This is a genomic window from Anaerovibrio lipolyticus LB2005 (assembly GCF_000621545.1).
Taxonomy (GTDB): domain Bacteria; phylum Bacillota; class Negativicutes; order Selenomonadales; family Selenomonadaceae; genus Anaerovibrio; species Anaerovibrio lipolyticus_A.
On record NZ_JHYA01000004.1, the window covers coordinates 173,014 to 258,609 of the forward strand.

At 39.6% G+C, this 85,596-nt stretch carries 77 protein-coding genes and 2 pseudogenes (1 of these 79 only partly in view); 74 read left to right on the forward strand and 5 right to left on the reverse strand.

All coding sequences use genetic code 11. The annotated features are described in order from the left end of the window. The 18 genes in view from T355_RS0105170 to T355_RS0105255 are tightly spaced (at most 53 nt apart) and all read left to right on the forward strand, a layout consistent with a single transcriptional unit that may run on beyond the window. On the forward strand, window positions 1-1,165 hold the 3' portion of the coding sequence (locus T355_RS0105170) for a hypothetical protein (protein WP_027396822.1). It extends 371 nt beyond the left edge of the window; only the last 1,165 of its 1,536 coding nucleotides appear in the window; its start codon lies off the left edge, out of view; the stop codon is at window positions 1,163-1,165. After that, window positions 1,159-2,178, forward strand: a complete 1,020-nt coding sequence (locus T355_RS0105175) for a bifunctional heptose 7-phosphate kinase/heptose 1-phosphate adenyltransferase (protein WP_231482985.1) — start codon at window positions 1,159-1,161, stop codon at window positions 2,176-2,178. Before T355_RS0105170 ends, T355_RS0105175 begins: the two co-directional genes overlap by 7 nt. Before the next feature lie 30 nt (window positions 2,179-2,208). Then, window positions 2,209-2,685, forward strand: coding sequence for a D-glycero-beta-D-manno-heptose 1-phosphate adenylyltransferase (gene rfaE2, locus T355_RS0105180; RefSeq protein ID WP_051555387.1), 477 nt, complete (start codon window positions 2,209-2,211; stop codon window positions 2,683-2,685). A gap of 1 nt (window position 2,686) precedes the next feature. Continuing rightward, window positions 2,687-3,715: a glycosyltransferase family 9 protein gene (locus tag T355_RS0105185; protein ID WP_027396825.1), complete on the forward strand. Its 1,029-nt coding sequence runs from the start codon at window positions 2,687-2,689 to the stop codon at window positions 3,713-3,715. A gap of 17 nt (window positions 3,716-3,732) precedes the next feature. Beyond that, entirely contained in the window at window positions 3,733-4,914 is a 1,182-nt protein-coding gene (locus T355_RS0105190; protein ID WP_027396826.1) for a glycosyltransferase family 9 protein, read from the forward strand. Between the two features lie 15 nt (window positions 4,915-4,929). Then, a complete protein-coding gene (rfaE1, locus tag T355_RS0105195) occupies window positions 4,930-5,937 on the forward strand; it encodes a D-glycero-beta-D-manno-heptose-7-phosphate kinase (protein ID WP_027396827.1) in 1,008 nt (335 codons plus the stop codon). A 3-nt stretch (window positions 5,938-5,940) separates the two neighbouring features. Beyond that, window positions 5,941-6,942: an ADP-glyceromanno-heptose 6-epimerase gene (gene rfaD / locus T355_RS0105200; protein ID WP_027396828.1), complete on the forward strand. Its 1,002-nt coding sequence runs from the start codon at window positions 5,941-5,943 to the stop codon at window positions 6,940-6,942. 8 nt (window positions 6,943-6,950) lie between these two features. Next, window positions 6,951-7,451 carry a D-glycero-alpha-D-manno-heptose-1,7-bisphosphate 7-phosphatase gene (locus T355_RS0105205; RefSeq protein WP_037329866.1) on the forward strand — a complete coding sequence of 167 codons (501 nt, stop codon included), beginning with the start codon at window positions 6,951-6,953 and terminating at the stop codon, window positions 7,449-7,451. Between the two features lie 27 nt (window positions 7,452-7,478). Then, window positions 7,479-8,555 (forward strand): glycosyltransferase family 4 protein, encoded by a 1,077-nt coding sequence (locus tag T355_RS0105210; RefSeq protein WP_027396830.1) that lies wholly within the window; start codon window positions 7,479-7,481, stop codon window positions 8,553-8,555. 19 nt (window positions 8,556-8,574) lie between these two features. After that, window positions 8,575-9,339, forward strand: coding sequence for a glycosyltransferase family 2 protein (locus tag T355_RS0105215; protein WP_027396831.1), 765 nt, complete (start codon window positions 8,575-8,577; stop codon window positions 9,337-9,339). A gap of 5 nt (window positions 9,340-9,344) precedes the next feature. After that, window positions 9,345-10,262, forward strand: a complete 918-nt coding sequence (locus T355_RS0105220) for a VirK/YbjX family protein (protein WP_037329869.1) — start codon at window positions 9,345-9,347, stop codon at window positions 10,260-10,262. 53 nt (window positions 10,263-10,315) lie between these two features. Beyond that, a complete protein-coding gene (locus T355_RS0105225) occupies window positions 10,316-11,524 on the forward strand; it encodes a polysaccharide biosynthesis protein (protein ID WP_027396833.1) in 1,209 nt (402 codons plus the stop codon). 18 nt (window positions 11,525-11,542) lie between these two features. Beyond that, window positions 11,543-12,721, forward strand: a complete 1,179-nt coding sequence (locus T355_RS0105230; protein WP_027396834.1) for a LegC family aminotransferase — start codon at window positions 11,543-11,545, stop codon at window positions 12,719-12,721. Then, window positions 12,714-13,793 carry a nucleotidyltransferase family protein gene (locus T355_RS0105235; RefSeq protein ID WP_027396835.1) on the forward strand — a complete coding sequence of 360 codons (1,080 nt, stop codon included), beginning with the start codon at window positions 12,714-12,716 and terminating at the stop codon, window positions 13,791-13,793. The genes T355_RS0105230 and T355_RS0105235 overlap by 8 nt, the downstream gene beginning before the upstream one ends. Before the next feature lie 2 nt (window positions 13,794-13,795). Further along, window positions 13,796-14,365, forward strand: a complete 570-nt coding sequence (locus tag T355_RS0105240) for an acetyltransferase (protein WP_027396836.1) — start codon at window positions 13,796-13,798, stop codon at window positions 14,363-14,365. Window positions 14,366-14,376: 11 nt separating this feature from the next. Further along, the gene (neuB, locus tag T355_RS0105245; RefSeq protein WP_027396837.1) at window positions 14,377-15,375 is read left to right on the forward strand and encodes an N-acetylneuraminate synthase; all 999 of its coding nucleotides are present in this window, start codon (window positions 14,377-14,379) and stop codon (window positions 15,373-15,375) included. Then, a complete protein-coding gene (gene neuC, locus T355_RS0105250; protein WP_027396838.1) occupies window positions 15,372-16,535 on the forward strand; it encodes a UDP-N-acetylglucosamine 2-epimerase in 1,164 nt (387 codons plus the stop codon). Before neuB ends, neuC begins: the two co-directional genes overlap by 4 nt. Beyond that, window positions 16,532-17,212, forward strand: a complete 681-nt coding sequence (locus tag T355_RS0105255; protein ID WP_027396839.1) for a cytidylyltransferase domain-containing protein — start codon at window positions 16,532-16,534, stop codon at window positions 17,210-17,212. The genes neuC and T355_RS0105255 overlap by 4 nt, the downstream gene beginning before the upstream one ends. A gap of 15 nt (window positions 17,213-17,227) precedes the next feature. Here the strand turns inward: T355_RS0105255 and T355_RS0105260 are convergent, their stop codons facing one another. Continuing rightward, window positions 17,228-18,430, reverse strand: a complete 1,203-nt coding sequence (locus T355_RS0105260; protein WP_027396840.1) for a hypothetical protein — start codon at window positions 18,428-18,430, stop codon at window positions 17,228-17,230. A 130-nt stretch (window positions 18,431-18,560) separates the two neighbouring features. On the opposite strand from T355_RS0105260, the gene T355_RS0105265 reads away from it, so the two are divergent. Further along, a complete protein-coding gene (locus T355_RS0105265) occupies window positions 18,561-19,742 on the forward strand; it encodes a glycosyltransferase (RefSeq protein WP_027396841.1) in 1,182 nt (393 codons plus the stop codon). A gap of 66 nt (window positions 19,743-19,808) precedes the next feature. On the opposite strand, the gene T355_RS0105270 is transcribed toward T355_RS0105265, so the two are convergent. After that, window positions 19,809-22,073, reverse strand: coding sequence for an anaerobic ribonucleoside triphosphate reductase (locus tag T355_RS0105270; RefSeq protein ID WP_027396842.1), 2,265 nt, complete (start codon window positions 22,071-22,073; stop codon window positions 19,809-19,811). Between the two features lie 252 nt (window positions 22,074-22,325). On the opposite strand from T355_RS0105270, the gene pyk reads away from it, so the two are divergent. The 51 genes and pseudogenes from pyk to T355_RS13670 all read left to right on the forward strand — a co-directional run bounded on the left by pyk (window position 22,326) and on the right by T355_RS13670 (window position 77,263). Beyond that, window positions 22,326-23,744, forward strand: coding sequence for a pyruvate kinase (gene pyk, locus T355_RS0105275; RefSeq protein ID WP_027396843.1), 1,419 nt, complete (start codon window positions 22,326-22,328; stop codon window positions 23,742-23,744). Window positions 23,745-23,924: 180 nt separating this feature from the next. After that, on the forward strand, window positions 23,925-24,134 hold the full coding sequence (gene secG, locus T355_RS0105280; RefSeq protein WP_037329902.1) for a preprotein translocase subunit SecG: 210 nt from the start codon (window positions 23,925-23,927) through the stop codon (window positions 24,132-24,134). A gap of 81 nt (window positions 24,135-24,215) precedes the next feature. Then, on the forward strand, window positions 24,216-24,959 hold the full coding sequence (locus T355_RS0105285) for an alpha/beta hydrolase (RefSeq protein WP_027396845.1): 744 nt from the start codon (window positions 24,216-24,218) through the stop codon (window positions 24,957-24,959). A gap of 28 nt (window positions 24,960-24,987) precedes the next feature. Next, window positions 24,988-27,291, forward strand: coding sequence for a ribonuclease R (gene rnr, locus T355_RS13635; protein ID WP_071997168.1), 2,304 nt, complete (start codon window positions 24,988-24,990; stop codon window positions 27,289-27,291). A gap of 24 nt (window positions 27,292-27,315) precedes the next feature. Continuing rightward, entirely contained in the window at window positions 27,316-28,707 is a 1,392-nt protein-coding gene (locus tag T355_RS0105295) for an MBOAT family O-acyltransferase (protein ID WP_027396846.1), read from the forward strand. Window positions 28,708-28,721: 14 nt separating this feature from the next. Next, window positions 28,722-29,828 (forward strand): hypothetical protein, encoded by a 1,107-nt coding sequence (locus T355_RS0105300; RefSeq protein ID WP_027396847.1) that lies wholly within the window; start codon window positions 28,722-28,724, stop codon window positions 29,826-29,828. Window positions 29,829-29,851: 23 nt separating this feature from the next. After that, window positions 29,852-30,316 (forward strand): SsrA-binding protein SmpB, encoded by a 465-nt coding sequence (smpB, locus tag T355_RS0105305; RefSeq protein ID WP_027396848.1) that lies wholly within the window; start codon window positions 29,852-29,854, stop codon window positions 30,314-30,316. Window positions 30,317-30,541: 225 nt separating this feature from the next. After that, complete coding sequence (pfkA, locus tag T355_RS0105310) at window positions 30,542-31,519, forward strand: 6-phosphofructokinase (RefSeq protein ID WP_027396849.1); 978 nt, start codon at window positions 30,542-30,544, stop codon at window positions 31,517-31,519. A 68-nt stretch (window positions 31,520-31,587) separates the two neighbouring features. After that, window positions 31,588-33,291, forward strand: a complete 1,704-nt coding sequence (locus T355_RS13640) for a HAMP domain-containing methyl-accepting chemotaxis protein (protein WP_051555390.1) — start codon at window positions 31,588-31,590, stop codon at window positions 33,289-33,291. A 106-nt stretch (window positions 33,292-33,397) separates the two neighbouring features. After that, the gene (locus T355_RS0105320) at window positions 33,398-34,861 is read left to right on the forward strand and encodes an MBOAT family O-acyltransferase (protein WP_197019555.1); all 1,464 of its coding nucleotides are present in this window, start codon (window positions 33,398-33,400) and stop codon (window positions 34,859-34,861) included. 177 nt (window positions 34,862-35,038) lie between these two features. Continuing rightward, window positions 35,039-35,950: a hypothetical protein gene (locus T355_RS0105325; RefSeq protein WP_155851674.1), complete on the forward strand. Its 912-nt coding sequence runs from the start codon at window positions 35,039-35,041 to the stop codon at window positions 35,948-35,950. Window positions 35,951-36,034: 84 nt separating this feature from the next. Continuing rightward, window positions 36,035-36,847, forward strand: a complete 813-nt coding sequence (locus T355_RS13645) for a methyl-accepting chemotaxis protein (RefSeq protein ID WP_155851675.1) — start codon at window positions 36,035-36,037, stop codon at window positions 36,845-36,847. A gap of 8 nt (window positions 36,848-36,855) precedes the next feature. Further along, window positions 36,856-36,981, forward strand: coding sequence for a hypothetical protein (locus T355_RS15530; RefSeq protein ID WP_269318762.1), 126 nt, complete (start codon window positions 36,856-36,858; stop codon window positions 36,979-36,981). Window positions 36,982-37,257: 276 nt separating this feature from the next. Continuing rightward, window positions 37,258-38,223, forward strand: a complete 966-nt coding sequence (locus T355_RS13650; RefSeq protein WP_051555392.1) for a Gfo/Idh/MocA family protein — start codon at window positions 37,258-37,260, stop codon at window positions 38,221-38,223. Window positions 38,224-38,258: 35 nt separating this feature from the next. Continuing rightward, window positions 38,259-39,461 carry a DegT/DnrJ/EryC1/StrS family aminotransferase gene (locus tag T355_RS0105340; RefSeq protein WP_027396852.1) on the forward strand — a complete coding sequence of 401 codons (1,203 nt, stop codon included), beginning with the start codon at window positions 38,259-38,261 and terminating at the stop codon, window positions 39,459-39,461. After that, complete coding sequence (locus T355_RS0105345; protein ID WP_027396853.1) at window positions 39,458-39,997, forward strand: acyltransferase; 540 nt, start codon at window positions 39,458-39,460, stop codon at window positions 39,995-39,997. The genes T355_RS0105340 and T355_RS0105345 overlap by 4 nt, the downstream gene beginning before the upstream one ends. Before the next feature lie 4 nt (window positions 39,998-40,001). Beyond that, the gene (locus T355_RS0105350; RefSeq protein ID WP_037329871.1) at window positions 40,002-41,225 is read left to right on the forward strand and encodes a DegT/DnrJ/EryC1/StrS family aminotransferase; all 1,224 of its coding nucleotides are present in this window, start codon (window positions 40,002-40,004) and stop codon (window positions 41,223-41,225) included. A 21-nt stretch (window positions 41,226-41,246) separates the two neighbouring features. Then, window positions 41,247-42,215, forward strand: coding sequence for a dTDP-glucose 4,6-dehydratase (locus tag T355_RS0105355; RefSeq protein ID WP_037329872.1), 969 nt, complete (start codon window positions 41,247-41,249; stop codon window positions 42,213-42,215). Between the two features lie 22 nt (window positions 42,216-42,237). Then, window positions 42,238-43,134: an NAD-dependent epimerase/dehydratase family protein gene (locus tag T355_RS0105360; protein ID WP_027396856.1), complete on the forward strand. Its 897-nt coding sequence runs from the start codon at window positions 42,238-42,240 to the stop codon at window positions 43,132-43,134. Then, the gene (locus T355_RS0105365; RefSeq protein ID WP_027396857.1) at window positions 43,127-44,284 is read left to right on the forward strand and encodes a class I SAM-dependent methyltransferase; all 1,158 of its coding nucleotides are present in this window, start codon (window positions 43,127-43,129) and stop codon (window positions 44,282-44,284) included. Before T355_RS0105360 ends, T355_RS0105365 begins: the two co-directional genes overlap by 8 nt. Window positions 44,285-44,296: 12 nt before the next feature. Next, window positions 44,297-44,980, forward strand: coding sequence for a metallophosphoesterase family protein (locus T355_RS0105370; RefSeq protein ID WP_027396858.1), 684 nt, complete (start codon window positions 44,297-44,299; stop codon window positions 44,978-44,980). Next, the gene (locus tag T355_RS0105375) at window positions 44,968-46,053 is read left to right on the forward strand and encodes an ATP-grasp domain-containing protein (protein WP_027396859.1); all 1,086 of its coding nucleotides are present in this window, start codon (window positions 44,968-44,970) and stop codon (window positions 46,051-46,053) included. Before T355_RS0105370 ends, T355_RS0105375 begins: the two co-directional genes overlap by 13 nt. A 94-nt stretch (window positions 46,054-46,147) precedes the next feature. After that, complete coding sequence (locus T355_RS0105380; protein ID WP_027396860.1) at window positions 46,148-47,092, forward strand: glycosyltransferase; 945 nt, start codon at window positions 46,148-46,150, stop codon at window positions 47,090-47,092. A 443-nt stretch (window positions 47,093-47,535) separates the two neighbouring features. Next, window positions 47,536-47,883, forward strand: coding sequence for a hypothetical protein (locus tag T355_RS0105385; protein ID WP_037329873.1), 348 nt, complete (start codon window positions 47,536-47,538; stop codon window positions 47,881-47,883). Then, on the forward strand, window positions 47,876-48,214 hold the full coding sequence (locus T355_RS0105390; RefSeq protein ID WP_027396862.1) for an EamA family transporter: 339 nt from the start codon (window positions 47,876-47,878) through the stop codon (window positions 48,212-48,214). The genes T355_RS0105385 and T355_RS0105390 overlap by 8 nt, the downstream gene beginning before the upstream one ends. Window positions 48,215-48,497: 283 nt before the next feature. Beyond that, window positions 48,498-50,264, forward strand: a complete 1,767-nt coding sequence (locus tag T355_RS0105395; protein WP_027396863.1) for a hypothetical protein — start codon at window positions 48,498-48,500, stop codon at window positions 50,262-50,264. After that, a complete protein-coding gene (locus tag T355_RS0105400) occupies window positions 50,254-50,613 on the forward strand; it encodes a hypothetical protein (protein ID WP_027396864.1) in 360 nt (119 codons plus the stop codon). The genes T355_RS0105395 and T355_RS0105400 overlap by 11 nt, the downstream gene beginning before the upstream one ends. 271 nt (window positions 50,614-50,884) lie before the next feature. Then, a pseudogene (rffA, locus tag T355_RS13655) lies at window positions 50,885-52,100 on the forward strand (dTDP-4-amino-4,6-dideoxygalactose transaminase). 314 nt (window positions 52,101-52,414) lie between these two features. Further along, window positions 52,415-54,319 (forward strand): polysaccharide biosynthesis protein, encoded by a 1,905-nt coding sequence (locus T355_RS15130; RefSeq protein WP_197019556.1) that lies wholly within the window; start codon window positions 52,415-52,417, stop codon window positions 54,317-54,319. 21 nt (window positions 54,320-54,340) lie between these two features. Beyond that, the gene (locus T355_RS0105415) at window positions 54,341-55,171 is read left to right on the forward strand and encodes an aldolase/citrate lyase family protein (protein ID WP_027396866.1); all 831 of its coding nucleotides are present in this window, start codon (window positions 54,341-54,343) and stop codon (window positions 55,169-55,171) included. Continuing rightward, window positions 55,168-56,379, forward strand: a complete 1,212-nt coding sequence (locus T355_RS0105420) for a pyridoxal-dependent decarboxylase (protein WP_037329874.1) — start codon at window positions 55,168-55,170, stop codon at window positions 56,377-56,379. The genes T355_RS0105415 and T355_RS0105420 overlap by 4 nt, the downstream gene beginning before the upstream one ends. A 9-nt stretch (window positions 56,380-56,388) precedes the next feature. Further along, on the forward strand, window positions 56,389-57,072 hold the full coding sequence (locus T355_RS0105425; RefSeq protein WP_027396868.1) for a sugar transferase: 684 nt from the start codon (window positions 56,389-56,391) through the stop codon (window positions 57,070-57,072). Window positions 57,073-57,087: 15 nt separating this feature from the next. Further along, window positions 57,088-58,014, forward strand: a complete 927-nt coding sequence (locus T355_RS0105430; RefSeq protein WP_027396869.1) for a branched-chain amino acid transaminase — start codon at window positions 57,088-57,090, stop codon at window positions 58,012-58,014. Window positions 58,015-58,025: 11 nt separating this feature from the next. After that, entirely contained in the window at window positions 58,026-58,793 is a 768-nt protein-coding gene (locus T355_RS0105435) for a glycosyltransferase family 2 protein (protein WP_027396870.1), read from the forward strand. Window positions 58,794-58,815: 22 nt separating this feature from the next. Further along, the gene (locus T355_RS0105440; protein ID WP_027396871.1) at window positions 58,816-60,144 is read left to right on the forward strand and encodes a nucleotide sugar dehydrogenase; all 1,329 of its coding nucleotides are present in this window, start codon (window positions 58,816-58,818) and stop codon (window positions 60,142-60,144) included. A 19-nt stretch (window positions 60,145-60,163) separates the two neighbouring features. Further along, on the forward strand, window positions 60,164-61,243 hold the full coding sequence (locus tag T355_RS0105445; RefSeq protein ID WP_027396872.1) for a Gfo/Idh/MocA family protein: 1,080 nt from the start codon (window positions 60,164-60,166) through the stop codon (window positions 61,241-61,243). Beyond that, window positions 61,243-61,800 (forward strand): acyltransferase, encoded by a 558-nt coding sequence (locus tag T355_RS13660; RefSeq protein WP_037329876.1) that lies wholly within the window; start codon window positions 61,243-61,245, stop codon window positions 61,798-61,800. Before T355_RS0105445 ends, T355_RS13660 begins: the two co-directional genes overlap by 1 nt. Before the next feature lie 19 nt (window positions 61,801-61,819). Next, a complete protein-coding gene (locus tag T355_RS0105455; protein ID WP_037329877.1) occupies window positions 61,820-62,902 on the forward strand; it encodes a DegT/DnrJ/EryC1/StrS family aminotransferase in 1,083 nt (360 codons plus the stop codon). Between the two features lie 38 nt (window positions 62,903-62,940). Beyond that, window positions 62,941-64,290 (forward strand): MBOAT family O-acyltransferase, encoded by a 1,350-nt coding sequence (locus T355_RS0105460; protein WP_231482987.1) that lies wholly within the window; start codon window positions 62,941-62,943, stop codon window positions 64,288-64,290. 42 nt (window positions 64,291-64,332) lie between these two features. Continuing rightward, complete coding sequence (locus T355_RS0105465; protein ID WP_027396875.1) at window positions 64,333-65,451, forward strand: hypothetical protein; 1,119 nt, start codon at window positions 64,333-64,335, stop codon at window positions 65,449-65,451. 184 nt (window positions 65,452-65,635) lie between these two features. After that, a complete protein-coding gene (gene hisH, locus T355_RS0105470) occupies window positions 65,636-66,250 on the forward strand; it encodes an imidazole glycerol phosphate synthase subunit HisH (RefSeq protein ID WP_027396876.1) in 615 nt (204 codons plus the stop codon). A gap of 1 nt (window position 66,251) precedes the next feature. Beyond that, a complete protein-coding gene (locus tag T355_RS0105475) occupies window positions 66,252-67,016 on the forward strand; it encodes an AglZ/HisF2 family acetamidino modification protein (RefSeq protein ID WP_027396877.1) in 765 nt (254 codons plus the stop codon). Between the two features lie 55 nt (window positions 67,017-67,071). Then, window positions 67,072-67,902 carry a hypothetical protein gene (locus T355_RS0105480; protein ID WP_027396878.1) on the forward strand — a complete coding sequence of 277 codons (831 nt, stop codon included), beginning with the start codon at window positions 67,072-67,074 and terminating at the stop codon, window positions 67,900-67,902. Window positions 67,903-67,905: 3 nt separating this feature from the next. Next, on the forward strand, window positions 67,906-69,156 hold the full coding sequence (locus T355_RS0105485) for a lipopolysaccharide biosynthesis protein (RefSeq protein WP_027396879.1): 1,251 nt from the start codon (window positions 67,906-67,908) through the stop codon (window positions 69,154-69,156). Continuing rightward, window positions 69,143-70,435, forward strand: a complete 1,293-nt coding sequence (locus T355_RS0105490) for a hypothetical protein (RefSeq protein ID WP_027396880.1) — start codon at window positions 69,143-69,145, stop codon at window positions 70,433-70,435. Before T355_RS0105485 ends, T355_RS0105490 begins: the two co-directional genes overlap by 14 nt. A gap of 7 nt (window positions 70,436-70,442) precedes the next feature. Further along, window positions 70,443-71,555 carry an N-acetyl sugar amidotransferase gene (locus T355_RS13665; protein ID WP_197019557.1) on the forward strand — a complete coding sequence of 371 codons (1,113 nt, stop codon included), beginning with the start codon at window positions 70,443-70,445 and terminating at the stop codon, window positions 71,553-71,555. A gap of 66 nt (window positions 71,556-71,621) precedes the next feature. Next, window positions 71,622-72,728 (forward strand): glycosyltransferase family 4 protein, encoded by a 1,107-nt coding sequence (locus tag T355_RS0105500; protein WP_051555394.1) that lies wholly within the window; start codon window positions 71,622-71,624, stop codon window positions 72,726-72,728. A gap of 250 nt (window positions 72,729-72,978) precedes the next feature. Further along, window positions 72,979-73,710, forward strand: a complete 732-nt coding sequence (locus T355_RS0105510) for a class I SAM-dependent methyltransferase (protein ID WP_269318765.1) — start codon at window positions 72,979-72,981, stop codon at window positions 73,708-73,710. A 70-nt stretch (window positions 73,711-73,780) separates the two neighbouring features. Beyond that, a complete protein-coding gene (locus tag T355_RS0105515) occupies window positions 73,781-75,016 on the forward strand; it encodes a nucleotide sugar dehydrogenase (RefSeq protein WP_027396884.1) in 1,236 nt (411 codons plus the stop codon). Between the two features lie 32 nt (window positions 75,017-75,048). Beyond that, the gene (gene wecB / locus T355_RS0105520; RefSeq protein WP_027396885.1) at window positions 75,049-76,140 is read left to right on the forward strand and encodes a non-hydrolyzing UDP-N-acetylglucosamine 2-epimerase; all 1,092 of its coding nucleotides are present in this window, start codon (window positions 75,049-75,051) and stop codon (window positions 76,138-76,140) included. A 10-nt stretch (window positions 76,141-76,150) separates the two neighbouring features. Next, entirely contained in the window at window positions 76,151-77,263 is a 1,113-nt protein-coding gene (locus T355_RS13670) for a UDP-N-acetyl glucosamine 2-epimerase (RefSeq protein ID WP_051555395.1), read from the forward strand. A gap of 165 nt (window positions 77,264-77,428) precedes the next feature. Here T355_RS13670 and T355_RS13675 read toward each other — a convergent pair whose 3' ends face one another. From T355_RS13675 to T355_RS15250, 3 genes are all read right to left on the reverse strand, one after another. After that, window positions 77,429-77,926 carry an ATP-binding protein gene (locus T355_RS13675; RefSeq protein ID WP_081777620.1) on the reverse strand — a complete coding sequence of 166 codons (498 nt, stop codon included), beginning with the start codon at window positions 77,924-77,926 and terminating at the stop codon, window positions 77,429-77,431. 50 nt (window positions 77,927-77,976) lie between these two features. Next, window positions 77,977-79,596, reverse strand: a complete 1,620-nt coding sequence (locus tag T355_RS0105535) for an IS1634 family transposase (protein WP_027396886.1) — start codon at window positions 79,594-79,596, stop codon at window positions 77,977-77,979. A 129-nt stretch (window positions 79,597-79,725) separates the two neighbouring features. Beyond that, on the reverse strand, window positions 79,726-80,190 hold the full coding sequence (locus T355_RS15250) for a hypothetical protein (RefSeq protein ID WP_155851677.1): 465 nt from the start codon (window positions 80,188-80,190) through the stop codon (window positions 79,726-79,728). A 265-nt stretch (window positions 80,191-80,455) separates the two neighbouring features. Between T355_RS15250 and T355_RS0105540 the strand changes: the two genes are divergently transcribed. From T355_RS0105540 to T355_RS0105560, 4 genes and pseudogenes are all read left to right on the forward strand, one after another. Continuing rightward, window positions 80,456-81,379 (forward strand): class I SAM-dependent methyltransferase, encoded by a 924-nt coding sequence (locus tag T355_RS0105540; RefSeq protein WP_027396887.1) that lies wholly within the window; start codon window positions 80,456-80,458, stop codon window positions 81,377-81,379. A 128-nt stretch (window positions 81,380-81,507) separates the two neighbouring features. Continuing rightward, window positions 81,508-82,678 (forward strand): annotated as a pseudogene (locus tag T355_RS13680) (nucleotide sugar dehydrogenase). Between the two features lie 100 nt (window positions 82,679-82,778). Further along, the gene (locus T355_RS13685; RefSeq protein WP_197019558.1) at window positions 82,779-84,110 is read left to right on the forward strand and encodes an RNA-binding domain-containing protein; all 1,332 of its coding nucleotides are present in this window, start codon (window positions 82,779-82,781) and stop codon (window positions 84,108-84,110) included. Window positions 84,111-84,994: 884 nt separating this feature from the next. Next, window positions 84,995-85,596: ATP-binding protein (locus tag T355_RS0105560; RefSeq protein ID WP_231482990.1), on the forward strand; the 602-nt coding region annotated here is incomplete at its 3' end.

Below are 85,596 nucleotides of genomic sequence, written 5' to 3' on the forward strand. Positions count from 1 at the left end.
TAATATACAAAATACTGAGGTTAATGTGCCTGGTAAGGGACACATGGTTCAGATGACTCCGGGACAGGCCAAAATTGTTATGGATGGCTATAAAATCCAGTATAACTATGGTAAAAAGATCGGCAGTATGGAAGATGCCAGTGGCAAGATTGACCATGAGTACATTAAGGGCAAGCGCATCGAGATGTATCCTGATAAAATCATTGTTTATGATGGCACCATGACCAAGTGTTCCGCCATAAATCCTGATTATCATACATCTGCCTCTAAGATTGAGGTTTATCCCGGGGACAAGATGATATGTTATGATTTGAAATTCTGGCTGGGACATGTGCCAGTTTATTCCACCAAGAAGCGGACCTTTAGATTGGATCAAGAGGATGACCAGACTGACTTGCCTAAGGTGGGTTATACAAATGATGATGGCTGGTGGATTAGCAAGGACTTCCGTTATAATTTAGCTAAACGGCTATATATTGATTCGGAGGTTAAGTACACAGGTAAGCATGGCTTCCGCAGTCATGCAGATTTGGTTTATGCCACCAGACTGGGAACCTTTAAAGTTTTGTATGGTTATTTTGAAAGCTCTAACAATAAGTGGGTAAAGAAGGAACCTTCATTTACCTATGAAAAATCAATACCATTAGGTGATTTACCATTAAGCTTAGGCCTCAATTATGAACGTGGTCGTTGGAATCAAAACAATATTCACAGTATGCATACTTACTATGGAATCTCCTTAAGTCACAATACTATTAATTTGGGTGGTAACCATCGACTTGATTTGAGTACCAGTTACTCCATAACCAATGAGTCTACTAATAGATCCAGTGTCAGAGGTTTCGGCTATACGGCTCTTTTGAGACGTGATGTGGATGACCGTTGGTCATACTACGCAAGGTGGAGTTATTCCCAGGCAAACACCAAGAATTCCCTTTTCGATTATGATTTGGACAGCTATTCTCGTAAGTTCGCTACTGGCTTTAGCTATAAGTTTAGCGACCATGACAGGGTTTTAGTAGGAAGCGCATTTGATGTGAATGATAGATCCCTGGCAGACATGGACCTTTACTGGTTCCATGAATTCCACTGTCTGCAACTTATTTCCCGCTATCGTGTAAAGAGACATCAGGTAAACTTTACTCTGCAGTTTAATCCATGGTAATTAAGGAGCCAATGATGGAAAAGGCTAAATTAATAAATGTAATAGAAAAAATCCAGGGCTCCGAGGTTCTGATAATCGGTGATATGATTGCTGATATTTACCTCGATGGTACTATTTCCCGCATTTCCAGAGAGGCTCCAGTATTGGTATTGGAGCAGGCTTCAGAAAAGGTGGTGGCCGGAGGTGCCGCTAATGTGGTAAATAACGCTGCAACCCTTGGGGGCAAGGTCCACGCTGCAGGATTATTAGGAGATGACAACGGAGCCAAGGGCCTTACGGAAATACTTGAAGGACGTGGGGTGGATGTGGCTGGTTTTATAAAAGATGTCACAAGAGACACTATCTCTAAAACAAGGGTCATTGCCGGGGGGAGGACTACTGTTAGCCAGCAAATTGTGCGCATTGACAAGGAGTCCAAGGAACCCATGTCCTCAGAACATGAGGCTGAGCTGTCTCAGTATTTGGCTGAGGTTCTGCCGAAGGTTAAGGGGGTAGTTCTCAGCGATTATGGTAGTGGCACTATTACGGAAAAGCTAAAAAATCAGATTTTCGATTATTGTCACCAGAATGATATTCCCACAATTGTGGATTCCCGCTATGATATTCTCCGCTTTAAAACTGTGGACTATATTAAGCAGAATGATGCGGAGTTAGCTGCAGCTGTTGGCAGGACCCTAAATAATGAGGAAGAGCTTATGGAAGCTGGCAAAGAGCTTCTGCAAAAAATGGAAGCTAGGGGAGTTCTTATTACTCGCGGTGAACAGGGCATGACTCTGTTCATGGTTGATGGTAGTGTAGAAAATATCCCAGTTTCCGATAAGAGCGAGGTTTTTGATGTTTCTGGTGCTGGTGATACCTGTGTAGCTACAGTTATATTGGCCTTGGCAGCAGGCGTGGAGCCATTGACGGCAGCAACCTTGTCAAATATAGCTTCCGGGATTGCCGTAAGAAAAATGGGTACTTCCACCGTAAGTGCCAAAGAGCTTAGAGATTATATTACTAAACATATGTAAGGGGTATTCCCCTGCTTTAAGGTATTTATTATGCTTATAGATGGTTCAAAAATAGCAGAATTTTGTAAGGTCCTGCGGGAGGGCGGACAGAAAGTGGTATTTACCAATGGCTGCTTCGATATTCTTCATGCAGGACATGTAAGATATTTAAAAAAAGCCCGCTCCTTTGGGGACTGTTTGGTGCTGGGCCTTAATAGTGATGCCTCCGTAAGGCGCATTAAGGGGCCTACCCGGCCTATTAACTGTCAGGAGGACAGGGCAGAGGTGGCAGATGCCTTGGGGTGCGTGGATTATGTAGTATTTTTCGACGAGCCTACAGCTGAGTCACTTATTACCAAGGTCCATCCAGATGTTTATGTAAAGGGTGGAGATTATACCTTGGAGACATTGCCGGAGGGGCAAATAGTAAAGGGCTACGGCGGTGAGGTGGAGCTGGTAACTCTCGTTGAGGGTCGTTCCACCACCAATATCATCAATAAAATTCAGGCAGGTGACAGCAATGGCTAATATAAAAAGTGTTCTTGTAGTAAAGCTTAGTGCCATTGGTGATGTGATTCACGCCCTGCCGGTGTCCTACGCCATTAAGGAGACATATCCGGATGCAAAAATTACCTGGGTAGTGGAGCCACCGGCTTACGATTTATTAAAGGATAACCCATATATAGACAAGATTATTGTTTTTGAAAAGAAGAAATTTAAGTCCTTTAAGGGCTTTTTAAAAAATTACGGACCTTTTTCAAAGATAATCAGGGCAGATCGTTATGATGCTTCCTTGGATTTACAGGGCCTCTTTAAGTCTGCTGCTATAGTTTGGAATGCCAAGGCCCGTCTTCGTCTTGGCACCTGCAACATGCGGGAAATGTCCCATAAAATAAGTCGCCCGGTAGTTGGTCCTAATTCCAATGGTCACATTGTGGAGCGTTATCTGGACGTGGTCAGGGCTCTGGGGTGTAAAGTGGAAAATGTGGTATTTCCCATGGAGATTACAGAGCGTGACCGTATAGGGGCTGAAGGAGCTATGCAGCAGGCGGGAGCACGTATGGAGAATCCCTATGTGGTGCTGGCTGTGGGAGCCAACTGGCCCAATAAGCGTTGGCCAACCAGATACTATGCCCAGCTGTCTGACTGGCTTTATGGGATGAAAATTATTCCAGTTATTATCGGTGGTGGTGTTTTGGACAGCACATTGGCGGCAGATATTGAAGCTGCGGCAGAAATTCCACCGATTAATTTAGTGGGTAAAACCTCCTTAAAGCAGCTTGCCTATATTATTCAACAGTCTCAAGCTGTAGTTGGTGGCGATACTGGACCGGTTCACCTCTCTGCAGGCCTTGGAAAGCCAACGGTCATGGTGATGGGGCCTACAGATGCTAACCGTAATGGTCCTTATGGACAGCTGGAAAATGCTATTGAGGCCAACCGTCCATGCAAGTATTGCTGGAAAAGGGCTTGTCCTAAGGGACTGGAGTGCCTGTCAGTGATTCACCCAGATGAGGTTGAAAAGAAGCTGTTGGCACTGCTAAAAAATGACAAGTAAAGGTATAAAAAGTATCTATGAGGAACTACAACAATATTCTGGTCATTAATCTTATGCATATTGGTGACTTAATGCTGGCTACGCCGGTCTTGAGAACATTGAGAGCAAATTATCCTAATTCCAGAATAACTCTGCTGGCGGATAAGAAGCTGGCAGATCTGGTGGTGCATAATAAATGGATTAATGAGTGCTTATTGATAGATAAAAAGGGTGCAGATAATGCATTGCCAGCCTTTGTAAAATTCATTAAAAAGGTTCGTCAGAAAAAATATGACCTGGTAATAAATCTTCATCGCAACGAGAGAGCATCAGCCTTGGCGGCCTTTAGTGGGGCCAAAACCATTGTGGGCTACAGCAAGCCCATATTTTCTCTGTGGTTTACAAAGGTAATGAACAACCCTTCAGTGGCTCATCATATCGGCTGGGGACCATTTCATTTGTTTCCGCCATATAAGTATGTACCAGGCTGGGAGCATCAGGTCCATGCCCATATTAATGTTTTAAAAGAATCATTGGATATTGAGAAAATTGATGACGGCGGACTGGAAATGTGGGTGGATGAAAAGGATACCGCCTCTGCTGATAAAATTTGGCAGGACAGCTTTCCAAATGATACCAAGGTGGTGGCCTTTAATATAGGTGCCAGCTGGATAACCAAACGATGGATTGATAGTTATTTTGCCCAGTGTGCTGACCAGCTTTTAGATAAGGGCTACGGGGTGGCGTTCTTTGGTGGTCCTATGGATACAGAAATTGTTAATAAGTGCATTTCCCAGATGAAAAATAAGGACAGTGAGCTTATAAAAGTATTTACTGGAAAGCTGTCTTTGGCAGAGCTGGCGGCCATGTTGAGAAAATGTGCCCTTATGCTCACTACAGATTCTGGACCAATGCATGTGGGAGTTTCCCAGAGTGTACCAGTGGTTACCATGTTTGGTGCCTCTCCGGTGCCGGGTTTTTATCCCTATGATGCCAAGGATGTGCTCATAAAGAGCCCTGAACCATGCCATCCATGTGGAATTCATCAGTGCCCACATGATAGGGATAGGAATTTGGCATGTATGAAGAATATTACAGTAGAAACCGTTATGAAATACGTATGGGAGCTGCTGGAAAAATACGAAGATCAGGCGGGAAATATGCCAAGAGAATATGGTGCATATCAGTGCCGTGTCGTAGAAGCAACAAAAGCGGAGTAAGGAGGAAGTAGTATCATGACCACAAATAAGGATAGATTAAAGGAATTTGTCACCTCAGGCATGTCCAAGGTGCATATTCTTGTGGTAGGTGATGTAATGCTGGATAAGTATTACTATGGAGAAGTAACCAGAATATCACCGGAGGCCCCTGTGCCAATTACCCGTGTGGTTGACACCAAGGACACCATGGGTGGTGCTGCCAACGTAGCCCATAACTTGGCCCTTCTTGGTTGTAAAACATCTATTGCTGGTTTTGTGGGTGATGATTACCATTGCCAGACCTTGGTGGATAAGTTTATTTCCCGTGGCATAGACTATAAGGGAATAATTTATCGTGAGGAGCCTACTACCACCAAGCTACGTGTTATAGGCGGCCACCAGCAGATGCTTCGTCTGGATTTTGAGGATACAGAGCCGGTGAAGCCTCTGTATGCAAACCGCCTCTTGAATTATGTGGAGCAGTCACTGGATGATGTGGATGCGATTATTCTCTCCGATTATGGCAAGGGAGCCTGCACTGATGAGGTTTGTGAAAGTGTCATTGAAATGTGCAACAACGCTCAGGTGCCTGTATTGGTGGATCCAAAGGGACGTGACTGGAGCAAGTATACCAATGCGGATTTCATTACTCCAAATGTAAAAGAAATCAATGAAATTTTAGAAAAGCCTATTAAGAATCGTGATGAGGCCATTAAGCAGGCGGCTACATACATCATGAGCAAATTCAAGATTAAGAATGTATTGGCTACCCGTTCTGAGTGCGGTATGTCCATGGTAACGCCAACGGAGACAGTTCATATTCCTACAAAATCTCAGGAGGTTTTTGATGTATCTGGTGCCGGTGATACTGTTATAGCTGTATTTGCATTGGGTATCGCAGGAGGTCTGATTCCTCGTGAAGCCGCATACCTTGCAAATTTGGCCGCCAGTGTTGTTGTAGGTAAGCTGGGTACTTATGCCGTAAGCAAGGATGAGCTTGAAGGTGTGCTTTTACAGACCATAGCGTCTGAGGAGGATAAATAGTAAATGATTATCGTAACCGGTGGTGCCGGCTTTATCGGCAGCAATATTGTAAAAGAGCTTAACCGTCAGGGACGCAGTGATATACTCATCGTTGACGATTTAAATAACCGCAAGGAGCAGAGTCAGTCCTACCGCAATCTTCGTGGTTTGCAGTTTATAGATTACATGCACAAGGATGACTTCCTCACTGCCATTCAAAATAAGGAATTTGATGGCGTTGATGTGGATGTAGTGTTCCACGAGGGGGCCTGCTCCGATACCATGGAGTATGATGTAAACTATATGATGAAGGCCAATTATGAGTATTCCAAGGCTGTACTTCATTTTTGCATGGAGCATCGGATTCCATTTCTTTATGCCTCCTCTGCCTCCACCTATGGTGCAGGAGAAAATGGCTTCCGTGAGGGGGACGAATGTGAGGATGCCTTGAATCCGTATGCCTATTCCAAGCTGTTGTTTGACCGTTATGTGCGTCAGGTGATGTCCGATACCCAGAGCCAGATTGTTGGCTTGAAGTACTTTAATGTATATGGTCCTCAGGAGCATCACAAGGGAAATATGGCCTCCATTTTCTATCAGCTGTATCATCAGGTGAAAAATGATGGAGTATGCCGTCTTTTTGAAGGCTGGGGCAAGTTCAGTGATGGTACCGATGTACCAAATGGCGGTCAGAAGCGTGACTTCATCTACGTCAAGGACGTGGTAAAGGTAAATCTTTGGTTCTGGCAGCATAAGGGACCAAGCGGAATTTATAACTGCGGTACAGGCAAGGCCCATACCTACAATGAGGTGGCTGACAGCGTAATCAAGGCACTGGGCACTGGTAAAATTGAGTACCGTGATTTCCCGGAGGTATTAAAGGGCAAGTATCAAAACTATACTGAGTCTGATACCACCAAGCTGTTGGAGGCTGGCTACGATCAGGGCTTCTATGATATGTATGAGGCTGTAAAGGAATATTGTGACTTCCTTGATGCCGGCGGCTACTTTAAATACGGCAAATAGGTATTTTTATGAAAAAGGCAGTTTTTTTTGACCGTGATGGTACCCTAAACGAAGAGGTCCATTACCTTCACAAAATCGAAGACTTTAAGTGGATAGAGGGCGCTATAGACGCCATAAAGTATTGTAATGACAATGGTTATTTGGCCATTGTCATTACTAATCAGAGCGGAGTTGCCAGAGGGTTTTATCCGGAAAGCGATATTATGAAGCTCTATGATTGGATGAATGCTGATTTGGCAAAGCATGGAGCCCATCTTGACGGTATTTATTATTGTCCTCACCATCCTGCTGGCAAGGTGAAGGAATATGCTATAGACTGCGATTGTCGTAAGCCAAAGCCAGGTATGCTCTTTAAGGCTCAGAAAGACCATAACATTGAGCTAAAATCATCTTATCTTATAGGGGATGGTGCCAGAGATGTGGAATGTGCTGAGACTGCTGGAGTGAAGGGAATCCGCTATATAGGTGGCAATCTTTATCAGGCCCTTGTGGACGGTATAAAACAGTAATTATTGATTTAGAATTGAGGATACATAATGAAAATTATTCAGATAGCCCATGCACTTACAAAGGATGATGCCGCCAGCCGGCAACTTATCAATATGGATTCCATGTTTCGCGAGCTGGGCTACGATACGGCTATGTATGCTCACAAGGTTGACAGCCAGCTGGGTGATGCTGTGCAGACAATGGAGGTTTTTCAGGCGGAGAAGGAAGATATTGTCATATATCATATGACCACTGGAACTTCCTTTAATGACTGGGTAGCAAAATATCCTCAGAAAATTGTTATGTACTATCACAATATTACTCCGGCAAAATTTTTCTTTGGAAATGCTTGGGGGTCTTGGTGGAAGTGTATTAAAGGCCGTCGTCAGCTGAAAAAGATAGTAAAGAATACATTCTTTTCCTGGGCCGCATCAGAGTACTCCCGCAAAGAGCTGGAAGAGCTTGGCTTAAAGCACACCAAAGAACTTTCCATTGCTGTAGAGCCGGAAAAGTATACTCATTATGAGCCTATTCAGGAAATGCTGGATAAGTACAATGATGATGTTACAACTTTGCTAATGGTGGGCCGGGGAGTTCCACATAAAAAGCTGGATGAAGCTATTGCAGCCATTGCCTGGTATAAAGAGAATATTTCTGAGAAAATACGACTGGTATTAGCTGGTAATATAAAACCAAGCTATGGTAAAAAACTTCACAAAATGGTGCAGCAGCTTAAGGTGGATGAAAATGTAATTTTTACCGGGAAGATTTCCAATGAGGAGCTATGTACCTGGTTCCGTATTACTGCTGGAGTGTTGTCCCTTAGCGAGCATGAAGGCTTCTGCGTGCCATTGGTGGAAGGCATGATTTTTGAAAAGCCAGTTTTTGCTTATGCTTGCTCTGCAGTGCCGGAAACCTTGGGGAATGCTGGTGTGCTGATTCAAGATAAGTCACCAAAGAATATAGCTACCATCATCCATGATGTGCTTGAGGATGAAAATAAACTGGCAGAGCTGTTCAAGGGCAGGAAACAGCGTTTGGAAGAATTGTCTTGTAAGAAACTTTTAGAGCAGTTAAAACAAGACATGGAAGAAATAATAGAGCTGAAGAAACAACAGCTATAATAAGGATGTGTTCCTAAATATGCCTAAACTCACCGTATTGATTTTGGCCAAAAATGAAGAAAAGAATATTGAGGATTGCGTAAAAAGTGCCCTTTTTGCCGATGAGGTGCTGGTAATTGATGACTTCAGCACGGATAATACTGTGAAGCTTGCCGAGGCATTAGGGGCAAAAGTAATCCAGCATCCTTTGGATGATAACTGGGGCCAGCAAAAGACCTTTGGAATAAATGAAGCCCAAGGGGATTGGATTTTCTTTTTGGATGCAGATGAGCGCATCACAGAAGCATTGCAGACAGAAATAAGCAAGGCTGTAGGCAGTAATGAAAAATATGCCTATTATACAGCACGGCTGAATCATTTTTGCGGCAATGTGGTAAGGCATTGTGGTTGGTTTCCGGATTATGGTATTCGCCTTATACCTAAAGAAGGTTCCTCTGTTACGGGATATGTTCATGAACAGGTACATTACAATTGCCCGGAAAAGCATTTTCCCAAATCTGCCTATATGCTTCACTATACCTATGTATCTTGGGAACAGTATCTAAGAAAGCTCAATAACTACACCACTTTGGGGGCTAAAAAGCAGTATGATGCTGGAAAAAGGGCAGGACTCTTAGATATTATTTTTCACACATTATTTGGTGTAATAAAAATATTCTTTATTCAGCGGGCCTTTATGGATGGCATGACGGGGGTGTTTCTTACCGTTGGTCATGGTGTAAGCGTATTTATGAAGTATACCAAGCTCTACTATTTAGGCAAGGGTATTGGGGAGAAGAGTTGATATTCATGAGTGAAAACAAGCTTCAAAGCTATATTGCTTTGGGGAAACAGATATATGATATAAGCAAGACAAGGGAAGCACGCCGTTATTATGTGTTTTTGCTTCGCTCGTTGCGCTATAGGAGTAGGTTAAATAGTCTGCAGCGGCATTTTAACAGCGATCCGTTATTGAAAGAAATACAGAAATTATATCCATTCGTTTACGAGCAGCCTACCCGTGCATTTTTCTTTAATAAATCTACTTTTGATGAGCGGGCCAATATAGTTAAAAATCATTTGGATTATTTGGCGGATAAGTTACAGCCAGAGGTGTTGAAGGATTTATATCAGGAAAAGAACCTCACCATATGGGATGGGGGCGAAATAGATGGTCAGCACTTTCGGGCGGTTCTGTATTATGAAGCCGGTCAACGTAAGGAAGGCATGATGTCTGTAGTTTTACGCCTGGACAACAAGCCTCTTTATCAGATTATTTTTTGGATAGCTCCTGATAAAAAAGAAAATTGGTCCATGTGGATAGGGGCCATGCAGGGGCCCAATATGGACGATGCCAAGGAGATTGTTAAGAAAATAACCAACAGCTGTCATCGTTATCGAACAAAGAATTTGATTTTGTATATTGCTCAGGCTGTAGCCAGAATTTTAGGTCTGCAGAAGATATATGCTGTAACTAATTATGGATATTATGCCAATAATCATATCCGCACTGATCGTAAGTTAAAGACCTCATTTAGTGATTTCTGGGCGGAGGCCGGTGGGCATTCAACTGCGGATGAACGGTTCGATGAACTTCCGCTGGTGGAGCCACGTAAGACCATGGATGAGGTTCCAACTAGAAAGCGTGCCGTTTACAGACGTCGTTTTGAATTATTAGATACGATAGATGCTGCAATAGCAGAGTCAATAAAGAAAATGCTTCGATAGAAAATTAGCGTAAGAAAATGTTATAAATGAGTACACTGGGATGGTGGAAGATAGTGTTTAATTTGGATAAGTTTATTAATAAATATGTTACCAAACGGGAACAGAGTATGTTTCTCACCGATATTGAGGACAATAAAGAGCAGTTAAGTAGGAAAATATCTGATAAAACTGTTCTTGTTATTGGTGGGGCGGGCTCAATTGGTTCATCATTTATCAAAGCCATTTTGCCATTTAAGCCAGCAACTCTTGTCGTAGTGGATACAAATGAAAATGGTTTGGCAGAGCTGACCCGTGATTTGCGTTCAACGAAAGGAATGTACGTACCATATGATTATGTACCATACCCTATGAATTTTGCATATACGGTGTTTGAAAAGATGTTCAGAAGTCGTGGTGGTTTTGATATTGTGGCCAATTTTTCCGCTCACAAGCATGTCCGTTCGGAAAAAGATATTTATTCTGTGGAAGCTCTCTTACAGAATAATGTTTTACAGGCCAAGAAGTTATTGGATTTGTTGGCAGAAATTCCTCCGGAGGAATATTTCTGCGTTTCTACGGATAAGGCTGCAAATCCTGTAAATATAATGGGTGCCAGCAAGCGCATTATGGAAGATGTTATTTTTGCTTACTCCGATAAATTCCCAGTAAAAACTGCGCGTTTTGCTAATGTTGCTTTTTCTAATGGCTCACTTCCAGCGGGATTCATTGCCAGACTGCAAAAGCTTCAGCCTATCAGTGCACCCTCTGACATAAAGCGTTATTTTGTGTCCCCAGAGGAAAGCGGGCAAATTTGTATGTTGTCCTGTATGTTGGGAAATAACCGGGAAATCTTCTTCCCTCGTCTTGAAGAGGCCCAGATGATGACCTTTGATAAAATAGCCACAGCTTTTTTGAAAGAACATGGTTATGATGTATTGGAATGTGACAGCGATGAGGAAGCTATTGATAACGCTATTGAATTAAAGAATGGAAGTAATAAATATCCAGTACATTATTCTGGCTCCAACACCTCTGGCGAAAAGGCCTATGAGGAGTTTTATACAGATGCTGAAATGGTTGATATGAACCGCCTTAAATCTTTGGGTGTGGTAACTGGTAAAGAGATACCTGACAAGGCAAAAGTCGCGGCATTGTTTGATAAATTAACAGCTGTATTTGATAAAGAGAATACCACCAAGGAAGAAGTGGTGGCTATAATGGCGGATTATTTGCCAAATTTTGAACATATTGAAACTGGAAAGTCACTGGATAGCAAAATGTAATTTGTGGGAGATGTAAATGTGAACAGATTTGTACCTTTATCTATACCAAATTTCGAAGGAAATGAACGAAAATATGTAGACGATGCCATTGAACAAGGCTGGGTTTCCACTGGTGGCTCCTATATTACCAATCTTGAGAAAAAGCTGGCAGATTTTTTACATACAGATAATGTGGCTGCCTGTCAGAGTGGTACAGCTGCGTTACATCTTTCTATGGTGGAGGCTGGCGTACGCCCTGGAGATGTGGTATTGGTTCCACCACTCACCTTTATTGCTGCGGTAAATCCAGTAAAATATCAGTTCGCCACTCCAATATTTATCGACTGTGATGACAGCTTTTGTATGGATCCAATAAAATTACAGGCATTTTGCGAAAATGACTGCAGCTTTGATGGAAACCAGCTTCATTATCATAATCAAGCAGTAAAGGCTGTAGTGGTGGTTCACGTCTTTGGCAATATGGCAGATATGGTTGCAATTATGGATATTGCCAAGAAATATAACCTCAAAGTAATTGAGGATGCTACTGAGGCTTTGGGCAGTAAATATACAGTGGGTCCTTTTGCTGAAAAATACGCTGGCACGATTGGTGATTTTGGCTGTTATTCCTTTAATGGAAATAAGATTATAACCACTGGTGGTGGTGGTGCTGTTACCGCCAACGATACAAAGGTTGTGGATCATATCAGATATTTGTCTACCCAGGCGAAGGATGATGTTCATTATTACATTCATAATGAAGTGGGCTATAACTACCGAATGACTAATCTCCAAGCTGCCTTGGGAGTAGCTCAGATGGAAGAATTGCCAGATTTTATCCACCGTAAGCAGTCCAATTTTGAGCTATATTGTGAACTGTTTGAGGGCTTTGAATATGGAAAGATGATAGGATTCCGCGAGGATATTTACTCCAATATGTGGTTTTATTCTTTGGAAATCAATCGTGATAAAGTTAAAGCAAGTATGCGTGATATTATCACGGCACTGGAAAAGTGTGGGGTTCAGACCCGTGCTATTTGGGGGCTCATTAATGAGCAGATACCATATAAGAAAGAGGTAACCTATAAGCTGGAAAAGGCACCATATTATGCAGAAAGGATTTTAAATCTGCCGTCCAGTACTCAAATAACCAAGGAAGAAATTGAGTTTGTTGTTGAGCAGGTAAAGAAAGTGTTGGGGGAATTTGCTCATGAATAAGGAGCGAATAAAGGTGTTTATAAGCACATTACCACTAACAGTGGTAGAAGCTATGGCAAAAATAGATAGCCACGCCAGTGATGCGGGCATTTTATTTATTGTAGATAGTTCACAGGCCTTAATCGGTTGTATAACTGATGGTGATATTAGACGGTGGATATTAAAGGGTGGTGAACTAACAGCTTCAGCTGAAGCTGTTATGTTTAAAAATCCGGTTAGTTTACCTGTTCACGAAAAAAATAGAGCTAAATCCATAATGGTGGAAAAATCCATTACAGCGGTACCGATTTTAGATAGTCGTTATAGAATTATAGATATTGTTATACTGAAGGAGATTAGTAATGCATCCTTATCGCATAAAAGTCTCAAAGGCGTACCAGTAGTTATAATGGCTGGTGGCAAAGGTACCCGCCTTTACCCGTTTACCAAAATCCTCCCTAAGCCTCTTATTCCTATTGGGGACACTCCTATCGTTGAGCGTATAATTGACTGTTATGTAGAATACGATATTAATGAATATTACATGACAGTTAATTATAAAAAAGGGATGTTGCGTTCCTATTTTAATGATTTGTCACCTCAATACAAGGTAAAATTTGTCGAGGAAGATAAGCCTTTGGGAACTGGTGGTAGTATCAAACTAATAGAGGATAAGTTTGATAGGCCTCTTTTTGTAACGAATTGTGATGCATTGATAAGGGCAGATTATGCTGATATATATGAGCATCATATTAATTCGGGTAACGATATTACCATGGTCTCAGCATTAAAAAATATTACGGTTCCTTATGGTGTTGTTAATTCAGGAGTGAATGGTGAGTTGCTTTCCATGGAGGAAAAACCAACACTTTCCTATTTTATTAATACTGGTATGTATATCATTAATCCTGAAACTATTGATTTGATACCAGCTGATACCTTGTTCCACATGACTCATTTGGTGGAAAAAGTAATTAAGAGTGGCGGCAAGGTTGGTACGTATCCTATAAGTGAGGATTCATTCCTGGATATGGGTGAGTTTGAAGAAATGAAGCGAATGGAGCAGAAGTTGAATATAATTTCTGAGAAATGATTATGGAAGATATTGTGATAGTTGGCTTTGGTGGTCACGCGAAAAGTGTGGCTGACTGTATTGAACGGGAAGGAAAATACCATATAGTTGGTTACACTGATTTACAAAAAGCAGACTCGCAGTATTCCTATATGGGAACTGATGATGAGCTTCAAGCTATTTTTGATAGTGGTATAAAAAATGCTGCTATTGGTGTCGGCTATATGGGGAAAGGTGAAATCAGGCGGCAGCTTTATAGTAAGTTGAAAGACATTGGTTTCAAATTACCAATTATTGTAGATCCATCAGCTAGTGTCTCTGATACAGCTGCAATCGGGGAAGGGTCTTTTGTGGGTAAAGGTGCAATAATAAATACTGAGGCTGGTGTTGGCAAGATGGTTATTATCAACACAAAGGCTCTTGTTGAACATGAATGTGTTGTGGGGGATTATGCCCATGTGGCTGTTGGGGCAGTATTGTGTGGGCAAGTTAAAGTTGGAGAAGCTGCCTTTATTGGAGCGAATGCCACAGTGATACAGTGTCGTGAGGTAAAGGGTAATGCCATCATTCCGGCGGGAGCTACTATTAGATAAGGACGATTTTTATGCAAAAGGTATGTATTATCGCTGAAGCAGGCGTAAATCATAATGGTGACATAACAACTGCTAGAAAAATGGTTGATGCTGCTAAAAAAGCTGGTGTTGACTATATTAAATTTCAGACATTTGTGCCAGAGAAGCTAGTTTCCCGTTATGCTGAAAAGGCGGAGTATCAAAAAGAGACAACTGACTCCGCCGAATCCCAGTTGGATATGCTAAAAAAGTTGTCATTATCCAATAATGAATTTGTGTCTTTAAAAGCGTACTGTGATGAGATTGGAATAGGCTTCATCTCTACTCCTTTTGATTTGGAAAGTATTGATTTCCTGGAAAAGTTGGAAATGGATTTTTGGAAAGTTCCATCCGGCGAGATTACCAATTTGCCATATCTTGAAAAAATAGCCGGAACGGGGCGCAAAGTTATTCTTTCCACAGGTATGAGTGATATTCAGGAGATTAAGGAGGCTGTCAAGGCCTTGGAGAAAGGCGGTACACCGGAAATAATTCTTCTTCATTGTAATACGCAGTATCCTACCCCATTTGAAGATGTAAATTTATCAGCTATGAATACTATTGCTCAGGAGACGGGCAAGCCTGTTGGTTATTCTGACCATACCAAGGGGATTGAAGTACCTATTGCTGCGGTGGCTATGGGGGCAACAGTTATTGAGAAACATTTCACTTTGGATAAAACGCTGGAAGGCCCTGACCATAAGGCTAGTCTTGAGCCAAATGAGCTTACACAGATGGTAAGTGCTATTCGGCACATAGAAAAAGCTGTAGGTACCAGTATAAAAGGAACTACAGCTTCTGAAGTTGGCAACAAAAGCATTGCTAGAAAAAGTATTGTTGCGGCATGTAAAATTGTCAAGGGTGAAATTTTATCAGAAAAAAATATAACCACCAAACGACCTGGGAATGGTATTTCTCCAATGAAATGGTATGAGATTATTGGTAAAGTTGCTCCAAGGGATTTCAGTGAAGACGAGTTGATAGAACTATGAAAAAGATAGCTGTAGTTACAGCAACAAGAGCTGAATATGGACTGCTGTCGCCTGTTATAAAGAAATTGCGGTCGCTTGAGAGTGCAATGTTTAAGGTCGAGTTAATCGTGACGGGAACCCATCTTAGTGAACATTATGGTATGACTATCGATGATATTGATGACCGTATTGACCATAAAATACCTATATCAGTGCAATCAGCTTCTTGTGCAGACATTTCCTCTAATCAGGCAGAAGCTTTGGTTAAGTTCACGGATTTGTTTGCGGCAGAAAAATATGATGGTATTGTTATACTTGGAGACCGTTATGAAATGCTTGCTGTAGCTATTGCGGCCGGTAACACCCATACCCCAGTTTTTCACCTGTGCGGTGGTGACACAACAGAAGGTGCCTTGGATGAATGGATTAGACACTCCATAACCAAGATGAGCTATCTCCATTTTGTTACCAATGAGGACAGCAGGAAACGGGTTGTTCAGCTTGGAGAAAATCCTAATCGCGTTTTCAATTACGGTTCTACCAGTATTGACAACATACTCAATGTTGCTGATATGACAAAAGCTGAAGTGTTACAGAGTATTGGCGTGGATGATTGTAAATATGCTCTTTGCACCTATCATCCGGTAACAATGGAAGATAGCTGTGTTGATGGACATATAGAGTCTTTCCTTGCGGCGATTAAGTCTTTCCCACAATTGCAGTTCATTGTAACCAAATCCAATGCGGATCAGGGCGGTGCAAGGATAAATGAGCTGTTGGATGAAGCGGAAAAGAGAATAGATAATCTTCATGTGTATACTTCTCTTGGGGTGAGGAGATATCTTTCACTGATGAAATTCGCTGAATTTGTTCTGGGCAACTCATCAAGCGGGATAATTGAAACCCCAGCCTTCCATGTGCCAACAGTGAATATTGGTGATAGGCAGCGCGGTCGTTTACAGTCTGAAAGTATAATAAACTGTGGTGAAGATACTTGTAGTATTGCCATAGCTATAAATAAAGCAATGTCTGCTGCTTTTAGAGCAGTGTGTGATTCAGTTGTCAGTCCATATGGTGCTGGGAATACTTCTGAAAAAATAGCTAAGAAGATTCATGAAGTTGTCAACATAGATAATATAGATCTTAAAAAGAAGTTTTTTGACATTGAGGCAAATATATGAAAAACATTGCGATTATTCCAGCCAGGAGCGGTTCTAAAGGCTTGAAGAATAAAAATATAAAACTGCTAAATGGGAAACCGTTAATGTGGTATTCTATTCAAGCAGCTATAAAATCTGACTGTTTTGATGAAGTAATGGTATCTACAGATAGCGCAGGGTATGCTGAAATAGCAAAAGAATGTGGTGCAAATGTGCCATTCCTAAGAAGCGCTAAAGAATCCACAGATACGGCATCATCTTGGGATGTTGTTAGAGAAGTACTTGCTAATTATCAAGACGAGGGAAAAGTTTTTGATAATGTGATGTTATTACAGCCCACATCACCTTTACGCACAGATAAAGATATTGTGGGGGCGTTTAATCTTATGCAAGAAAAAAAAGCCAGCACCATCATTGGGGTATGTGAAACAGACCATTCTCCGTTGTGGTGTAACATTTTGCCTGAAGATGGTAGCTTAAATGGATTTATTCGACCTGAAGCAAAAAGTGCCTCTGGGCGGCAGGGATTACCAACTTATTACCGTATTAATGGAGCTATATATTTGACCAAAGCAGTATCTGATATTGGCAAAGATTTGTACAATAACCATTGTTTTGCATATATAATGCCTCGGAATCGTTCAATAGATATTGATACCGAACTTGATTTTAAAATAGCAGAGGCCCTTCTGAAATAATGGGATTACTGTTGGTTATAGAGATGTTAAGTAACAATCTAGTTCTTTTTCTGTCTTTGGAACAAAGAATTTACCTCTATAATTTTTGGTAAGCTTGTCATAGAGGGTAGTCAGAGCCGGATTGATATTTTGTGGCATCATCAAGTGGTGTAATAATATGTATTTATTTCCATCATTTTCATTGCCCAAAACTGCGTGATGCATAATAACAGAGCTGGAAAAAGGTGTTATGAAAAGCGTATTTTTTATACGATAATTTGCACTTATCAGTTCAAATGGGAGGTTTTTTTCAGCTAACACTTTTACATTAACATCGTGGTATTCACCCAGCATGGTTGTAGCATGTCTGGGATGAAATTTTATGTATGCTTCCCGCTTAGGCATGCCCCCGATTACTTTTTTAAATAGCCTAATTTCTTCATCGTACAATACACTATTTTTTATATGCTTTTTATAAGAATTAGCGAAAATAGTTTTTCTCAGTTTACCGGCATTGCTTAAATAAGGTGGCATTTTTTGAAAACCCTGATCACACATAATTATTGCATTGTTAATTTCAGTATGTGGTAAATCAGAGGCTTTAAATACTGCGTTAATAGTGTCAATGAATGCAGTTTCATCATGGTTGATTTTAGGAATTTTAACAGTACTTTTTATTGCTTCTCTATATATGGCATTATTTGGCTCATATAGATAGGCAGTATCAGCTTCAATTTCATCAATATCCATCCTAAGATATGAGCCAGCCCCTTCGTCAAGTAAATTGAATTTACAACCTTCGGGCTGGTTTTTTAAGTGACTAATTAACGACCTATATACTGTGCCATTAGTGAAGGCAAACACCTCGTCATAGGCAATGGTTTTGATTTGATCGAACCCTTTTATCCTTTGGGACAAGATTTCTTCGCTTCCCCAAAATTTTTGTCGCATGTTATCGTAACATAGCTTTGAGCTGTTCTGCAAAGCTTCAAATATTCCCATTCGCTGTTCGTTATTTTGTAAATCCCTTATATATTGATGGACTCCTTGCAGTTCATCTATAAATGAGTAAATGTTTCTAAATTGATTTGTCCCCTTAATTCTATCTATAAGATCTTTATCCTCAGGATGACGGTTATGGACTAAAATGTCAGCTGTATCATCCTTTAATAAATGATATTTAATATTTATGGCATTTAATAACTGAAATTCAGTATCACAAACAAATAAACAAATCACACTAATTTCCTCCTAAGCATTGGTTTTGACAGCGTTCTGAGATAAAACCACAGAAATAGTGTATAATAATTAGTATGTTAATACAACAATTGGTCGTGAATTTTATTTATAGAAAAATGGAGAGGATGTTATGCGCCTACTATTGGCTAATTTTACGAAAATGGTTGGAGATACTGGAGGCACAGCCAAAGTACATTGTAACTTTGCCAATGTTATGCAGCAAAGAGGCTATGATGTAGCCATGGTTTATCAGGACCACAAACAAGGGGCTTGCTTTTTCCCGGTAAATAAGGAAGTGCGTCAATACAATATATGCCATTATGATGGTCATGATTATACTTTGCCACTAAGCTATCGTATTCGACGTGAGATGGTTCGTGGATTCAGCAAAAAAATGGCTGCCACTATAGGTGATGAATTTATAGAGAATTATTTGTTGGATAATGTTCGGGCAATTTTGGAAAAGGAACAACCTGATATTATCATTGCTTTTCAACCTGCAGCTGCCAAGGTATTTCTGCAAGATTTAAAGACAGATATTCCTATTATTCTCATGTGTCATGGGGAGGCGGAGGACTGGTTTCATAATTATCCCGATAAGCAGGTACAGGCTATAAAGGATTGTGATGTGGTACAGGTATTGATGCCGTCCTTTAAGAAAGCAATTACCAGTAGATATCCGGATACTAAGACAGTGGTCGTTGGCAATGTTGTACCACAGTTCGAAAAAGAAGATATTGGTTCCCATACTGGACGCCATAAAATTACCTTTATTGGTCGTTTGGCACGCAAACATAAACGACCTCATTTATTAGTGGAGGCATTTATTCCATTAGCTTCAACTTATACGGATTGGGATGTTGAAATCTGGGGAAATGAGGATAGCCGAGGATATATTAAGGAAATGCAGGTCAAGATAGATAGTGCAGGTTTGCAGGATCGCATAAAAATTATGGGGACAACCCATGATGTGGAGTCAGTCCTTAGGCAGGGCGATATTTTTGTTTTCCCTAGTGCCTATGAGGGGTTTGGACTTACTATTGCTGAAGGCATGAGTGTGGGACTCCCTGCTGTGGCCTATGCCAGCTGCCCAGCTGTAAATGAACTAGTTCATGACGGTGTAGATGGTTTCTTGGTTGAAGATGGTGTGGAGCCATTGCGGGAAAAGATAGAGCTGTTAATGTCAGATATGGACCTTCGTGTAAAAATGGGTGCCGCAGCCCATGAGGCAATGAAGGAATACAGTGATGATAAAATCTGGGCTACTTGGGAAAGTCTTATTCAAGAAACAGTGAATAAAGCGGATAAATAAGAGCAAAAAACAAGCTGCTATCACATAAAAGTGATTGCAGCTTGTTTTTATATTGCTAATATTCAATTACTCAAACACAGGTCTCTTCACAATCTTATGTCCAGTGATGATTTCCTTCCGTTTGCAGTGTGGGCATTCGTTTTCAATAATGCCAGTGTAGCCACACACAGGGTCACGGTCAACAGGGTGGTTAATGGAGAAGTAGCCCATGTTGGCATCGTGCATGGCACGAACCAGAGCCTCAAAGGCCTTCACATTCTTGGAAGGGTCGCCGTTCATTTCTACATAAGCGATATGCCCCGCATTTTCCAGCTCGTGGTAAGGTGCCTCGATGCGAATTTTATCCAAAGCCTTAATGTCATAATATACAGGCACATGGGAGCTGTTGGTCATATAATCTCTGTCGGTAACTCCCGCAATTTTGCCGAATTTCTTGCGGTTTGCCCGTTGGAACTGACCGGCAGTGGACTCGGCTGGAGTACCAAAGCAGGTCCAGTTCATACTTTCTGCCTTGGTATATTCATCAGTCTTCTGACGGATATGCCCCACGATTTCCAGCCCCAGCTTCTGGGCCTCCTCAGACTCGCCGTGATGCTTGCCGATGAGAGCCACCAGGCACTCAGCCAGACCACAGAAACCAATGGAATAGGAAGCGTGCTTCAATACTTCCTCAATGGAGTCGGTATTCTTCAGCTTATCGCTGTCCATCCAGATACCCTGTCCCATAAGGAACGGATAGTTATAGACGTGCTTATGCTTAATGGTCTGCAGTCTGAAGAGAAGATAGTCGTGGCTAATCTGAATGTATTTATCCAAGAGGCACCAGAACTTATCCATATTTCTGTCAGCCTCCAGGGCCAGCATAGGCAGATTAATGGTGGTAAAGGAGAAGTTACCCCTGCTGCCCACCTCGCTAGGGCCATTTACATTACCAATAGTGCGGGTACGACAGCCCATGGTGGCAATTACGCTGTTGTAGTTGCCAGGCTTGTAGTACTGGAGATTATATGGAGCATCCACATTTACGAAGTTAGGGAACAATCTTTTGGCAGAGGTCTTGCAGGCCTGCTGGAAAAGATCATAGTTAGGATCCCCAGGATTGTAGTTAACCCCGGACTTAAGCTGGAATACGGAAATAGGGAAAATAGCGGTTTCACCATTACCCAGACCGCTCATAATAGCGTTCATAACCTCCCGCATGGCAAGGCGTCCCTCAGGAGAGGTATCCATACCATAGTTAATGGAGCTGAATGGCACCTGGGCACCAGCGCGGGAATGGAGGGTGTTGAAATTGTGAATCAGTGCCTCCATAGCCTGATGGGTTTCCTCAGTGGTATCATCACAGGCCAAGCGATAAATATTGGCAGCATCCAGCCTTAACTCCGGACTGGTCTCCATAATATCTGCAGGCAGCACCTTGCCCAGGGCTTCAGTAATAGCCTTAATGTTATCTTCCGTTGCTATTGGTTCACCATCGGTAAAGGTGCAGCGGTCGTAGTCCATAGCTGCCATAAAGGCCTTACGGAATTCCTTGGCAGCGATTAACTTTTCTCCGCCAAAACGATAAAGGCAGGCCTTGTAGGCTTCATCCGCAATAGCCTTTTTAAAGGTCTTGCGCACACCCTCAGCCATGGCGTAATCAAAGGCGTTGATGGACTGGCCACCAAACATATCATTCTGGTTGGACTGAATTGCAATACAGGCCAAAGATGCGTACGCGCGGATGGAATTTGGCTCACGCAGGAAGCCGTGGCCCGTGGAAAAGCCACCATGGAACAGCTTCAGCAAATCAATCTGACAGCAATTCAGGGTAATAAGGGAGAAGTCCTTGTCGTGGATATGGATATAATTTTCTCTGTCGGCCTTGGCAAATTCCTCAGGCAACATATAGTTATCCACGAAATGCTTGGCACCCTCGGCACCTAATTTAAGCATAATACCCATTGAGGCGTCGGTGTTTATATTGGCGTTGTCACGCTTCATGTCTGAGTCCACAGCATCAGCGAAGAAAATATCCCTGTAGCTGTTCATCAGATGCTTCTGGGCCTCACGGCGATTAGCATGACGCTGGCGATACATGATGTAGCGCTTGGCTATCTCATAGTAATCCTGCTCCATGAGGGTCTTCTCAACAATATCCTGAATATCCTCTACGTTAATATTTTCCCAGTTCTCAATGGCGGACTCCACCTGGTCCACCACTTTCTGAATATCCCTTGTAGATAAGGAATCATTTACAGCCTTGCTGGCTCCTGCAATGGCGTTAAAAATTTTGGAGGAATCGTAGTCCACCACAACGCCGGAGCGCTTTATAACATGCTTTAGCTTCATATATCAACACATTCCTTTCATGTATAGCCTTCCTCCTTGGGGAAGGTCCCTCCACAGGAGGGGGATGAGGTTCAAAAAACTATCCTATATAGAATATACCAAACAACAATGAATAACAATTCTTGATTTTTTACCGTGTTTGTGCTAGACATTCGTGGTACAATAGAATAGAATGTATAGGCTAACTATAATAGCTTTTTATTACTATTTTAATATACATAAACAGAAATAATGTAAGGAGTGTGCTGAGCAATGTTTAAGAAAACCAAAATCGTTTGTACCATGGGTCCTACCACCGATAAGCCTGGAGTTATTGAAGAACTGATGAAAAACGGCATGAACTGCGCCCGTTTTAATTTTTCCCATGGCGACCATGCAGAGCAGCTGGGGAGAATCGAGAAAGTTCGAGAGGCGGCCCGACACACCGATACCATTATTCCGCTTCTGTTAGATACCAAGGGTCCTGAGATGCGTCTTGGTTCCTTTAAGGATGGTAAGGTTCAGCTGGTCAAGGGCAACACCTTCCGTCTCACCCAGTCCGATGAGCCAGGTGATGAAACTGGGGCTCCTATCAGCTACAAGAATCTTTATCAGGAGGTTAAGCCAGGTGACACCATTCTTCTTTCTGATGGTCTTGTGGGGCTTAAGGTAAAAGAGATTGATGGTCAGGATATTGTTACTGAGATCCTCAACAATGGTCCAATGAGCACCCGTAAGCGCGTGGCTGTGCCAGGAGTAGCCATCGGTTTGCCGCCAATTTCCGAGCAGGATGAAAAGGATATCCTCTTTGGTATTGAGCACGACATGGACTTCGTGGCAGCTTCCTTTATTCAGCGTGCCAGCGATGTGGAGGCCATTAGAAAGCTCATTAAGGACAATAACGGCCACATGGAAATTATTGCCAAGATAGAAAATCTTGAAGGCGTAAAGAATATTGATGCCATTATCGCTGCTGCCGATGGTATTATGGTAGCCCGTGGCGATTTGGGTGTGGAAATTCCTGCTGAGGATGTTCCTGTTATTCAGAAGGATGTTATCGCCAAGTGTAACAAGGCCGGCAAGCTGGTAATCGTGGCCACTCAGATGCTGGAGTCCATGACCAGCAATCCTCGTCCAACCAGAGCTGAGGTTTCCGATGTTGGTAATGCAGTATTCGATGGCACTGATGCCATTATGCTCAGCGGTGAAACTGCCAGTGGTGATTACCCAGTAGAGGCTGTGCAGACCATGAGCACCATTGCCAAGCGCATTGAGGAGTCCATCCATTACGAGAACCGCTTTATTACCAAGGGTATGGAGCATAAAAAGAGTATCACTGATGCAGTGGCCCATTCCACTGTACAGCTGGCCTACGAGCTGGATGCTACTGCTATCATTACTCCAACTGAGACTGGCTTTACCACTCAGATGGTTTCCAAATATCGTCCACAGGCAACTATTATAGCCTATGCTTCCACCTCCAAGGTGGCCCGTCAGCTGAACCTTCGCTGGGGTGTACAGCTGGTTAACGGCCGTATCTGGGATGATGAGCCAGACCGTACTGGTGCCTCCATTGCGGCAGCCCTTCGCTCCGGTTTAGTCAACAAGGGTGATATTGCCGTGGTAACCTCTGGTATTAACATGAGCAAGGGTAACAACACCAACAAGATTCAGATCAGAACCATCGACTAATACATCTCTTGTATTTAATCATATATTGTGTTATGATATATCGAAGTTGATAAACTATATATACTTCGATGAAACGCTATGAGGTAATTTTTCCTCATAAAAATGAGGAAAAATTTGAACAATTGCGTTATACTATACTTTGAGATGGAATAGGAGGTCCGTAGAGTGCTTACGGTTTTGATGGTAATAGATGCATTGGTAGCTATCGTTCTGATTGGTTCAGTGTTAGCTCAGTCTCCAAAGTCTGCAGGTATGGGCCTGGGCGGCGGTAGTGACACAGTATTTAGCAGCAGTGCCCGCGGTATGGATGCACTTCTGGCAAGAGTAACTGTGGTCTTTGCGATTCTTTTTGCAGTAATCACTTTGGTGATTGCCAAGATGACCATGTGATTTGACACAAGGCGCTTACTATCCATCATAGTTTCTATGGTAGGTAGTAGGCGCTTTTTCTTTTTTGAAAGGATAACCAGCATGATTATTAACGGCGGCGAGCCTTTCTTCTTAAAGGGAGGCCCACACGGCATACTTTTAATTCACGGTTTCACCGGAGTTCCGGCAGAAATGCTTTTGTTGGGCAGATATCTTAATGACAAGGGATACACCGTACTGGCAGTGCGTCTGGCCGGGCATGGCACCACCACCGAGGATATGGCTCACATGACCTCGGAGGATTGGTATGATTCCGTGTGCGACGGTTATTCCATATTAGCTTCGATATGTGAAAAAATCTCTGTGGTGGGACAGTCTATGGGGGGCCTGCTCAGCATTCTTCTTGCCGCCAATGCCAGCGTAAAATGCTGTTGTACCTTGGCGGCTCCCATATTTATTCACGAGGATAAGCAGCTTTATCGTTTGCCGGCCAAGGAATATTGCAAAAATAAATACTGGCCTAAAAAGAAGCGGATGCATTTCGATGTGCCTCAGGTGTGTAATGCTTCCTACGGTGAGTACCCAATGGTGTCCGTACATGAGCTTCTGGATCTTATTGACAGAACCAAGCGAGAACTGCCAAGGGTAAAGTGCCCAATGCTGGTGATGCACAGCCACGGTGACCATACTGCCCGTGACCGTAGTGCAAATAAGATTTATGATTTGTCCGGAAGCTATGAGAAGGAACTGATATGGCTGGAGGAGTCCGGGCATCTGATAACCATAGGATGTGAGCGGGACAAGGCTTTTGAGTTGGTGGATGAGTTTATCCGTGAGCATTCATAAATATATAATGATTTAAGAAAGATAAATTATGAAGAGAAAATTACAACATAAGAAAATAGATAAGAAAATAAAACAAGTAAAGAACCAAATAACACATAGGGAGCCGATGGCAGAGGAGCTGGTTACAGGCGTTCTGTCCTTGTCCTCCCGTGGCTTTGGTTTTGTTACCCCTGAGGGAAAGCAGAAAAATGAGGATGATATCTTCATTTTGAAAAGTGGCCTTCATACCGCCATGAATGGCGACACCGTGCAGGTGCGCCTCTTTCCACAGTATGCCGTTACTCCCGGACGTTCCAAGGAGGGAGAGGTATATAAAATTATTAAGCGGGCCAACAGCAAAATCGTTGGTATTTTTTCCGCCAGCCGTAACTTCGGCTTCGTTTCTCCGGATGATACCCGTATAAGGGAGGATATTTATATTCCTTTAGGTCAGTTTTTGGGGGCCAAGACCGGTGACAAGGTGGTAGTGGAGGTTTCCCAATGGCCTGAGGGCGGCAAAAAGGCTGAAGGCCATATTGTGGAGGTGCTGGGAAAATCTGGTGCTCCCGGTGTGGATATCCTTTCTATTATGCGTCAGTATGATTTGGCAGAGGAATTTCCAGATGTTGTTCAGCAGGCTGCCAATGCTGTGGAGCAGTCCATAAATGCAGAGGAGCATATTGGCAAAAATGGCCGTGAGGATCGCAGACATCTTAAAATTGTTACCATTGATGGCGAGGATGCCAAGGATCTTGATGATGGCGTCTACGTGGAAAAACACGATGATGGCAGCTTCTTCCTTGGTGTTTATATAGCGGATGTAAGCTGGTATGTGCGGGAAAATCAGCCACTGGACATTGAGGCTCAGGCCAGAGGCACCTCTGTGTACCTTGTGGACCGTGTGGTGCCAATGCTTCCAAGGGAGCTTTCAAACGGTATTTGCAGTCTTAATGCAGGGGTGGACCGCCTGTCCATGGCCTGTGAAATGGAGATCAGCCCTGAGGGCAAGGTAACAAAATACAAGATTTTGCCGGTGGTGGTTCATGTATATCGCCGTTTGACTTATACCTTGGTAAACAAGATTTTGGTGGATAGGGATAAGGATTTCTGTCAGGATAATGAGGATATTTTGCCACTTCTTTATAATCTGGAAGAGGTGCGCAATGCCATGTACAAGTATCGCCATAATCGTGGTGCCATTAACTTTGAGGTACCGGAGATAAAGGTGAAGCTGGATGAAAATGGCAGGGCTGTGGGCCTTAAAAAGCGTGTCAGCAATCTGGGTGAATCCATTGTGGAGCAGTGTATGCTGGCGGCTAATGAGACTGTGGCAGAGCACATGTGCCGCCGTAAGCAGCCATTTATGTACCGTATCCATGAAACACCTGAGCCAACGAAAATCGAGGCATTAAATCGCCTTATGGGTACTTTTGGACTGCATTTAAAGACCTCTGCAGAGGGGAATATCCGTCCAAAGGAGCTTCAGCTTGCCCTTGAAAAAATTGCGGGGAAGCCTGAGGAAAAGATTTTGGGCACTGTATCTCTCCGGTCCATGCAACAGGCAAGATATGCTGCAGAAAATGAAGGACATTTCGGTCTTGCTGCCGAATACTATACACACTTCACTTCTCCTATTCGTCGTTATCCCGATTTGATAGTACATAGATTACTGCGGGAGAGCTTCCCAACAGGGAGTATTCCAAAGGGGCGCCGGGAGCAGCTGGTTAAGAAGCTGCCGGAAATGGCGGAGCATGCCTCTAAAAGGGAGCGGGTGGCAGTATCTGCGGAGCGGGATACCACCGACCTTAAGAAGGTAGAATACATGGAGCGGTTCGTGGGGGACACCTTCGAAGGGGTTATCAGCAGCGTTACCGGCTTTGGCTTCTTTGTGGAGCTGGATAACGGCGTAGAGGGACTGGTTCACATGACCACCCTGAAGGATGACTATTACGACTATGTGGAAAATCGCTACGCTTTGGTGGGGAATCATCATCATCGCAGCTACCAGTTAGGTGATACGGTTGAGGTTATTCTCGTACGGGCCAGTGTTGAGGAAAAAGCACTGGATTTTGTGGTAAAGGATAATTGCGACCCACGGGCCATAAATATGGAAAATTCCTCTGGCAGAAAAGCCAAGGAAAAAATCGCTAAAGGAAGCAAGGCTGGTAAAAAAACTGCAAAAACTGAGAAGAAATCCAGTAAGAAATTTGACAGAAAAAAGCCAGCTAAGGAGAAGAAAAAGGTTGAAAAGACTACTTCTGATAAACCTAAAAAGAAGACTAAGATTAATAAGAGAAACAAACATGATCATAAAGCTGCTAAACGACGCAAGAAGCGGGATATTATAGCGTAAATCTAACTTTTGAGGAGAGCATGGATGCTTTTTAATACATATGAGTTCATTATTGTTTTTTTGCCTATTGTTTTTGCCGGATATTATCTAATCGGGCGAAAATCATGGCAGTGGGGGATGTACTGGATTGTTGTTGCGTCATTAGCATTTTATGGCTATTGGGATATTAGATATGTGCCATTGCTCATGGCGTCAATACTTTTCAACTATTTCATGGGGCGTAAGATAGAAGCAGGATTTAATCGCAAGAAATGGATTGTTGCTGGCATTTGTGGTGATGTTGCATTACTTGGATATTTCAAGTATACAGCCTTTTTTCTGACTACTATAAATGATGTCCTGGGAACAGAATATTTTTGGGTTCCTGAGATTATTTTACCTTTGGGTATTTCCTTCTTTACCTTTACTCAGATTGCCTATCTGGTTGATGTTTATCGTGATGATGTTCATAGTGCCAATTTTGCCTCGTATTGTGAATTCGTTACTATTTTTCCACATTTAATTGCGGGTCCAATTATTAATAATCGGGAAATGATACCGCAATTTATTTCAGAGGAAACCTATAAAATTAATTATGATAATGTTGCCAAAGGCATGACCTTGTTTTTTTTAGGACTTTTTAAAAAGGTGGCAATTGCTGATAGCATAGCCCCATGGGTAAATGAATATTTTTCCCGTCCAGACAGCCTTCTGCCATTAGAAGCGTGGTTTGCTGCCATTGGTTATACTTTTCAGCTATATTTTGATTTTTCCGCGTACTCTGAGATGGCCATAGGTCTTGGACTTATGTTTAACCTGCGCCTTCCACGGAATTTTGATTCACCCTATCAAGCCACCAGCATTATTGATTTTTGGCGACGGTGGCATATGACATTGGGACTTTGGGTTAAAAATTACCTTTATATTCCCATGGGGGGCAATAGACATGGCTTCATTAGCAAAATGCGTAATTTGATATTGAGCATGCTTATTATTGGTTTATGGCATGGCGCTGGTTGGACATATATTTTGTGGGGTGGAATACATGGTGTGTATTTAGCTGTTAATCATTCATGGCGCACACTGAATTTTTCGTTGCCACGGATTATTGCTTGGCCTATAACCTTTATTGCCGTTGTTATGGCTTGGGTTTTTTTCCGTGCAGACAGTGTGGGCAGCGCATTGGAAATTATTTCCTCCATGGTTGGAATCTTTGATGGTTCGGTAGTTGGCTTGGTTTTCCATGGACCGACTGGGGTTCGCGTTCGTATGCTTGTGGCATTTGCAGTTTTACTGCTGTTTTGCCCCAGTGCACAGCGTTTGGTGGAAAAATATTACAGCCCCAATAAAGTCTGGCTGGCAGTGACTCTGTTGGCTGGATTTGTGTCCTTTTATTTCTTTTCCCATATATCTGATTTTTTGTATTTCCAATTTTAATGTGAGGATATATAATGACTTCCAAAAAGTATTGTTTGGCACTTTTTTTAGTAATAAGTGTGTTTTTTATAGCCAATATGGTTCTTTGGCAGACTGTATCCAGTAATTCTTTTTATGATGAAGATGGCCATGGTGATCTCAGTCGTATGGGCATGATAAACATGACCAGTTCATTGACCCATCCTATTGAATATCCCCAAAAGCATATAGAGTATAGTGAGGTGGCGGATAAATTAGAGCAAACTCATGTAGATATTTTAACTATCGGAGATTCCTTTTCTAACGGTAGTGGGGGAAATTATTATCAGGACTATATATGCTCTGAATATGGTGTATCGGTTATGAATGTTCCATGCCGGCCGTATAATGATGCTTTAAAAACATTTTATATTTTAAAAAATACCGGGCTGTTGGAGCAGATAAAGCCCAGGGTAATTATTTTAGAGTCCTTAACGGCTAATATGAAAGAGCGTTTTGGCATGAAGGAACCAGAGCAGTATGATTATACTGTTGAGGGCTTTAATCAGGCCCAGATGGCTGGACGGATAAAGGCTGATGTACAAGCGCAAATTGCTGAGGAAAAGCTCGCTCCCGGGATTATGGTAAAAGCCAATGCTGAATTCATAAAGTCGTGGCTCAGACGAATGACCAACGATGATGATTACCGGTTTAATGATGCTGTAGGTATTTGGAAGCTTAATATAAGAGCCTTTTCCAATCCAGGCTGGGAGGATAAATTACTGTTTCCTTTATCCAATGCTAATGTGCGATTTGAAGAGCAGGTTGTTTATAACATTAACAATAACTTAAATGATGTGGCAGGTTATTGCGAAAAACAGGGTATAAAGCTGATTTTGTTGCCGGTATCGGATAAATATGATGTCTATTCACCTTATTTTGCATCGCCACCTTCAGACTGGAGGGAAAATACCGTAATTAATGATTTGAAAAAACTGTCCCATCGTTATGCTATTATAGATACAACAAATTCCTTGCGTAAGGTAATAGAGTCATCCGACAGAAGTGAGTATACCGATTTATTTTGGGCAGATGATATGCATTATTCTTGGAAAGCTAATCAGATTATAGTTAAAGAAATAATGCAAAATATAAGTAATTGAGATTTATATTATTAGAGGTACCAATGGGAAGAAAAAATGCAGGAATGAAAATAGTCTGCGAAAACCGCAAGGCTCGTCACGATTATTTTATCCATGACACCTTCGAGGCAGGGCTGGTCCTTCAGGGAACCGAAGTAAAATCTCTCCGCGAAGGCAAGGCTAACCTTAAGGACAGCTACGCTGAAATCAAAAATGGCGAAATATTTATTGTGAATATGCACATCAGTCCGTACGATCACGGAAATATTTTTAATCACGACGAACGCAGGCCCCGTAAGCTTTTGATGCATAAACAGGAAATAATAAAATTATTTAGTAAGACCCGTGAGAAGGGTTTTACCATAGTTCCGTTGAAAATATACTTTGTTAAGGGCAGAGCGAAAATTGAAATTGCTCTGGCAAGTGGAAAACATAATTATGACAAACGGCAGGATCTTAAGGATAAGGCTGTAAAACGAGACATCGAGCGCGATTTACGCAATAGATGATATTTTTTGATAGGGGTAATTTCTTGAAGCGTTGGGCGAAGTGCGTTAAGAGACTATTTTTTGCATACTTACACAGCGAGAAAACATCCATTGTTTGAGCGAAGCGAGTTTGGATTTTTCTTGCTGACTAATTGAAAGCAAAATAATAGTTTTAGCACTGAGTCCCTTGCTGAAAGAAATACCCCTAATAAAAGAAACCATATACAGTAAGAGGGGGCATTATAAATGTTGCAGAATATAGCCGTACTCACCAGCGGCAATGACTGCCCAGGCATGAATGCCTGTATTCGGGCAGTAGTCCGCACAGCAGTCCATCAGGGTGTCCATATTTGGGGTGTCCACAACGGTTATAGGGGACTTGTTAATGATGAGATCGAGGAGCTCACCACCCGCAGTGTGGGAGATATGATTCAGCGTGGGGGTACTTTCTTGGGGATTGCCCGCAGCGGAGAATTCTTTGAGGAGGATGGTCGTCGTCAGGGCTATGAAAATTTAAAAAAGCATGGTATTGAAGGCCTTATCGTTATCGGTGGCAGTGGCAGCATCAAGGGTGCCGCCACCATGAGCAAGGAATTCGGCATGCCGGTTCTCGGGATTCCGGCCACCATTGAAAATGACGTGTGGGGCACGGATTACACCATTGGCTCTGATACAGCGGCCAATACAGTGGTGGATGCAATAAATAAGCTCCGCGATACCGCCTGTGCTCATCGTCGCATAGTCCTTATTGAGGTAATGGGCAAGACCTCCGGCTGGCTGGCCATGACAGCTGGTATCGCCGGTGGTGCTGAGTATGTATTGGTGCCTGAAACCAAGTCCAATATTGACCAGATTTGTGAGGAAATCCGTGCAGATTATGCCAAGGGGAAAAAGTATAGTCTGTTGGTGGTTGCTGATGGTGCCCTGAAGGGAATGGGCGTCACCACCACAGAGTTGGGCAAGCAGATTCAGGAGAAAACTGAGATTGACACTAGAGTTACTGTTCTGGGACATATCCAGCGGGGCGGCTCCCCTACTGTGGAGGACCGCATAAATGCCAGCATGCTGGGGGAAAAGGCTGTACTGGCAATGATTGAAGGCAAGAAAGATGTGGTAGTAGGATTCGATACGGGGGTTGTGGTAGAGATTCCTATAGATGAGGCCACTAATAACAGAAAGACTCTGGATACAGAGTTTATCAGACTTTCCAAGGTGTTAGCTTAAAAATTTAAATAAAAAAGAATGGAATAGGATGAAAGAGAGGTTTACTATTTCACAAGGGGGAAACTTAAGTGAACAATTTAAAGGTAACAGTCAAGATTTTGATTTTGGTAGCAATCAGTATTGTAGGCATGTTGTTTGTGGGGTACAGGGGGTATTCTTCCATAGACAAGGCCGCGGTGGAGCTGGATTTTCTTTATGCCAGAGAGCTCCAGAGCGTAAATATGCTGGGTAGCTGTACTGAGAAGATGAGAACCATTCAGGTTCGCTCCATGCAGGCCATTGCTGATCCATCCCGCTGCGATGAGGTTAAGAAGTCACAGGCCAAGGATATTGCTTCCTTTGATGAGGAGATCAATGAATATGCCGCATTGGTAAAGGACAACCCAGCAACTGATGCCAAGGTCAAGGAAATGATGGGGACATGGAATAAGTTCAAGACATCTCTGCCAGCAGTAATTGATGCTGTTAAGGCTGGCGGCTCCGAGGCTGGTACTGCTGAGTACAATCGTGCTGGTAAGGATGATACCACCAAGCTGCGTGACCAGTTGAAGGCTTTGACCAAGGATGCAGTGGAAGAAGCTGCTGCCGTTAATGCCGCCAACCAGGAGGCCAGTGCAAGCTCTACCCGTACCATGATTCTCAGCATTGTAGCGTGCTTCGTATTATTGCTCTTCGTAAGCCTGTATATTATCAAGGAAATTAAGGCTCCACTTACGGAAATGATAGAGACCTGTAATCGCCTTAAGTCCGGTAATTTCGTAATTCAGGGCCAAGCTTCTTCCCGTGGTGATGAGTTCGGTGATGTAGAGCGCGCTCTCTTCGAAATGTCCAAATCCGTAAATTCCTTCCTCAGTGAAGTGGCCAAGAGTGCCGAGCAGATAGCCTCTGCTTCTGAGGAGCTTACTGCCAGCTCCATGCAGTCTGCTGATGCAGCTGTATCTGTAGCCCAGTCCGTTACTGGTGCTGCCGAAATCGTTGAAAAGCAGCAGGGCGCTGTGGACAAGGGCAGCTCTGAGGTTACAAAGATCAGTGATTCCGTAGAAAACATTAGCAAAGAGGCTGAGACTGTGGCAGATAAGTCCAGACAGGCGGCCGAGAAGGCTTCTGCTGGTACTGTGGAGGTTGGTAGCTCCGTTAAGCAGATTCATAGCGTGCGTCAGAGCTCCGAATATGCTTCTCAGCTGGTAGACAAACTGGGTGAGCGTTCTCAGGAAATCGGTGCCATCGTAGATACTATTTCCGATTTGGCTGGCCAGACCAATTTGCTGGCATTGAATGCCGCCATTGAGGCAGCACGCGCTGGTGAACAGGGCCGTGGCTTCGCCGTAGTAGCAGAGGAAGTCAGAAAGCTGGCAGAGCAGTCCGGAGAGGCAGCTCAGCAGATTGCCCAGCTTATCAGTGGAATTCAGAATGATACCAGCAAGGCTGTGGATGCCATGGCCAAGGGTAACGATGCCGTTATCGAGGGCACTAAGTCTGTTGAAGGCCTCAGCCAGGTATTTGATGAAATCGCCGGCATTGTAAATCAGGTCAGCGACAATGTAAATCAGATGGCCGAGACAGTTCAGACCGTTGCCCGTCAGGCCGAGGGCATCACCGGTGAAATGCACGAAATCGATGCCGGTGCCCGCCGCGTAGCTGACGAAATGCAGTCCGTATCCGCCGCCACCGAGGAACAGTCCGCATCCGCCGAGGAAATCGCCTCCGCATCTGATGCATTGGCCAAGTTGGCACAGGATGTACAGACTGTACTGAGGAAGTTTAAGTTTTAAAAATATAAAGAGTTGAATTAATAAGGCTGTGGGATCACATATGTTTTTCTCACAGTCTTATTTTATTTGGTAAATTATTGCTGAATGAATATGTATGTGGTAGTATGTGAAGGATGTCGGAGGTGAAAAGCGTTTTAGCGTTATTATGAATTTTAATTCTCAACAATATGCAATATTTTTGCCAGTAGTGTTTTTATTATATTGGGGGATGCCACATCGGTTTCGTTGGGGCTTGCTTTTGGTTGCCAGCTACTATTTTTACATGAGTTGGAACCCGCAGTATGTGGTATTGATATTGGGAACGACCATAGTATCTTATATTTCAGCTATTATATTGGAACGAACAGAATCGACAAAACAAAAGAGGCTTATTATAGCGGTAGCTAGCCTGATTTGTTTAGGGGTTCTGTTTGTGTTTAAGTATTTCAATTTTGTATTAGAATCGGTAGCCTACGTCTGTGCTCAGTTGGCACTGCCATTACATCCTGTTACTTTACAGGTATTGTTGCCGGTGGGAATATCCTTTTATACCTTCCAGACCTTGAGTTATGTTATCGATGTTTATAAAGGTAAGGTAAAAGCTGAACGTCATTTTGGACAATATGCAACCTTTATCTCCTTCTTTCCACAGCTCGTTGCAGGTCCTATCGAAAGAACTCAAAACTTATTGCCACAGATAAAGTCAGTTAAGACATTTAGTTATGATGAAGCTGTATATGGCCTCAGATTAATGGCATGGGGATTTTTTAAGAAGCTGGTAGTGGCGGATAATGCAGCCATTATTGTAGACAATGTATATGGCTCTTTGGACAAATGCACAGGTTTTGATTTACTGTTGGCAGTATTCTTGTTTACATTACAGATCTATTGTGACTTTTCCGGTTACTCTGACATTGCTATTGGTTCTGCTAGAATACTCGGTATTAAGTTAATGACCAATTTTAAAAGTCCATATTGGTCCAGTAGTTTAAAAGAATTCTGGGGGCGGTGGCATATTTCTCTGTCTACCTGGTTTAGAGACTATCTATATATTCCCATAGGTGGCAGCAGATGCTCAGCTTTACAACATAATATAAATATTATGATAACCTTCTTGGTGAGTGGCCTGTGGCATGGCGCAAGCTGGACGTTTGTATTCTGGGGTGGAATCCATGGGCTTATCCAGGTTATTGAGAATTTGTTGGGCTTTAATAAAATTGAAAGACGCGGTCTTAGAAAAGTCCTTTCAATAATGTTTATCTTTGCGGTTTGTAATATAGCGTGGGTGTTCTTCAGAGCCAGAACGATTTCGGATGCCTTTTATATTTTAGGTAATATCATTATTCCAATTGGTGGTATAGATTGGTTCATGTATAGTGGCGTGGGAATTACAATATTTGATGTGCCATCATTGCTTGTACCAATATTTGTGATATTTGCATTTGATTATGTGTCGCTTAAACAGGATGTTTTGGAGTGGGTATCACATCGTAGATTAATAGCGCGCTGGGGTATCTATATTGTCATTATCTATTGGACTATTTTAAAGATGCCATTGGCTACATCCTCTTTTATATATTTTCAGTTTTAACGAGGCGTAATTGTGAAAAAGTTTATTATAAAAATAGTATTGATAACTCTTATAACCTTTGTGCCAATTGTATGCTGTAATTATATTGTGGACCCGGCAAATATTTTTCATGATGATGTGGTCAACCAGATTGCAGAATATCTTAATGTTGGGCACATAGTGGAAGCACCTGCGAATATGGATGAAGGCTTATTGCAGGAGAGAAGAATAGCTTCTATGGAATGTGCACCGGAAACTGTAATAATTGGCTCCAGCCACGTTATGTATATACCATTTGATTATGAAAATATATACAATGCGGGGATGTCCGGGGCATATTTAGGTGATTACTATTCAATAGTAGGGCTTCTGAAATACTATGACAAAATGCCTAAACGGGTAGTTATTGGTGTGGATCCATGGGCTTTTTTGCGTGATGCTACCGCTGGTCGTCAGGCAACCATAAATAAATATGCCGTGTATTTGAAGAATGGCATTGAAAATGAGTCGGCTTTTGATGATAAACATTTGAGAAGCAAAATGGCGTACTCTAAATTAAAAGAATTGTATTCTCTTTCATATTTTCAATCGGCAAAAAAATCGTTGGAACAGAATGGTTTTAGTGCAATAGAAAAAACGGTATCATTGGCTGATGATGCAGAAATGGGAGCAAAGCAGAAGATATTACCAGAAGGTCGTTATGTTCCTCCTACTGCAGGTTTTCATAATACAGATGATATTGATAAAGAGATAAATGAACAAATAAAGTCAGGCTCAATTTATCAGCTGGGGCAAGGTTTTACTGATGTTCATTCCCAACGCTGGAAGGATTTTGAGCGGTTAATAAAATACTTGTTAGATAATGGTATAGAGATACAGCTATATCTACCAGCTTGGCATCCAAAAGTTTACGAGTTATTTGCTACTGATGATAAATTTCTTGGTGTAATAAAACTGGAAAACGATGTCCGCAAGCTGGGAGAAAAATATAATATCCCTGTACATGGCAGTTATAATCCAAAATTCAATAAATATAATACAGAAGATTTTATGGATTGGCTTCATTTGAAACCTAATAAAATGTATTTGGACTATCAGAGTATACATTAATAATGTTTGTTGATTGTAATAATTAAGGTGTAAGCCTCTTCTCGTGGTGATGAATTCGGTGATGTGGAGCGTGCCCTCTTTGAAATGTCCAAATCCGTAAGTTACTTCCTTAGTGAAGTATCCAAGAGTGCTGAACAGATTGCCTCTGCTTCTGAGGAGCTTACCGCAATCTCCATGCAGTTCGCCGATGCAGCTGTATCTGTAGCCCAGTCCGTAACTGGTGCTGCTGAAATTGTTGAGAAGCAGCAGGTGGCTGTAGACAAGGGCAGCTCCGAGGTTATCAAGATCAGTGACTCCGTAGAAAACATCAGCAAAGAGGCTGAAAATGTTGCAGATAAGTCCAGACAGGCAGCCGAAAGGGCCTCTGCCGGTACTGTGGAGGTTGGCAGCTCTGTTAAGCAGATTCATAGCGTGCGCCAGAGTTCCGAATATGCTTCTCAGCTGGTAGATAAGCTGGGCGAGCGTTCCCAGGAAATCGGTGCCATTGTAGATACTATTTCTGATTTGGCAGGTCAGACCAACTTGCTGGCATTGAATGCGGCTATTGAGGCAGCCCGTGCCGGTGAGCAGGGCCGCGGCTTCGCTGTAGTAGCAGAGGAAGTAAGAAAACTGGCAGAGCAGTCCGGAGAGGCGGCTCAGCAGATTGCCCAGCTTATCAGCGGTATCCAGAACGATACCAGCAAGGCTGTTGATGCTATGGCCAAGAGTAATGATGCCGTTATCGAAGGCACCAAGTCCGTTGAAGGTCTCAGCCAGGTATTTGATGAAATTGCCGGCATTGTAAATCAGGTTAGTGACAATGTTAACCAAATGGCTGATACAGTTCAGACCGTTGCCCGTCAGGCAGAGGGCATCACTGGTGAGATGCATGAATTGATGCCGGTGCCCGCCGTGTAGCTGACGAAATGCAGTCCGTATCCGCCGCCACTGAGGAGCAGTCCGCATCCGCCGAGGAAATCGCCTCCGCCTCCGATGCTTTGGCCAAACTGGCCCAGGATGTACAGACTGTATTGAGGAAGTTTAAGTTTTAAGAATAAAATAATACAACAAAATAAATGATATTTAAAAAAGGAACTCAAATTGTTTGGGTTCCTTTTTTTGTTACCCCTCAGCAAGACAAACGGATGTTAAAACCAATATAGAAAGTTAAAACTATTTAGTTATTTAGTATAAGGCCGATTTCCCGGCCGATGAAGATGCCGACCTGAAGGACAGATGTCTTGCGGAGGGGGGGCATTTGTGATAATATGAAGCAAGATGTATACATGTGGATATTAGAAAAATAGTTTTAGGGGGCACTGAACAACATGTTACCAATAGGCGTTATCGGTGTTGGCCATATGGGGAGAAACCATGTTCGCAATCTGAATGAAGAGAAATGTTTTGATTTGGTTGGTATATATGATAGCAATTATGATGCAGCTATGAAAGTGGGACAAAAATATGATGTACATGTTTGTAGATCAATAGAAGAACTATTAGAGTCTGTAGAAGCTGTTGTTATAGCTGTCCCATCATCCTTACACAAAGAAATTGGCCTAATGGCAGCTCATCATGGTGTACACGCTTTAATTGAGAAGCCCTTGGCAACTAATGCTGAGGATGCAAAATTTCTTTCTGAAGTATTTAAAGAGAAAGGCCTTGTATTGTCTGTTGGCCATATAGAGCGTTGCAATCCAGTTTTTGTTGAGTTGCAGAAGTTGGTGAAGCCTTCTGATATATTCTACGTTGAGGCATGTCGTTACAGTCCTTTTGTAAACAGTGGCCGGATTAGTGATACAAGTGTAGTCGAAGATTTGATGATTCACGATATTGATTTGGTATGTGAATTAATGAATGGTGTCCCGGTAAAATCCGTACAAGGTTATGGGGAAATCATTCAGTCTAAACAGCCAGATTTCGCCACATGTGTTCTTCAATTTAATGCTAATGCTCACGCAGTTATCCACGCAAGCCGTGTATCTCAGGATAAAGTTCGCACGCTGGAAGTTCATACAAAGGATTTTTGTATATATGCTGATTTGATTGCAAAAACCTTGTCTGTAAGTAAAAATACTCATTTGGTTGTCGATCAAAACAGAGATAATTCATATATGCAAGACAGTATAATTCAAAAAATCTATGTTCCGATACAAGAACCGCTTCGTGCAGAACTTATCATGTTTTATAACGCTGTGCGTAATGGTAGCCCAGTTTTGGTTGATGGTTTTGCTGGGACACGGGCTATTGACTGCTGTGAGAAGGTTATAAGGCAAATTAATGATAATATTTAAGGTAACGCTAAATACACTATTTGGAGGAATTAAAGATGAAGGTGCCATTTTTAGATTTAAAGAAACAATATAATAGTCTTAAAACTGAGCTAGAGCCAGTAGTTTTAGAGGTGATGAGCAGTTGTGCATACATTGGAGGCCGTTATGTTAATGATTTTGAATCTAAAGTTGCAGAGTATTTAGAAGTAAAGCATGCAATTGGATGTTCAAGCGGAACTGCAGCTCTTATATTGGCATTAAGGGCATGCAATATCAAGCCAGGAGATGAGGTTATTACAACTCCATTTACGTTTTTTGCAACGGCAGAGGCAATTGCGTGTGTAGGCGCCAAACCGGTTTTTGTTGATGTTCGCCCTGATGATTACACAATTGATCCAGAAAAAATCGAGGAAGAAATCACAGGAAAAACGAAAGCAATCCTTCCTGTCCACATTTTTGGTGCTATGTGCGATATGGATAAGATTATGGCAATAGCGAGGAAACATGGATTAAAGGTTATAGAGGATGATGCACAGGCTATTGGCAGTGAATATCATGGTCGTAAGGCCGGGACAATAGGTGATATTGGTTGTTTTTCATTCTATCCAACAAAAAATCTTGGTGGCTGTGGTGATGGTGGCCTGGTTACGACTAATGATGATTGTTTGGCAATAAACTTAAGATCGTTGCGTGAGCATGGAGCTGGTAAGAATGGTGCAAAAGCACGAGAGAATATGACCGGTGTTTCATCAATGATTTCTACAGGAGAGCAAGTGACGGAGCTTTACGATCCTTATAAGTATTATAATTATTTGATAGCTTACAATTCTCGTCTTGATGCATTGCAGGCGGCGGTTCTTTCCGTTAAGCTTGGACATTTAGAAGAATTTAATAAGCAACGTGATAGTATTGCTCAACGTTACATAAAAGGACTAACGGCTAATGTGCGTTGCCCAAAATATAAGAAGGATAACAAGACATGCTGGCATCAATTTGTAGTTTGTACAAATAAAAAACAGGAATTGTGTCAAGCTTTATCTGAGAAGGAGATTGGTGTAGGGACTTTCTATCCTGTTCCGCTCCATAAACAGGCGGCATTTGATGGAGAGAATTCAAGAGTAGCCAAGCAAGGGTGTCCAGTTGCTGAAAACCTTGCAAAAGAAACGGTTTGCCTTCCAATTTTTCCGGAGATGACCGATGAACAGGTTCAATATGTTATTGAGACAGTAAATGATTTTTTCGAGGGGGAAAAAGCGTGAGTGATATATATATCCATCCAACAGCAGAGGTTAGCAGTAAGGCATCAATTGGTGATGGGACCAAAATATGGAATCAGGCTCAAGTTCGTGAAGGTGCAATCGTTGGTGAGGGGTGCATTATTAGCAAAAATGTTTATATCGACGAAAACGTTAGCATTGGATCACATGTAAAAATTCAGAATAATGTTAATGTATATCATGGCGTGACTGTGGAAGATGATGTTTTTCTGGGGCCATCTATGACCTTCACAAATGATATGTTTCCGCGCGCCTTTAACAATGAGTGGCGTGTATCTGAAACCGTTGTAAAAAAAGGAGCATCCATTGGAGCAAATGCCACAATTCGTTGTGGTGTAACCATTGGTAGGTATGCTACTGTTGGTTGTGGAAGTGTAGTAACTAAAGATGTGCCCGAATATGCTCTGGTTGTAGGGAATCCTGCCCATCAAATCGGATGGGTGTGTGAATGTGGTTTCAAGTTGAATGATGGAGTATGTCCGGAATGTGGCAAAAAGTACAGTATGAAGGGTGAATAATAACATGAAAAAATATCCTGTTACAAAACCTTATTTTACAGATGAGGAAATTCAGCTTATATCTGATAGCCTTAATTCGGGTTGGGTGGCGCAGGGCCCTAAAGTGGCAGAATTTGAAAAGCAAACTGCTAAGCACGAAGGCATATCTGAAGGTGTAGCAACTACCTCTTGTACGACAGCTTTACATCTTGCCATGGTTGCATATGGACTTAAGGCTGGAATGGATGCTATAGCACCAGCATTTACTTTTGTCGCAACAACGAATGCTATTGTAATGACAGGTGCAGTGCCTGTTTTATGTGATATTCGTCAAGATACATTCAATATTGATACCGAAAATCTTCGTCAAATTATTGAAAATCAATATGAGTCTAAAAATGGTAGACTTATCAATAAAAAGACCGGCAATGTTCTTTGGGGTATTGTTCCTGTGCACGAATTTGGTTTGTGTTGCGATATTTATGAGGTTAATAAGCTGGCTACGGAATATAATCTTACGGTTATTGAGGATGCGGCATGTGCTTTGGGAGCTAAGATCAATGGTATCCATCAGGGAGCATTCGGAAATGCATCTTGTATTAGTTTCCATCCCCGTAAATCCATTACAACTGGTGAAGGTGGCATGGTGCTGACGGATGACAGTAATCTGGCCAAAAGAATGCGAGAGCTTCGTACGCATGGAAGTACGGTTTCGGCGGATGCGCGAGATAAAGGAAAAGGCTTTTTGCTTCCTGAGTTCAATGAAGCTGGTTACAATTATCGTATGACGGATGTACAGGGAGCAATGGGACTTGCCCAAATTAAAAAACTGGATACAATTATTGAGGAAAAACGTAAAGGTGCCGTTATTTATAATGAGTTGATATCGGATATTTTACCTGAGTTTATCACCCCCGTAGAACCGGAAGGATATTTTCATACATATCAATCCTATGTTTGTATGCTAAATCTTGAGGTGTTGGGTATTGGCTCTGTTGAAGAAGGCGGTAAGTACCGTAACACTCTTTTGGAAAAGTTGGAGGCTATTGGTATTGCTACTAGGCAGGGAACTCATGCAGTACATATGCTTGGATATTATAAAAACAGGTTTGGCTATGTATCAGAGGATTATGTAAACGCCTATGCTTGTGATCATTTATCAATTACTTTACCGTTATATGTGGGGATATCCAGGGATGACCAGGAAGATATTGTCCGCAATATCCGTAAAACGGTCGATGCAATGTAACGCAGAAGGAGAAAAAATATTATGGCACAAATAGAAGGAAAAAATGTATTAGTAACAGGTGGTGCAGGCTTTATAGGCAGTCATCTATGTGATGCACTGCTGGCAAATGGAGTCGGTAAGGTTGTTTGCGTGGATAATTTTTTCCTGGGTAAGATGGAAAATATTGCAGAGGCCATGACAAATGATAATTTTGTTCTTTATCGTGATGATTGCCGGCAGTTCGGTGTAATGCAGTCTATTATTGAAAGGGAAGAAATAGAAGTTGTATTTAATATGGCAACAATTGCACTGAACTACTCCTTCTTTAATCCTTTCGATGCATATTTGGTAAACGTACAGATTGCTAATACATTGCTAGAACTTCTTAAAGTAGGTGCTTACAAGACACTTATCCACACATCTTCTTCGGAAGCTTATGGAACAGCTCAATATTCGCCGATGGATGAGAATCATCCTACAGATCCTACCACTCCGTATGCAGCAGGGAAGGCGGCTGCAGATTTGATGGTACATTCATTTTCGAAGGTTTTGGATTTGGATATATCAATAATACGTCCATTTAATAATTATGGGCCAAGACAGAATGCAGAAGGTCCGCTGGCGGCCATAATTCCGGTAACGGCTAAGAGAATAAAGCATGGTGGCAGACCGGTAATCCATGGTGATGGTGAGCAGACCCGTGATTTTATTTATGTAAAAGATACTGTGAGAGGTTTGCTTCTTGCTTATGAAAAAAAAGAAGCTAGGGGCAAAATTATAAATCTTGGTTCCGGAAAAGGCATGACGATGAATCATTTGCTGCAGGGCATTTGTGATTATATGGGTTACAAGGGAAAATGGGATCATTTACCTGAAAGAACAAGTGATGTACGGAACCTTTGTGCGGATATTCGGCTTGCAGAGAAAATTCTTGGATTTGAACCGAAAATGTGTTTTGATAGAGGAATTAAAGAGACACTGGATTGGTATAAAAATAATAGCGTTATTTAACAGTTGTCGGGGGCAGCTAGTTATGAATATTCTTATAACAGGAACAAACGGTTTCGTAGGAAGCGCAATAGCGGAAAGATTTTATAATAAGTATCATATTGTGGGGTGTGGAACAAAAAAAAACTCTGAGACGCAAATTGATACGTATTATAGGTGGGATATGGGGCACGAAGAAATGCCACCGGAAATGGCTGATGAACATATGGATGCCATTATACACGTTGCTGCAAATAAGAGTACGAATGATATTAATCTTGAATTATCATATTCCAACATTGTAGGCACGCATAGACTAATAAATTATTGCATAAAACAAAAGGTAAAAATGTGTACACTCATTTCTGGTATACCAATATTAGAGGGGACTATTAATGGTAAGTACGTATATAATTCGAAATATGCACCACCAACGATGTATCATGTGACAAAAGCATCTCAAGAGATGATGTTTGAGCAAATGGAGAAGTATGGAATACGTGTGGTAATCTTAAGGATACCATCCCCAATTGGTCGTGATATGAAACAAAAAACTATTTTTACAATTTTTGGAGATCGTGCAATTTTAGGCGAAGACTTGATTTTGAATGGAAAGGGGTCTCGCAGACAAAATTATATTGATGTAAGAGATGTTGCTCAGGCATGTGAAAAAGTATTGGAAAATGCAGAAATAAATGGAATATATAATTTGGGATCTGCTCTTACAGTTTCAAACTTAGATCTTGCGCGCAAATGGATTGAGACTACTTCAAGCACATCGAAAATTATTTTTTCTGGCAACGCAGATCCTACAGATGGACAAAATTGGGAGATTGATATTGAAAGATTTGAAGCAATATCGGGGTATAGACAGGAATTTCAAATAGAGGATACTATGCGGGATTATGCAACGATGAAAAGGAGATTTTTAAAAAATGAGTAGTAGAACTAACTATAGGATTGGTGACATACCGTTTGTTTTTGCACCACTGAATGAGGCACATAATCCTGAGGGGATTCCTGATAGCATATCAATGAATTTAGAGTGCAGAGATGGAGTGGTTTCACAGGTTAAATCTGAAACGACAGAACGTGTGCTCGACAAAGCGTATTCATTAGGATCTGCCATTAGCGGACAAATGGATGATTTTGGTAATGGTAAAGATTATGCTAATGATTTTTTACATTGGATGGATAATGCTGGTGTAGATTTGAATGGCAAACGTGTTCTTGAAATAGGGTGTGGCACAGGATATCTTATGAATGAGATGGAAAGAAGAGGTGCTTCGTGCGTTGGGGTAGAGCCAGGAGATAGTGCCGAATATGGTAGAAAAAAATATGGTGTAAATATTAGACGAGAGTTCTTTAAGCCTGGTAATTTTAGTGAAAAATTTGATTATATTGTATTTTTTGGTGTTTTAGAACACCTATATGATAGAAATGCTTTTTTGACAGGTGTTAAGAGCCTTCTGAAACCTAATGGAGGGGTACTGATTTCCGTTCCAAACTGTGAAAAAAACATAGAGATTGGTGATATTTCAATGCTCTTATCCGAACACTGGAGTTATTTTACCCAAAAGACTCTTGAGTATACTTTATTAGGTAATGATTTGATTGGAGATGTGATGGTTTCTGATCTTGGCAATGTATTAAATGCATATGTAAAAAAATCTGATGATTCAGCAAGTAAAAGATTGTTGGAACAGATTCCGAGTGAAAGCGAAGCGTTATTAAAGGCATTTTATGAAAAATACACACTTAAGAAGGTGAAAATGGTTGACTGGTTCAGTAAAGAACTAGTATCTGGTAATAGTATTGGAATTTATGTACCTGGGCGATTTATTAATTGGCTAAATATTATATCCGAGTCTGTAGATAGTATAAATTTGAGATTTATTGATGATAATAAAATTTTATCAAATACATATTATCCAGGATTTGATAATCCTATTGAATCGCTAGAAGACTTTATGAAAAGGCCAACTGAAACGGTACTCGTTTGTTCATACACGTTTGAGGATAATATACGTAAAAAACTTATAGATGCAGGTTATAAGGGGAAAGTTACTTCATTACGAATTGTTCTTGAATAGAGGAAAACAAAAATGCGATATGCAATTTGCTCCGATGCGCATGGAAATAGAATCTTTTATGATTTGTGTATGAATAAGATTGAATCTTATTGCGTGGATAGAATCATATATCTTGGGGATATCTTTGGATATATGGATGAGGGACTATATATAAAAAGAGATTTGATTAATAGAGGCGCGCTTGTTCTAAAAGGTAATCACGAGGCAATGCTTTTGGGTGAACTCCCTATTGATTCAGAAAAAGATAAAATATATGGTCTCAAGAGCCAGATGATAGATATGAATAAAGAGGATTTTGAATGGATAAAAAAGTTGCCAGAAGAATATGAGTTGGAGACTTCGGAAGGAAAAATTTTTTTTATTCATGGTTCTGCAGAAAATCATATCAATGGGTATCTGTATGAGGATGACGAATCTTACGGATGGAATGAACCCGAATATAGAATGGTTTTTATGGGGCATACACATAGATCTTTTTTTAAAAAAGTGAATAATAGTACCATATTTGTTAATGTCGGCTCCATTGGTCTTCCTAGGGATATTGGAAACCGACCATCTTTTTGTATATTGGATACAAGTAATATGAGTGTTGAAATGGTGAATTTTTTGGTTGATGATGTTTTTTTTCATGATGTTTTTTTTCAAAATGTAAATAACAAGGTCATGGAGGTTTTAAATAGAAGATGGAAAAAGTGAACGTACTTATTACCGGTGCAGGTGGCGGTGGAGTAGGAGAACAGATAATTAAATGCTTAAAGTTATCAGAACTGTCTGTATATATGATATGTACTGACATTGGTAGGGCAAGCAAAGGGTTTGCTGAGGTTGATAAAGGTTATTTGGTTCCGAAAGCTGATGATCCTCGATATTTAGAAAAAATCCTAAAAATATGTAAGTCAGAGGGCGTAAAGATAATTTTTCCTGGGTCAGAGAAGGAACTTTCGATAATTAGTAACTATAGAGCTTTATTTGAATCAAATGATATATGCCTGGGAATAAACTCTAAAGAAGTTATCGATGTGTGCATGGACAAGAATAAAACCTTGGATTTCTTGGAAAAAAATTGCATTGAAATTCAGAAGCATTGGAATGTTGCAAGTCATGAGGATATGGACAAGATTGATGTTTTCCCTGTGGTTCTAAAACCGTCTGTAGGTGGTGGGGGGTCTGCTAATACTTTTGTCGCACAGGATAAGAAAGAACTGGAATTATTCGGTGAGTACTTGCTTAGCATATATGATGTGTTTACTGTTCAGGAGTACATAGGTGATCCTGAACATGAATATACAGTAGGTGTTATGTCTGGGCAAAATGGTGAGTATATTAATTCTATAGCAGTTAAAAAGAATATATTAAGTGGTTTATCTAATAGGATGAAAATCCCGAATAGAACGGGGCGTGCCGAATTAGGAGATATAATTGCAATTAGTAGCGGTGTGTCTCAAGGAAGAATCGGAAAATTTAAGGAAGTTACTGAGCCGTGTAAAAAAATTGCAAATGCATTGAAATCAAAGGGGCCAATAAATATTCAAGGCCGTATTCATAATGGAAAGTTTTATGTATTTGAAATAAATCCTAGGATATCTGGCACATCACCTTTAAGGGCAATGGTTGGATATAATGAACCGGAGATGCTTATTAGAGAGCGTATACTTGGTGAAACAATACAGAGTGACTTTGAATATAGAGAGGCTGATATAGTAAGAGGCTTATCAGAAATTCTCATAGATGATGAGAAAATAAAAAATATTACGGATTTCACTACTTGATATGGACATCATCCTGTATGGCAAATAAGTAATAATATACCCTGTTGCATACATTATTGTGGATGAAAAATTAATGCTTTAGAGAGGCGATTTTATGGATAACGCAAAAGGGCTATCTATTGTGGTGCCGTTTTTGAATGAGCATGAGACTTTAGGCTTTTTTTGTGAAACAATTGATAATTATGCAAAAGAAAGCCTTTTTCCAATTGAAATTATCTTTGTAGATGATGGCTCAACAGATAAATCTGTGCAAATAATTAAAGAATATAATTTTAAATGTATTAGTTCTGTTAAATTGCTTGAACTATCAAGAAATTTTGGGTTTCATGCCGCTGTTAGAGCTGGAATAAAGGCGTGCAGTTATGATATCTGCACATGGTTTGGAGCGGATTTGCAGGAACCGTTGGAAATAATAAAAATTGCACATGAAAAAATATCATCGGGTAGTACAGAAATTGTTTATTTTTCAAAGAAGACTATTGAAATTTCGCGCATTTCAAGATTGTTCTCAAGAATTTATTCGAGTTTGATGAAAAAGTATGCGATTAGTACATATTCTTCTGAGGGCACAGCAACAGTTGCTTTTGGTAGGAAGGTTATTGATCTCCTTAATGAAAATGTGGAAGCCAACTCACAGGTAATTTTGCAGATTATGAATATGGGATTTCGGTATGAAAATGTTTCTCTTGATTATAATGCAAGATCAGCTGGGGGGTCCAAATGGACATTGTCAAAAAAAATTAAAGCCTTCATAGACTCATTCGTTGCGTTCTCGTATATGCCTATTCGATTGGTGAGCTTTATGGGGATTATTATTTTTATTGTGGGAATGGTTATAGGCAGTATTACTATAATTAACAGATTTACCAATCCTAATGTACAGCTTGGATATTCGACTCTTGCGAGTATATTGGCTCTAGGCTTTGGCTTGACAAATATTTCTCTAGGAATTATTGCAGAATATATTTGGAGAACTTTGGATGCCTCTAGGAGTAGACCGGTTTATATCATTGCGAAAACATATAAGGTCAAAGGATGATGTCAGTAAATGAATTTTTTAACAGTTGATATGGATTGGGCCTTAGATGAGGTATTGGGCGATTTCAGAGTTAATGATTGAATTGAGTTAGACATACACCCTAATTACAATAACTTTTTTATTGACTTCAAAAAGAACAAATATTAGCCAAACTGCTTTAAAATATAAAGAGTATCGTTTTCTAGTTCTATAATTAAACATGAAATTATCCTAAAAAGGCGGACTTCACTTGTATTTGTTTAAAATGCTTTTTACTGTCAAGGTACATCGATGCTTTATTACTCAATTTGTATTTTTAAACCAGCAATGTTGGATGGCGTTTAGTAGATCGCTACCATCTTAAGTAGTAACCACATTAGGTGTAATTACTGTTTGCCTGATGAGGTTTATTCTTCTTAGGAATGAAATAAAAGAATTAAAAAAGCAAATAAAAGAATTAAATCATGACAGACAAACAAAAAGAAATAAAAAAATATGTCCTCTTATATATTGATTTAATTATATATTCTCTTGTAGCGGTAATGGCTAAATTTGCCGCTATGCGAGAGAATATTTTGATGATATCGTTGTTTATGGGAATAGAAGTAATTCTGCTTGTAGTACATGCCATCATATGGCAAAAGGTACTGAAGCATTTTGATCTCGTAATAGCCATGTCTAATAAAGGTGTTACGGTTATTTTGGGGCTGATATGGTCTGCACTTATATTTGGGGAAATAATAACAATATGGAATGTTGTGGGGGCCGTTATTATCGTATTTGGTATTTGGATAGTGACAAGCGATGAGTAGTTATGTAGGGATTGCAGTTTTTTCTGGAATATTATCTGCGTTTTCACAGGTATTATTAAAAAAGAGCAGCAATGTTGAGCGAGATTCACGAATAAAGGAATATCTGAATCTGTTGGTTATTATAGGATACGGGTTATCTTTTATATGCATGATACTGATGATAATTGCATTTAAGGGAATGCCATTGAAATATGGAGCAGTAATAGAGTCTTTGGTATATCTATATATTATGATATTAGGGAGAATTTTTTTGGAAGAAAAGATAACTCTAAAACGACTAGTTGGTAACATTATTATTATTGCAGGGGTAATCATTTTTTCGATGGCATAAGATAGCCACATTTTTGTGTGGGTGCTTGCTTTTTCTGGAATATTGATAAATGAATCCACATGTAATTATAGGGGCGGTATCACATTTTGCTGTATGATTATTGCGTATAGAGGCTTTCTGTATTGAATTGGTGCCGTCTTAGTTTCATGGGGATATATTACGATTTTGAGCAGGACATTTTAAAAGATAAGTGATCCATTCGAAGGATAATAGGTAACCTTATCATTGGGTGCGGAATTATTATTTTTTTTAGTGTAAACAAAAATGTATATGTGGTGTGAACATGATGGAAAAAAATGGATTAATAAATCAAAAGAAAGTTGATTTAGGATTTATCTTTACAACAATGGTGAGCATTGTATTTGTTTTTTTATTTGTGAACAGGCTTTTTTATGGTATTGAGACATCTGATGAAGCCTTCTATAATGTAACGGGATATAGACTACTTCAGGGCAATGTGCCTTATGGAGATATGTGGGAACTAAATGCGCCAGATGCGTATGTCATGCTTCCTTTTTTACTTCTCCATAAGATGATATATGGAAGCATGGATGGCGTATTTCTATTTTTGCGACTTTCCTATATATTTTTACAGATTATAGGTCTATGTTGTGTATATTTATACGCAAAAAAAGAAATCAACGGAAAGTATGCCTTTTTACTTGGCATTGCTTTTTGGTTGCATGCACCATTTAATCTTTATAATTTCTCATATAATAATATGTTGGAGCTTTTTTTTACTGCATCGATATGTATGATGTTGTTGAGGTTTGACTATGAACAAAAAAAATATGAATATTTGACCGGTGTATTTATGGGATTGGCAGTTCTAGTATATCCAAGCTTTATTTTTGGTTGTTTTGCTATTGCAGCTATCATTCCAATGGTAATTAGAAGTAAAAAGTCTTTAAAGTTTCTCATTATGTATGTTGTTGGTGGACTGACAGTGGCAATACCTGTTTTATGTCATATTGCTGTTACATATGGCTTGCAGAATGTAATTCATAATTTGTCTATAATTATGTCATCAGGTTCAACAGCATATATAGGGGAAAATCACTTGATAAAAAATATCTATGATGGAATTACATATCTGGGGGCTCCATTCATTGTAGGTGGGAAAGCTTTTGTATTATATTTTATTACAATACTAATATTAGGATTTATTAATAAAATAAGACATATTGGTAAATATTTTTTGGCATTATATCCGATTATTTGTTGTTATTGTTGTGTATTAAGTGGCAGGTATTATTTATTCCCTTTAGCGGTATGTGTGGTTGCCCCTCTGGTAATAGAGTACTCTGATAACCGAATGGAAATGTTAAAGAAGGTTGCTATTGAATGGGGATCTTCTATGCTAATCTATTTTGTTATAGCTTTTTCATCTAGTGGTGGAGCTTCAAATGCGTGTAGGAGCACAATGTTTGCCGCAATTGTTACTATAAAATTAATAATTGAAGTCATTCAGAATGATTTTTTGTTAAAATTTAAAAAACTTATTCCATATATCCCGCTTACATTATTTCTGTTTGGATTATTAATTATATTTTATAGCGGAATGTATAGAGATAATCCATATAAGGAATTAACAACAAAAGTTGAATCAGGGGTTTATAAAGGAATATACACAACCCCTCAAAGAAAACAACACATAACAGACTTGGAAAATATTATGTCACGTATTGAAAAAAAGGGAGAGACTGTGATGATATTGTATCATAGTTGTTACGCGTATCTTATGGTAGATATGGTGCCAAAGACTCCATCATCTTGGGGATGTTTTGATTATGAAGCATATGGCTATGATAATCAAGATTTATTTATGCATTATCTGTCAGATAGGGGGAATATCCCTGAAAATATTATTATTATAGATATTCCAGAACAGTTCGATTATGCTGGGCAACAAGTTGAAAAATATATGCCATATTATCCTATGTTAAATCAGTTTATAAAAGATCATTATATATATCAAGGGGAATATGAAGAAGGATTATCTGGCCAGGTCGTAACATATGAATTGGATAAGGGGACACTTGAGAATTAAGGAAATGATGGGGGCTTTGAACAAGTTCAAGACCTCCTTGCCAGCAGAATTTGACGCTGTTAAGGCTAATGGTCCTGTGACTGGTACTGACGAGTACAACAGAGTTGCCAAGGATGATACCACTAAGCTTCGTGACCAGTTAAAGGCTTTAACCAATGAGGCTTCCCGTGGTGATGAATTCGCTGGCATTGTAAATCAGGTTAGCGACAATGTTAACCTGATGGTTGACACAGTTCAGACCGTTGCCCGTCAGGCAGAGGGCATCACCTGCGAAATGCAATCCGCATCTGATGCACTTGCCAAACTGGCCCAGGATGTACAGACTGTACTGAGGAAGTTTAAGTTTTAAAAATAATACAACAACATAAATGATATTTTAAAAAAGGAACTCAAGTTGTTTGGGTTCCTTTTTTTTGTTCCCCTCTCAGCAAGACAAACGGATGGTCTTATGTCAATAAAGTGGACACCGAAAGTGCGACTTTACGCCGCACCCTCTTTGGCTCACATTTAGATTAGCATTTATACTGATTTTTAAAGATCATGTTGAAAAGGGGACGAAAATGATTCCGTTTAACCAACCACTATTTATAGGTAAAGAAATAAATTATATAAAACAGGCAATGGAAAACCATAAAATTTGTGGTGATGGCCCATTTACAAAGAAATGTAGCAAGTGGTTTGAGGAACAGACTAGTTCAGCAAAAGTTTTGATGACGACATCGTGTACCCATGCAACGGAAATGGCTGCGTTATTGATCGGTATAAAGCCTGGCGATGAAGTTATAATGCCATCTTATACTTTCGTATCTACTGCAGATGCTTTTGTATTAAGAGGTGGTGTACCAGTGTTTGTTGATATTCGTCCTGATACTATGAATATTGATGAAAAGCTCATTGAAAAGGCTATAACAAAAAACAAAAGCAATCGTTCCAGTGCATTATGCAGGTGTGAGTTGTGAAATGGACACTATAATGGATATCGCTCAAAAATATAATTTATATGTCATAGAAGATGCTGCACAGGGAGTTATGAGTACCTATAAGGGGCAGGCGCTTGGTTCTATCGGTGATTATGGTTGCTACAGTTTTCATGAGACAAAAAACTATTCAATGGGTGAAGGCGGAGCACTACTGATAAAAAATGAAGACATGATTGAACCAGCCGAGATTATAAGAGAAAAAGGCACTAATCGCAGTAAGTTTTTCCGGGGACAAATAGATAAATATACATGGGTGAACTATGGTTCATCATATCTCCCAAGTGAGCTGAATGCTGCTTATTTGTATGCTGAGTTGGAATGTGCTGAAGAAATTAATAAAGACAGATTAGCTAGTTGGGAAAAATATTATTATGGTCTTAGTGACTTGCAGGAAAGAGGATATATTGAGTTACCGGTTATTCCAGACGGCTGTCAACACAATGCCCATATGTTTTACATAAAGGCTGGTTGTTTAGCTGAGCGTACAAAACTTATAAAATATTTGAAAGATCACGAAATTAGTACTGTTTTCCATTATATACCATTGCATTCTTCACCGGCAGGCATAAAATTCGGTAGGTTTTCAGGAAAGGATATTTTTACAACAAAGGAAAGTGAGCGCTTAGTACGGTTACCAATGTATTTTTTAATGTCAAATGGTATTGTTTGTGATATAATGACTTGGAATTCTATGCAATATAGCTATGTAATAACAGGTGAAGCTGAAGATAATCCTTCTATTATGTTTCGTTACTATAAAAACATTGATAATATTCCTGATAAATACATTTATATTGATTTTGGACGTGACAAGATTTTAAGTTGTGATAATCCAACATTTCAGTTTAACAAGTGACTTAACTCATATTATGAAAAGGTAGATGATAAAAGGATAAACGAGCGTTTTTCTGCACACAAATATCAATACAAAGGTAATTTTGATGGGGATTACGATTGTTGGATTAATGGCTCTTAATGCCTGATAACAGTAAAACATAATTTTTTCTTTGGTCGACAGATATTTTTCTGTCGACCTCTTTTATGTGGCAAAATACATGGCTAAATGCCAATTGCGTTTACGAAAGTACAAGAGTATAATAATAATGAGTTTTTGTGAGCAAAATGACTCATATAATTCGTTTTATATAAAAATGAATGGATTTAATTGTTATGAATAGGTTCTTAAATATTAGTTTTTCTTTGATCACATACGATGCAATTATTTATTTGGTAGTTGCTTCGTTGATGTTGGCATTTTATCAGGGGGCTGGACGCCTAGATAATTACGGTATTATTCTGCACAGCGTTGTTGCAGCTATAATAATTTTTGGAAGCCGTCTGATGTGGAACATATATCGCCAAATTTGGCGTTATGGTGGAATACAATGCTATATAAGATTACTTTTGGCCGATGGTATTGCCATGTTTCTATACTTAGCTGTTGATAAGTTGCTTATAGTGCCAAGTATTTCAGCAGCTAAGCTCATTGCCTTGTGTTGCACGAACACATTGTGTGTTCTGACTATAAGAATGGTGTACAGGTATGCCTACAAGTGCGGTGGGAGAAATGATAAGCGTGGTGAAGTGTCCAGGTTACTGCTTCAAATATTTACTCGCGGTAAGGTAGTTGCTGAGCCGACTCCTGAATCTGGCAAGATAAAAATTGCCATTGTGGGGGCTGGCTCTGTAGGTGTGTCTTTGGCGGAGGAATTACGGGAAAATCCTTCATCAAAATACGCTCCAATGTACTTTATAGATAACAAAAAAAATAAGGTTGGCCGCACAATACATGGTTTGGAAGTTAAGGCTGAAGACAGTAATGATACTTTGGCGGAGATGCGGGAGGCTGGCATTAATCTTGTAGTTATGGCCATACCAAATATGGCGGCTGAACGGCGTAAAGAACTTTATAATTTTTACCAAAATAATGGTTTTAAACTGAAGATTTATGATTATCCTACAGTTCAGAATGCAGGCAACAAAAGAGTTCTTCGTTCCTTTGAGATAGAGGAACTGCTTTTCAGAAAAGCAATGAATGTATTGGATGATAATACCTATAACTACTACCCAAATAAGGTAGTTATGATTACAGGTGGTGGCGGTTCCATTGGTTCTGAGCTTTGCCGCCAGATTGCGGCCATGTCACCGAAAAAGCTAATAATTCTTGATGTCTACGAAAATGGTGCTTATGACATCCAGCAGGAGCTTTGTATCAAGTATAAGCAGATTCTTAATATGGTTGTGGAGATTGTGTCCATTACCAACAAGGAGGGCCTGGAAAAAGTTTTCGTAGAGCATAAGCCACAGATTATTATTCATGCTGCAGCCCACAAGCATGTTCCGCTCATGGAACGAAACTGTATTGAGGCAGTAGAAAATAACGTTTTTGGAACATTGAATGTGGTAGAGCTGTGCGAGCAATATAACGCGGAGCGTTTTATGATGGTGTCCACTGACAAGGCTGTAAACCCTACCAATGTTATGGGTGCCACAAAGCGTATGTGCGAGATGATAGTCCAAAGCTACAGCACATTTGGCAAGGTGAAATACAGTGCCACCAGATTTGGTAATGTACTTGGATCGGCGGGTTCAGTCATTCCACTATTTAAAAAGCAGATTGCCAGTGGTGGCCCTATCACTATTACAGATAAGCGGATTATTCGTTATTTTATGACTATACCGGAAGCCAGCCAGTTGGTGCTTCAGTCTGGGGCAATGGCTCAAAATGGCGAACTATTTGTACTTGATATGGGCGAGCCAGTAAGGATTCTTGATTTGGCCGAAAATATGATAAAGCTTAGCGGTGTGGATGGTATCGAAATAGTTGAAACTGGGCTGAGACCTGGAGAAAAGCTTTATGAGGAGCTGTTGATGGATTCTGCTGATTTAAGCAAAACCAGTAATGAGAAGATTTTTATTGAGCAGGATGAAGCAATTCCTTTTGAAGAGCTTAATACTAAACTGGATGTACTGCGAAGGGCCTGCACCGCAGATGACAACGCTGTGCGGGAGGCACTTCATAAGGTTGTCAGTACCTATAAAACACCGGACGAAGTAAACGGGCAAATAGATTAACTATAAAGGAGCCTAAAGAAAATGCCTTTGAAATTGATGTATATTACAAATGATCTTGCTGTGGCCCAAATTGCTGAAAAGGCCGGTGTTGACCGGATATGGATAGATTTGGAAATCCTTGGCAAAGAGGAGCGACAAAAAGGATTAAATACTGTAAAATCGCATCATTCAGTAGAGGATATTAAGAAAATAGCCCCCAAACTAACATCTTCGGAGATGATGGTTAGGGTAAATCCTTGGAATGATAATTCAGAGGCTGAACTTAATCAGGTAATAACAGCCGGTGCACAGATTGTGATGCTTCCAATGTGGAAAAATGTTACTGAGGTTGAGTCCTTTTTGCAGGCAGTATCGGGACGCTGCAAGACCAGCTTGCTGTTAGAAACGAAAGAAGCTGTTATGTGCATTGATAAAGTGTTAGCATTAAATGGAATTGATGAAATACATATAGGACTTAATGACTTACATCTGTCTTACGGTATGGATTTTATGTTTGAATTATTGGCAGATGGTACCGTCGAAAAGCTATGCAAGAAAATTGCTGCAACCGGTATACCATACGGCTTCGGTGGTATTGCGAAAATTGGTGAAGGTATTCTCCCAGCTGACTATATTGTTACAGAACATTATAGATTGGGCTCCACAAGAGTTATATTGTCCAGAAGCTTTTGTAATGTGGAAGAAATTAGTGATAATGCAGAAATTGAAAAGCTGTTTTCTTTGAATGTCAGGAAGCTTCGGGAGTTTGAAGCAAATCTTGATAAACTGACTCCCATTGAGTTTCAGGATAATCTAAAAAAAATTTGTGAATGTGTAAAACTAGTTGTGGATAAAAAGAGGAATAATCAATGAATATTAATGCGGAAATAGTTTCAAGTCTTAGAGAAAAATATGGTGAAGCATTCTATTTACTGGATTCGGAGCAGTTTAAACAGAATTATGTAGAATTAAGAAAAGCATTTACGGATATTTATCCTAAATTTAATATTGCATATTCATTTAAGACCAACTATATCCCGGATTTGTGCCATATTGTAAAAGATATGGGGGGATATGCAGAGGTTGTCTCTGAGATGGAGCTTGAATTGGCATATAGAGTCGGTTTTCCTGTTGAAAATATAGTATGGAATGGGCCAATTAAAACTGAAGAAGCAGAAGAAAAGTTCCTGCTTAATGGAGGCGTGCCACATATTGATGGAATTGAAGAGGCTGCATTTGTGGTTTCTGTTGCCAAGAAGCATTCTGATAAAACATTTAATGTAGGCTTACGTTGCAACTTTGATGTCAACGATGGTGTATTATCCAGGTTTGGTTTTGATATAGATGGAAATGATGTAAAAAAGGTATTATCCATGTTTAATGAACAGCCTAATATTCATCTGAAAACTATACATTGCCATTTTGCCAAAAGAAATATTGAATATTGGCCTGCAAGAGCAAAAGGGATTTGTGATTTTGTCAAAAGAACAGGTATTATTACGGACAGAATAGATATTGGTGGCGGACTGTTTGGAAAAATGGCACCATCTCTAAAAGAGCAGTTTCATTATGACATTCCATCATATGACGAGTATGCCAAGGCTGCCGCAACGGAGTTTAAGAAATCCTTTTCTGAACTTGACAATCATCCGGAGCTTGTCATAGAACCGGGTTCTGCTTTGGTAGGAGATTGTATGAAATTTGTCGGCACAGTTAAAACGATTAAATGTGTTCGGGGCAAGTATATTGCAACTGTTTTAGGCAGTCAGAAGAATATCAGTATGACAGGGGTTAATCCGCCGGCAGAGGTAATTGCCATGGGGGGGAAGCAAGCAGAATACCATGATTTGGATTTTGTTGGATTTACCTGTATAGAAGGTGATAACCTGTATAGAGGCTATAATGGCCCATTGTCTGTTGGAGACGCTTTAGTTATTAGCAATTGCGGCTCGTACTCTATAGTTATGAAGCCACCATTTATACTGCCTAATTTCCCGATACTTGATATTTGCGGGGAAAAGGTTAAAGTAATCAAATGTCAAGAAACGTTTGATGATGTATTCCATACATACAATTTGTAGGTGTTTTTGATGCAAGGTTTTAATAATGTTTTAAAGAGAATATTTGATGTAATATCATCGGGGATAGCCATTGTCTGTTTGTTGCCTTTATGGATAATTGTTGCACTGGCGATAAAGATGGATTCCAAGGGCCCGGTGATTTTCAAGCAGGGGCGACGTACCAAGAATGGCAGAGTTTTTAATATGTATAAGTTTCGTTCTATGGTCGTGGATGCTGAGAAAAAAGGTGCTGGGCTGTTTAATTATGAGAATGATCCCCGAGTGACGAAAGTTGGCCGCATTCTGCGTAATACAAGTATAGATGAATTGCCACAACTCTTTAATATTTTCTTCGGAGATATGAGCGTTGTGGGCCCTAGGCCTTGTGTAACCTATGAACTGGGAGACTTTGATACACTTAACAAGCGTTATAAAAAACGGTTTCAGGTGAAGGCCGGACTTACTGGATTGGCACAAGTAAAAGGGCGTAATGATATATCCTGGGATGATAAAGTAACCTTTGATAATCAATACGTTGATGAGTTTAATGATAAAGGTTTTATTGTTGATATAAAGATTATCATTGAAACTGTCATAAAAGTGTTTAAAAAAGAGGATATTTACGAAACAAAGTCGGATGAGAGCCTGGATGATGTTGAAGCTGCCAAAAAGGCCGAAGAAGAAATTATCAGAATTGCGCATTTACCGGATTGATATGGAGGATTTGCTGTGAAATATGATGTTGAACATAGAAGAATATGGTTTAAAGGTGACATTGTGGATGTCAATGATGCAAAAATAAATGTTTTGGCTCCAACCTCCCAGTTTGGCCTGAATGTATTTGAGGGCATTCCTTGTTATTGGAACGAAGAAGATAAGCAATTATATGCATTTAGGTTGGAAGATCATTATGATAGGTTGCTTCGTTCTGTGAAATTGTTGCAGCTGGATTGCAGGTATTCCAAGGACGATTTTAAAAAAGGTTTTATTGATGTTATAAAAGCCAACGAATATGATGAAAATTTATCAGTAAGGCAAACTCTTTTTGTTGACGGATTTGGTTCCTGGGGCAGTGAAGGTCCTGTAGAAATGTTTATTGCTCCGATTCCTCGGGGACGCACAAGTGCTGAATATAATAAAAAAGGTTTAAAATGTTGTGTTACCTCATGGCGCAGAATTAGTGATGACAATCTTTCTCCCAGGATAAAATGCGGAGCCAACTACATCAACAGTAGAGTTGGCCAGCGTGAAGCATTGAGAAATGGCTATGATACTTGTATTTTTTTAAATAAAAATGGCAATGTGGCTGAAGGTCCAGGTTCTTGCTTTTTTATGGTGAAAAATGGAGAGTTAATAACTCCTAAGCTGTCCAATAGCGTTCTTGAAAGCATAACCAGAGATACCATAATTAAAATTGCAAGAAATATTGGTATTACAGTTATTGAGAGAACCATAGAGAGAACTGAGCTGTATACCTGTGACGAAGCTTTCCTTTGTGGCTCTGCCATGGAACTGACACCTGTTTTAAGTATAGATGGGTATACTATTGGTAATGGTTCAGAAGGAGATATGGTAAAAGAATTACATAGAGAGTATTTATCCGTGGTCAGAGGTATGAATAAAGATTTTACTGATTGGATAACTCCAATTTATTGAGGTGTTATTAGTTGAGCAGTAGATATGTAGATGGAAGAGTTTCTGTAATAATGCCGGTTTATAATGCTGGCAGATTTATAGGCAGAGCTTTAGAGTCTGTATTTAAGCAAACATATAGGGATATAGAGATTGTTTTGGTGGATGATTGTTCAACCGATAACTCCGCAGAAATAATCAAATCATATCAGACTGAACATCCAGAGATTATTTATCATTTACAGGAAAAAAACATGGGGGCTGGAGTAGCCAGAAATATGGCTCTTGAAATGGCTACTGGGCGCTATGTGGCATTTCTTGATAGTGATGACGTTTGGCTGCCAGATAAAATATCTCGTCAAATAAGTTTGATGAAGCAAAAAGAAGCACAGTTTTCTTATGCGGCTATCGAAATGATTGATGAGAATGATATGGTTGTAAAAACTAAAAGGAGTATTAGAGAGGAATGCGATTATTATTATTTGCTTAAGAATACTATTATAGCTACTTCATCTGTGGTTGTTGATCGTGTGTTGGCAGGTGATTTTCGTATGTCACTGCGCAGGGGGGGACAGGATTATGCAACTTGGCTTAAACTGTTGCGTGGAGGTACTATAGCTCATGGGATAAACGAGGTATTGGTTAAATATAGATTAACTCCTGGCTCGTTATCATCAAATAAATTTAAGAGTATACGTCAGGTGTGGGAAATTCAAGTTAATGACGAACAAATAAACGTTTTTAAAGCAAGTGTTAATATTATATTTTTCTTAATAAATGCGTTAAAAAAATATTTATTTTAATATGTTTTAAGGGGATATAGTGATGGATTATAAAGAGATATATAAATATCTTATCTCTGGTAAGTATAAATTGGCATTGGTAGGTCTTGGTTATGTTGGAATGCCTATAGCTGTAGAATTTGCCAAGCATATAAAGGTAATCGGTTTTGACATCAATGAAAAGCGTATAGAAGAATATAAAAATGGTATTGATGCTACCAATGAAATTGGTGCGGCTATCAAGGATAGTACTGTGGAATTTACCGCTGACCCAAAGAAGTTGTCCGAAGCAAAATTTATTATTGTGGCAGTTCCGACACCTGTAAAAGAGGATAACTCTCCAGATTTAAGACCTGTGGAGGGGGCTTCAAGAACTGTGGGCCAGAATATTAAACCAGGAACAGTGGTAGTTTTTGAGTCTACAGTTTATCCAGGTGTAACTGAGGATATCTGTGTACCGATTATTGAAAAAGAGTCTGGTTTAAAGTGTGGTATTGACTGGAAAATAGGTTATTCCCCTGAGCGTATAAATCCAGGTGACAGAGTGCATACTCTCACCAACATCCAGAAGATTGTTTCAGGCATGGATGAGGAATCGGCCCATGTCATTAAGAAAGTATATGATATTGTCATTAAGGCTGGTACCTTCCCAGTTTCTACTATAAAGACTGCCGAGGCGGTAAAGGTGGTAGAGAATAGCCAGCGTGATATTAATATTGCCTTTGTAAATGAAGTGGCCATGATTTGTGATAAGATGGGAATTGATACTGCTGAGGTCATTGCCGGGATGAATACCAAGTGGAATGCTCTTGGTTTTAAGCCAGGATTGGTGGGCGGTCACTGCATAGGTGTTGATCCATATTATCTTACTAATGCTGCTGAAAAATATGGTTACCACAGTCAGATTATTATTAATGGCCGTAAGGTGAATGACAGCATGGGGGCCTATGTGGCCGATGCTGCCATTAAGCAGATGATAGAGGCTGGTATGGCACCGAAAAAAGCCACTGTGGTTATTTTGGGCATTACTTTTAAGGAGAATTGTCCTGATACCAGAAACAGCAAGGTGGCAGATATTATTAACCGCCTGAAGGAATATGATATTCAGCCAGTCGTAGTGGACAACTGGGCAGACAAGGCTATTGCCAAGCAGGAATATGGTGTGGATTTGGTGCCGATGAATGAAGTACCAAAGGCAGATTGTATTATTGTGGCTGTGGGGCATAAAGAGTACAGAAATCTTTCTATGATGCAACTTAAGGACATGTTTAAGTCTGAGCTTCCGGACGAGGAAAAGGTACTTATTGATGTAAAGAGCCTTTATCGTAAGGATGAATTGGATATTTCTGGTATGAGATACTGGAGACTTTGATTTTGGAGGTTTACAAGGAATGAAATACGCATTGATTGGCTGTGGACGTATAGCTATAAATCATGTTATTGCTACCATAAATAATAAATTGGAATTCGTGGCAGTGTGTGATGTGCTTCCGGAGGCAATGGAAAATTTGCTTGCCAAAAAGGAGCTTAATAATGACGCATCTATAAAAAGATATACTGACTACAGGGAAATGCTTGATAAGGAACAGCCTGAACTTGTATCTATTGCTACAGAGAGTGGTCTTCATGCGGAGATTGCTTTGTACTGTATAGAAAAGGGAGTCAATGTAATCATTGAAAAACCAATGGCTATGAATATTGATGATGCCCAGCGCATTATTGATTTGGCTAAGGAAAAAGGTGTCAAGGTGTCCGCTTGCCATCAGAATCGCTTTAATATTGCTGTGCAGAAGCTTCGCAAGGCTGTTGAAGCAAAGCGCTTTGGCAAGCTGTCCCATGGTTCTATTCACGTGCGTTGGAACCGCAATGAGAACTATTACAAGCAGGCCCCATGGAGAGGCACATGGGCCCAGGACGGCGGTGCTCTTATGAATCAGTGCATTCACGGTATAGATTTGCTCCGCTGGATGATGGGCGAGGATATTGTGGAGGTTTACGGTCAGACCCGTCAGCAGTTCCATGATTATTTGGAGGCTGAGGATCTCGGAATGGCAGTATTGACCTTCGCCAATGGTGCAGTTGCTACCATCGAAGGCACAACCAATGTATATCCACAGAATTTGGAAGAAAACCTTTATATTTTTGGTGAAACAGGTACTGTAAAGCTGGGGGGCAAGTCCACTAATACTATTGACGTTTGGGATTTTGCTGACAACCAGCCAGAGGATGAAGAAAATCGTGGTTTTCAGGAGCCAACCAGCAATGTTTACGGCAATGGCCACACAAAACTCTTTGCAGATATGATGGATGCAATAGAAAACAATCGTCAGCCATACGTGGATGCGATTGCAGGCAAGAATGCTCTGGAAACAGTATTGGCTATTTATAAATCCGCTGCTGAAGGTAAACCGGTAAAATTACCTTTAAATAATTGCAGTTCCCTTGATTTTGTGGGGAGGTTTAGTAAGTAATGGAAAAGGATTATTTTGTCCATGAATCTTCCTATGTGGATGATAATGTAAAAATCGGAAAGGGAACCCGTATCTGGCATTTCAGTCATGTCTCCTCTGGGGCAGAAATTGGCGAAGGTTGTAACTTTGGCCAAAATGTATTCATTGGCAATGGAGTTAAGATTGGTAATAAGGTAAAAATACAGAACAATGTCAGCGTATATGAGGGAGTAACTCTGGAAGATTATGTATTCTGTGGTCCAAGTATGGTATTTACCAATGTGCGTACTCCTCGGTGCGAATATCCAAGAAATACCTCGGCGGATTATACCGATACCTTGATAAAGCGTGGTGCCAGCATCGGTGCTAATGCTACCATAGTATGTGGTACCACACTTGGTAAAAATGCTTTTGTAGGGGCTGGCTCTACTGTAACTAAGGATGTGCCGGATTATGCCATGGTTTATGGTAATCCAGCGACCATTCACGGCTATATGTGTGCATGTGGTGATACTATCTTAAAAGCAGATGCCAAGCATTTGAAATGTGACCGTTGTGGCGTAGATGTAGATTTATAATTTGAAAAGAGGATAAATCGTGCAATTTTGTAATCTGGCTGCTCAGCAGCAAAAAATAAAAAAATCCTTGGACGAAAGAATATCCAAGGTGTTGGCTCATGGCGCATATATTCTTGGTCCGGAGGTAACTGAACTTGAACAAAAGCTGGCAGAATATGTAGGAGTAAAGCATTGTATTGCCTGTGCCAGTGGCACGGATGCCTTGCTTATTGCCCTGATGGCATTGGGAATAAAGCCGGGGGATGAGGTAATTACCACAGCTTTTACATATGTGGCAACTGGTGAAGTAATTGCTCGTATTGGTGCAAAGCCAGTTTTCGTGGATATTGATGCCAAGACTTATAATTTTGATCCTACAAAGCTTGAAGCAGCTATTACCGACAAGACTAAGGCTATTATGCCAGTAAGTCTTTACGGCCAGTGTGCAGATATGGATGCTATAAATGTCATTGCTAAGAAGTATAATCTTCCAGTAGTGGAGGATGCTGCCCAGAGCTTTGGTGCAACATATAAAGGCCGTAAATCCTGTAGCTTATCAACCATTGGTTGTACTAGCTTCTTTCCAACCAAGCCATTAGGCTGCTATGGAGATGGTGGTGCAGTTTTTACCAATGATGATGAGCTGGCAGCCAAGCTGGTAATTCTCCATAAGCATGGTCAGGACAGAAAGTATCATCATATTTGCATGGGACTGAACAGCCGTCTTGATACTTTGCAGGCTGCTATACTGTTGGCCAAGTTTGAAGTGTTTGAGGAAGAAGTAAGGCTTCGGGCTGAGATTGGCAAAAAGTATGCAGAAGCATTGAAAAATATTGACGGTGTAGTTACACCGTTCGTTGAGGAGCATAATACCAGTGTATTTGCCCAGTACACTATTCAGGTGGAAAATCGGGATGAAGTACAGGCAAAATTAAAGGAAGCGGGTATTCCAACTGCGGTACATTACCCAATCCCACTTAGTCAGCAGCCAATGTTTGATTACCTTGGTATCAGAGGTAGCGTACCTATTGCCGAAAAGGTAGCAAAGCATGTAATGAGTCTGCCTATGAGTGCTTATGTCAGTGATGAAGAGATAAAACTGATTGCAGAAGTTTTGAGGTAACAACAAATATTATGTTATTCAATTCCTATGAGTTTATATTGGCTTTTTTACCAATAACTTGTATAGTGTTTTTTATTTTAGGCCATCAAGGCAAGCCGCAAATGGCTACAATTTGGCTGGTGGTGGCCTCATTTTTCTTCTATGGGTGGTGGGATATTCGTTATGTTCCATTGTTGTTTGCATCCATAACCTTTAACTATATGGTTGGGCGTAAGCTTGAGAAAAGTCCAGGTCAGAAATCATGGTTGATATGTGGCATAGCTGTAAATCTACTTCTGTTAGGATATTTCAAGTATACTGATTTCTTTATAACTACGGTCAATGACATAGCAGGGGTGAATTATTTTGATTTACCACATATCGTTTTACCTCTTGGTATTTCTTTTTTTACATTTACACAAACTGCATATTTGGTTGATGCGTTTCGTGGTGAAGCAAAAAACGAATCTTTTATCACTTATTGTGAATTTGTGACAATTTTTCCTCATTTAATTGCTGGACCGATTATAAATCACAAGGAAATGATTCCGCAATTTATTTCGCCTATTACCTTTAAGCTGGATTACGAAAATATGGCCAAGGGTTTGACGATTTTTTCTTTGGGACTGTTTAAAAAAGTGGTTATAGCTGACAATCTCGCCATTTGGTCTAATAAAGCGTTTAGTGCTATTGATGCATTAACCCTGCTTGAAGCTTGGTGGGGGGCTCTGAGCTATTCATTACAGCTATATTTTGATTTTTCAGGCTATAGTGAGATGGCCATTGGCTTAGGTTTGATGATTAATCTTAACTTTCCAATTAATTTTAACTCCCCATATAAAGCGTGTAGCATAATTGATTTTTGGCGTCGGTGGCATATGACTTTGGGATTGTGGGTAAAAAACTATCTATATATTCCTATGGGAGGTAATCGTCACGGCGAATTAATGAAGATGCGTAATCTCTTGTCATCTATGTTATTGATTGGTTTATGGCATGGTGCTGGATGGACATTTGTCATCTGGGGGGGGATTCATGGCGCTGCATTGGTTATTAATCATCAATGGAGACGACTGAAATATTCGTTGCCTCAGGTCATTAATTGGCTTCTAACTTTTATTTGTGTAGTTTTCCTTTGGGTGTTTTTTAGAGCGGAAAATGTTCAAGATGGTTGGAAATTTGTAACGGCAATGGTGAATGTATCGAATATAGATGCTTCTTGGGTAACATTACGAAAGTTTCTGATATTGTGTATAGCAATAGGTTTAATGAGATATTTGCCAAATACCTTAGATTTGATGGATAAATTTCACCCAAGCAAGAAGTGGGCAGTCATTATTGCTGCGTTACTTATATATTCTGTAATGCAATTAGATAGTTATTCGGAGTTTTTGTATTTTCAATTTTGATGTTGTGCGCTGCAAATGACTTCTGGGAAGGATTATATATAGATGGAATATAAGCGTTATACATATTTTATTATTGGAGCTTTGTTATGTTCTTTGCTGTGTCTTATTAGCGTGTTTTATATTGTAGATCCGATAGGTATATGGGGAAGCTATGAGATTCAAGGATTTAATCAAGCAAAAGTAAAGCAAGGAAACTATCTTGATGTTTACAAGCCCTATGAATACGCTCGTGTACAGCCAGATGTAATATGGATTGGAACCAGTCGGGTGTATGTTGGATTTGCTCCATATGAAAGCGCAAATGAATATAATTTGGGCATGAGTTCAATTTCTCTTGCGGATGTCAAAAAATATTTGCAGTTTGTATATAGTGTAAAGAAGCCATCAAAAGTGTATGTCGGTCTTGATTTGTTTCAGTTTGGTCCAGAATATAAAAGAATGGCTTCAGATGAATTGGTGGATAAACGCCTAAATGCAATTAAAACTGGACATATATACCATTGGGCAATGGCTGTGAAAGATAGTTTTGGAGTCAAAAAAACTATTTTACCAACCATGGAAGATAGCCGAGATAACAATACGGTTTATTATCAACGAGGTTGGGATGTAAAACGAGGTAATGCAGATAGCATTAATGTTGATGAATACTACGCATCACTAAATATTTATGGGAAAACCTATAATGATTTTAGCTATGATCCAGAGGCAATGGATTGTTTTAGGGATATAGTAAAAGATGCAGCTGATAACAGTGTAGAACTGGTTGTATTTTTCAATCCCATAACTGTAGATTTGCAAGCCATGCAAGATATATATGATATTTCAGATGATTTTTACAGTATTAAGAAAGAAGTTGCCTCTATTCACCCAGTCTATGATTTTTGTTGGGTAAATGAATACACTATAGATAGACAAAAGTGGTTTTACGATGCATCACACTTTCGGGATAATTATGGTAAAATGTGCCGTGATGCTATGAATGGTGATGATAACAGAACGGCAATTTATTTAAAGAGCGAAAACGTGAATGAGATGATAGCGAGGGAACGACTTCTGTTTGATGAATGGAAAATTGTTAATATAACTTATTGTGATGAGTTATCTCGGCGAGTAATGGAAAATATAAGTATTGGAAGCTTAAAAAAATATATTGGGTTTTAAAATAGTTTTAATACAGTCATATTTGTTAGGTAAGTGTTTGATTGACCATATAGAAAAGAGTGTAATAATTGAACTTGAATGGTTATGACAACTTGAAGATTTGTAAATTGTGAAAACTATTTTGGTAGAAGATTTATATGATGTATTATAAATAATTGTAAGGTACTTGGTGAAAGGTGTTAATATGATTGGTATTGTGGACTATGGAATAGGCAATATAGGTTCTATTGCTAATATGTTAAAGAAAATTGGCTGTCTTGATGTAAAATTACTACATAAATCAGATGAGTTTCATAGTGTCGATAAGTATATTTTGCCAGGAGTGGGATCATTTGATGCGGGAATGAAATTACTAAATCAATCTGGCATGCGCAGGGAACTTGATCTACAGGTACTACAAAATAAAAAGCCTATTCTAGGCATATGTTTAGGTATGCAGATGTTAGGCAGAGGTAGCGAAGAAGGGTGCATTCCTGGGCTAGGTTATATTCCTTTTGAGTGTGTAAAGTTTAACTTTGATGATAATAGCTTAAAAGTTCCTCATATGGGCTGGGATTATGCTGAAATAGCAAAGCGCAGTCCAATTGCAGTAAATCCAAAAGATATGTTACGTTTTTATTTTGTACATGCATATTATGCTGTTTGCGATAATCATGAAGATATTTTAATGAAGTGTCAGTACGGTATTAATTTTGCAGCAGCAGTTAATAAGGATAACATATATGGTGTGCAGTTTCATCCTGAGAAAAGCCATGGTTTTGGAAAGTGGTTGTTGAAAAATTTTGTGGAGGAAGTGTAGTATGTACCTGCGCCCGCGTATAATACCGTGCTTGCTATTAGAGGATGGCAATTTGGTTAAATCAAAACAATTTAAAGATAATACATATCTAGGAGATCCTATTAATGCAGTAAAGATATTCAATGAAGAAGAGGCAGATGAATTGTGTCTTTTAGATATTTCATCACATAGAAATAACAAGGTAGATTTTGAATTGCTTGAGGATATCGTATCAGAGGCATTTATGCCATTAGCTTATGGTGGCCATATATCTTCATTGGATGAGGCTAAACGACTTTTTAGAATGGGATTTGAAAAAGTGATTTTTAATACGGCAATTATTGATAACCCTGATTTAGTAAGGGCGGTCGTTGATTTTGCTGGAGGACAGAGTGTCGTAGCTTCTGTCGATGTGAAAAAGAATTTTCTGGGACGCTATAAAATATATGTTGATTGTGGTAAAAGAAGCATAAGTCAGTCTTGCGAGGAGTACGTTTCTTTTGTGGAAAAACTTGGTGTTGGAGAAATATTTTTAAATTCTATTGATAATGATGGTATGATGAAAGGTTATGATATTAATCTCATAAAGAAAGTGTCATCTGGAACCAATTTACCGGTAATTGCCTGTGGTGGCGCTGGAAATTTGGGAGATTTGCGAAAGGCTATCAATCAAGGTGGAGCACATGCAGTTGCTGCCGGGAGTTTATTTGTTTATTGGGGACCAAGAAAAGCAGTTTTAATAAATTATCCTAAGGAAGAAGAATTGAAAGAAGTAGGATTATTCTAAAATACCAAATATAAGTTATAAAATATGACGATTCTGAATTATGGAGGAATATTTTATGTCTAATGACGGGTTTGCTAGAGATGTGGTGATGGTTATTCGTCGATATTATATTATTAGCTTTGTGATAGTTGCGGTATGTGTCGGCGGGGCGTGTTTTTTTGCAATATCTCGTCCTGATGTGTATCAAAGTGAATGTACGTTTTCTGTAAAAATGAATCAGCCGATATCCAAAGTGGGAGATACTAGACTTTCGGAAATATCCAAAATAGCTGAATCTGATTATGTAAAAAAACCTATAAAAGTTGAAAATAATAATGGGAACCATAGTACCGAATTACTGGATGAAGATTATCGTGGCAGTAACATTAGAGTACAGAATCTTCAAACGTTAAATTTATTCCGTTTGTTTGCTCATGGTAATACACCAGAAGAAGCCCAAAGAAAGTGCAGAGGTATGTATGAGCATATAGCTGCATTTTCAGAAAAGAATAATTGCTTTGAAATAGACAATTTAACTTCATCAAGCACGCTAGTGGAATATACCCGTAAAAATTATGAAAAATCCAAAAGTGCGTATAAAGAGTATATTGATACCTATGAAGATCTAAATGGAGCAACCATAACTACTTTTGATGAAAAAAAAGAAAGATTATATGATAATTATATTTGTTGGTTTAAACTTTATCAGGACGTAATGCTTGATGAATTAAAAACAAGATGGTATAACAGTTGGCAGGTTAATATTGTTGATGAGGCATCATTGCCTGAAAAGCCAATACCAAAACGTACTGGGTTTATTATTTGTATTGGTTTTATTATGGGGGCATTTTTATGTTTGCTATTTGGAATGATAATAGTCTTTAAGAATGAACATAAGGGTGGTTAACTGTTGAAGAATTGGAATGGTTTTTATAAGAATATTGCCGTAATGTTCTCGGGCAATATTGTAGCACATCTTTTGGTCGTCATATCTACGCCGGTATTGGCACGTCTTTTTTTACCTGATGAGTTTGGGTTATACCAGCTATTCTTATCTTTTACAAGTATATCTTCCATGGTGGCTACAGGAAAATATGAGTTGGCAATAATTGCTCCTAAATATGATTTCGTTGCAGTTTCGATAGCTATCGCAACCACTGTTATAAGTCTAGCCTTATCTTTAATTTTAGGCGTTGCCTGTAATTTATGTGTTGATAGTGTTGATTTTTTTAAGTCCATGTATTTTTCAGGTATCTCTTTTTGGATTGGAAGTTTTACTTTTGTGCTTTGTATATATCAGATTTGCTATATGTTATTTATAAGGCACGCTTGTTACAAGATTACTGTTACGGCGAATTTGATATATTCTATTGGATGTGTGGCTTTGCCAATATTGGCCTATTATTGTTCAGCTGATAATGGTTTGATTAAGGGAATGGTAATTGCAAAGTTTATAGCATGTTTATATTTTCTTTATAATATAAAAAAAATAGGTTTAAAAATCTATCGCCATGTAAATGTTAATTATTATATAAGAATTCTTGTACGCTATAGTGATTTTTTCAAGTTTGCATTACCAGGTAATGTATTGAATACATTATCAGCTAATGCACCTGCATTTTTATTAAATTATTTTTATGGCATGAATGTAACTGGGTATTATAGTATGGCAAATAGGTGTGTTGGTTTGCCTATAGCTTTAGCATCTAAATCAGTAGGTGATGTTTTTAAACAGGAGGCAGGTAAGGCATATCAGCTATATGGTGAATGTTACAGTATATTTAGTCGTGTTATGATAATGTTAATTAAAGGTAGTGCTGTTTATTCGCTAGTAATTTTATTATTGGCACCATACATATTTACAATTGTTTTGGGAGAACAGTGGAAAATTGCTGGTGTATATGCTCAATTATTGGTTTTGGCTGGTGCTACAGGACTAATATATTCTCCTTTAAGTAGTATTTTTGACTTGGCGGTTAGAGAATATGAGTATATGATTTTACAGTTGTTTTCTTTGATTCTTGTAGTGATGGCTCTATTATGTAGTGGAAAGTTTTTTAGAGTAGAATACACTTTGTTTATTTATGCGCTTGCAATTTCAATTATCAATATTGCAGGAATTATTTACTGCAGGGAGATCTCTAAAGGTGAAAAGAAATAATCTATTTTTTGTTATTTGTATATATAGGATATTGGTGGATATCTTATATAATTTTGGGTTAAAGTTTTCAACTTCACGGGTTGATTTTGTGTTTAGTTTCTCAATAGAATCTTACCTTATTTCATGGTTAGCTTTTTTGTTAATATGTGGAATATATATTTTTTTATTCTTGGATGAGAACAGATTATCATACAACTTTTCACAACAGTTTTTTGTATTATTATTTCTTTTATCTGTAATTCCGGTAACGGTTATGTTTGGTGGTGGAGGTATATCGGTTGAGTGCTTTAGGGGATACTTTTTATTAATAATATGGTTGTTGATTTTGCAATCAATTGTTTATGGACTTTTGCAACACGAAATATTAGATGAAGAAATAAAAAGGAATAAATGGAAAAAAAGTGTGTTCGCTTTTATTGGGATAGTTTTTCTTTTGGTTATTGTTGTGACTTTTTTTTACTTTAATGGTGGAAATTTTTATTCAGGAGGCCTTAATGTTTATAAGCAACGTTTTCTTTGGAAACAAATGGTGAGTGCTATGCCAATTGTTCTAACATATATGTTGATGATGGCAAATGTTATTGAAATGATGTTGTTATTGTTTTGTTTACGTCAAAAAAAGTATATAGTTGCCTTTGTGGTGCTTGTAATATGGTATATGCATTTTTCGTTAGGTGGAGATAAGATAGTTTTACTTAGTTTAATGATTACTGTTATTACATATTATTTTGCCAAAAGTTTATCTATTGAAAGAATTTTCTATGGTGGGTGTTGTGTAGTTTGTCTATGTATATTTGAACTTTGTTTATATCAATTTAAATTTTTGAATACTGATTTGGGGACCACATTGCTTAGAAGAATATTATTTGTTCCGGCTGGGCTACAGGACTGTTGGTTTGATTTTTTCACTAAACACGATTCAAATCTATGGGGAATTAATACTGATTACACAATAGGATATGGCCTGGAAAATATTATTTCAGATGTTTATTTGAATGAACCGCTGGGGCATGCTGATACTGGGCTGTTAGGGGATTGTTTTGGTAACTTAGGCTTATATGGTATAATTTTATATCCAGTTGTGTTGGTCGTAATACTTATGTTATTCGATTATGTTGTACGGCGAAAGGATTGTAGAATCTTTTTAGGTGTTTCCTTGTTATTTGTTATGAATATAATGGATAGTATGTTAACAACTGCGATGGTGTCTCACGGCGGATTTTTAATGATAATTATGTTGTGGCTTTTTCCTGCCCAAAATGATACTGAGGGAGCGTGAAAATTCTATGGAATACAAAATTTGTACTAGATGTATTATGGACAACAGCTCTGATCCTTTAATTACTTTTGATGAGCAAGGAGTATGTTGTCATTGTAAAGCATATGATAATGCTATAGCTGATTTACCTAAAACTGCAGAAGAAAAAAAAATTCAGTTTGATAAACTCGTAAATGAAATGAAAAATGCTGGTAGGGGGAAGGAGTTTGATTGTGTTCTTGGTATTTCAGGTGGAGTGGACAGTGCATATTTAGCGTATGTTGCCCATAATGCTGGACTGAGGATTTTAGCGGTTCATGTTGATGCTGGCTGGAATACAGATATCGCTGTGGATAACATAAAAAAAATGTGCTCTAAATTAAAAATAGAGTTACATACAATTGTAGTCGATTGGCCTACTATGAAGGAATTGCAAAGAGCATATATGTTTTCAGGATTACCTAATATAGATGTTCCGCAAGATCATGCGTTTTTGGCTGCCACAATAGCTTATGCTAGGAAATATAACATTAAATACATGTTAAATGGAAGTAACTTCGCGACTGAGGGCATTTTGCCATCAAATTATGGGTATAGTGCTTTAGATTTTCGCTGTATTGCTGATGTATACAAAAAATGTGGAAGAGGTAAATTGTCACTAAGAAAATATCCCAAAATGAATTTATTTGAATATGCTATGGTATACATGGCAAAGACTAGACGAATAAATCTTTTAAATTATGTTGAATACTCTAAAACAAAAGCAATAGAAGTATTACATCACGAGTTTGATTGGAATTATTATGGAGGTAAGCATTTTGAATCTAGGTTTACAAAATTTTTCCAATCGTATTATTTGCCTAAAAAATTTGGCTATGATAAAAAAAGGGCACACATTTCTAGCCTTATTGTTGGTGGAGAATTAACTCGTGAGCAGGGATTGGTAGATATGCAGGATTATTCAGAGTATAACGAAGTACAAATGTTAGAGGATAGAGATTATATTTTAAAAAAATTAGATATTTCCTTAGAGGAGTGGGAATATATTATGAGTACGCCAAACAAGACTGAGGATGACTACAGAAATAATAAAAGATTGGTAAAACTGTTGGTATTAGCCAAAGAAGCTCTTCATAGATAAAGTGTTATACAGTTCGTATTTTGAAAAATCTTCATAATCAGTAGTTTGAGAAGGGATGAACTAATTGTGATAAAGAAAATTTGTCATATGACCTCGGTACATTCATGGAATGATACCAGAATATATCTCAAGGAATGCCGTTCGTTAGCACTTGCTGGGTATGAAGTATGGCTGGTGGCTGAAGGAAAGGACCAAAATGTAAATGGAATAAATATAGTTGGATGTGGAGATAAGCCCACAAGTCGTAGAGAAAGAATGAGGTATTTTGCAAAAAAAGTTTGTGATAAAGCATTTGCTTTAGATTGTGATATATATCACTTTCACGATCCAGAATTAATACCATATGCATTAAAGTTAAAAAAATGTGGCAAAAAGGTAATATTTGATATTCATGAAGATGTTTCGGGGCAAATTTTATCTAAAGACTATATTCCATTGCCGCTTAGATATATTATTTCGAAATTATATAGTTATTATGAATTGTATGCCATAAAAAAAATGGATGCTGTTATAACGGCTACGCCGCATATTGCCTCATTATTTTATACAACCAATTCAGTAGTTGAAGTAATTAATAACTATCCTCTGTTTGATGACATCATTTTTCAAGATAAAGAATTTTCTGAGCGTGAAAGAAATATTTGTTATACCGGCTCCATTAACGATATCCGTGGTGAGAAAATTATGATAGATGCGATGAAAGGCATAAAAGATATTAGTTTGATATTAGCTGGTCCAAGAGATGAAAGTTCTGTAGGTTATGATTGTGATAATGTTAATTATACAGGGAAATATACTCGTGCAGAAGTTAATGAGATATATAAGAAATGCCGTGCAGGATTAATAATATTTCAGCCAGAGCCTAATCATATTAATGCAAAACCGAATAAAATGTTTGAATATATGGCTTCTGGTCTGCCAATTGTTTGTTCAGATTTTCAGTTGTGGCGTGAGATTGTTGAGGGGAATGGATGTGGGATATGTGTTGATCCCACGAACCCACAGGAGGTTCGGGAGGCATGTACATACTTGGTTAATAATCCGGATGTTGCGCAGGCAATGGGGAGACGTGGCTATGACGTTGTAAAAAATAAGTTTAATTGGAATAATGAGGAAAAAAAATTATTAGATCTATATAACAGAATTTTAAGTAATGGCAGTGTGTCATTATAAAATGTGTAAAAGTATGATGACATACATGATGTAAAGGTGAGTAGTGTTCTTATGTTAATAAACTGGAAATTTAAAAATATTGTTTATTGTATTATTTCGAATATGCCATTTGGCAAAATGATTTATTATATTCTGCAGAAGTATATTACCAAAACAGTGTGGGTAAGTGATAATCAATTTGAATCTTATTATGAAATGAAGGTGGTAAAACACTTAAAATTTATAAAAAAATATGGTCAATGTCCGATAGATAAAGCAATTTTTTTTTGAATTTGGGACTGGTTGGGATATGTTTGCTCCTATTGGTTTTTCACTAAATGGTGCAAAAAAATATATAACTGTTGACATAAATAGATATGTACATCCTGAACTAGTAAAAAATACGATAGAGGTATATAAGCGAAATGTTAGATGTGATAATGGAATCCAATCCAATGCTAAATTAGAGAGGTGCTTGGGGCGATTTGTAAAGTTGACAGATAAAGTAGAAGACCTATTACGGGAAGAGTTTGCAGTGGAGTATGTTGCACCACTAGATGCAGGCAATACCAATTTCGAATCCAACTCTTTTGATTATGTTATCTCTAATGTAACGTTGGAACATATCCCCTACAAGGACATCGAAAGAATTTTTGGGGAGTGTAACCGAATTTTGAAACCAGGCGGTCTGATATCTGCGACGGTTGATTATTCAGATCATTTTGCGCATTCTGACCCTAATATAAGTGTTTTTAATTATATAAAGTATTCAGATTTAGAGTGGGAAAAATATAATAGTTCAATTCATTTTCAGAATAGATTAAAAAGAAGTGATTACATAAAATTGCTAACAAATAGTGGTTTTGAAATTGTAAATTTATTCTCTATTGTTTCTAAAGAAAATGAATTAAAAGATATAAAGTTAGATAAAAAGTTTGCTAAGTATCCATTGGAGGAATTATTGGTAACACACGACCACTTTTTAGCACGAAAAAAGGTGTAGCTACTTTAAAAAAAGATAGCTATACGTGTAGTGATTATTTTCTGTGGGGGATAGTTGTTTGGTGGAGAAAATGAAAAATAATATTGCAGTGGCTGGTACTGGCTATGTAGGATTATCTATGGCAGTGCTGTTGGCACAGCATAATCATGTAATGGCAGTTGATGTTGTACCAGAGAAGGTACAACTAATTAATGCTAAGAAATCGCCTATTCGAGATGAATATATTGAAAAATATTTGAGGGAAAAGGAATTAGATTTGGTAGCTACTCTTGATGGGGAGAGTGCCTATAGTCAGGCAGATTTTGTCATAATTGCCACTCCAACCAATTATGATAGCACGAAAAATTATTTTGACTGTAGTGCAGTAGAAAAGGTTATTGAATTGGTACAAAAGGTTAATCCTAATGCTATGATGATTATAAAATCTACTATTCCGGTTGGCTTTACGAAACGAGTTCGGGAGAAATACAATACCAATAATATTATTTTCAGTCCGGAATTTTTGCGGGAATCCAAGGCTCTTTATGATAATCTTTATCCATCTCGTATAATTGTTTCTTGTGATGAATCAAGTCGTGAAAAGGCGGAAATATTTGCGGGCCTTCTTCAGCAAGGGGCAATAAAAGAGGATATAGATACCTTATTTATGGGCTTTACAGAAGCTGAGGCAGTAAAGCTATTTGCCAATACGTATCTGGCTCTTCGTGTGTCCTATTTTAATGAACTTGATACATATGCAGAAAGCAAGGGGCTAGATACTCAGCAGATTATACAGGGAGTATGCCTTGATCCGCGTATTGGAACACACTATAATAATCCTTCCTTTGGTTATGGTGGTTATTGTCTGCCGAAGGATACAAAGCAGCTGTTGGCCAACTATGCCGATGTGCCTCAGGATATGATCGGAGCTATTGTGGAAGCCAACCGTACCCGCAAAGATTTTATTGCAGACCAGGTGCTGAAAAAGGCTGGTTATTATGATTATTATAGTCGTGGTGACTATAGTAAGGATGAGGAAAAGGAATGTATTATTGGTGTTTATCGACTGACCATGAAGAGTAATTCGGATAATTTCCGACAGTCGGCTATACAAGGTATCATGAAGCGTATCAAAGCAAAAGGTGCAACCGTGGTTGTATATGAGCCAACTTTGGAGGCTGGAAGCACTTTCTTTGGCAGTAAGGTAATGGGGGATTTGGAGAAATTCAAGAATCTTAGTAAAGTTATCCTGGCTAATCGTTATGATGTAGCTTTGGATGATGTTAAGGATAAGGTTTATACCAGGGATATCTTCTGTAGAGATTAATAGCCATGGTCGGTGATGTGAGAGGTGAAAGTATGAAATTAATCACAGTAATAGGTGCTCGGCCACAGTTTATCAAGGCAGCTGTGGTGTCCAGAGCCATTGAAAAGTACAATAAATCAGCTGGTAAAACGGAAATAGAGGAAGTCATTGTTCACACCGGCCAGCATTATGATGCCAATATGTCTGAGGTGTTTTTTGAAGAAATGAGTATTCCTCAGCCTAAGTACAACCTTCATTTAGGTGGTGGTACCCATGGCGCTATGACTGGTCGGATGCTGGAAAAGCTGGAAGAGGTTATGATTTCTGAAAAACCGGATGTTGTGCTGGTATATGGGGATACTGACTCAACTTTGGCTGGTTCCGTGGCGGCGGCTAAACTGCATATTCCAGTGGCTCACGTGGAGGCAGGTCTTCGCTCTTTCAACACGGATATGCCAGAGGAAATCAACCGTGCGTTGACGGATAGAGTTTCTAAGTGGCTGTTTTGCCCAACGGAAACTGCTATGGATAATCTTAGAGCCGAAGGCTATGAAAAACTCGGTGCCAATATGCTGTGCATCGGTGATGTAATGTATGACGCGGCATTGTTTTATCGGGCCCAGGGCAAGGCAAGTGATGAGATAAAAGCGTTGGCAAAGGAAGACTATTACTTGGCCACCGTTCATCGTGCAGAGAATACTGATGATCCTGCAAGGATTAAAGGTATTTTTGAGGCATTAGAGAACATTGCACAGAAAACAAAGGTTATTTTTCCACTTCACCCTCGTACCAGAAAGGTATTGGAAAAGTTAGGGATGAAACTCCAACACATAACTTGTATTGATCCTGTGGGTTATTTTGATATGCTCCATTTGCAGGGGAATTGTCTGGCTGTGTTTACTGATAGTGGCGGAGTCCAGAAGGAAGCCTTCTTTGCTGAAAAGCCATGTATTACTTTGCGGGATGAAACCGAATGGGTGGAGCTGGTTAAAAATGGTTATAACACCTTGGTTGGGGCAGACAAGGAAAAGATTTTGGCTGCTGAAAATGATCTGGCCAACAAAAAACTGGATTTCTCCATGAATCTCTACGGCGACGGTCATGCCGGAGATAAAGTGGTTAAGATGATACTGGAAACGAAGTAATGGGAATAAGATGAAAATATTGACCATTGTAGGTGCTAGGCCGCAGTTTGTCAAAGCGGCCATGGTGTCTGATGCTATTGCAAAATGGAATACTGATAATCCTGAATGTCATATTGAGGAAATAATGGTTCATACCGGGCAGCATTATGATGATAATATGTCCGGTGTGTTTTTTAGGCAACTGGGGATTCCGGCTCCTAAATATAATCTGGGCGTTTCTGGTGGCAGTCAGATAGATAATCTGTCCCGTATGATGACTGGGTTAGAGTCTACGATAATAGACGAACAGCCAGATGCCGTACTTATATATGGTGATACTAATTCTTCATTAGCTGGGGCTCTTACGGCTGCTAAGCTGGGTTTTACGATTGTTCATGTGGAGGCTGGGGATCGTGCTGACAATAAAAATAATCCGGAGGAGCTGAACCGGACTATTATTGATCATATTTCTAATTTATTGTTGTGCACTACTGAGACAGCTAAGAAGAATTTAGCTAGTGAAGGGATAAGAGAGAATGTTTTTGCGGTGGGGAATCTTATGGGGGAGGCGTTGTTGAAATATGCTTCAAAACCTTGGGATTATAAATTATTGGTTGATTATTCCGGGGATAAGGTTTTGGCGCCCGATGAATACTATTATCTCACCTGCCATCGTCAGGAAAATACTGCCAATGATGATGCGTTGCGGGAAATATTGATGGCAATGGAATCTTTGGACTTGCCTACTGTATTTCCAGTACACCCTCGAAATAAAGAGCGTGCTACTCGCCTAATCAAGGAATTGGGCTGTACAAAGATATTGGCAGTGGAGCCAGTTGGATATTTTGAATCAGTTCATCTCATCAAGGGTGCAAAGCAGGTGGTGACAGATTCCGGCGGCGTACTGACGGAGACTTTTTTTACCGGGGTACCTTATGTGTATGTCATGGATATGCCCAAAATTCCAAAACGGACTCCATTCGACGTAGGCAGATTGGCAAGGCCATTAAAAGACGATATACTGGCTAAATTGCAGCAGCCTTTTGATGCCACTGTGGGCTTGGCATTATGTAAAAAAAATGCTGGTACAGGACTGAGAATTTTGGAGAAAATTGAAGAGTGGCACAATGTAAAGGAGCCATGATAGACGTTTTTGCGTTTTATCACTGAATATTACGATGGCCGGGAGCATAGCAATATGCTCCCCAAAGCCACCTTTTAGAACATATATGAATTTATAATATGCTCGAGAGAGCCATCCGTGTACAGAGGACACAGATGGCTGTCCCCAGCAGATTATAAATTATGGTTAATTATTCTCAGAGAGCCTTTGCCTCATGGAGACATCTCCATGGATGCTAATGGTGTAAGAATTTGGTGTGATGCGATCAAGAATTGAGTCTGCAATAGCACTGCCACCAAGCTGGTCGTGCCAACCTTCTGGGCTGAACTGTGAACAGAATATGGTGGAAGACCTGCCATCGCGGCGTTCCAGAAGCTCCAGAAGTATGCGTTGCTGGTTATCATCTGCGGGGATGAGTAGAAATTCATCAAGAACCAACAGCGATGCTTTTTGGTACTTTTTAAGAATCTCAAATTCCTTATGAAGGACTGCTGCGTTGGCGTATTCGATGAAGAAATCTGGAAGCCGAATGTAAAGAGAATGCCAGCCATCCCTGCAAGCATTAGCTGCTATGGCATTTGCCAAGAAAGTTTTGCCAGCACCTGTGGCTCCGAGAACCAATACATTTCGCTTTTGACTTATGAAATCGCAAGTTCCAAGCCTGTTTATGAGCTCACGGTTCAGCTGACGCTAATGTCACATATGCTGGCTTTAGTATATCCTGCATTCTCGCATTAACATGACGAGGTCGGTGGTGCGACACCGAGGGCCTCATAAATTGCCACCTGCTTGTTAAGAAGCTCTCCAAGCCTTAGCGCATGGCTTTTATCCTCGAAGCATTCAATAACATCCAAAGTGTCCAACAATTGCTGCATCGTATACATTTTGTATAAATTTGCTTCCTTCATCTTGTGATCAAGGTGAGAAATCAAAATCAGGGCAATGAACTCGTTAAAAATCTTGCCATCAAGATTCTTCTCAGATTTTGCCAGCAGACGATGCATATTCAGCCTGTCCTTAAGATTGCCGAATGCTTTTTCAACCACATCCTTCATTCTGTATAGATGAAGAGCTGTAAATGCGTCCATTTTCTCGTTGGTAATCAAGGCAAAATACCCAATATTCCTCCTGGCGGCTTTTATGACTTCATCCTTAAATGTGACCTGTCTACCACGCCTTGGTGTTTCCTTCACAACAAAGTATTTAGAGTATGCAGTGGCATGTGCTTCAACAGTATTGCCACTAAGCAGTTCCCTGTGCAGTGTGGCAATTTTCTTGTCGAAAGCCTGCTCTTCGTCAGCACCTCTTTCGATGCTGTAGTAATAATGAATGTAGATCCGCCTTTTATCCTTGATGGTATCGCCTTTATACGGTCTGTCCTGGGTATAATCCCAGTCGGTTGTCACAGTATAACCATAGGTGCTTAAGCCCTCATCGTAATTGTTAAACATGCGGATGTCATCATATACCCTGTCAAGATTTTTCTTAATGAAGCTCAGAGAAAGTTTAGCTCCCACAAGGAATTTAACATGTTCCTTGTATAAAACGTTGATGTTAGCCTCGGAATAAAAGCCTCTGTCCATGACGAATTTGGTCTTTCCAAAGCCTAATATATCCATATCCTCAAGCAAATGCTTAACTGTTTTGGAATCAGGAATGTTGCCGGCAAGCTTACGGTAATAAAATGGGCGACCAGATTTTTCACCAAATACAAGCAAGAGATTAATCTGGGGAAGTTTATCATTTTCCTTGTTATTTTCCCACTGAGCTTGCAATAAGGACTCGGAATAACTGGAAATACTGGTACTGTCATATGCCCAGTATTCCTCTTCCACGCGGCGTTTTGCTTGAAGGCGCAGGAAATTTACAATCTGGTCATAAGTAATTGCTGCAAATAGTTCACTGCTTCTCGGGGAGGCAATATCCTTCCCATAAGGATGACGATGTGTGAGATTCCATTTTTCAAATCTGTACAGTGGGTTATTATCCTCTAAAATGAGATAGAATGCTACTGACAACAGTTTGGTATATATATCAGGAAAACAGGCCTTTAAATCAGTGGTGAGACCAATCTGGTCAGCAAATGTTTCCAGCAGATAGGTTGCGCCGTAATATAGATGCCTGGTTGCCACAAAAGGTTTTGGACCCCTTTTGCTAGGAAGCTGGTCTGGAATCTTGGATTCACCTTTCCTGGCACGCCCTCTGGTGGGAACAATCACCCCAGTTTGCGGATCAACCTTGCCGACACATATACGTTTTGCCCGAGACTGTTTCTTTTCCTTGTCCCAACGATATGTTGTCTCGTAAGCATATGTAATACCTGAACGTTTGTCAGTTTGAGTAACAATACCCACGTTATCACCTCGTCATGTTTTATAAGTATATTATATAACATGACGATGAAAATTTCAAGTTAAAAAAGGCTCAATCACTAGTATTTATGCGGTTTTTTCGCAACGATAACCAAACAGCATCGTCACGTTTTACGAGAATCCAGGCACAAAGATGTATGCCTTGGAAACTGTTCCGGTTTCAGGATTGTGCAGCTGTAAGCATTTACCTGCCCAGTCCACCATCATCTTGTCGCCAGGCTTGTGACGAATATGCATGGTCAGATGATGGCGGTCTGCATAGTCACGGTAGAGCTTGCAGAATTGGGAATACTGAATGCAAAGTTGTCCGGTACTTCGACAACTTGATGTGTATTCTTCCCATAGTAGGCGCAAGGTGACTCCTGGCTTTAAAAGTTCTTTGTGAACATAGCAGTAATCTGGCATTTTTGCTGAGATGCTTGGCACCTCATTTGGGTAGAGTTTGCGGTGAAGTTCATCATCGTCGATGGCGTTGAACATCTCACTGGGAATGTCGGCTGATTTGTAGGCAGCAACAACTTTAGAAACAGTATTACGTGATACATGCAACCCTAGCGCAATGTTCCGCTGACTCATGCCAGTCTAGAACATTTGCAGGATTTCCCGTTCTTTTGACATTGTTGATCACTCCTTTGAACATATTTGGGGTATCCCCAATGTCCATTGTACAGTGACACCAAGTGGCTCTCAACATGAGATTCTGCTAACAGAAACGGTGGCTCCCGCCATCGGAACGACTGGCTCTCTACGTCAGATTTAGTGGCTCTATTTCGTCGTAATACTCACTATTACTAGCAATCAAAGATTATGTAATCCGAACAAAAAATAAGGGGGATATAAAATGAATTGGAAACTAAAAAATAATCTTTTTTTTATTCTTCAGAATATACCCTTTGGTATGGAGATTTACTATGTTTTACAGAAGTATGTTACTAAATCAGTGTGGGTGAGTGATAATCAATTCCCCAATTATTACAAAGAGAAAGTAGCAAACCACTTAAAATTTATAAAAGAATATGGTAAATGTCCAATAGACAAAGCAACTATATTTGAATTTGGTGCTGGTTGGGATATGCTTGCCCCAATTGGTTTTGCACTAAATGGTGCCAAAAAATATATAGCTGTAGATATAAATAGATATGCACATCCTGAGCTAGTAAAAAATACAATAGAATTATATAAACGAAATTTTAAAAATGATAATGAAACGGAATCAAATGTTAAATTAGAGAGGTGCCTGGAGGGATTTGTAAACTCGACCGATAAAGTGAAAGACCTATTAAGGGAAGAGTTTTCAATAGAATATTTTGCACCGATGGATGCAGGCAATACTAATTTTGAATCCGGCTCGTTTGATTATGTGATATCTAATGTATCGTTGGAACACATTCCATACGATGACATAGAAAGGATTTTTGGGGAGTGTAACCGAATTTTAAAAGCAGATGGCCTAATATCTGCGACAGTTGATTATTCAGATCATTTTGCACATTCTGATCCTAATATAAGTGTTTTCAATTATATGCAGTATTCAGATTCAGCGTGGGAAAAATATAATAGTTATATTCATTTTCAGAATAGATTAAGAAGAAGCGATTACATAGAATTGTTAACAAAATCTGGTTTTGAAATTGTGACATTATCATCTGTCGTTTCTGATGGGAATGAATTAAAACATATAAAATTAGATCAAAGGTTTGCTAAATATCCATTGGAGGAATTATTGATAACACATGACCATTTTTTAGCACGGAAAAAGGTGTAGTAATTTAAAATCAAATTAGTATATTTGATGAACAGAATTTAGAAATAATCATATTATGAGGAGAGTGTGTGGTGAGACGTTCAAGTTATAATATTGCGGTAGCTGGTACTGGCTACGTGGGCTTGTCCATGGCGGTGCTGTTGTCCCAGCATAATTATGTAATGGCTGTGGATGTGGTGCCTGAGAAGGTACGGCTTATCAATGAGAAGAAATCCCCTATTCGGGATGAGTATATTGAAAAGTATTTGGTGGAGAAGGATTTGGATATTGTGGCTACCCTTGATGGGGAGAGTGCCTATAGCCAAGCAGATTTTGTTATTATTGCCACCCCAACAAATTATGACAGTACGAAAAATTACTTCGACTGCAGCGCGGTGGAAGCGGTTATTGAATTGGTACAAAAGGTGAATTCTGGGGCCATGATGATTATCAAATCAACTATTCCGGTTGGTTTTACAAGAGGGTGTGGGAGAAATACAATACCGCCAATATTATTTTTAGCCCGGAATTTTTGCGGGAATCCAAGGCCCTGTATGATAATCTTTATCCGTCACGTATTATTGTGTCCTGTGATGATGCCAGCCGTGAAAAGGCGGAAATCTTCAGCAGGGGGCTATAAAGGAGAATATTGACACCTTGTTTATGGGCTTTACAGAGGCAGTAAAACTGTTTGCTAATACTTATTTGGCACTCCGGGTGTCCTATTTTAATGAGTTGGATACCTATGCGGAAAGCAAGGGACTGGATACCCAGCAGATTATTCAGGGGGTATGCCTTGATCCGCGTATTGGTACTCATTACAATAATCCTTCCTTTGGTTATGGCGGTTATTGTCTGCCGAAGGATACCAAGCAGCTGTTGGCCAATTATGCCGATGTTCCTCAGGATATGATTGGTGCCATCGTGGAAGCTAATCGTACCCGCAAGGATTTTATTGCAGATCAAGTGCTGAAAAAAGCCGGTTACTATGATTACTATAGTCGTGGTGACTATAGTAAGGATGAGGAAAAGGAATGTATCATCGGTGTATATCGCCTGACCATGAAGAGCAATTCCGATAATTTCCGCCAGTCGGCTATACAAGGCATTATGAAGCGCATTAAAGCTAAGGGTGCAATTGTAGTAGTTTATGCGCCAATCTTGGAAGCCGGCAGCACATTCTTCGGTAGCAAGGTAATCGGCGACTTGGAGGAATTTAAGAATATTAGTAGGGTAATCCTGGCCAATCGTTACGATGTAGCTTTGGATGATGTGAAGGATAAGGTTTATAGTAGGGATATTTTTTGTAGAGATTGCTAGACAATTGCAACTATTAATAAAATAACTTACTCTCTAACTTGCCCTCATGATACAATCAGGGTAAGTTAGAGGTTTTTAGTCCAAACTTAGGAGGATACTTATGGGGCTTCCGATTAATGTAGAAGATTTATTACATCAAAGAAAAGTTGAGCGAACTCGCATAGAATATAAAGCAGATTGGAATCCAGAACCCATTATACATACCATTACGGCGTATGCTAATGATTTTGACAATATGGGCGGTGGCTATATTCTTATAGGTGTAGAGGAAGAAAACGGTCGTCCATTATTTCCCCTAAAGGGAATTGACCCGGAATCTATTGACGAGATTCAGCTTAGCCTGCTGAACAAATGTAATTTCATTGAACCGTGTTATATTCCTGTAATCGAACCATATGTTATTAATGGAAAACATATCATCGTTCTGTGGGCACCAGGAGGAGAAGACAGGCCATATAAATGTCCAGAAAAAATCTATACAGATAAAGGTGGACAAAAAAGCAACAAATCCTACTATGTAAGAAAAGGGGCTCGTACGATTAAGGCAAATCACAACGAAGAACGTGAGCTAATATCGGCAGCTCGTGATGTCCCATTTGATGACCGCATCAACTATCATGCTAATGTAGCTGCCTTGAAATCAGCCCTTATAGCGGATTACCTGCATTCTGTTGGCAGTAATCTCTATCAGTCAGTTATGGATCGCTCTGTAGAGGACGTAGGTACAGATATGCAGATCGTCCGAGGACCATCAGAGTATAAAAAACCTGTAAATGTAGGATTGATGTTTTTTAATGATAATCCCGAAATTTATTTTTCTTGCGCCCGTATAGAAGTTATAGATAAGCCCGACCCTACCGGTAAGGGAATGACCGAAAAAATATTCAGAGGCCCATTGGATAAGCAACTTCGTGATGCTCTGGCTTATATCAAGAACTATATCATCAAAGAGTATATTACAAAAGTGCCAGACAATGAACTGGCCATCCGTGTGTTCAATTGGCCTTATGCAGCCGTTGAAGAAGCTCTTAGCAATGCAGTATACCATAAATCCTATCAGATACATGAGCCTATAACAGTTATGATAACACCAGATAAAATGGAAATTACTAGTTTACCTGGTCCGGATAGATCCATTTCTGATCAAAATTTAGAAAATAGAATTCTGGTTTCCAGACGATACCGCAACAGAAGAATAGGAGATTACCTAAAAGAACTTGACATAGTAGAAGGGCGCAACACAGGCATTCCAACCATTCTGGAGGCTATGGAAAAAAATGGTTCTGGACTTCCATCTTTTGAAACAGATGAAGATAGAAGTTATTTTGTGACATCATTACCCATTCACCCAGCTTTTTTAAATGGTACTGAAATTGTCTCCGCTAAAAAAAGGAACCACACACTAAGAGCAGAAGGAACAAAGAAGCTATAGGTGCCATGGTTATAGAAGCCTTGTCAAAATTAGGGAACTTATCCACCAATGAAGTAGCAATTAAGCTGGGCTATGCCAAGCCTACCGACACTTTGCGAAATGTCGTGAATGAGCTCATACAATCAGGGCAGGTAGCCTATTTATTTCCTGATAAACCTAGAAGTAGAAATCAAAAACTTTGTCTAAAGGTTGATAAAATGGACCAGCATTCAACAATATAAATACACTAATATGTATTTTTCACTGGATATTTCTCTCTCGCAATACAAATATCCATCCTAACGAGGTGATTGGCATCTATGCACCTTCAGCGGATTCTCATGGCGATATGGAACACTTCAAATGAGAATGAATTCCTAGAGATAATAGAAGAATGGTCATTTAGACTTGATGCATCACTTGATCTCTATATAGGGTTATTTGAAAAACTAAATAGAAAAGAAGATAGTGTATCTCAAGCTATGATAGATTTTGTAAGGAAACAAAAGATACCGCCGTTACTGATTTCTTAATTCTGGGTTTATAGAGTCAAGTGCGATTTTTCATGGCCGCTTTTCGTTTCAATGCGGTAATGAGGCTTAAGAAAATCTCTTTTCATATATTATAAAATGGGTGCTGTTAGTATGATTTAGTGGACACAAAAAGTGCGACACATTAAATTCTTGATTAAGAAATGATGTGTTTCACATGGCCCACAACGGCAACCGATACCCTGAAGAATTCAAACGACAGATTTTCGATTTGTACCTATCTGGCAAAACGGTTAAAGAACTCGCAGATGAATAAAGAAGTTTTACAATTATAATTGTAAAACTTCTTTTATTTTATCTAAAAACTCATTATAATGGATTTAGGTGATGGAAATGATAGAAAGAGAATTATACTTGGAAAAACTCAAAAAGTTTCAAAGAACACCGCTTATAAAAGTGATTACCGGTATGCGACGGGCTGGTAAATCTACACTGCTTGAGTTGTTCGCCTTGGAATTAAAGAAACAAGGGGTTACAGATGAGCAGATTATACGGATTAATTTTGAGTCAATGGCATTTGATGATATCAAAAATTATCGCCAGCTTTATACCTATATCAAAGAGCATCAGAAAGCAGATTACACATATCTGTTTTTGGATGAAATACAACAGGTGGAGTATTGGGAAAAGGCTATCAATTCACTGTTTGCGGAAGGAAACTGTGATATTTATATTACTGGCTCCAACGCCAATATGCTGTCGTCGGATTTGTCTACTTTACTGGCTGGGCGTTATGTGGAAATACAGGTATTCCCTCTTTCATTCAAGGAGTATATGTTATTTTTACCACCTAAAAAGCGGGGGAATAAAGCAGAGGCCTTTGAATCTTATTTAAAATACGGCGGACTGCCATTGGTGCCAAATCTTCCTCAGGAAAGCAACACTGTGGAAATGTTTTTGACGGGAATATATAATACGGTTTTAATGAAGGATGTGGTGCAGCGCAACGCTGTTCG

What these genes read in the sequence shown, in the direction of transcription:
- T355_RS13645 (WP_155851675.1), top strand. Translation starts at nt 36,035, where the DNA reads ATGTCCAAATCCGTAAGTTACTTCCTTAGTGAAGTATCCAAGAGTGCT.
- T355_RS0105425 (WP_027396868.1), top strand. Translation starts at nt 56,389, where the DNA reads ATGCAAGGTTTTAATAATGTTTTAAAGAGAATATTTGATGTAATATCA.
- T355_RS0105440 (WP_027396871.1), top strand. Translation starts at nt 58,816, where the DNA reads ATGGATTATAAAGAGATATATAAATATCTTATCTCTGGTAAGTATAAA.
- T355_RS0105235 (WP_027396835.1), top strand. Translation starts at nt 12,714, where the DNA reads ATGAATAAGGAGCGAATAAAGGTGTTTATAAGCACATTACCACTAACA.
- T355_RS0105380 (WP_027396860.1), top strand. Translation starts at nt 46,148, where the DNA reads ATGGATAACGCAAAAGGGCTATCTATTGTGGTGCCGTTTTTGAATGAG.
- rfaE1 (WP_027396827.1), top strand. Translation starts at nt 4,930, where the DNA reads ATGACCACAAATAAGGATAGATTAAAGGAATTTGTCACCTCAGGCATG.
- T355_RS0105325 (WP_155851674.1), top strand. Translation starts at nt 35,039, where the DNA reads ATGGATGAAGGCTTATTGCAGGAGAGAAGAATAGCTTCTATGGAATGT.
- T355_RS0105205 (WP_037329866.1), top strand. Translation starts at nt 6,951, where the DNA reads ATGAAAAAGGCAGTTTTTTTTGACCGTGATGGTACCCTAAACGAAGAG.
- T355_RS15250 (WP_155851677.1), bottom strand. Translation starts at nt 80,190, where the DNA reads ATGAGTCAGCGGAACATTGCGCTAGGGTTGCATGTATCACGTAATACT.
- T355_RS0105385 (WP_037329873.1), top strand. Translation starts at nt 47,536, where the DNA reads ATGACAGACAAACAAAAAGAAATAAAAAAATATGTCCTCTTATATATT.
- wecB (WP_027396885.1), top strand. Translation starts at nt 75,049, where the DNA reads ATGAAATTAATCACAGTAATAGGTGCTCGGCCACAGTTTATCAAGGCA.
- T355_RS0105295 (WP_027396846.1), top strand. Translation starts at nt 27,316, where the DNA reads ATGCTTTTTAATACATATGAGTTCATTATTGTTTTTTTGCCTATTGTT.
- T355_RS0105540 (WP_027396887.1), top strand. Translation starts at nt 80,456, where the DNA reads ATGAATTGGAAACTAAAAAATAATCTTTTTTTTATTCTTCAGAATATA.
- T355_RS0105395 (WP_027396863.1), top strand. Translation starts at nt 48,498, where the DNA reads ATGATGGAAAAAAATGGATTAATAAATCAAAAGAAAGTTGATTTAGGA.
- T355_RS0105350 (WP_037329871.1), top strand. Translation starts at nt 40,002, where the DNA reads ATGAAAAAATATCCTGTTACAAAACCTTATTTTACAGATGAGGAAATT.
- rnr (WP_071997168.1), top strand. Translation starts at nt 24,988, where the DNA reads ATGAAGAGAAAATTACAACATAAGAAAATAGATAAGAAAATAAAACAA.
- T355_RS0105480 (WP_027396878.1), top strand. Translation starts at nt 67,072, where the DNA reads ATGTCTAATGACGGGTTTGCTAGAGATGTGGTGATGGTTATTCGTCGA.
- T355_RS13660 (WP_037329876.1), top strand. Translation starts at nt 61,243, where the DNA reads ATGGAAAAGGATTATTTTGTCCATGAATCTTCCTATGTGGATGATAAT.
- smpB (WP_027396848.1), top strand. Translation starts at nt 29,852, where the DNA reads ATGGGAAGAAAAAATGCAGGAATGAAAATAGTCTGCGAAAACCGCAAG.
- T355_RS0105300 (WP_027396847.1), top strand. Translation starts at nt 28,722, where the DNA reads ATGACTTCCAAAAAGTATTGTTTGGCACTTTTTTTAGTAATAAGTGTG.
- T355_RS0105220 (WP_037329869.1), top strand. Translation starts at nt 9,345, where the DNA reads ATGAGTGAAAACAAGCTTCAAAGCTATATTGCTTTGGGGAAACAGATA.
- T355_RS0105210 (WP_027396830.1), top strand. Translation starts at nt 7,479, where the DNA reads ATGAAAATTATTCAGATAGCCCATGCACTTACAAAGGATGATGCCGCC.
- T355_RS0105355 (WP_037329872.1), top strand. Translation starts at nt 41,247, where the DNA reads ATGGCACAAATAGAAGGAAAAAATGTATTAGTAACAGGTGGTGCAGGC.
- rfaE2 (WP_051555387.1), top strand. Translation starts at nt 2,209, where the DNA reads ATGCTTATAGATGGTTCAAAAATAGCAGAATTTTGTAAGGTCCTGCGG.
- T355_RS0105375 (WP_027396859.1), top strand. Translation starts at nt 44,968, where the DNA reads ATGGAAAAAGTGAACGTACTTATTACCGGTGCAGGTGGCGGTGGAGTA.
- T355_RS13670 (WP_051555395.1), top strand. Translation starts at nt 76,151, where the DNA reads ATGAAAATATTGACCATTGTAGGTGCTAGGCCGCAGTTTGTCAAAGCG.
- T355_RS0105445 (WP_027396872.1), top strand. Translation starts at nt 60,164, where the DNA reads ATGAAATACGCATTGATTGGCTGTGGACGTATAGCTATAAATCATGTT.
- T355_RS0105365 (WP_027396857.1), top strand. Translation starts at nt 43,127, where the DNA reads ATGAGTAGTAGAACTAACTATAGGATTGGTGACATACCGTTTGTTTTT.
- T355_RS0105190 (WP_027396826.1), top strand. Translation starts at nt 3,733, where the DNA reads ATGAGGAACTACAACAATATTCTGGTCATTAATCTTATGCATATTGGT.
- T355_RS0105240 (WP_027396836.1), top strand. Translation starts at nt 13,796, where the DNA reads ATGGAAGATATTGTGATAGTTGGCTTTGGTGGTCACGCGAAAAGTGTG.
- T355_RS13665 (WP_197019557.1), top strand. Translation starts at nt 70,443, where the DNA reads ATGGAATACAAAATTTGTACTAGATGTATTATGGACAACAGCTCTGAT.
- T355_RS0105175 (WP_231482985.1), top strand. Translation starts at nt 1,159, where the DNA reads ATGGTAATTAAGGAGCCAATGATGGAAAAGGCTAAATTAATAAATGTA.
- T355_RS0105340 (WP_027396852.1), top strand. Translation starts at nt 38,259, where the DNA reads ATGAAGGTGCCATTTTTAGATTTAAAGAAACAATATAATAGTCTTAAA.
- T355_RS0105215 (WP_027396831.1), top strand. Translation starts at nt 8,575, where the DNA reads ATGCCTAAACTCACCGTATTGATTTTGGCCAAAAATGAAGAAAAGAAT.
- rfaD (WP_027396828.1), top strand. Translation starts at nt 5,941, where the DNA reads ATGATTATCGTAACCGGTGGTGCCGGCTTTATCGGCAGCAATATTGTA.
- hisH (WP_027396876.1), top strand. Translation starts at nt 65,636, where the DNA reads ATGATTGGTATTGTGGACTATGGAATAGGCAATATAGGTTCTATTGCT.
- T355_RS0105270 (WP_027396842.1), bottom strand. Translation starts at nt 22,073, where the DNA reads ATGAAGCTAAAGCATGTTATAAAGCGCTCCGGCGTTGTGGTGGACTAC.
- T355_RS0105265 (WP_027396841.1), top strand. Translation starts at nt 18,561, where the DNA reads ATGCGCCTACTATTGGCTAATTTTACGAAAATGGTTGGAGATACTGGA.
- T355_RS13685 (WP_197019558.1), top strand. Translation starts at nt 82,779, where the DNA reads ATGGGGCTTCCGATTAATGTAGAAGATTTATTACATCAAAGAAAAGTT.
- T355_RS0105415 (WP_027396866.1), top strand. Translation starts at nt 54,341, where the DNA reads ATGCCTTTGAAATTGATGTATATTACAAATGATCTTGCTGTGGCCCAA.
- T355_RS15530 (WP_269318762.1), top strand. Translation starts at nt 36,856, where the DNA reads ATGCAGTCCGTATCCGCCGCCACTGAGGAGCAGTCCGCATCCGCCGAG.
- T355_RS0105360 (WP_027396856.1), top strand. Translation starts at nt 42,238, where the DNA reads ATGAATATTCTTATAACAGGAACAAACGGTTTCGTAGGAAGCGCAATA.
- pyk (WP_027396843.1), top strand. Translation starts at nt 22,326, where the DNA reads ATGTTTAAGAAAACCAAAATCGTTTGTACCATGGGTCCTACCACCGAT.
- T355_RS0105465 (WP_027396875.1), top strand. Translation starts at nt 64,333, where the DNA reads ATGGAATATAAGCGTTATACATATTTTATTATTGGAGCTTTGTTATGT.
- pfkA (WP_027396849.1), top strand. Translation starts at nt 30,542, where the DNA reads ATGTTGCAGAATATAGCCGTACTCACCAGCGGCAATGACTGCCCAGGC.
- neuC (WP_027396838.1), top strand. Translation starts at nt 15,372, where the DNA reads ATGAAAAAGATAGCTGTAGTTACAGCAACAAGAGCTGAATATGGACTG.
- neuB (WP_027396837.1), top strand. Translation starts at nt 14,377, where the DNA reads ATGCAAAAGGTATGTATTATCGCTGAAGCAGGCGTAAATCATAATGGT.
- T355_RS0105475 (WP_027396877.1), top strand. Translation starts at nt 66,252, where the DNA reads ATGTACCTGCGCCCGCGTATAATACCGTGCTTGCTATTAGAGGATGGC.
- T355_RS0105390 (WP_027396862.1), top strand. Translation starts at nt 47,876, where the DNA reads ATGAGTAGTTATGTAGGGATTGCAGTTTTTTCTGGAATATTATCTGCG.
- T355_RS13650 (WP_051555392.1), top strand. Translation starts at nt 37,258, where the DNA reads ATGTTACCAATAGGCGTTATCGGTGTTGGCCATATGGGGAGAAACCAT.
- T355_RS0105420 (WP_037329874.1), top strand. Translation starts at nt 55,168, where the DNA reads ATGAATATTAATGCGGAAATAGTTTCAAGTCTTAGAGAAAAATATGGT.
- T355_RS0105370 (WP_027396858.1), top strand. Translation starts at nt 44,297, where the DNA reads ATGCGATATGCAATTTGCTCCGATGCGCATGGAAATAGAATCTTTTAT.
- T355_RS15130 (WP_197019556.1), top strand. Translation starts at nt 52,415, where the DNA reads ATGAATAGGTTCTTAAATATTAGTTTTTCTTTGATCACATACGATGCA.
- T355_RS0105515 (WP_027396884.1), top strand. Translation starts at nt 73,781, where the DNA reads ATGAAAAATAATATTGCAGTGGCTGGTACTGGCTATGTAGGATTATCT.
- T355_RS0105285 (WP_027396845.1), top strand. Translation starts at nt 24,216, where the DNA reads ATGATTATTAACGGCGGCGAGCCTTTCTTCTTAAAGGGAGGCCCACAC.
- secG (WP_037329902.1), top strand. Translation starts at nt 23,925, where the DNA reads ATGGTAATAGATGCATTGGTAGCTATCGTTCTGATTGGTTCAGTGTTA.
- T355_RS0105255 (WP_027396839.1), top strand. Translation starts at nt 16,532, where the DNA reads ATGAAAAACATTGCGATTATTCCAGCCAGGAGCGGTTCTAAAGGCTTG.